Annotated in this window: 103 protein-coding genes, 2 tRNA genes and 1 pseudogene (2 of these 106 cut by a window edge); 56 read left to right on the top strand and 50 right to left on the bottom strand. The window is 64.5% G+C overall.

Translation table 11 applies throughout. The features are described 5' to 3' along the window. The 4 genes from ACWUI7_RS00820 to ACWUI7_RS00805 form a co-directional block, all read right to left on the bottom strand. Positions 1-170 carry the beginning of a phosphotransacetylase family protein gene (locus tag ACWUI7_RS00820; RefSeq protein WP_496640256.1) on the bottom strand. It extends 892 nt beyond the left edge of the window, so only the first 170 of its 1,062 coding nucleotides appear in the window; it begins with the start codon at positions 168-170; its stop codon lies off the left edge, out of view. Further along, complete coding sequence (locus ACWUI7_RS00815; RefSeq protein WP_496640255.1) at positions 167-2,281, bottom strand: acetate--CoA ligase family protein; 2,115 nt, start codon at positions 2,279-2,281, stop codon at positions 167-169. The genes ACWUI7_RS00820 and ACWUI7_RS00815 overlap by 4 nt, the downstream gene beginning before the upstream one ends. Before the next feature lie 116 nt (positions 2,282-2,397). Beyond that, positions 2,398-3,987, bottom strand: coding sequence for a PAS domain-containing protein (locus ACWUI7_RS00810; RefSeq protein ID WP_496640254.1), 1,590 nt, complete (start codon positions 3,985-3,987; stop codon positions 2,398-2,400). A gap of 127 nt (positions 3,988-4,114) precedes the next feature. After that, complete coding sequence (locus ACWUI7_RS00805; protein WP_496640253.1) at positions 4,115-4,495, bottom strand: helix-turn-helix domain-containing protein; 381 nt, start codon at positions 4,493-4,495, stop codon at positions 4,115-4,117. Between the two features lie 111 nt (positions 4,496-4,606). Between ACWUI7_RS00805 and ACWUI7_RS00800 the strand changes: the two genes are divergently transcribed. The 3 genes from ACWUI7_RS00800 to ACWUI7_RS00790 all read left to right on the top strand — a co-directional run bounded on the left by ACWUI7_RS00800 (position 4,607) and on the right by ACWUI7_RS00790 (position 6,028). Continuing rightward, the gene (locus ACWUI7_RS00800) at positions 4,607-5,263 is read left to right on the top strand and encodes a helix-turn-helix domain-containing protein (RefSeq protein ID WP_496640252.1); all 657 of its coding nucleotides are present in this window, start codon (positions 4,607-4,609) and stop codon (positions 5,261-5,263) included. Positions 5,264-5,327: 64 nt separating this feature from the next. Continuing rightward, the gene (locus ACWUI7_RS00795) at positions 5,328-5,486 is read left to right on the top strand and encodes a DUF7560 family zinc ribbon protein (RefSeq protein ID WP_496640251.1); all 159 of its coding nucleotides are present in this window, start codon (positions 5,328-5,330) and stop codon (positions 5,484-5,486) included. Positions 5,487-5,569: 83 nt separating this feature from the next. Beyond that, positions 5,570-6,028: a pyridoxamine 5'-phosphate oxidase family protein gene (locus ACWUI7_RS00790; RefSeq protein WP_496640250.1), complete on the top strand. Its 459-nt coding sequence runs from the start codon at positions 5,570-5,572 to the stop codon at positions 6,026-6,028. A gap of 9 nt (positions 6,029-6,037) precedes the next feature. Here the strand turns inward: ACWUI7_RS00790 and ACWUI7_RS00785 are convergent, their stop codons facing one another. From ACWUI7_RS00785 to ACWUI7_RS00775, 3 genes are all read right to left on the bottom strand, one after another. Then, the gene (locus tag ACWUI7_RS00785) at positions 6,038-6,196 is read right to left on the bottom strand and encodes a DUF7560 family zinc ribbon protein (protein WP_496640249.1); all 159 of its coding nucleotides are present in this window, start codon (positions 6,194-6,196) and stop codon (positions 6,038-6,040) included. 76 nt (positions 6,197-6,272) lie between these two features. Next, positions 6,273-7,028 carry an ABC transporter permease gene (locus ACWUI7_RS00780; protein WP_496640248.1) on the bottom strand — a complete coding sequence of 252 codons (756 nt, stop codon included), beginning with the start codon at positions 7,026-7,028 and terminating at the stop codon, positions 6,273-6,275. Beyond that, positions 7,025-8,218 carry an ABC transporter ATP-binding protein gene (locus ACWUI7_RS00775; RefSeq protein ID WP_496640246.1) on the bottom strand — a complete coding sequence of 398 codons (1,194 nt, stop codon included), beginning with the start codon at positions 8,216-8,218 and terminating at the stop codon, positions 7,025-7,027. Before ACWUI7_RS00775 ends, ACWUI7_RS00780 begins: the two co-directional genes overlap by 4 nt. 119 nt (positions 8,219-8,337) lie before the next feature. On the opposite strand from ACWUI7_RS00775, the gene folP reads away from it, so the two are divergent. The 3 genes from folP to ACWUI7_RS00760 all read left to right on the top strand — a co-directional run bounded on the left by folP (position 8,338) and on the right by ACWUI7_RS00760 (position 13,794). Further along, positions 8,338-11,007, top strand: a complete 2,670-nt coding sequence (gene folP, locus ACWUI7_RS00770; protein ID WP_496640245.1) for a dihydropteroate synthase — start codon at positions 8,338-8,340, stop codon at positions 11,005-11,007. A 51-nt stretch (positions 11,008-11,058) separates the two neighbouring features. Next, positions 11,059-12,618 carry a DHH family phosphoesterase gene (locus ACWUI7_RS00765; protein ID WP_496640243.1) on the top strand — a complete coding sequence of 520 codons (1,560 nt, stop codon included), beginning with the start codon at positions 11,059-11,061 and terminating at the stop codon, positions 12,616-12,618. Between the two features lie 105 nt (positions 12,619-12,723). Further along, the gene (locus tag ACWUI7_RS00760; RefSeq protein ID WP_496640242.1) at positions 12,724-13,794 is read left to right on the top strand and encodes an NAD(P)/FAD-dependent oxidoreductase; all 1,071 of its coding nucleotides are present in this window, start codon (positions 12,724-12,726) and stop codon (positions 13,792-13,794) included. A gap of 307 nt (positions 13,795-14,101) precedes the next feature. On the opposite strand, the gene ilvA is transcribed toward ACWUI7_RS00760, so the two are convergent. The 3 genes from ilvA to trxA form a co-directional block, all read right to left on the bottom strand. Continuing rightward, complete coding sequence (gene ilvA, locus ACWUI7_RS00755; RefSeq protein ID WP_496640241.1) at positions 14,102-15,313, bottom strand: threonine ammonia-lyase; 1,212 nt, start codon at positions 15,311-15,313, stop codon at positions 14,102-14,104. A gap of 675 nt (positions 15,314-15,988) precedes the next feature. Further along, positions 15,989-16,138 carry a 50S ribosomal protein L40e gene (locus ACWUI7_RS00750; protein ID WP_435161659.1) on the bottom strand — a complete coding sequence of 50 codons (150 nt, stop codon included), beginning with the start codon at positions 16,136-16,138 and terminating at the stop codon, positions 15,989-15,991. Positions 16,139-16,244: 106 nt separating this feature from the next. Then, the gene (gene trxA, locus ACWUI7_RS00745) at positions 16,245-16,568 is read right to left on the bottom strand and encodes a thioredoxin (RefSeq protein ID WP_496640579.1); all 324 of its coding nucleotides are present in this window, start codon (positions 16,566-16,568) and stop codon (positions 16,245-16,247) included. A gap of 122 nt (positions 16,569-16,690) precedes the next feature. Between trxA and ACWUI7_RS00740 the strand changes: the two genes are divergently transcribed. The 6 genes from ACWUI7_RS00740 to hisE all read left to right on the top strand — a co-directional run bounded on the left by ACWUI7_RS00740 (position 16,691) and on the right by hisE (position 19,943). Beyond that, on the top strand, positions 16,691-16,855 hold the full coding sequence (locus ACWUI7_RS00740; RefSeq protein ID WP_496640240.1) for a preprotein translocase subunit Sec61beta: 165 nt from the start codon (positions 16,691-16,693) through the stop codon (positions 16,853-16,855). Positions 16,856-16,947: 92 nt separating this feature from the next. Beyond that, positions 16,948-17,631 carry an SCO family protein gene (locus ACWUI7_RS00735; RefSeq protein WP_496640239.1) on the top strand — a complete coding sequence of 228 codons (684 nt, stop codon included), beginning with the start codon at positions 16,948-16,950 and terminating at the stop codon, positions 17,629-17,631. After that, positions 17,632-18,219 carry a TlpA family protein disulfide reductase gene (locus tag ACWUI7_RS00730; protein ID WP_496640238.1) on the top strand — a complete coding sequence of 196 codons (588 nt, stop codon included), beginning with the start codon at positions 17,632-17,634 and terminating at the stop codon, positions 18,217-18,219. A 19-nt stretch (positions 18,220-18,238) separates the two neighbouring features. Continuing rightward, positions 18,239-18,904 (top strand): cytochrome C biogenesis protein, encoded by a 666-nt coding sequence (locus ACWUI7_RS00725; protein WP_496640237.1) that lies wholly within the window; start codon positions 18,239-18,241, stop codon positions 18,902-18,904. 143 nt (positions 18,905-19,047) lie between these two features. After that, positions 19,048-19,641, top strand: a complete 594-nt coding sequence (gene pdxT / locus ACWUI7_RS00720; protein ID WP_496640236.1) for a pyridoxal 5'-phosphate synthase glutaminase subunit PdxT — start codon at positions 19,048-19,050, stop codon at positions 19,639-19,641. Beyond that, a complete protein-coding gene (gene hisE, locus ACWUI7_RS00715) occupies positions 19,638-19,943 on the top strand; it encodes a phosphoribosyl-ATP diphosphatase (protein WP_496640235.1) in 306 nt (101 codons plus the stop codon). The genes pdxT and hisE overlap by 4 nt, the downstream gene beginning before the upstream one ends. 4 nt (positions 19,944-19,947) lie before the next feature. Here the strand turns inward: hisE and ACWUI7_RS00710 are convergent, their stop codons facing one another. Then, positions 19,948-20,349 carry an SHOCT domain-containing protein gene (locus ACWUI7_RS00710; protein WP_496640234.1) on the bottom strand — a complete coding sequence of 134 codons (402 nt, stop codon included), beginning with the start codon at positions 20,347-20,349 and terminating at the stop codon, positions 19,948-19,950. A gap of 163 nt (positions 20,350-20,512) precedes the next feature. Between ACWUI7_RS00710 and ACWUI7_RS00705 the strand changes: the two genes are divergently transcribed. The 9 genes from ACWUI7_RS00705 to ACWUI7_RS00665 all read left to right on the top strand — a co-directional run bounded on the left by ACWUI7_RS00705 (position 20,513) and on the right by ACWUI7_RS00665 (position 36,126). Then, a complete protein-coding gene (locus ACWUI7_RS00705; protein ID WP_496640233.1) occupies positions 20,513-22,732 on the top strand; it encodes a hypothetical protein in 2,220 nt (739 codons plus the stop codon). 110 nt (positions 22,733-22,842) lie between these two features. Further along, positions 22,843-25,581: a leucine--tRNA ligase gene (leuS, locus tag ACWUI7_RS00700; RefSeq protein ID WP_496640232.1), complete on the top strand. Its 2,739-nt coding sequence runs from the start codon at positions 22,843-22,845 to the stop codon at positions 25,579-25,581. A gap of 43 nt (positions 25,582-25,624) precedes the next feature. Beyond that, complete coding sequence (kynU, locus tag ACWUI7_RS00695) at positions 25,625-27,034, top strand: kynureninase (protein ID WP_496640231.1); 1,410 nt, start codon at positions 25,625-25,627, stop codon at positions 27,032-27,034. 80 nt (positions 27,035-27,114) lie between these two features. Then, positions 27,115-30,027: a DEAD/DEAH box helicase gene (locus ACWUI7_RS00690; protein ID WP_496640230.1), complete on the top strand. Its 2,913-nt coding sequence runs from the start codon at positions 27,115-27,117 to the stop codon at positions 30,025-30,027. 240 nt (positions 30,028-30,267) lie between these two features. Further along, entirely contained in the window at positions 30,268-31,974 is a 1,707-nt protein-coding gene (locus tag ACWUI7_RS00685) for an ABC transporter substrate-binding protein (RefSeq protein ID WP_496640229.1), read from the top strand. 60 nt (positions 31,975-32,034) lie between these two features. After that, positions 32,035-33,018, top strand: a complete 984-nt coding sequence (locus ACWUI7_RS00680; RefSeq protein ID WP_496640228.1) for an ABC transporter permease — start codon at positions 32,035-32,037, stop codon at positions 33,016-33,018. A gap of 2 nt (positions 33,019-33,020) precedes the next feature. Further along, positions 33,021-34,001, top strand: a complete 981-nt coding sequence (locus ACWUI7_RS00675; protein WP_496640227.1) for an ABC transporter permease — start codon at positions 33,021-33,023, stop codon at positions 33,999-34,001. After that, the gene (locus ACWUI7_RS00670; RefSeq protein ID WP_496640226.1) at positions 33,998-35,038 is read left to right on the top strand and encodes an ABC transporter ATP-binding protein; all 1,041 of its coding nucleotides are present in this window, start codon (positions 33,998-34,000) and stop codon (positions 35,036-35,038) included. Before ACWUI7_RS00675 ends, ACWUI7_RS00670 begins: the two co-directional genes overlap by 4 nt. Then, a complete protein-coding gene (locus ACWUI7_RS00665) occupies positions 35,035-36,126 on the top strand; it encodes an ABC transporter ATP-binding protein (RefSeq protein ID WP_496640225.1) in 1,092 nt (363 codons plus the stop codon). Before ACWUI7_RS00670 ends, ACWUI7_RS00665 begins: the two co-directional genes overlap by 4 nt. Here ACWUI7_RS00665 and ACWUI7_RS00660 read toward each other — a convergent pair. From ACWUI7_RS00660 to ACWUI7_RS00635, 6 genes are all read right to left on the bottom strand, one after another. Further along, a complete protein-coding gene (locus ACWUI7_RS00660) occupies positions 36,123-37,592 on the bottom strand; it encodes a metallopeptidase TldD-related protein (RefSeq protein WP_496640224.1) in 1,470 nt (489 codons plus the stop codon). The genes ACWUI7_RS00665 and ACWUI7_RS00660 overlap by 4 nt on opposite strands. A 57-nt stretch (positions 37,593-37,649) precedes the next feature. Continuing rightward, on the bottom strand, positions 37,650-37,892 hold the full coding sequence (locus ACWUI7_RS00655) for a hypothetical protein (RefSeq protein WP_496640223.1): 243 nt from the start codon (positions 37,890-37,892) through the stop codon (positions 37,650-37,652). Positions 37,893-37,905: 13 nt separating this feature from the next. After that, positions 37,906-38,160 (bottom strand): glutathione S-transferase N-terminal domain-containing protein, encoded by a 255-nt coding sequence (locus tag ACWUI7_RS00650; protein WP_496640222.1) that lies wholly within the window; start codon positions 38,158-38,160, stop codon positions 37,906-37,908. Between the two features lie 91 nt (positions 38,161-38,251). Continuing rightward, a complete protein-coding gene (locus ACWUI7_RS00645; RefSeq protein ID WP_496640221.1) occupies positions 38,252-39,631 on the bottom strand; it encodes an NCS2 family permease in 1,380 nt (459 codons plus the stop codon). Between the two features lie 185 nt (positions 39,632-39,816). After that, the gene (locus ACWUI7_RS00640) at positions 39,817-40,530 is read right to left on the bottom strand and encodes a phosphoribosyltransferase family protein (RefSeq protein ID WP_496640220.1); all 714 of its coding nucleotides are present in this window, start codon (positions 40,528-40,530) and stop codon (positions 39,817-39,819) included. A 122-nt stretch (positions 40,531-40,652) separates the two neighbouring features. Next, the gene (locus ACWUI7_RS00635) at positions 40,653-41,126 is read right to left on the bottom strand and encodes a DUF7529 family protein (protein ID WP_496640218.1); all 474 of its coding nucleotides are present in this window, start codon (positions 41,124-41,126) and stop codon (positions 40,653-40,655) included. A 178-nt stretch (positions 41,127-41,304) separates the two neighbouring features. On the opposite strand from ACWUI7_RS00635, the gene ACWUI7_RS00630 reads away from it, so the two are divergent. From ACWUI7_RS00630 to ACWUI7_RS00610, 5 genes are read left to right on the top strand one after another with little or no spacing between them, the layout of a single operon-like run. After that, positions 41,305-42,921, top strand: coding sequence for an ABC transporter substrate-binding protein (locus tag ACWUI7_RS00630; RefSeq protein ID WP_496640217.1), 1,617 nt, complete (start codon positions 41,305-41,307; stop codon positions 42,919-42,921). A 21-nt stretch (positions 42,922-42,942) separates the two neighbouring features. Further along, positions 42,943-43,935 (top strand): ABC transporter permease, encoded by a 993-nt coding sequence (locus ACWUI7_RS00625; RefSeq protein WP_496640216.1) that lies wholly within the window; start codon positions 42,943-42,945, stop codon positions 43,933-43,935. 1 nt (position 43,936) lies between these two features. Continuing rightward, positions 43,937-44,956: an ABC transporter permease gene (locus ACWUI7_RS00620; RefSeq protein WP_496640215.1), complete on the top strand. Its 1,020-nt coding sequence runs from the start codon at positions 43,937-43,939 to the stop codon at positions 44,954-44,956. Beyond that, entirely contained in the window at positions 44,953-46,191 is a 1,239-nt protein-coding gene (locus ACWUI7_RS00615; RefSeq protein ID WP_496640214.1) for an ABC transporter ATP-binding protein, read from the top strand. The genes ACWUI7_RS00620 and ACWUI7_RS00615 overlap by 4 nt, the downstream gene beginning before the upstream one ends. Next, entirely contained in the window at positions 46,188-47,228 is a 1,041-nt protein-coding gene (locus ACWUI7_RS00610) for an ABC transporter ATP-binding protein (protein WP_496640213.1), read from the top strand. The genes ACWUI7_RS00615 and ACWUI7_RS00610 overlap by 4 nt, the downstream gene beginning before the upstream one ends. Positions 47,229-47,249: 21 nt before the next feature. On the opposite strand, the gene ACWUI7_RS00605 is transcribed toward ACWUI7_RS00610, so the two are convergent. From ACWUI7_RS00605 to cheB, 8 genes are all read right to left on the bottom strand, one after another. Continuing rightward, positions 47,250-48,092, bottom strand: coding sequence for a polyprenyl synthetase family protein (locus ACWUI7_RS00605; RefSeq protein WP_496640212.1), 843 nt, complete (start codon positions 48,090-48,092; stop codon positions 47,250-47,252). 69 nt (positions 48,093-48,161) lie between these two features. Beyond that, positions 48,162-48,830, bottom strand: a complete 669-nt coding sequence (gene npdG, locus ACWUI7_RS00600) for an NADPH-dependent F420 reductase (RefSeq protein ID WP_496640211.1) — start codon at positions 48,828-48,830, stop codon at positions 48,162-48,164. 84 nt (positions 48,831-48,914) lie between these two features. After that, positions 48,915-49,901 carry an ATP-dependent ribose-1-phosphate kinase gene (locus tag ACWUI7_RS00595; RefSeq protein WP_496640210.1) on the bottom strand — a complete coding sequence of 329 codons (987 nt, stop codon included), beginning with the start codon at positions 49,899-49,901 and terminating at the stop codon, positions 48,915-48,917. A gap of 333 nt (positions 49,902-50,234) precedes the next feature. Then, on the bottom strand, positions 50,235-51,107 hold the full coding sequence (locus ACWUI7_RS00590) for a CheF family chemotaxis protein (RefSeq protein WP_496640209.1): 873 nt from the start codon (positions 51,105-51,107) through the stop codon (positions 50,235-50,237). Continuing rightward, a complete protein-coding gene (locus tag ACWUI7_RS00585; protein WP_496640208.1) occupies positions 51,108-52,316 on the bottom strand; it encodes a HEAT repeat domain-containing protein in 1,209 nt (402 codons plus the stop codon). Then, positions 52,316-53,119 (bottom strand): CheR family methyltransferase, encoded by an 804-nt coding sequence (locus ACWUI7_RS00580; RefSeq protein ID WP_496640207.1) that lies wholly within the window; start codon positions 53,117-53,119, stop codon positions 52,316-52,318. Before ACWUI7_RS00580 ends, ACWUI7_RS00585 begins: the two co-directional genes overlap by 1 nt. Then, positions 53,116-55,224: an ATP-binding protein gene (locus tag ACWUI7_RS00575; protein WP_496640206.1), complete on the bottom strand. Its 2,109-nt coding sequence runs from the start codon at positions 55,222-55,224 to the stop codon at positions 53,116-53,118. The genes ACWUI7_RS00580 and ACWUI7_RS00575 overlap by 4 nt, the downstream gene beginning before the upstream one ends. Continuing rightward, positions 55,224-56,339, bottom strand: a complete 1,116-nt coding sequence (gene cheB, locus ACWUI7_RS00570; RefSeq protein ID WP_496640205.1) for a chemotaxis-specific protein-glutamate methyltransferase CheB — start codon at positions 56,337-56,339, stop codon at positions 55,224-55,226. Before cheB ends, ACWUI7_RS00575 begins: the two co-directional genes overlap by 1 nt. Before the next feature lie 102 nt (positions 56,340-56,441). Here cheB and ACWUI7_RS00565 point away from each other — a divergent pair, with 102 nt between their 5' ends. Together ACWUI7_RS00565 and ACWUI7_RS00560 are read left to right on the top strand one after the other, a co-directional pair. Next, positions 56,442-56,906 carry a chemotaxis protein CheW gene (locus ACWUI7_RS00565; protein WP_496640204.1) on the top strand — a complete coding sequence of 155 codons (465 nt, stop codon included), beginning with the start codon at positions 56,442-56,444 and terminating at the stop codon, positions 56,904-56,906. A 159-nt stretch (positions 56,907-57,065) separates the two neighbouring features. Next, positions 57,066-57,671: a DUF7504 family protein gene (locus ACWUI7_RS00560; protein ID WP_496640203.1), complete on the top strand. Its 606-nt coding sequence runs from the start codon at positions 57,066-57,068 to the stop codon at positions 57,669-57,671. A 20-nt stretch (positions 57,672-57,691) separates the two neighbouring features. Here the strand turns inward: ACWUI7_RS00560 and ACWUI7_RS00555 are convergent, their stop codons facing one another. Beyond that, positions 57,692-58,294 (bottom strand): hypothetical protein, encoded by a 603-nt coding sequence (locus ACWUI7_RS00555; RefSeq protein WP_496640202.1) that lies wholly within the window; start codon positions 58,292-58,294, stop codon positions 57,692-57,694. Positions 58,295-58,409: 115 nt separating this feature from the next. On the opposite strand from ACWUI7_RS00555, the gene glmM reads away from it, so the two are divergent. Then, positions 58,410-59,777 carry a phosphoglucosamine mutase gene (gene glmM, locus ACWUI7_RS00550; RefSeq protein WP_496640201.1) on the top strand — a complete coding sequence of 456 codons (1,368 nt, stop codon included), beginning with the start codon at positions 58,410-58,412 and terminating at the stop codon, positions 59,775-59,777. A gap of 34 nt (positions 59,778-59,811) precedes the next feature. Here glmM and ACWUI7_RS00545 read toward each other — a convergent pair whose 3' ends face one another. The 3 genes from ACWUI7_RS00545 to ACWUI7_RS00535 form a co-directional block, all read right to left on the bottom strand. Beyond that, positions 59,812-60,531, bottom strand: a complete 720-nt coding sequence (locus tag ACWUI7_RS00545) for an Sjogren's syndrome/scleroderma autoantigen 1 family protein (RefSeq protein WP_496640200.1) — start codon at positions 60,529-60,531, stop codon at positions 59,812-59,814. 55 nt (positions 60,532-60,586) lie between these two features. Next, positions 60,587-61,012, bottom strand: a complete 426-nt coding sequence (locus tag ACWUI7_RS00540) for an iron-sulfur cluster assembly scaffold protein (RefSeq protein ID WP_496640199.1) — start codon at positions 61,010-61,012, stop codon at positions 60,587-60,589. A 68-nt stretch (positions 61,013-61,080) separates the two neighbouring features. Continuing rightward, entirely contained in the window at positions 61,081-62,358 is a 1,278-nt protein-coding gene (locus ACWUI7_RS00535; protein WP_496640198.1) for an aminotransferase class V-fold PLP-dependent enzyme, read from the bottom strand. Between the two features lie 105 nt (positions 62,359-62,463). On the opposite strand from ACWUI7_RS00535, the gene hemC reads away from it, so the two are divergent. The 4 genes from hemC (at position 62,464) to ACWUI7_RS00515 (ending at position 66,037) form a co-directional block, all read left to right on the top strand. After that, on the top strand, positions 62,464-63,669 hold the full coding sequence (hemC, locus tag ACWUI7_RS00530; RefSeq protein ID WP_496640197.1) for a hydroxymethylbilane synthase: 1,206 nt from the start codon (positions 62,464-62,466) through the stop codon (positions 63,667-63,669). Next, positions 63,662-64,522 carry a uroporphyrinogen-III C-methyltransferase gene (gene cobA / locus ACWUI7_RS00525; protein WP_496640196.1) on the top strand — a complete coding sequence of 287 codons (861 nt, stop codon included), beginning with the start codon at positions 63,662-63,664 and terminating at the stop codon, positions 64,520-64,522. Before hemC ends, cobA begins: the two co-directional genes overlap by 8 nt. Beyond that, positions 64,519-65,256, top strand: a complete 738-nt coding sequence (locus ACWUI7_RS00520; RefSeq protein WP_496640195.1) for a uroporphyrinogen-III synthase — start codon at positions 64,519-64,521, stop codon at positions 65,254-65,256. Before cobA ends, ACWUI7_RS00520 begins: the two co-directional genes overlap by 4 nt. Before the next feature lie 115 nt (positions 65,257-65,371). Next, positions 65,372-66,037 carry a non-canonical purine NTP pyrophosphatase gene (locus ACWUI7_RS00515; RefSeq protein WP_496640578.1) on the top strand — a complete coding sequence of 222 codons (666 nt, stop codon included), beginning with the start codon at positions 65,372-65,374 and terminating at the stop codon, positions 66,035-66,037. Positions 66,038-66,080: 43 nt separating this feature from the next. Here the strand turns inward: ACWUI7_RS00515 and ACWUI7_RS00510 are convergent, their stop codons facing one another. Next, complete coding sequence (locus ACWUI7_RS00510; RefSeq protein ID WP_496640194.1) at positions 66,081-66,704, bottom strand: DUF7384 family protein; 624 nt, start codon at positions 66,702-66,704, stop codon at positions 66,081-66,083. 263 nt (positions 66,705-66,967) lie between these two features. Here ACWUI7_RS00510 and ACWUI7_RS00505 point away from each other — a divergent pair, with 263 nt between their 5' ends. After that, positions 66,968-67,387 (top strand): DUF7475 family protein, encoded by a 420-nt coding sequence (locus ACWUI7_RS00505; RefSeq protein WP_496640193.1) that lies wholly within the window; start codon positions 66,968-66,970, stop codon positions 67,385-67,387. 20 nt (positions 67,388-67,407) lie between these two features. Here ACWUI7_RS00505 and ACWUI7_RS00500 read toward each other — a convergent pair whose 3' ends face one another. Then, positions 67,408-68,157: a CDP-alcohol phosphatidyltransferase family protein gene (locus ACWUI7_RS00500; protein ID WP_496640192.1), complete on the bottom strand. Its 750-nt coding sequence runs from the start codon at positions 68,155-68,157 to the stop codon at positions 67,408-67,410. 106 nt (positions 68,158-68,263) lie between these two features. Between ACWUI7_RS00500 and ACWUI7_RS00495 the strand changes: the two genes are divergently transcribed. Further along, entirely contained in the window at positions 68,264-68,647 is a 384-nt protein-coding gene (locus ACWUI7_RS00495; RefSeq protein ID WP_496640191.1) for a 6-pyruvoyl trahydropterin synthase family protein, read from the top strand. Here the strand turns inward: ACWUI7_RS00495 and ACWUI7_RS00490 are convergent. The 5 genes and pseudogenes from ACWUI7_RS00490 to ACWUI7_RS00470 all read right to left on the bottom strand — a co-directional run. After that, positions 68,637-69,644: a zinc-dependent alcohol dehydrogenase gene (locus ACWUI7_RS00490; RefSeq protein ID WP_496640190.1), complete on the bottom strand. Its 1,008-nt coding sequence runs from the start codon at positions 69,642-69,644 to the stop codon at positions 68,637-68,639. The two genes, ACWUI7_RS00495 and ACWUI7_RS00490, sit on opposite strands and share 11 nt — an antisense overlap. Before the next feature lie 508 nt (positions 69,645-70,152). Next, a complete protein-coding gene (locus tag ACWUI7_RS00485; RefSeq protein WP_496640189.1) occupies positions 70,153-70,974 on the bottom strand; it encodes an ion transporter in 822 nt (273 codons plus the stop codon). Beyond that, positions 70,971-78,911 carry an Ig-like domain-containing protein gene (locus ACWUI7_RS00480; RefSeq protein WP_496640188.1) on the bottom strand — a complete coding sequence of 2,647 codons (7,941 nt, stop codon included), beginning with the start codon at positions 78,909-78,911 and terminating at the stop codon, positions 70,971-70,973. The genes ACWUI7_RS00485 and ACWUI7_RS00480 overlap by 4 nt, the downstream gene beginning before the upstream one ends. A 589-nt stretch (positions 78,912-79,500) precedes the next feature. Next, the gene (locus tag ACWUI7_RS00475; protein ID WP_496640187.1) at positions 79,501-81,693 is read right to left on the bottom strand and encodes a PAS domain-containing protein; all 2,193 of its coding nucleotides are present in this window, start codon (positions 81,691-81,693) and stop codon (positions 79,501-79,503) included. Between the two features lie 671 nt (positions 81,694-82,364). Then, a pseudogene (locus ACWUI7_RS00470) lies at positions 82,365-82,781 on the bottom strand (metal-dependent hydrolase); the annotation flags it as partial. Positions 82,782-83,401: 620 nt separating this feature from the next. Here ACWUI7_RS00470 and ACWUI7_RS00465 point away from each other — a divergent pair. Beyond that, on the top strand, positions 83,402-84,466 hold the full coding sequence (locus tag ACWUI7_RS00465; protein WP_496640185.1) for a 2-hydroxyacid dehydrogenase: 1,065 nt from the start codon (positions 83,402-83,404) through the stop codon (positions 84,464-84,466). Between the two features lie 149 nt (positions 84,467-84,615). Here ACWUI7_RS00465 and ACWUI7_RS00460 read toward each other — a convergent pair whose 3' ends face one another. Next, entirely contained in the window at positions 84,616-84,930 is a 315-nt protein-coding gene (locus ACWUI7_RS00460; protein ID WP_496640183.1) for a hypothetical protein, read from the bottom strand. Between the two features lie 184 nt (positions 84,931-85,114). Here ACWUI7_RS00460 and ACWUI7_RS00455 point away from each other — a divergent pair, with 184 nt between their 5' ends. From ACWUI7_RS00455 to ACWUI7_RS00445, 3 genes are all read left to right on the top strand, one after another. Beyond that, entirely contained in the window at positions 85,115-87,019 is a 1,905-nt protein-coding gene (locus tag ACWUI7_RS00455; protein WP_496640182.1) for an ABC transporter ATP-binding protein, read from the top strand. Between the two features lie 234 nt (positions 87,020-87,253). Continuing rightward, a complete protein-coding gene (locus ACWUI7_RS00450) occupies positions 87,254-87,613 on the top strand; it encodes a restriction endonuclease (protein WP_496640181.1) in 360 nt (119 codons plus the stop codon). Beyond that, positions 87,598-87,738: a hypothetical protein gene (locus tag ACWUI7_RS00445; RefSeq protein ID WP_496640179.1), complete on the top strand. Its 141-nt coding sequence runs from the start codon at positions 87,598-87,600 to the stop codon at positions 87,736-87,738. Before ACWUI7_RS00450 ends, ACWUI7_RS00445 begins: the two co-directional genes overlap by 16 nt. Here ACWUI7_RS00445 and ACWUI7_RS00440 read toward each other — a convergent pair. The 4 genes from ACWUI7_RS00440 to ACWUI7_RS00425 all read right to left on the bottom strand — a co-directional run bounded on the left by ACWUI7_RS00440 (position 87,715) and on the right by ACWUI7_RS00425 (position 92,485). Then, positions 87,715-89,415: an L-lactate permease gene (locus ACWUI7_RS00440; RefSeq protein WP_496640177.1), complete on the bottom strand. Its 1,701-nt coding sequence runs from the start codon at positions 89,413-89,415 to the stop codon at positions 87,715-87,717. The genes ACWUI7_RS00445 and ACWUI7_RS00440 overlap by 24 nt on opposite strands. A gap of 370 nt (positions 89,416-89,785) precedes the next feature. Beyond that, the gene (locus tag ACWUI7_RS00435; RefSeq protein WP_496640176.1) at positions 89,786-91,459 is read right to left on the bottom strand and encodes a bifunctional metallophosphatase/5'-nucleotidase; all 1,674 of its coding nucleotides are present in this window, start codon (positions 91,457-91,459) and stop codon (positions 89,786-89,788) included. 117 nt (positions 91,460-91,576) lie between these two features. Further along, positions 91,577-91,648, bottom strand: a tRNA-Thr gene (locus tag ACWUI7_RS00430). Positions 91,649-91,819: 171 nt separating this feature from the next. Next, on the bottom strand, positions 91,820-92,485 hold the full coding sequence (locus ACWUI7_RS00425) for a DUF7114 family protein (RefSeq protein WP_496640174.1): 666 nt from the start codon (positions 92,483-92,485) through the stop codon (positions 91,820-91,822). 346 nt (positions 92,486-92,831) lie between these two features. On the opposite strand from ACWUI7_RS00425, the gene ACWUI7_RS00420 reads away from it, so the two are divergent. Continuing rightward, a tRNA-Gly gene (locus ACWUI7_RS00420) sits at positions 92,832-92,902 on the top strand. Positions 92,903-93,545: 643 nt separating this feature from the next. Here ACWUI7_RS00420 and ACWUI7_RS00415 read toward each other — a convergent pair. Further along, positions 93,546-94,154 carry an undecaprenyl diphosphate synthase family protein gene (locus tag ACWUI7_RS00415; protein WP_496640172.1) on the bottom strand — a complete coding sequence of 203 codons (609 nt, stop codon included), beginning with the start codon at positions 94,152-94,154 and terminating at the stop codon, positions 93,546-93,548. Positions 94,155-94,265: 111 nt separating this feature from the next. Here ACWUI7_RS00415 and ACWUI7_RS00410 point away from each other — a divergent pair, with 111 nt between their 5' ends. The 7 genes from ACWUI7_RS00410 (at position 94,266) to ACWUI7_RS00380 (ending at position 99,794) form a co-directional block, all read left to right on the top strand. After that, positions 94,266-94,814, top strand: coding sequence for a DUF8056 family protein (locus ACWUI7_RS00410; protein WP_496640170.1), 549 nt, complete (start codon positions 94,266-94,268; stop codon positions 94,812-94,814). A 2-nt stretch (positions 94,815-94,816) separates the two neighbouring features. After that, on the top strand, positions 94,817-95,287 hold the full coding sequence (locus ACWUI7_RS00405) for a DUF5812 family protein (RefSeq protein WP_496640168.1): 471 nt from the start codon (positions 94,817-94,819) through the stop codon (positions 95,285-95,287). Between the two features lie 85 nt (positions 95,288-95,372). Further along, positions 95,373-96,254 carry a protein translocase subunit SecF gene (gene secF / locus ACWUI7_RS00400; protein ID WP_496640167.1) on the top strand — a complete coding sequence of 294 codons (882 nt, stop codon included), beginning with the start codon at positions 95,373-95,375 and terminating at the stop codon, positions 96,252-96,254. Continuing rightward, entirely contained in the window at positions 96,254-97,882 is a 1,629-nt protein-coding gene (locus ACWUI7_RS00395; RefSeq protein ID WP_496640166.1) for a preprotein translocase subunit SecD, read from the top strand. The genes secF and ACWUI7_RS00395 overlap by 1 nt, the downstream gene beginning before the upstream one ends. Before the next feature lie 47 nt (positions 97,883-97,929). Next, positions 97,930-98,442: a metallophosphoesterase gene (locus ACWUI7_RS00390; protein ID WP_496640165.1), complete on the top strand. Its 513-nt coding sequence runs from the start codon at positions 97,930-97,932 to the stop codon at positions 98,440-98,442. Positions 98,443-98,496: 54 nt separating this feature from the next. Beyond that, positions 98,497-98,625 carry a DUF7859 family protein gene (locus ACWUI7_RS00385; RefSeq protein WP_496640164.1) on the top strand — a complete coding sequence of 43 codons (129 nt, stop codon included), beginning with the start codon at positions 98,497-98,499 and terminating at the stop codon, positions 98,623-98,625. Positions 98,626-98,627: 2 nt separating this feature from the next. Beyond that, on the top strand, positions 98,628-99,794 hold the full coding sequence (locus ACWUI7_RS00380) for an inorganic phosphate transporter (protein WP_496640163.1): 1,167 nt from the start codon (positions 98,628-98,630) through the stop codon (positions 99,792-99,794). 31 nt (positions 99,795-99,825) lie between these two features. On the opposite strand, the gene ygfZ is transcribed toward ACWUI7_RS00380, so the two are convergent. From ygfZ to ACWUI7_RS00365, 3 genes are read right to left on the bottom strand one after another with little or no spacing between them, the layout of a single operon-like run. Further along, the gene (gene ygfZ / locus ACWUI7_RS00375) at positions 99,826-100,992 is read right to left on the bottom strand and encodes a CAF17-like 4Fe-4S cluster assembly/insertion protein YgfZ (RefSeq protein ID WP_496640162.1); all 1,167 of its coding nucleotides are present in this window, start codon (positions 100,990-100,992) and stop codon (positions 99,826-99,828) included. Between the two features lie 57 nt (positions 100,993-101,049). Then, positions 101,050-101,346, bottom strand: coding sequence for a DUF6432 family protein (locus tag ACWUI7_RS00370; RefSeq protein WP_496640161.1), 297 nt, complete (start codon positions 101,344-101,346; stop codon positions 101,050-101,052). A 44-nt stretch (positions 101,347-101,390) separates the two neighbouring features. Then, positions 101,391-101,912, bottom strand: a complete 522-nt coding sequence (locus ACWUI7_RS00365) for an archaemetzincin family Zn-dependent metalloprotease (RefSeq protein ID WP_496640160.1) — start codon at positions 101,910-101,912, stop codon at positions 101,391-101,393. A gap of 39 nt (positions 101,913-101,951) precedes the next feature. On the opposite strand from ACWUI7_RS00365, the gene ACWUI7_RS00360 reads away from it, so the two are divergent. From ACWUI7_RS00360 to ACWUI7_RS00340, 5 genes are all read left to right on the top strand, one after another. Beyond that, complete coding sequence (locus ACWUI7_RS00360; RefSeq protein WP_496640159.1) at positions 101,952-102,458, top strand: UPF0146 family protein; 507 nt, start codon at positions 101,952-101,954, stop codon at positions 102,456-102,458. A 66-nt stretch (positions 102,459-102,524) separates the two neighbouring features. Further along, positions 102,525-103,388, top strand: a complete 864-nt coding sequence (locus ACWUI7_RS00355) for a TIGR01548 family HAD-type hydrolase (protein ID WP_496640158.1) — start codon at positions 102,525-102,527, stop codon at positions 103,386-103,388. A 62-nt stretch (positions 103,389-103,450) separates the two neighbouring features. Further along, complete coding sequence (pheA, locus tag ACWUI7_RS00350; RefSeq protein ID WP_496640156.1) at positions 103,451-104,257, top strand: prephenate dehydratase; 807 nt, start codon at positions 103,451-103,453, stop codon at positions 104,255-104,257. 75 nt (positions 104,258-104,332) lie between these two features. Continuing rightward, on the top strand, positions 104,333-104,533 hold the full coding sequence (locus ACWUI7_RS00345) for a hypothetical protein (RefSeq protein WP_496640154.1): 201 nt from the start codon (positions 104,333-104,335) through the stop codon (positions 104,531-104,533). Positions 104,534-104,543: 10 nt separating this feature from the next. Then, positions 104,544-104,723, top strand: a complete 180-nt coding sequence (locus ACWUI7_RS00340; protein ID WP_496640153.1) for a hypothetical protein — start codon at positions 104,544-104,546, stop codon at positions 104,721-104,723. Between the two features lie 58 nt (positions 104,724-104,781). Here ACWUI7_RS00340 and cysS read toward each other — a convergent pair whose 3' ends face one another. Then, complete coding sequence (gene cysS, locus ACWUI7_RS00335; protein WP_496640152.1) at positions 104,782-106,281, bottom strand: cysteine--tRNA ligase; 1,500 nt, start codon at positions 106,279-106,281, stop codon at positions 104,782-104,784. 81 nt (positions 106,282-106,362) lie between these two features. After that, positions 106,363-106,698: a hypothetical protein gene (locus ACWUI7_RS00330; protein ID WP_496640151.1), complete on the bottom strand. Its 336-nt coding sequence runs from the start codon at positions 106,696-106,698 to the stop codon at positions 106,363-106,365. Between the two features lie 202 nt (positions 106,699-106,900). On the opposite strand from ACWUI7_RS00330, the gene ACWUI7_RS00325 reads away from it, so the two are divergent. Further along, positions 106,901-108,523: a BCCT family transporter gene (locus ACWUI7_RS00325; protein ID WP_496640150.1), complete on the top strand. Its 1,623-nt coding sequence runs from the start codon at positions 106,901-106,903 to the stop codon at positions 108,521-108,523. Positions 108,524-108,536: 13 nt separating this feature from the next. Here ACWUI7_RS00325 and ACWUI7_RS00320 read toward each other — a convergent pair whose 3' ends face one another. Beyond that, a complete protein-coding gene (locus ACWUI7_RS00320) occupies positions 108,537-109,061 on the bottom strand; it encodes a DUF7523 family protein (protein ID WP_496640149.1) in 525 nt (174 codons plus the stop codon). A gap of 123 nt (positions 109,062-109,184) precedes the next feature. Between ACWUI7_RS00320 and ACWUI7_RS00315 the strand changes: the two genes are divergently transcribed. From ACWUI7_RS00315 to ACWUI7_RS00305, 3 genes are all read left to right on the top strand, one after another. Beyond that, a complete protein-coding gene (locus tag ACWUI7_RS00315; RefSeq protein ID WP_496640148.1) occupies positions 109,185-110,054 on the top strand; it encodes a CbiX/SirB N-terminal domain-containing protein in 870 nt (289 codons plus the stop codon). A gap of 3 nt (positions 110,055-110,057) precedes the next feature. After that, positions 110,058-111,236, top strand: coding sequence for a DR2241 family protein (locus ACWUI7_RS00310; RefSeq protein WP_496640146.1), 1,179 nt, complete (start codon positions 110,058-110,060; stop codon positions 111,234-111,236). Positions 111,237-111,315: 79 nt separating this feature from the next. Next, positions 111,316-113,910 carry a DNA topoisomerase I gene (locus ACWUI7_RS00305; RefSeq protein WP_496640145.1) on the top strand — a complete coding sequence of 865 codons (2,595 nt, stop codon included), beginning with the start codon at positions 111,316-111,318 and terminating at the stop codon, positions 113,908-113,910. Between the two features lie 2 nt (positions 113,911-113,912). On the opposite strand, the gene ACWUI7_RS00300 is transcribed toward ACWUI7_RS00305, so the two are convergent. Both ACWUI7_RS00300 and ACWUI7_RS00295 read right to left on the bottom strand, forming a co-directional pair. Then, entirely contained in the window at positions 113,913-114,281 is a 369-nt protein-coding gene (locus tag ACWUI7_RS00300) for a DUF192 domain-containing protein (protein WP_496640144.1), read from the bottom strand. After that, a protein-coding gene (locus tag ACWUI7_RS00295; RefSeq protein WP_496640143.1) for a succinylglutamate desuccinylase/aspartoacylase family protein crosses the window boundary here: on the bottom strand, positions 114,278-114,809 show its end. It continues 539 nt past the right edge of the window; only the last 532 of its 1,071 coding nucleotides appear in the window; the start codon falls outside the window, past its right edge; it ends in the stop codon at positions 114,278-114,280. Before ACWUI7_RS00295 ends, ACWUI7_RS00300 begins: the two co-directional genes overlap by 4 nt.

Raw genomic sequence — 114,809 nt, 5'->3', positions numbered from 1 at the left:
TCCTGGTCGAGTGTCTTGCCGACGTTCGACTGGAGCCTAGTGCCCTTCGGCTTCATATAGCCGACGTCCTGGTCGCGGGCAGCGGCGAGTCGTGCGAGCGCCAGGGTGATCGCGGTCTTTCCAACGCCTTCTCCAGTCGCGGTGACGAGTGTCGTGGTGGTGTCAGTCATGAGTCGAGTGTCTCCGGGTCGACGGTGAGTCGGACGTCGACGGCGGCGGCGTTCGCCTCGCCGTCGGTATCGGGCAGTGCAACGAGCGGGTTGATGTCGAGTTCGACGATCGCGGGGAAGTCCGTGACGAGCTGTGAGAGCCGACCGATCGTGTCGACGACGGCGTCGACGTCGACCGGGTCGCGGCCGCGAGCACCGCGCAATAGCGGCGCAGACTGAATCTCGCGGGTCATCTCACGAGCCTCCGGCTCGGAGACGGGCGCGACGCGGAACGTCGTGTCCTCCATCACCTCCACGAAGATCCCGCCAAGCCCGAACATCAGCAGCGGGCCGAACTGTGGGTCGCGGTTCATGCCGACGATGGTCTCGACACCGGCGTCGAGGTCGACCATCTCCTGTACCTGGACACCGAGGATCGTCGCATCGGGTTGATAGTTGCGCGCCCGGGTTATCAGGTCTTCGTAGGTGTCGGCGACGTCTTCGGCCGCCACTCCGACGGCGACGCCACCGATGTCGGACTTGTGGAGGATGTCGGGGGAGACGATCTTCATCACGACGTCGCCGTCGATATCGGTGGCCACCGCAGCTGCACGGCTCGGGGAGTCGACGATCTCGCCGGCAGGGGTCGCAATGCCGTACGCGTCGAGGAGTTCCATCGCTTCGACACCGAGTCGGTTGTCGTCGCGGTCGCGGACGGTCTCAAGAATCTCGCGTGCGCGATCGCGATCGACATCGAACGACATCGGGTCGGCGTACACACGCTGGCTGATATCGCGGTACTCCGCAAGCGTTGCGAGGCTGTCGATCCCACGGGCGGGGTCGAAATAACAGGGAATACCCGCCTCCTGGAGCTTCCGGGTCGGTTCCCGGGTGCGATCACCACCCATCAGGCAGGCAGCCACGGGGGCGTCCGTCGTCTCGACGGTCTCGCGGACTGCATCTCCGAGAGCGTCGAAGTCGATCGTAGCCGTCGGCGCTGCCAAGACGAGTGCGGCCCCGACGTGTTCGTCGGCGAGGGCGATCTCGAGCGCCTCGCGGAACCGGTCTACGTCGGCGTCGCCGATAACGTCGACCGGGTTGTGGATGTTCGCCTCTACCGGCATCGACTCGCGAAGTGCGTCCGTCGTCTCGGGAGCGAACGACGCCAAGTCGAGGCCGGCGTCGCCGACCGCGTCGGTCGCCATAACGCCGGGTCCGCCGGCATTGGTGACGATGGCGACGCTGTCAGTATCCGGAAGTGGCTGGCTGCCAAGAATGCCGGCGGCATCGAAGAGGTCGTCGACCGACTCAGCGCGGATGACACCGGCTTGGTCGAGGCCGGCCTCGTACGCTTTCTCGGAGCCTGCAAGCGTGCCGGTGTGTGAGGAGGCGGCCTGTGCGCCGGCACTCGTGCGACCGGATTTGACGGCCACAATCGGGGTGTCTCGCGCCGTCTCACGGGCAGTCTCGATGAACTCGCGTCCGTCGGAGATCCCCTCGAGGTAGCCGATTATCACGTCGGTCTCCGGATCGTCGCCCCAGTGGTCGACAAAGTCGGTCTCGTCTAACACCGCCTTGTTGCCCAGCGAGACGACGTCTTTGAACCCGACGCCGTTGTCGTTCGCCCAGTCGAGGACGGCCGTAACGAACGCGCCCGACTGGCTCATGAACGAGAGGCCACCGGGGAGCGCGTTCTCCGGGCCGAAGGTGGCGTTCATGCCCGAGGGAGTCGACATGATGCCGAGGCTGTTTGGACCAACGATTTTGAGGTCGTACTCCTCGGCGAGGTCGGCGAGTCGCTGTTCACGCGCTGCGCCGTCCTCGCCGGTCTCGCCGAAGCCAGCGGTGATCACGACGACGTTTTGCGTCCCCGCCTCGCCACACGCCTCGATGGCGTCTAACACAATGGACGGCGGCACGACGACGACGGCGACGTCCGCGTCCGCGTCGTCGACGGAAGCCACACAGGGAGTGTCGAGCACCTCGTCGTAGTTCGGGTTGACGGGGACCGTCTCGCCGTCGAAGTCTGCGAGCAGATTCGACGTGACGGCCCGACCGACCGCACCCTCGCGGGCCGTCGCGCCGACGACCGCGACCCGATCCGGGTCGAACAGTTCGGTGAGCGTACCCATCGATTTGAGATACAGGGAGGATCGGTTTAACAACCGTGGAACACGGCGCGCCGGATAGATCGATCGTGAACATCTGGGGCATCGTGGTAGTGAATACACACGTTTTATACTGATATTTACTCGGTCGCCGTCCCCGCGTCATCGGTGGATTCGGATCCGCCGTCGGTTGCTGCCCCGCCGTCGGTCGCTCCCCCGCCGTCGTCAAGCGACTCGACCGGGTCGTTTGTCGCGGGAGACTCGCGGGTTGCGGGAACCGAGATCGTCACCACGTTTCCCGCCTCGTGGGTGTCGAACGAGAGCCGACCACCAGAGCGGTCCGCGATCCAGTAGACGAGCCAGAGACCCATCCCGGCCGTATGGCGGAGGTGGTCGACCTCCCATCGGTCCGCGATCACGTGCCGCTCCGTCGGGGGTACCGGCGGACAGTTGTCGGCGACGGCGACCGTCAGCGTCGTCTCCGTGACGGTCACGTCGACGTGGACGTTCGGCTGGCCGTCAGCGTGTTGCACCGCATTCTCGACGAGTTCGGCGATCGCGTCTTCAAGTTCGGGAAGCGCGAGCGCGGTCGCTCCAGGCGGACAGGCGCTGGATATCTCACCCGTCGGGTCGAGTGCGCGCGCCGCGTCGACCGCGCGTCGTACCGCCGGCTCAACGGCAACCGGCCGCGGCGCGCGCTCGCGACACAGTAGGTCGATCACGTCTCGCTGCTTCTCGGCGGTCGTGAGCAGCCCCGTCGCCGCGCGACGGATGGTCTCGACGTCGGTGTGAACCGACGACGCGTCGGCTGTACGTGTCGACGACGCCCGGTCGGCGATACGCGAGGCCGTCCCTAAGACGACGTTCATCTCGTTGCGGATGCTGTGTCGGAGAAGGTGATCCATCACCGCAAGCTGTCGGTTGCGTCGATACTCGTCGGTGACGTCTCGGAGAACGCCGGCGATAGCGACCACTTGGCCGTGTTCAACCACCGGTTCGGCGGGGACACGAAGCCACCGGACCTCGTCGTCGGGGCGCTCGATTCGGTAGTCCACCTGGGTGGACTCACCTCCTGAGAGTCGGCTCATCGCTCGGTCGATCTGTGGGCGATCGTCGGCGTGCACGAGCTCCAAGAGTCGCCGCGGTCGGCGGCGGATCGCCGCGGGATCGAGTCCAAGCATCGATTCGACGGGGCCGTCGACGTACTGGAGTCGCGACCAGTCGGGCGCCGCAATCCACGAGACGTCCGCCGAGCAGTCGGCAAGCGTCTCGAGCGGGTGCGTCGACGCTACTGACTCTGCGGGTCGCACCCGGGCGAGGACACCGTCGACCGGCTCGCCAGCGGTAGGGTACAGTTCGCCGCGGAGTCGCCGCCACTCGCCGGCGGCGGTCTGGTGTCGGTACTCGACGGCGACGCCACCGGTGACGCCGGTCGATGTGTACCCGTCTTTGTCGTTGTCGGTCTCCACGGCAGGGTCGACCACGTCGTCGACGGTTCGATTGGCACCGTCTACCGTCTCGAGAAGTTCGGTCACGAGCGCGCGAAGCGACGGCTCGTCGTCGGGATGCACCCAACGGAGCGCGTCGGCACCGACGAGCGCCCCCGCGTCAAAGCCGATCAAGTCGGCTGTCGTCTCGTTGAGGTACCGGTATCGCAGTTGGGCGTCGACTACGGCGACGCCATCCCGTGTGAGATCGCAGAACGCGCGAGTACCGGACGAGATGGGCATACCGCGACGATCGACGAGCGGGGGAGTTAACGCTACGCCCCCGAGAATCACGTGTGAGAATCAAAGCGTGTGGACGGCCGATAGCTGCGGGGCGGCGACGACCGGCGACCGACCTGAGGCGGCGTGGTCAGTCCGCGGAGACGCCGACGGCGTCGAAGCTTGACGAGGCAGCCTCGTCGGTCTCGACCGCGAGAGAGACGCCGGCGTCAGAGAGCGAAACAGTGGCCTCTGAGACCCCACGGGAGTACTCGGCCGCGTGGTCGCCGTCGGGATCGAACCGGACCCCTTCGGTGAGAAGCGGGGTCGCGTTCAACTGCTCAACCTTGCGGTAGGCCGTCGAGAGCGCGAGGTCACAGGCGTCCGCGATCTCGCTCGTGGTCATCGGGTCGTCGACCGCCGCGAGGATGGCCCGACAGTCGGGATCAGAGAGCGCGTCGAACGCAGTTTCGAGTGCCTCGTCTGCTTCGGTCATCGTCGACGGTCTCTCGGGGCGGGGTGAACGCTTCATACACGAAGTGTGGTGGTCCGTCCCCCCGAGTGTGGTCCCTCCATATGCGGGGTATTTTATACCTCTCGCAGGGGCGTCAGCGTTTTGCCCCGGCGGAGACAGAGTCGATCGATGGGAGCCGGCATCAGAGCGGAGGTGTCGCTGCCCGCGTCGTCTCCGTCGCCGTTCGACGGGGTACTCGACGGATCGACGCCCGTCTACAGCGTGCAACGAACGCGCCGATCGGTCGAGCCAGAAGGCGATGGGGGGGGCAAAGAGACGGTCGTGATCGAGTTCACCGCGTCCACAGACCTCCGCTTGCCGGAGCATGTCGAGACAGTGTTCGACTACGGTGAGAAGGCGGCGTACCGGTTCGAGGCACCGTGCATCTCCGACTCGCCGTTCGCAACGCTCGACCGACACGGCGTCCCGACGGCGGACGCCACCGTCCGTGATGGGCGGCTACTCGTGACGTTTCACGCTGCGGACCTGCCAACGCTTCGTCGCGTGCTCGGTGAGCTCCAAGAGTCGTGTGCCGACATGCAAGTCGTCCGGCTGCTCCAGTCGTCGTCGACACCCGAGGAGAGCGACCTCGTTACCGTCGACCGCAGCGAGCTGACTGAACGGCAACGTGAGGTGCTCGCGACGGCCTACGAGGCCGGCTACTTCGACCACCCGAAGGGCGCGAATGCAAGCGAGGTCGCCGCTACCCTCGACATCGACCGCTCGACGTTCACCGAACACGTCGCCGCCGCCCAGCGGAAACTGTTCGCGGCAATGCTCGGATGAACCGGATTCCGTACCGGTGAGAACTCGGACCGCGTTTGATGGGGGTATACGGGACGTATTGTGTATGACCCGACCGACGCACACGTTCGTCTGCTCCGAGTGTCGTCGCTCGTTCGAGGTCGACGACGGCATGCGCGAGGCGCTGCTTACCTCCGGCTGTGCGCTCTGTGGAGCGCCGGTCGTCGCAACCGATCTCAGTGCCGGCTCGACGGCAGCCGAGTGAGCGAAACGCGGCCCGGTTCCCGGTAGCGGACGTACCGGTGGTGTCTCGTGTGGTTTATGCTCTCGGGTGTCGACGTGTCGGTTATGACGACGAAGCGCGAGGCGGAGATGCCGGCTGCTGCGGTCGATGGGTTTCTCGGCCGCCACGAGACCGGCGTCCTCGCCCTCGCCGACGCGTCGGTCCCGTACGCGATCCCGATATCGTACGGCTACCACAAGGCCGACCGCGAGGTGTACCTCCGATTGGTGTCGACCGTCGACAGCGAAAAGCGCGCGTTCCTCGGTACCGACCCCGCCGCGCGACTCGTTGTATCCGAAGAAGACGATGAGTCCTACGCCAGTGTCGTCGCGACCGGAACGCTCGAACAGGTCGACCCGGCCTCACTCTCTCCGGAGGACATCGTCCAATACGGTGAGACCCGCCGACCACTGTTTGAGATCTGGGCCGACGACGTTCCCGACCTCGACATCGATCTCTACCGGCTTGATCCCGACCAGCTTAGCGGCCGAACGGTCGTCCTCGAAACCGACACAGAATTTTGACCGCTGGGACTACTGCTCGAGTAGCCCGCCGGAACACTCCGAGAAGTCGTCAGGAGAGACAGCCGTCGTACACACCGGACAGCCGACCGCTAGCATCGTCTCACGCATCTCGGCGTTCACCGCTATTGTCTGTCCACAGCCGGGACAAGAAAACGTGTGGGTGGTCACGGTACAGCCTCGTTATACGATGGACGCGCCCCGTGCTATAAATCCCCGCGATCGGTGCGACTGACTCGCCGGCAACTCACTCCCCTCGCGGGATCGCGGCCGCACCTGCTGTGAGAAACACAACGGCGAGCGCGACGAGCAGGAGCAGCTCGCCCGCCCACCCGCCCGACCCGGACGTGATAGCCCGGGTGCCGCGTGCGAAGTAGGTCAGCGGTGAGGCAGCCACCGCCGGGCGGAACCACGCCGGCAGCAGCGTCGGCGGAACGAACGTCTCAGATAAAAAGAGCAGCGGCAGCGCGACCGTGTTGCTGGCGGCAATGACACCGTCCTGTGAGTCGGCGACGGCACCGAGGATCGCGCCGACACCACAAAAGAGCGCGACGGCGACGGCAACGAAGACTGGTAGGGCGGCGAGTGCCGGCGTGAGAGCGAGCGTTGCGTCGGTCACAGCGAGCACCAGTCCGAGAATCAAGAGGCTCGCCGCGCCGATAATCGCGACGTTGACCGCGGCGTGTGCGAGCAGCCACTCAACACGCGAGAGGGGCGTGGTCGATAGCTTCTCGAAGCGACCGCCGTCGCGGTGGCGAGCGATCTCGGAGCCGACCCGCGAGAGCGGTGTGAACAACACGACCACCGCGAGGTAACCAGGGATGTAATAGCCTGCCGGCTCAGCAAAGAGGCCGCCACCGGTCGGCTGTGTCCGGACGAGTGCGCCGAAGATGACCACGAGTATCACCGGGAAGAAAAATGTGAAAAACACCGCAGTACGCCGGCGGAGGAACGACCGACTGGCGGCACGCGCCTCCGTCGCGATGCGAGCGGCACGACTCATCGCGCCCCTCCGTCGCCGCGGGAGCCGCTGTGTGGTCGTACCCCGTCATCAGTGCGTGACCCACTATCGGTGTGCGACCCACCGTTACTGGATGTCCCGCCGTCGGCGCGCCGCTCCGCATCGGTGAGGTCGGTCACTGATCGTGGCGAGTAGGTCTCGCCGGTAAGCCGGAGGTAGACGTCCTCGAGTGACGGCTCGGCCCACGTCAGTGAGTCGAATCCGACTCCGACGGTAGCGAGCGCGTCGACAACGGATCCAATCTCGACTGGGTCGATCCCAAGGATGCGTAGACCGTCGGTCGTCGACTCGACGGCTGCCCCGTCGACCGCGTCGGCGACCGCAGCCGATATGCCGTCATCAACGGCTGGAGGATCGCCGTCGGTAGGAGCGTCGTTTGTCGTCACCGAGTCGTCGTCCGTGGTGCACTCACTGGGCCGCACGGCGGTCGGGTCACGCAGCGCGATTTCGAGTCGGGGCCGACCGGCATGTTCGGCGATCAGCTCCGCCGGCGGACCGACAGCGACGACGTCGCCGTCGCGTAACAACATGACGCGGTCAGCAAGTCGTTCGACCTCATCCATCGCGTGGCTGGTGAGGAAAACCGTGGTTCCGTCGGCCGCGAGTCGCGCGATCAGCTGGTGGAGTGCACGGCGGCCGGCGGGGTCTATTCCAGTCGTCGGCTCGTCTAAAAAGAGCAGGTCTGGATCGTTGACCACGGCGGTGGCGACGCACGTTCGGCGCTGTTGCCCGCCCGAGAGCGTCTCGTACCAGGCGTCTGCATCGGCCGACATGCCGACATCAGCAAGTACTGACTCGGTGTCGCGGGCGTCGTCGTAGAGCCCACCGTAGTAGTCGACGAGCTCTCGAGCCGTGAGCCGTGCCGGCGGGTCAAACGACTGCGGAAGTAGCCCGACGCGTCCCGCATCAACAGTTGTCGGCGGGACACCGAAGACGCGAACCGTTCCCTCGACGTCCGTGGTTCCGGTGAGCGCCCGGACTAGTGTCGTCTTACCGGCACCGTTCGGGCCAATGAGCCCGAACACCTCACCGGGCTCGACCGCAAGATCGACACCCGCGAGCGCGTCGACGGCACCGTACGACTTCCGAACGCGCTCGCCGACGACTATCGGCTCGGCGGCTGTGTCCGACTCGGTCGACGCGGCCGCCGCGTCGGCCACCCCCAGGTTCATACGAGGGCTCGTCTCTCGGCGCGCCTAAGGGTTGCTCTTCGGCGGTGTTCGGCGCCGGTCGCGGCGGCCGCGCCGGCCGGTCCGGTATCCATAAACGACGCGACGCCGACCGAACGAGTATGCACTACCACGAGGCGGCGAACTTCTTGTTCGACCTCCGTCGCTTCTCGGTCAAGCCGGGTACCGAGCGGGTCGAGACGCTGCTCGACCGACTCGACGGCCTGGACGCGGCGGTGCCGTGCGTACAGGTCACGGGGTCGAACGGCAAGGGGAGCACGGCCCGGATGACGGAGTCAGTACTTCGGGAGGCCGGCTACTCCGTGGGGCTGTACACCTCGCCGCATCTGTCGTCGCTCACCGAGCGGGTCCGGGTCGACGGCCGGCCAATGACCGAGTCGGCGGTCACCGCGTTCGTCGAGCGGGTCTCACGATGGCTAATCGAGCAGGCTGCCGAGGGCGAGCCGCTCACGTTCTTTGAGGTCGTGACGGCGATGGCACTCCACGAGTTCGCGCGTCGTGACGTCGATGTCGCCGTCCTTGAGGTGGGACTCGGCGGGGAGTACGACGCGACGAGCGCGGTGGACCCCGTTGCGACCGCCGTGACCAACGTCTCACTCGAACACACAGCGGTCCTCGGCGACTCGGTAGCCGAAATCGCACGGACGAAGGCGCGTATCGCGGCGCCCGACGCACCGATGGTGACCGCTTGCACGGGCGAGGCGTTAGCAGTGGTCCGTGAGGTCGCCGCTGCGGCCGGCGCTCCGGTGACGACCGTGGCCGGTCCCGGTCGTGACCAAGACAGTGGCGGCAACCACAACGGCGACAGCGACGGCGACAGCGACGAGGAGGGCCCAGCCATCGTCGCACACTACGAGGGTCGGGTGAGTCGCACAGACTCCCAGGTTCGGTTCGACGGAACGTCACCGGGGACGTATCGGATTCCGCTCGTGGGCGAGCACCAGGCCACGAACGCGGCTATCGCGGCCGCGCTAGCCGACCAAACGGGTCGGGTACTCGAAGATGACAGCAGCGATGACGAGACGGAAGTCGTTGAGCAGTCGCTCACAGCGGGGTTGGCGCGGGCGACGTGGCCAGGGCGCTTCGAGCCTGTTCGGACCGCCCCGCTCACGATCCTCGACGGCGCACACAATCCGGCGGCCTGTGCGACGCTGTCAGCGACACTCGCGGAGTACGACTACGACGAGCTCCACCTCGTCTACGCTGCGATGCACGACAAGGACCACGTCGAGACGGCCGCGGCCTTACCGCAGGCGGCATCGGCGATCACGTGTCGGCCAGCACTCGACCGCGCCGAGGACCCGGCCGTGTTGGCCGCCGCACTTCGCGACGCCGGACTCGAGAGCGTCTCGATCGGCGATGACGTCACCGACGCCCTCGCGACGGCGACCGACCGCGCGGACACGGACGACTGCGTGCTGGTCGTCGGCTCACTGTTCGCGGTCGCGGAAGCGCGGGCCGCGGTGACGCGGACGGTGACGCCACGGTCCGTCGACGGCCCGGCGGCGGCGAGACGGGCCCTCGAACGGGGCGGGGTGCCGCCGGCGGGCGTCGACCGGGCCACGGAAGGCGTCGATCATCAGGTGTGTACACTGCGGCTTCGCGGGGACCGCGCCGACCGTGTTGCGGCGACGTTTCGGACGGTTGGCGGTGAGGCGGCCGTCGGTGGACTCGGTGCCGATCCAGACGGGAGCGGCGTCGACGGGGGCGGGGGCGGTGATGGCGAGCAATCGCCAGTTACCCTGGGTGGGTCCGTCGCGACGTTTCGTGTGCTGTGTGACCGACTCGAGGCCGCTGGCGGTGGACTCGCCGGGGTCGCCAGCGACCTCCGGTCGGGCCTCGGCCTCGACGCTCGGGAGGTCACGGGCGATCTCGACTCGATCGATCCGACCGGCTCGGCCGACCCGATCGATCCGACCGACGTGGCCAGCTCGACCGTCGAGTACCCGTGGAGCCACGGGACCGCGATCATGGGCGTGCTCAACGTGACGCCCGACTCGTTCCACGACGGCGGCCGCCACGAGGAGCTCGCGGACGCGGTCGCCGGCGCGAAGGCGATGGTCGAGGCCGGCGTCGACGTGATCGACGTTGGCGGCGAGTCGACGCGGCCGGGAGCTGACCCCGTGCCCGCGGCCGAAGAGATCGACCGTGTAGTGCCGGTTATCGAGGCAGTAAGTGGGATCGACGCGGTCTCAGATGGGGCTGTCCTCGTCTCCGTGGACACCCGAAAGGCGGCCGTCGCAGAGGCCGCGCTCGCCGCCGGTGCGGACATCATCAACGATGTGACCGGACTCGAGGACCCGCAGATGCGCGAGGTCGTCGCCGAAGCAGGGTGTCCCGTGGTGGTAATGCACAGCATCGACGCGCCCGTCGACCCGACGAACGACCCAGAGTACGGCGACGTGGTCGACGACGTGATCGCCGACCTCCGCGAACGACTCCTTCTCGCGGAGGTGGCTGGAATCGACCGAGAGCGGGTGATCCTCGACCCCGGGATCGGTTTCGGGAAGTCGGCCGCCGAGAGCTTCGAACTGCTCGGGCGCACCGGCGAATTCCGGGCGCTCGGGTGCCCGATACTGGTCGGCCATTCACACAAGTCGTTCTTCGACGCGGTCGGCTGTGCCCCGGACGAGCGCGAACACGCGACCGTCGCTGCGACTGCCCTCGCCGCCGAGCGTGGCGCGGACCTCGTTCGGGTGCACGACGTCGCCGAGAACCGTGCGGCCGTGGACGTGGCCCGGGCGGTGAGCGATCCGGACGCATCCGAGTGACCCGCCTGCGGACGGCAGCGTTTTGCGTCGGGGTCACATCAACGCAAGTGTATGGTCCGGCGTCTGCTGCTCGGCTGTAGCGCGGCGGGAAGCACACTCGTCGACCACCACGTTTCGGAGAAGGACACTGCCGTGGTGACCGACGACGAGGAGTGGGTCTCGACGCTGCGGGAGCAGTCCGTTGCGGTCGTCGAAGCCGACCCTACCGACCCGTCGGCGTACCCCGACGAGGCCGCGATAGTGGTCGTCGCGGGCGACGACGCGGCCCGAAACGTCGCGGCCGCGACCGCAGCCCGTGAGCAGTACCCGGACGCGCTCGTCGTCGCACATGTTGGTGATGAGGCGACAGCCGAGCAGATCGACGCGCTCCAGTCGGTCGCGGACCGGGTCGTTGACCCGACCGAAGCGCTCGTGGACCGGGTGTGTGATGCACTCGGTCTCGACGGCTGTGCAGATGAGGGAGTCGAATCGGCCGAGGCGGTCGCGTCGGTCGAGGGAGTCGAATCGGCCGAAGGGGTCGTGTTGGACCAGGAAAGCGTCAAGTCCGGTATCGGCGACACCGGCGAGCGACCGTCCCGACTGGTCCACACCCTCCATGGGCTGTCGGGCGACCTCCTCGTCGTCACACACGACAACCCCGATCCGGACGCCATCGCGAGCGCACTCGGACTGGCACGCGTTGCCGAGGCGGTCGGCGTCGACGCGGACGTTTGTTACGGCGGCGACATTTCACATCAGGAGAACCGTGCACTGGTGAATCTCCTCGACCTCTCGTTACGGACCGTCGGCGGAATCGACCTCGAAGATTACGGCGGGATCGCCCTCGTCGACCACTCACGTCCGGGGATCAACGATTCGCTTCCGGAGGAGACGCCGGTCGATGTGGTGATCGACCACCACCCACCGCGTGGGCCGGTCGACGGGACCTTCGTCGACGTTCGACCCGACGCTGGGTCGGCGAGCACATTGATAGAGGAGTACCTCTCCCGGCTTGGGGTCGAGCCAGACCGGGCGCTCGCCACTGCGCTCCTCTATGGCATCCGAGTCGACACGCGAGATTTCACCCGCGAGGTGTCGGGCCGCGATTTCGAGGCCGCCGCGTCACTGACGCCGCACGTCGACGAGTCTACACTGGAGCGCGTTGAGAGCCCGAGTGTGAGCCCAGAGACGCTTCGGGTGTTCGCGGCCGCGATCGACCAGCGGGACGTCCGTAGCTCGACGCTCGCGACCTGCGTCGGAGAGATACACGACCGAGATGCGCTCTCGCAGGCGGCCGATCGGCTGCTCGACCTCGAGGGGATCGACGTGACGTTCGTCTACGGCTACACGGACGGTGTGGTCCACGGGTCCGCGCGAGCGCGCGGGACCGATGTCGACGTCGGCGAACTCCTTCGGGATGCGCTCGGCCAGGTTGGTTCGGCGGGCGGACACGCCGACATGGCCGGGATGCAGGTGCCACTCGGGATTCTCGCGGCAGTGCCGGACGAGACCGAACTCGCCGCGGTCGTCGAAGAGTTCGTCGGTGAGCGGTTCTTCGAGACCCTCGGCGACCTCCAGCCGGGTGCCACGGGTACAATGCCTGAGGCGCGTGAATCGTCGGCTTTGGAGTGACCGACTGGCCCGACATGGGCAACCGAGCGGCTCGACGTGACCGGCTAGCTCCAGTGGCCATCCGACGGCGCAACCTACATATCCCGCCGCGCCGAACAGTATAGTATGAGAGATGAAATACTCGAGCATCGGCGGCTACTAATCGCCGGTAGTGGGATCGCCGCGCTCAGTGCGGCGATTTACGCCGCGCGGTCGAACAACGAGCCGCTCCTGATCGAAGGCGATGAGCCCGGCGGCCAGCTCACGCTGACGACCGACGTCGAGAACTACCCAGGATTCGCCGAGGGGATCTCCGGTCCGGAACTCATCTCTGAGATGCGGTCACAAGCGGAGAAGTTCGGCGCGGAGCTGCAAAGCGGGATTGTTGAGGACGTCGAAAGGGCTCCCGAGGGCCACTTCCGGGTCGCGCTCACGAACGGTGACACATACACTGCAGATGCCGTGATCGCGGCCTCCGGGGCATCCGCGCGGACGCTCGGGGTCCCGGGCGAAGCGGAGCTCATGGGCTACGGGCTGTCGACGTGTGCGACGTGTGACGGGGCATTCTTCCGCGGCGAGGATATGCTCGTCGTCGGCGGGGGCGACGCCGCAATGGAGGAGGCGACGTTCCTCACCAAGTTCGCGGACACGGTGTACGTCGCACATCGCCGCGAGGAGTTCCGCGCCGAGGACGTCTGGATAGAGCGTGTACGGGACAAAGCCGAGGCGGGCGAGATCGAGCTCCTCACCAACACCGAGTTGACCGCGATTCACGGCTCGGTCGAGGACGGTATCGATCACGTGACACTTGTCGAGCATCCTGACGGACACCCGACGGAGAAGCTCGAGGACCCCGCGACCGCAGCGTCGGTCGACGAGTACGACTTCGACGTGGGGGCGGTGTTCTACGCGATCGGACACACGCCGAACACGGCGTACTTGGAAGGAACGGGCGTCGAACTCGACGATGCCGGCTACCTCCTGACGCAGGACGGTCGCGGTGGGAACCAGACCGCGACGGCCGTGGAGGGGCTCTTCGGCGCCGGCGACGTCGTCGACCACCACTACCAGCAGGCGGCGACTGCCGGCGGCATGGGCGTCAAAGCCGCACTCGACGCCGACGAGTACCTCAGCGGACTAGCGCAGGCCGGTGAGCTCTCCGAGGCCGACGTTGACGCCGCGGCCGCGGACGACTGAGCGAGTCTCCTCGGTGAGAGCGCACACGGTCGGTTGGCCCCATCGAGAACGACACCAACCCCGCGGTGGCGCGCGCCTCGTGAGCGCGCCAGAGGCGGGCTCGCGAGCGCGTGCGAGGGATGAGCGAGTCGCCGTAGGCGACGAGTGAATCGGTTGGGGAGGGTGTGGTTAAAACGTGTGTCCGGCTGTCACGCGGTCGTATTGGTCGAACGCTGACAACATCGTATACGGATAGAATCGGTTGGGGAGGGTGTAGCCTACGTGGTGCCCGGGTGTCGCGCGGTCGTATTCACTGCCCGCACGCACCTCACGACAACACGTCAACCTCGTAGCCGTCGGCCTCGAGGTCGGCGACGATACTCGCAGCGTGATCGGCGTCGTTTGTCTCGAGCTCGAGTTCGAGCTCGGCGGCGTTGACCGCGACGTCTCGTGACGTCCGGTCGTGGTGGACCGCGTAGACGTTAGCACCGGCGCGCGCGACGATCCCGGCAACGCGTTCGAGCTCGCCCGGGCGATCTTTCAGCCCAACAGTGATCTTGCGGTAGCGCCCGAGCTGGACGAGTCCCCGGCGCACGATCGTCGCGAGCCGGTTCAGATCGACGTTGCCACCGCACAGCGCCGCAACGATCGTCTCGTCGGTATCGTAGCTGAACGCCTCCGAGAGCGTGGCGGCGAGTGCGACTGCACCCGCCCCTTCGACGAGCGTCTTCGCGCGTTCTAACAGCAGGGTGACCGCGAGCGCGATCTCGCGGTCGTCGACCGTGACGACCTCGTCCACGTACTCGCGCATGACCGCAAGCGGACGCTCGCCGACCGATCGGGTCGCGATGCCGTCGGCGATCGTGTCGACACGGTCGAGTTCGACCCGCTCGTCGGTGGCGAGCGATGCTGCGGCCGAGGCGGCCCCCTCAGCCTGGACGCCGATGACCCGCGCGTCCGGGAGCTGTGATTTGATCGCGATGGCGACACCTGCGATCAAGCCGCCGCCGCCGATCGGCACGACGACGGTGTCGAGTTCGGGGCAATCGTCGACGATCTCGAGGCCGAGGGTTCCCTGGCCGGCCATCACCGCCGGGTCGTCGAACGCGTGGACGTACGTCAGCCCCGCCTCTCGTTCGAGCTCGTGTGCGACCGCCTGCGCCTCGTCGTAGTCGACACCCTCGAGTCGGACGGTCGCACCGTACCCGCGGGTGGCTTTCACCTTCGAGACGGGCGCGAACTTCGGCATGACGACCGTGGCATCGACCCCAGCGCGCTCGGCTGCGAGCGCGACACCCTGCGCGTGGTTTCCGGCGCTCGCGGTGACGACGCCCGCCTCGCGGGCCGGTGCGGAGAGTGTCCCGATCCGGTTTGTCGCCCCGCGAATCTTGAACGACCCCGTCCGCTGGAACGTCTCGAGTTTGAGGTGGACGTCGGCGCCGGTCATCTCGGAGAACGTTCGTGAGTGCTCCAACGGCGTGTGCCGGGCGACGTCGTCAACCCGGTTGCGCGCCGCCTGGATGGCAGAGAGCGAGAGCATAGCCGTCACGTCGGCGCGCGGCCGGCTAATCGATTCCGGTCGCTGTCGCTCGGTGGTGTAGAAGGGGGGAATGAGAGGGCACGCGTGTGTCCTGCACATAGAGAATACGATGCCAGATATAAAAACCCGGGCCAGGCGGAGTGAAAGTGAAACCGATAGACTCCGGCGAGGTACATCGTGCGTCAGCTTCTCGTCGGACACGGACAAATTGTGAGGGGCTTGCGGCGCACACGCGGCTGTAGGATGATGATTCGACTCCCGAAAATGGTCTTCGACTATCCATTCTAGACCAATTCCATACGAGAACAAGACTGTGAGGAACGTGGCGAACACGACTCCGTGACACCCGGGCACGATTTTCAGCCACAGCCTCCCCGGCCGATTCCATACGTGTGCGAGAGAGTCTGTACGACCAACACAACCGCATGACACTCGGGCACGACTTTCAGCCACAGCCTCCCCAGCCGATTCGCGAGTCGCCGGTGGCGACTCGCTCATCCCTCGCACGCGCTCGCAAGTCCGCCTCCGGCGTCCCGCGAGGCGCGCGCCACCGCAGGGGCTCAGTGGTTCAAGTGCTCAACTGCGCACGAGGGTGCGGCTACGGTGACGGGAGACAGACGGTCGTGAGATGGACCAGTAGCTCTGTCGGCGTGAGATCGAGAGTCGTGAGCCGGTTCAGGCTGCGCGGCGTTCTTTCGCCTTCGGGCGAAGGTTCGTGTACCCACACTTGCGGCAGCGCTCCGCGTCGGGAGCGTTGCGGGCGTTACAGCGCATGCAGATCTGTCGGTCGAGGGTGCGGCGTTCCGCGGCGTCGAAACTGGCCATACTACCACAGAGCGGGCGGGAACTGTAAAAGGTTGCGAGACGCTGCGGGGGCGGTATGAGAGACGGAGCCACGCCGGAGCCGATGCGCGAGCGGGCGCGTCCCCGGTTAGGCGGCCTCGTCGATCGCAGCCGTGATGTCTTCTTTCTGTGTGACGCCGACGAAGCGGTCGACGACGCCGTCGTCATTCTCGACGACGAGCGTCGGCAGCGACCGAACCTGGTACTGGTTCGCGACGTCCTGTTCTTGATCCACGTCGACCTTCTGTAGCTCGAAGGCGTCGCCGAGCTCCGCTTCGACCTCCTCTAAGATCGGATCCTGCGTCTTACACGGGCCACACCAGTCGGCGTAGAAGTCCAGCACTCGAACGGTCATGGTTCGACGCGATGTAACGCGGGCTCGCCGATAAGGGTTTTCACCCGGGCAGTGCAGGCTCAAGCGCGACTCGACATCAGCAGGAACACGACCCAGCGATACACGAGATCAGACCGACCACAGATGAGACGCCGGCCGAAGGCGAAACGCTTACGCCGCATGCGCGTACATCAGTCAGTATGAGCAGCGGTAGCAACTCCGGCGGGCTAATGTCCAGTGCAGGGCTCGTTCGGTACTTCGAGTCGGAGGGGCGGAACGCGATCGCGATCAACCCGAAAACCGTCCTCGCGTTCTGTATCCTCTTCGGCGTCTTCGTGCAGATCCTCTCGCTGACGATATCATAACCCCGTCGGTGAGAACAGCCACCGGTAGAGGGGTAACCGCTTACTGCGGATCGACGAAACCGACTTAGTCACGAGCGACCGTAGATCAGCGCATGAATCGTCGTCACTATTTGCGCTCGCTCGCCGTCCCCGCGGTCGCCGGGAGCGCAGGATGTCTCGGGGGGCTCGGGATCGGCGGCGCACCGAGGACCGTCCTTGGCCCACCGGAGCTCGATCTGAGCGAGGCATCACACCCAAGCTACGGCGACGACCTCCCAGCGGTCACGCTTCCCGACCCGATAACCGGTGAAACCGTCTCAACGGGGGCGCTGGAAGGCGAGCGGACAACACTGGTGACGTTTTTTTACACGAACTGTCCTGATGGCGTCTGTCCCGCGCTTATTCTCCGTCTGCGGCGGGTACAGGCAGTCGCCACAGAGGAGAGATACGCCGACCAAGCCGCGTTCCTCCCGATCACGTTCGACCCCGAGCGCGACACCGAGCCGGTGCTCCGCGAGTACGCGGCCCAGCAGGGGGTCAACCTCGACGCCGGTAACTGGCATTTCCTGCGGCCGGGGACGTACGAGCGCGGGAAACAGCTTATCGAATCGGAGTTCGGGCTGGCGATCCAGAAGGCGGAGGCACCCGACTACAGTAGCCTCAAGTACCAGTTCCCCCACTACGGGCTGATCCTCCTCGTGAACGATCAAGGGATAGTCGAGCGCGCGTACCCGAACGGCCCGCAGGTGTCGATAGAGCGCGTGGTCGACGACTTCGACCGGGTGGTGACCGCCTGAATGGACCGGCGACACCTCCTCGCCGGAATCGCGAGCGTCGGGACGCTCGGCGTCGCCGGCGCGGTCGCGTCCGGCGGGCTCCCGGCACCGATCGGCGGATCGTCGACGACGACCGACCCCGGTCAGTCGCCGTCGACCGACTCCGGTGAACGGTCGGGAGCGGTCGAGCCGGTGACGCTCGATACGATACCGGCCCGGGGCAGCCGAGACGGAACCGTGACGATTCCGGCGGCGGGCCGCCCGACGTTCATCGACTTCTTCGGGACGTGGTGTCCGCCCTGTATCGAGCAGATGCCGGCCCTCGGCGAGGCGAACGAGCGCGTGGGCAATCAAGTAACGTTCGTCTCGGTGACGACAGAGGCGGTGGGTCGGTCGGTGACAGAGGCCGAGGTGGCTGATTGGTGGCGCGAACACGAGGGAGCGTGGCTCGTGGCCGCCGACCCGACGGTCGCGCTGTTCAGCCGGCTCGGCGCGGGCAGCTTCCCGACTGCGGTCGTCCTCGACGCATCCGGTCGTGTCCAATGGTCGGAGGCTGGCGTTCACAGCGCCGAGACACTCGTCGAGCAGATTGAGGCTGTCCTCCCGTGATCACAGGGCGCTCCCACCGATGACTGGACCCGCCATTGCGACCGACCTGTCGTTCGCGGTCGCCGCGGGCGTCGCCACGTTCTTTTCGCCGTGTGCATACCCGCTGTTGCCGGGGTACGTCGGCTTCTACGTGAACCAGACGGACGCGACGGAGGCGTCGATCGCGGGTGCCGGTGCCCGCGGCGTCGCCGCTGCTGTCGGCGTGCTGGCGACGTTCGGCGTGCTCGCAGGGGCGACCGTTCGAGTGGGTAACGCGACGCTCGCAAACGTCACGGTGTTCGAGGTGCTCGTCGGTGGGCTCCTCGTCGTGGGGGGCGTCTTGGTCGCTGCCGGCCGAACCCCATCGGTCTCAGTGCCGCTACCGAGGCGGCGGGCGAGCGTGCTCGGGTTCGGCCTCTTCGGAGCAGGGTACGCGCTGGCCGGTGCCGGCTGTGTCGCGCCGGTCTTTCTCGCGGTGATCGCCCGCTCGATTGCGTTACCGACCCAGACGGCCGCGCTCGTGGTACTCACCTACGCCGGGGTCGTCGCGGCGCTGATGGCGGCGACGACGGTCGCGACAGGAGTCGGACTCGTGAGCAACGCGGGTCGGCTCACGGCGTATTCAGGCGGCTTAAAGCGGCTCGCCGGCGTGGTGATGGCCGTCGCTGGAGTTGGACAGCTCTACCTCGCGCTCGTCGTCTACTGAGGGCGACGCCGCCACCGTCGCGTCGATAGCGTTCCGGGGTCTGCGGTCACCCCCAAGTGTGTGACCGTCAGTCACTCGATCACCGCCGACCCGAATAGACCCGCGAGCGCGCCCTTTTTGCCCGTCCCGCGCGCACGGCAGATATGCACGCTGGTGTCATCGCCGTTCAGGGCGACGTGGCCGAACACGCTGAGGCGGTCCGTCGCGCCGCGGCCGCACACGGCACGGACGCGACGGTCGTCGAGATCCGTGAGGCGGGGATCGTTCCCGACTGTGACGTGCTGCTCATGCCGGGCGGCGAGTCGACGACGATCTCACGACTGCTTCACCGCGAGGGTATCGCCGCAGAGATACGCGAGCACGTCGCCGCCGGAAAGCCGGTGCTCGCGACATGTGCCGGACTCATCGTCTGCTCTCGCGACGCGAAAGACGACCGGGTCGACGCGCTCGGGCTCGTCGACGTCTCCGTCGACCGCAACGCATTCGGCAGACAAAAAGACTCCTTCGAAGCCGAGATCGCCGTCGACGAACTCGCGAGCCCCTTCCACGCCGTCTTCATTCGGGCGCCGCTCATCGACGACGTCGGTGAGGACGTCGAGGTGCTCGCGACGGTCGAGGAGCGACCGGTTGCGGTGCGAGACGGCCCGGTAGTGGCCACCTCGTTCCACCCCGAGCTTACCGCCGACCCCCGGATTCACGACCTGGCGTTTTTCCCGGCGGAGGAGGTGCAAGCGTGAGCGACGAGACAGCACACAACGCGGCCGTGCTCGACGAGTTGTTCGCCACGATCGAGGCGCGAAAGCGGGAGCTCCCGGACGATTCGTACACCGCCTCGCTATTCACCCACGAAAAGGGGGAAAACGCCGTCTTAGAGAAGGTCGGCGAGGAGGCGACGGAGACGATCCTCGCGGCGAAAGACGACGACCGCGACGGACTCACCGCCGAGAGCGCCGACCTCGTCTATCACCTACTGGTGGTGCTCTCGATGAAGGATCTCGACGTAGACGACCTCAGAGACGAGCTCCGCGACCGATTCTGATCGGCTACCGCTCTCGTTCGAGCTCGCGGTCGATCTCGTCGATCGACTCGGTCTCCAGCTCGCGGGCAAGTCGTCGCTCGAACTCTTCTTCATCGATCTGCCCCTCGACGTACTGTCGTCGCAGCCGGTCTTGGGGGCTCTCTGTGACATCACTGGACGACGTCGACGAAGACCACGAGTCGCCGATCGAGTCCGTGTTCACAGACGAGTCATCGCTGCTGAAGAGCCAGGATCCCGCCCGGTACGCGACGTAGGCGACCCCGACAAGGAACGCGAGAGTGACGATTCCGGAGACGATCGCCCACGCGAGACTCAAGATTGCCGAGACGACCGAGACAAACACGCTGACCCCGATCAAGATCGCGAGCGCAATGGCGCCATAGGTGAGGACCGTCTTGCCGTCCATACCCAAAGTCGGGTGGCCGGCCGCAAATACCTTCTTCTGGGAGCATTCGCTCGTCGGTCCGTCAGAAGAGTTATTCACCGCTAGGTTTGTGAATAAACGAAATGCACCCCGGGCCGCGGTCTTCGACAGACGATCCGCTCACGGACGACCCGGAGGTGCACCGGTGACCGATCGCAGCGACACTGGAGCCGCCTTCGCCGCCGGCGTCGACCGTCGGACCGTCCTCGGCGCGCTCGCCGGAGCAGGCAGCGCCGCGATCGCGGGCTGTTCCGGATCGGAGCCGGACGACGCCGCGACCACCGGAATGGAGGCGGAGACGCTCGAGGAGCTCGCGGCTCGGTTCGCGCCAACGCTGTACTTCGACTCCGCAGAGCCGTGGTTCCCGACCGACCCTCGCCCGTATACGGTCGAAGAGGACAGCGAGACGGTCGTCGACGGGTTTCGATCGTTTGACCGCTACCACGAGCGGTACGACGAGACGGGGGAGCCGCCGGACCCGACTGTCTTCTACAACGGAGTCCGGTACGAGGACTCCCCGCTCGCAGTCGTCCAATTCTGGATGTACTCTGCGTTCGACCAGTTCACGGCCAACTTCCACTGGCACGACTGGGAGGTGCTCCACGTCTTCGTCGACCTCGACACGGGCGACCCGCAGCTGTACGTCGCCAGCTCGCACTCCCGAAGCGTGCCGAACAACGAGTTCCTCGACCCAGAGCCTGACGCTATCCCGCGGATTCTCACCGAGCTCGGCTCACACTCCAGCACCCTCTCGATCAACGAGAATCCGGATGGCTTCCAGCGGGTCGACGAGGAGGGGTTGCTCGCGGACATCACGAACACGACGATTGACACGGTCGAGGACCTCCTCGGGATCCCTATCGCGTACGGGCTCCCGCGCGACGAGGGAATTCGGCTCCCGTTCGTCGTGCCCGAGTACGATGGCGAGCCAATCTACGAGCACCCCGACCTCCCGTCGGTCACCGTCGAGTCGCTGATCGACGACACCCTCTCGATCCGGTCGCTCGACGCGCTGCGCTCGCCACCGACTGACCTCCCGCCCCGGGAGACGGGGATCGCCTTCCGGCACGCCGACCGCGAGGACACGACCGCGGACGAGGTCGCCGAGGAAGTCGTCGGATACGACCTCGTCGAGACGGCCGAACTGGAGGGTATATCGGCGTTTACCGGGCCGCAGCTGGGCTTCGAGTTCGCGGTCCCGGAGGTCGCCGAGGACGCCCTCGCCGGCCACATCACGACCACCGGTGTCCCATGGGAACAGCCGCGGTACGAGAACCCAGCGTTCGACGTAACCGCTGGGAACCACCGTGCGGAACTCGCCGGTCGGTACGACGCGATCGCCGACGCCGAATCGCTTGACGACGGGGCGGCCGAGTATCTCGACGCCGTCGTCGCGCGCGTCACCCGGGCGACCGAGACCGACGAGGCCCCCGATGGGGAGGGACTGACGACGACCGGGGCGGTCACCGAGTCGTTCGTGCTGATCGAAAGCGACCCCGAGGCGGTCCCGACGTTTGCCGGCGGGGTCGCGGTCGCGAACGAGGTCCCGGAGGGTGACCACCGCCTGACAGTAAACGGCGCCGGGCAGACCCCGCACAGTGAGACGCTGACCGTCTCGACCGACGAAGCGGTGACGACGGCAGGCGTTGACGGCGAGATACCACTCGTCGCCAGGGAGAACGCGCGGAAGGTGGAGATCGACGACGCAGACAGCGATGTCGACCTCGTCCGCACGGCGATCGAGGACGACTTCGCCGGTCGGATCTACGACTCCGCTGTCGACGGGACCGATGAGGTGTACGTACACGCCGGCGGCGCGCACACGACCGAGGTCCGCGACGCCGAAGACGAGATCGGGGCGTACCGAGTCAACCCTGACCCGCCGAGGAGAGACGACGGCGATGATGAGGACGACGGCGATGGCTGGGACCCGATCCGGATCGACCGCCCCGAGACCGGCGCAGCCCCGCTCGCCGGCTACGTCGCCGACGTGACCGAGGAGACGCGCGCCGCGGTCGCGGCCGCGGTGGCGGAGGGCGACGACGATGACAACGGCGTGAGCGACGACACGGATGGTAGAAGCGGCGGCGGAGGCGGCGGTCAGTCAAACGCGGTGAACGGGCTCGAACGCGCCCTCGCCGCCGCAGTCGAAGCCGCGAGACGGGCCGAGGAGCGCGCCCGCGAGGGCGACAGCGAGGGGACCGACCGCCAGCTCGAAACCGTCGGCGACCGGATCGCACAGATCGAAGAGCGGCTGGCGGCGGCCCGCGACGGGCTCCCTCCCGGCCTCGCGAACGCGACCAGGAAGCGAGCCGAGCAGGCGACCCGGCGGGTCGAGCAGGCGCAAAACGCCGGGAAGCTATAGGCGGAGTTCACTTCTCGCCGGCTCCACCGCCGCTCACGAGCTCGTGCGCCACGGCACACCACTGGATGGAAAGCTATACGACGCCGACCCGACCACGAGTATATAAGCAGATGTCTCAGGAGGCTTACGACCACACCGCAGTCGAGCGCCGGTGGCAGGAGGCGTGGGACGACGCCGACGTGTACCGAACGCCGGACGACGTCGAGGACCCAACGTACGTCCTCGGGATGTACCCGTACCCGTCCGGGAAGCTCCACATGGGGCACGTCCGCAATTATACGATCACCGATGCGTACGCGCGATACCGCCGAATGTGCGGCGACGACGTGCTCCACCCGATGGGATGGGACGCCTTCGGGCTGCCCGCCGAGAACGCGGCCAAAGAGCGCGATACGAACCCACGAGAGTGGACGGTAGACTGCATCGACACCATGCGCGAGCAGATGCGGTCGATGGGCTTCGGCTACGACTGGGAGCGGGAGATAGCCACTTGTACGCCAGAGTACTATCGCTGGAATCAGTGGCTTTTCGGCCAATTTCACGAGGCGGGGCTCGTCGACCGGCGCGAGGCCGAGGTGAACTGGTGTCCCTCCTGTGAAACGGTGCTTGCGGACGAGCAGGTTGAAGGCGACGACGAACTGTGTTGGCGGTGTGAAACGCCGGTCGAAGCCCGCGAACTCGACCAGTGGTTCCTCGAGATCACCGCGTACGCCGACGAACTGTTGACCGCTATCGACGACCTCGACGGGTGGCCTGCCTCGGTTCGACAGATGCAGCGGAACTGGATCGGCCGCCAGCACGGGACTACACTGGAGTTCGAGGTGGCGGGACACGGTCCCGTCGAGGCGTTCACCACCCGGGTCGACACGATCTACGGCGCGACCTGTTTCGCGCTCGCACCCGACCACCCGATCAGCGAAGCGCTGGCCGCCGAAGACGACGCAGTCCGTCGATTTATCGAGGTGGAGGCCGATCCGGAGGGCGACGAGCCGAACGGCGTTGAGACCGGACTCACCGCGACGAATCCCGCTACGGGTGCAGAGATCCCCGTCTTCGTCGCCGACTTCGTCCTCTCGGACGTGGGGACGGGTGCGCTGATGGCTGTCCCCGCTCACGACGACCGCGACCACGCGTTCGCGACGAAGATGGGCGTCGACATCGAGCCCGTGATCGCGCCTGAGCCCGACGACTGGGACGGGTCGACCGCCGGATCCGAAGGCGATACGCTTCCGGAGGCTCCGGACGTGAGCGAGACGGCGTTCACGGACGACGGCGTCGTGATCGACTCCGCCGCGTACAGCGGTCTCGACAGTGAGACCGCACGTGAGCGGCTGACTGCGGACCTCGAGAGCGCAGAAGCGAGCACCCAGTACCAGCTGCGCGACTGGGGCATCTCCCGCCAGCGATACTGGGGGACCCCGATCCCGGTCGTTCACTGTGACGACTGCGGGCCGGTGCTCGTGCCTGACGACGAGCTCCCCGTCGAGCTGCCGGCGTTTGTCAACACGACCGGAAACCCGCTCGACGCGGCCGACGAGTGGAAACAAACGACGTGTCCGTCCTGTGGCGAGCCGGCCACCCGCGAGACGGACACGATGGACACGTTCGTCGACTCCTCGTGGTACTTCCTGCGATACGTCTCACCCGGGCTCGAGGACGCCCCCTTCGACCTCGAGCGCGCGAACGACTGGATGCCGGTCGACCAGTACGTCGGCGGGATCGAACACGCGGTGATGCACCTGTTGTACTCGCGGTTTTTCACCAAGGTGTTGGCCGACGAGGAAGGGCTCAACCACCGCGAGCCGTTCACGAACCTGCTCGCACAGGGGATGGTTCAGCTCGACGGCGAGAAGATGTCGAAATCGAAGGGCAACGTCGTCTCACCCCAGCGGATCGTCGAGGAGTACGGGGCGGACACGGCACGACTGTTCATGATGCAGGCGGCTCAGCCCGAACGCAACTTCGACTGGTCCGAAGAGGGGGTGCGGTCGACCCACCGATTCCTCACACGCTTGCGCGACGCTGTCGAGCGGTACGCAGCGGCGAAGCGGGGCGGCAAGGGGGGCGGCACCCCGGCTGACGACCACGACCCGGCCGACAACCGCGATCCGACCGACGACCACGACCCGGCCGACGAGTACGTCGCCACCGAGATCGACGCTGCCGTCGCCATCGCAGGCGCGGAGTACGACGACCTGACGTTCAACATCGCTCTCCGAGAGGCACAAGATCTTGTCGGGACGCTCCGCGGGTACCGCGAGTACACCGACCCGCACCCGGCGGTGTACGAGCGCGGCCTCGACGCCGCAGTTCGGCTGCTCGCGCCGGTCGCCCCGCACCTCGCCGAGGAGCTGTGGGAGCGGCTCGGTCGCGACGGCTTCGTCGTCGACGCCGACTGGCCGACTGCATCCGTCGATCGCGAGACCGTCGACCGTCGCCGTCGGTTGGTCGAAAACACTCGTGAGGACGTCCGCGACATCGTCGACGTCGCCGGTATCGACGACCCGGAACAAATCGACGTCGTCGTCGCACCGGACTGGAAGTACGACGCCCTCAAGCTCGCGATCGAGAGTAACGCCGACAACCTGATCGGCGAGCTGATGGGGGAGGCACATATCCGCGAGCAGGGCGACGCGGCCGCCGCCTACGGAAAGGACCTCCAGGCGAACCGCGAGGCGCTCCAGTACACGCTCACCGGCGACGAGGAGTACGCCGCGCTACAATCGGCAGGGTGGCTGATAGAACGCGAGTTCGACGCCGCGGTCGTCGTCGCGCGGGCCGACGACGCGGCAGACGACGTCGCGCGGAAGGCGGAGCCGGGACGTCCCGCGATCGATATCACGGAGTAGCGACCCCCGGAAGAATTTACTCATTGCCCTCGTCGGCTGTGATATGAACGACCGAGAATGTGGAGGGGACGAAGACGATCTGTACGCGACCGCGACGACGGCAATGGCGCGCGGCGGGTTCACCGAGGATCCGGTCCGGGTGGCCGCCCGGTTAGACGCGGCCGACCCACTTGCCGAGCTGGCCGATCGATTCGTCGTTCCCGACGACCGGCTCTACATGGACGGCAACTCGCTCGGGCCCGCGAGCGACGCCGCGCTGGCGAGTCTCGAGCGTGTGGTCGACGAGTGGCGCGACCTGCTCATTGGTGGGTGGACCGACGCCGACCCGCCGTGGTTCGACGTCGGCGAACGACTCGGCACGGCGCTCGCACCGCTGGTCGGCGCCCGCCCCGAGGAGGTGGTGGTCGGCAACTCGATCACGGTGAACATCCACACCCTTGTTGGGACGTTCCTCGACGCACTGCTGGCCGGGGACGGACCGAGCCGGGCCGGTCACCCCGCGGCCGACGGGACGTGGGACACAGCCGTCGACCCGGCCGTGGTGGTCAACGAACTCGACTTCCCCTCGGACCACTACGCGATCCGCGCCCAGCTCCACCAGCGTGGGATCGACCCCGAAGCGAAGCTTCGTGTCGTCGAGAGCCGAGACGGACGAACGATCGACCCGCGAGACGTCGAGGCGACGCTTGAAGCACACGACGACGTCGGGATTGTGTTCATGCCGACGGCGCTGTATCGGTCGGGGCAGTTGCTCGACGTCGACCAAATCGCGACTGCGGCACACGCTGCCGGCGCGTACGCGGGCTTCGACGCCGCCCACTCGGTCGGGGCAGTACCGCACGCCTTCGACGACGCCGGCGTTGACTTCGCGATGTGGTGTACGTACAAGTACCTCAACGCGGGGCCCGGCGCCGTCGGCGCGCTGTTCGTCGCCGAGCGGCACCACGGACGCACGCCCGCGCTCGCTGGGTGGTGGGGCCACGAGAAGACGACGCAGTTCGAGATGAACGCGCAGTTCACGCCCGCCGAGACCGCCGGGGCGTGGCAGATCGGCACCCCGCCGCTGCTCGCGGCCGCCCCGCTCGAGGGCGCCGTCGAGATCCTGCGAGAGGCGGGCATCGACCGGCTCCGTACGAAGTCGCTCGCACTCACCGACTTCCTTATGGCGCTGGTCGACGACCGACTCCCTGCGGTTTCGATCGGAACGCCGCGCGACCACGACGCCCGCGGGGGCCACGTCGCGTTGGAGCATCCAGACGCGAGGCGGCTGAGCGAGGCGCTGACCGACCGCGGCGTCGTCGTCGACTTCCGACCACCGAACGTGGTGCGGGTGTGTCCGGCCGCGCCGTACACCGGCTTCGCGGACGTTCTTGAGGTGGTGGACCGCATCGAGGTGATACTCGAGACGGGTGCCCACGAGGCGTACACGGTGAGCGAAGGTGGCGTGACGTAAACGAGACGTGAGCACGGGCGACGCGAGGTGTGTGCAGGCCGGGCGATGGGCTTAATCCGCGGAGCGCCCAACCATTGACGATGGCTGAACCGGCAGGGATGGGCGCGTTCACCCACCTCGGGTCCGACGTTCGAGCCGCGCTCTCCGATCGGGGGTTTACCACCCCGACGGAGCCACAACGTAAGGCGATCCCCCCGCTCGCGGCCGGCAAAAACGTCCTCGTGTTGGCGCCGACTGGAACCGGAAAGACCGAGACAGCGATGCTTCCCGTGTTGGATGCGATCCACGAGGCACGAGACGTGCCCGGCGACGAGCCCCGCGAGGGGATATCGGCGCTGTACATTACTCCGCTGCGGGCGCTCAACCGGGACATGATGGACCGGCTCGAGTGGTGGGGCGACCGGCTCGACGTCGAGGTCGCGGTGCGTCACGGCGACACCTCACAGTACGAACGGTCGACGCAGGCAGACGACCCCCCGGACGTGCTCATCACGACACCAGAGAGCCTCCAGGCGATCCTGACCGGATCGAAGATGCGGGTCGCACTCGAAGCCGTCACCCACGTCGTGATCGACGAGGTACACGAGTTGGCCTCGGCCAAACGCGGCGCACAGCTCACCGTCGGGCTCGAGCGCCTCCGGCGGGTCGCCGGTCCGTTCCAGCGGATTGGACTCAGTGCGACGGTGGGCTCACCCGACGCAGTCGGTCGGTTCCTCGTCGGGTGTGGTCAGCGCGATCCGGACCGACCCGGCGACCGCGCGTTCGAGACGGTCGAAGTTGCTGCCGGCAGTCGGACCGACGTGCGAGTCTGTGACCCGCCGATAACCGACCGGGACTCCGCGCTCGCCGGGGAGCTCGCGATAGACGAGACCACTGCGAGCCACGTTCGGACGATACGTGAGACGGTCCGCGAGCACGCCTCCACACTCGTCTTCGTCAACACACGACAGACCGCAGAGGCGCTCGGCTCGCGGTTCAAGACGCTCGAAGAGCGCGACCGGGCGGCCGGCGAGGACCCACCGACGATCGAGATCCACCACGGGTCGCTCTCGAAGAACGTTCGGGTCGACGTCGAAGACCGGTTCAAATCCGGCGCAATAGACGGGCTCGTCTGTACGTCCTCGATGGAACTCGGTATCGACGTGGGCCGTGTCGACCACGTGGTCCAGTACGGGAGCCCCCGCGAGGTCGCCCGGCTGCTCCAGCGCGTCGGGCGGGCGGGACACCGTCGCGACCGGGTCTCACGCGGGACGGTCGTCGCGCAGGGCGGTGATGACACGCTTGAAGCGATGGCGATAAGCCGGCGGGCCGAGGTGGGCCTCGTTGAGCCGGCGTCGATCCACCACGGCAGCCTCGACACGGTGGCCAATCAGGTCGTCGGCGTCGTCATGGACGAAGGCGACGTCCACGCCCGAACGGTCTACGAGACGATCACGAACGCGTACCCGTTTGCCGACCTCACCGAGGCGACGTTTCAAGAGGTCGTCCGCGAGCTCTCGGGAAACCGGTTGCTGTGGCTCGACGAGGAGTCAGACACCCTCTCAACGTCCGGCGGAACCTGGCAGTACTTTTATTCGAACCTCTCGATGATCCCCGACGAGTCGACCTACGAAGTGTACGACCTGTCGTCGCGTCGCGGCATCGGCACGCTTGACGAACGGTTCGTCGTCAACTTTGCCGGACCGGGCGAGACGTTCATTCAGCGCGGCGAAATGTGGCGGATCACAGAAATCGACGAGGAGGAAGAACGGGTCGAGGTGACGCCGATTGACGACCCGACCGGCGAGGTGCCGTCATGGATCGGTCAGGAGATCCCGGTTCCCGAGCCGGTCGCGGCGGAGGTCGGGCAGGTCCGTCGCGAGGTCGCCAGCGCGCTCGCGGCCGGGTCGACACCAGAAGCAGTCGCGAGCGACCTCACCGAGCGCTATCCGGTCGACGAGCGAACCGTCGTCGCGGCGATCGAATCGATCGTTGACCACGTCGAGGCGGGACACCCGGTCCCGACCGACGAGCAGGTCGTGATCGAAGCGAGCGCACGCACCGTCGCGGTCAACGCCACGGTCGGCCACGCGGTCAACGAAACGCTCGCACGGCTCCTCGCCGCGCTCGTCGGCCAGCGAACCGGCTCGTCGGTGGGCATGGATGTCGGCCCGTACCGGATCGAGTTCGAAGTGCCGGGCGGCGTCGGGCCGAGCACGTTCCGGGAGGTACTTGAGACGACGGACCCGGACGGGCTCACCGCCTATCTCGAGATAGCCCTCGGTAACGCCGACGCCCTCAAATTCACCCTCGCGCAGGTCGCCGCGAAGTTCGGCGCGGTCAAACGGTACCGCGAGGGTCGTGGACGCTTCGGCGGCGATCGGCTGCTCGCCGCCTTAGAGGGCACGCCCGTCTACGAGGAGGCGCTTCGGGAGGTGTTTCACGCCGACCTCGCCGTCGAGGAGACGGCAGATCTGCTCGCGGCGATCCAAGGCGGCAACCATGGTCTCGCGACCGCCCGTGAGCGGACCCCGATCGGTACCGCTGGCCGGTCAGCCGGGACAGAGTTTCTCGTGCCCGAAAACGCCGATGCAGACGTTATCGAGACGGTTCGCGAGCGCATTCAAAATGACCGGGTGATCCTGTGTTGTTGTCACTGTCACGAGTGGGATCGAACGACGAAGGTGCGACGTGTCCGCGAGCAGCCCGAGTGTCCCGCGTGCGGATCGACGCGGATCGCCGCGTTGAATCCGTGGGACGACGAGACCGTCACAGCGATCCGTGCCGAACGAAAAGACGACGAACAAGAGCGGCGCACGAAGCGCGCACACCGCGCCGCCAGCTTGGTGCAGACGCACGGGAAACAGGCGGTGATCGCGATGGCCGCCCGCGGCGTCGGCCCACATAACGCCGCTCGGATCATCAATCGGCTGCGCGAAGACGAGACCGAGTTCTATCGCGACGTGTTGCGCCAGGAGCGGGAGTACGCCCGAACCAAGTCGTTTTGGGACTGATCGAGCGATCGCACGCCATTTCGCTCGGGTCGCCGGTGGACAAACGTCCATCGATCGGGCGGTATCTGGAAATGTACATCAGTAACAATTGTTATAGAAAGTAGATCGTCGGGTATAGACACAACCCTTCGACACTCTTGGACGGCACGTGCAGAATGTGCCACATTCCGGTAGCGGCTGACATATTAGCTGACTGATCCACATGTTTATGTACCTGCTGACGAAACCCAGCTTTGTTCCATGGCTAGCTCAGACTCAGAGATGGACCGGCGAGCGTTTTTGAAGGCGACCACGGCCGGCAGCGCGGTCGGTATGACCGCACTGGCGGGCTGTACCGGTGGTGATGGTGGTGGTGAGGGCGGCGAGAATGGCGACGGTGGCAGTGGCGGCGAAAGCGAAGGTGATGGCGAGAGCGTCGAAAGCAATCTACCGACGTACACCTACACGAACAACGCACAGAGCTACAACCCGCCGCGACACGACGCGATCAACCTGATCGCGAGCCAGTTCGACGAGGAGCTCGGCTTAGACATCGAAGTCGACGTGTTGGAGTGGGGGACGCTGTACAGCCGCGTAACCGAGGAGTACGACTACAGCTTCTCGACGTGGCACACGTTCTTCGTCTCTGAGCCAGTGACGGAGCTGAACAACCTGCTCAACTCGGGGAACACCGACCCCGGACAGGGCAACTACTCGGGCTATGAGAACGCAGAGCTCGACGATCTCATCAGCAGCTATCTCGGAGAGCCCGATGCCGACACTCGCGTCGACCAGGCACACCAGATCCAGCAGATGGTGATGGACGACGTGCCGATGATGCCCATCACGCAGATGCCGATGGCAGCGATCTTCAACAACAACCAGGTGAGCAACTGGCAGGCGGACCTCGCGAACGGGTTCAACTCCTACTGGACGATGATAAACCTGGAGATGGAAGGCGACGAGACCGTCCTGAAAGGGTACTGGCCCGAGACGATCTCGACGATGAACGTGCTCGGTCACAACGACGAGAACAAGCACGTCTACCAGTTCAACATGATGTACGACTACCTGGTCCAGCTCAACAACAACGCCGAGCCTGACCCGGAGGTCAGTCTCGCGACGGACTGGACCCGTGTCGACGAGACCACGATGGAGTATACCATCCGGACGGACCACTCGTGGCACGACGGCGAAGACCTCACTGCCGAGGACGTCGCGTTCTCGTACAACTACATCAACGAGAACGAGGTGCCGCTGTACTCCACGCAGTCACAGTACCTCGAGAGCGCCGAGGTCGTCGACGAGGAGACGGTCCGAGTCAACATGGCCGAGCCGCTGGGGCCGTTCAACCTCGCGGTCGCCAACCTGCTACCTATCATCCCCGAGCACAAGTGGGCCGACCGCGAGAACCCCAGCCAACAGAACATCGAAGAGCCGGTCGGCAGCGGCCCGATGATGTTCGACTACTGGGAGCAGGGCAGCGAGTTCGGGATGGTCCGGTTCGACGACCACTTCGCGCCCGTCGACTTCGAGCGTCGGTTCTGGCGGGTCATCCCCGAGGCGTCGACCGTGTGGGAGAATCTCATCAGCGGCGACCTCAACTACGAGCCGTTCGGCCGCATCGACCGACAGCTCGACGAGAACCAAGACAACGAAAACATCGGGACGCAGTTCGAGGTCGCGGCGACGTTCTGGCACTTCACGCCGAACGAGCGCCAGACGGGACTGGACGACGCCGAGATGCGGAAGGCGCTCGTCGAGACCATCCCGCGAACGGCCATCGTCGACCAGATCCTCTTCGGCTTCCCGGATCCCGGATTCAACGTCGTCTCGCCTGCGTTCGGGCCGCTCCACACCGAAGAGGTCACCGAGTACGAAGAGAGCGTCGAGGCCGCCCGCACCCGCCTCCAAGAGGCCGGCTACAGCTACGCCGACGACGGCACGCTCATCGCCCCGAGCGAGTAACCACCCACACAACCGCTTCGCAACACCCGACACCCACACCACCAGCCGTGATCAACCACCATGGGAAAAGCTAGTTTCGTCCTCAGACGTACGCTCCAGCTCGTCGTGACGCTGTGGGCGGTCGGAACAGTCCTCTTCGGGCTGTTCCGGCTCATGCCCGGCGACCCGACCTCGTACGTCGTCTCCTCACAGATGACCCAGGAGGCCCGCCAGCGGCTCATTGAGAGCTACGGCCTCAACGACCCGCTCCACGTGCAGTACATCCGGTTCCTCGAGAATCTCCTCGCGTTGAACTTCGGGCAGTCGTTCCACTCGAACCAGCCGGTCACCGACGTGATCGCAACGTACCTCCCGAACACCCTGGTGTTGATGCTGACCGCGTTCGTGATCGCGTACGTGCTCGGGATCACCCTCGGCGTGCTGTCGGGGTGGTACCGTGGCTCGCGATTCGAACGAACGACGGTCGTCACCGCACTGACCGCCCGGAGTGTGCCCACCTTCTACGTTGGGCTGATCGTGTTGTGGATCTTCGGGGCGACGTTTAACGTGATCCCGATGAGCGGGATGACGAGTCTCGGCACAGGCGGGCAGAACACCGGCTTTTTCGACATGGTGTTCACCCTCGACTTCCTCAAACACCTCGCCGCTCCCGCGTCGGTGTTGGCGTTCTACTACATGGGCTACCCGTTGTTGATCATGCGGTCGAGCATGCTCGAGGTGCTCTCAGAGGACTTCATCGACGTCTGCCGGGCCAAAGGCCTCACCGAGCGGACGATCATGTTCAAACACGCAGCACGCAACGCACTCCTCCCTATCGTCACGGCGGCGGCGATCGCGTTGGGCTACGCCGTCGGCGGGAGCGTTCTCATCGAGACTGTGTTCGCGTGGCCGGGTATCGGCCGTGAGATGGTCAGAGCGGTGCTCAGACGCGACTTCCCCGTCGCACAGGGAACGTTTATCGTGCTCGCGTCGACGATCATCTTCCTCAACTTCGCCGCGGACCTGGCGTACGGCTACCTCGATCCGCGCGTGACGTACGACTAACAATGGCACAAGAAGAACAATCGGGCCGGTCGATATACACCGACCTCGACGAGACGACGGGCGGCGAAGAGATCGACAAGTGGCAGCGGACGCTCCGCCTCTGGCGGGAGACGCTGAAAGAACACTGGGGGTTGTTGACCGACGAGCTGTCGGTCAGGCTCTCGATGCTCACCGTCACCGGGTTCGTGCTCATCGCGATATTCGCCCCGTTCATCGCAACCCATCAGCCGCTCCAACGGCAGTATCAGGGCGAGGCGGGCATCATCATCGACAAGTGGGCCGAGCCGTCGATTCTCGGTGCCGACAGCGGCTACCTGCTCGGGACGACCGCCGAGGGGTTCGACATATTCAGCCAACTCGTCTACGGGACACGCGCGGCGCTCTTGGTCGGGCTCATCGCGGCGGTGTTCACCGCCGGCATCGGCACGCTCGTCGGGCTCGTCGCCGGCTACTACGGCGGGCGGGTCGACGACGCGCTGATGCGGATCGTCGACTTCCTGTACGGAATGCCGCTGTTGCCGACGGTCATCGTGCTCGTCGCCGTGTTGGGGCCGAACCTCTGGAACATCATCCTCGCGCTCATCGTCCTGCAGTGGCGTTCTACGGCGCGGGTCATCCGGTCACAGTCGCTCTCGCTTCGCGAGCGGCCGTTCGTAAAGGCCGCAGAGGTTGCTGGTGCGGGCGACTGGCACATCATCAGTCGCCATCTCGCGCCCAACGTGCTTCCGATGACGTTCCTCTACGGCTCGTTCGGAATCGCGTGGGCAATCCTCGCCGAGGCGGGCGTCTCGTTCATCGGGCTCGGCGACCCGAACACGGTCTCGTGGGGAACGATGCTGCAGGCCTCGCGGGCGTACTCGGCGCTCTCGTTCGGCGCCTGGTGGTGGTTCGTTCCGCCGGGTATCTGTATCGGCCTGCTCGTCATCAGCGGCTTCCTCATCGGCCGTGGCTACGAATCGATCACCAACCCTAAACTACAATGAGTCAACTCGAAGTCGAAGACCTCGAAGTCTACTACGAGACCGAAGACGGACCGGCCCAAGCGGTCGACGGCGTCTCGTTCACGCTCGAAGAGGGCGAGAACCTCGGCATCGTCGGCGAGTCGGGCTGTGGGAAGACCACGCTCGCGAAGTCGATCATCGGTATCCTTCCCGACGCCGGCTACGTCAACAATGGGAGTATCCGGTTCAAAGGAGAAGACCTGACGACGCTTTCTGAACCGGAGCGACGCCGCCTCAAGTGGGAGGAGATCTCCATGATCGCTCAGTCGGCGATGAACTCACTCGACCCGGTGTACACGATCCGCGAGCAGATAGTCGAGGCAATAGAGACGCATCGTCCCGGAACCGGTCGAGTGGAGTCGACCGAGATCGTCACCGAGATGTTCGAGCTCGTCGGATTAGACCCCGAGCGCGCAGACGACTACCCCCACCAGTTCTCCGGCGGGATGCGCCAGCGGGCGATGATCGCGATGGCACTGGCGCTCGAGCCCTCGCTGATCTTGGCCGACGAGCCCACCACCGCACTCGACGTGATCATGCAAGATCAGATCCTGAAACGGATCAGCACGATCCAAGACGAGGTCAACTCCTCAATGCTCGTGATCACCCACGACGTGAGTGTCGTCGCCGAGACGTGCGACCGCGTCATCGTGATGTACGCGGGCAAGATCGCCGAAGAGGGACCCGTCGAGGAGATATTTGGCCAGCCGTACCACCCGTACACGATCGGCTTGAAGCGGGCGTTTCCAAACATCCGCGAGTCGAGCCAGGATCTGCTCTCTATCGCCGGCTACCCGCCGGAGCTCGTCGACCCACCTGCGGGGTGTCGGTTTGCCGAGCGGTGTCCGATGGCGACCGAGAAGTGTCGCACAGAGGAGCCGGACGCACAGTACCACGAGGGGCTACGCTCGTACTGCCACTACGCCGACCAGATAGACACGGAGCTGCGCCCGTACGCTGACGACCCCACAACGTGGAAACAAACGGCCGCGGCGACGGACGGCGGGGTGGAGAAATGAGCGGCCGTGACGTCTTACTCGAGGTCGAGAACCTCGAGAAACACTTCAAAGTCAACCAGGGGTGGATCGCGAGCATCCTCGAATCGATCGGCGGGGGCGAACCGGAGTACGTCCACGCAGTCGACGGCGTGAGCTTCGAGCTTCGCGAGGGTGAGACGCTCGGTCTGGCCGGCGAGTCAGGGTGTGGAAAGACCACGACGGGAATGTCGCTAGTGAAACTCCACGAACCGACCGGCGGGGACATCGTCTACGACGACACGCGGCTGTCAGAGGCGACGGAGGCGGAGGTCACTCGGTTCAGACAGAACGCGCAGATGATATTCCAGGACCCCTTCGAGAGTCTGAACCCGCGGATGACGGTGTATGACACCGTCGCCGAGCCGTTGCGGATCCACGACGTCCGCAACGAGACAGCTCGGGTTGAGCGTGCGCTCGAGTTCGCCGAGTTACAGCCCGCAGAGCACTACTTCGATCAGTATCCCCACGAGCTCTCCGGCGGCCAGCGACAGCGGGTCGCCATCGCCCGGGCGCTTGTGTTGGACCCCGACTTCATCGTCGCCGACGAGCCCGTCTCGATGCTCGACGTCAGTCTGCGTGCTGGCGTGCTGTCACTTCTCGACCGGATGACCGACGAGTTCGGCCTCTCTGTCGTGTACATCAGTCACGACCTCTCGCTTCTCAGACACATGTGTGACCGGCTGGCGATCATGTACATGGGAAAGATTGTCGAGAAGGGGCCGACCGATCAGGTGATCGAGGACCCACAGCACCCGTACACGCGGGCGCTCATCGACGCGGTTCCCGTCCCAGACCCGGACGTGGGTCGCGAGCGAGTCGAGTTACAAGGAGAGGTCGGCGACGTCATCGACGTACCAAGCGGCTGTCGGTTCAAAAACCGCTGTCCGTCGTACATCGGCGACGTCTGTGACCAAGTGGTGCCGCCGCTCGAAGAAAAACGCGAGTTCGACCAGGCGGTCGCCTGTCACCTCTACGAGAGCGCCGAAGGGTACGACCCGTACGCCGAGATGGATGGCCCGCGCGCGTCGGGAACAGCGGACAGCACCGAGTCGACACCAGCAGACGACTAACGCGACACCGAAAGCGGCGCGGAGAGCCGTACGCCGGGGGCCGTCACCGCGAACGGCAGCCGAGATTTGTGTTTCTCACAGACGCCCGTGACCGTCTCGCGAGCGGCGCCGATGTGCGAGAGACTCGCGAGGACGCTCGGGTCGTACTCGAAGGTGCGGTCCTCGATGCGGCCGGCCGGTTCCCCGTCGACGAGCCGATATCCCTCAGCGACCGGGAACGACGCGGTACCGCGGTCGGGGCGGTCGGTGGTCATCTCGTCGATGTCTTTCGCGTAGAGGACGCTCGCCGGGAAGACGCCGGCGCGCTGTATCCGCTCGAACTCGTCACGGAGCCACGGGCTGGCGAACCGTTCCACGTAGACGTCGGCACCGTCACGGAGGGCCGCCGCGTCCGCGTCACCAGGGGCCACCTCAAGGTGACGGGCGTGGATGCGCGGAGGCTCGGTGAAGCCGAGGCTGGGGACGCTGTGTCCCGCTGGCTCCGTCTCGTGGTCCGCCGCAGAGGTCGTGTTGTGAAGCAGCCGACGGACCGTGCCGTCTGCGACGAGCGTCACCGGGGCCGTCGGTCGCACCTCGGCGTCGTACGCACGCGCGGCCCACGACCCGGCGCGGACGGTGTCGTCGATATGGAGGCCGGCCGGGCCAATCTCGTCACCGACGGCGTACGGACTCAGTCCCATGTACCCGGCATCCGCCTCGAGCGTGTGTGCGACGAGGTGAAAGAGCTGCCCGGCGGCATGCGGGCTCAACGCGACAACTGTCTCGCCGGAGTCAACTGACGCAGGGTCGGCGTCAACGAGCCGTTCGAGGTCGTCGGCCGCCGTTGTGATCCGATCGGGGATCGTCTCAAGAAACGCTGCTCCCGTCGTCGATCCGGCGTGTCGGCGGACTTTCGGACCGTCGACGGGAGTGAGGCTGAACGCCAGTTGCGCACGGTCGAGCGTGGTCTGCACGACACTTCCGGTGGTAGTTCCCATCGCCTCTTCGATGTGGGCGTCGGTATAGTTGACCCAGCATCGCTCGAGTGCGAGGTCGTCGGTGTGAGCGAGCCCCGTGTCGATCGCGTCGACGACCTCGTCGATGTCGACCGTGTCGAGACCGGTCTCGGCCCAGCCGCCGTGGGTCGCGCGGTGTCTGGTGTACGCGTCGAACCGCCCAGGCTCGGACTGCGCGAGTACCTCGCCGCTACGGATCGCCCGGTCGGCCACGTCTCGAAGGCTCTCGTCGTCGAGCGAGGTTGTGTAGCGGTAGTCAGCAGCACCGTTCGCGAAGACCCGCAGCCACACTCCCGTCTCGGTGAATGCGGTGCGGTTGCGGGGACCGTCATCGGTGACGACAAGATCGGTCTTCTCCTGGTAGACGCCGCCGACCTCGGCGTATGACACTGCCTCGTCGTCCTCGAACTCATCGAGTAGCCGGTCCATCGCGTCCAGCGCGGCCTCGCGGTCGTCGCGGTCGTCACTCATCTCGAGACGCTACGCCGGTCCCGTACATGAAGCCGGTGGACACCGGCTGCCCCCCAATCAGCGATCGGTGCCGTCGGACTGCGCCTCCGCTTCGGCCTCGTACCGCTCAGCGAGGCGCTTTTCACGGCGCTTTTTCCGGTACTCCCAGTAGCCGGCGCCGAGGACGAGGACGGCGAGTGCCCCGCCGCGAAGCGGGGCACCCGCAAGCGCAAAATAACCGAACGCGGCGACGGCGAACGCGAGCGAGAGTCCGAGCGTTGCTCTCGCCCACCGCTGTCTGGGAATACGGAGGCGGCGCACGGTCAGGAGAGCGTTAGCTTGCGTCGCCGTACGTCTCTTCGAGGTACGCGACGATGTCCGTGCTCTCTGCCATCCCCTCGACGCCGTGCGCCTCGTCGACGAGGACGGGAACACCGGTTTGGCCACTCACCGCCTCGACTTCGGTTCGTTCGCCGTGTGCCCGCGGAACGGTCACCGACTCGTACTCGAGATCGAGTTCGGCGAGCGTCTCTCGTACCGTCGCACAGTACGGGCAGCCGGACAGCTCGTACAGCGTTAGGTCCGTCATCAGCTCGTAATAGGTCCCGCGAGAATAAAGAAGTCCGTGATCGGTGCGTGGAGCGCACACGACCGCTTCGAGCGCGCCTGCGGGAGGCCGACTAGAGGATGAGCCCGCGGGTCTGGAGCACGTAGTAGCCGGCCAGCAGGACCGCGATAACGTACTGGCCAAGGCGGACCTCATCGTACTCGCCGACGGCAACCTTGATCAGCGGGTACGAGATGATCCCGGCGGCGAGACCGTCAGCGATAGAGTAGGCAAACGGCATGACCGTAACGGTGAGTCCCGCAGAGACCGTCCAAGCGGGGTCCGACCAGTCGACTTCAGTGACGCCTCGAAGCATCATTACGCCGACGACGATGACGGCGATGAACGAGGCGTACGCGGGGATCGCAGCGACGACCGGGATGGCGATGAGCGAGACGAGGAAACCGATGGCGACGACGAGTGCGGTGAGACCGGTTCGACCGCCCTCTTCGACGCCCGCCGACGACTCGATGTACGTAGTCACCGTCGAGGTACCGACCATCGCGCCGACAGTCGTCCCCACTGCGTCAGCCATCAGCGGCCGGTCCATCTCTGGGAGATCGCCGTCGTCATCGAGGAAATCACCGAACTGTGAGACACCGATGAGCGTCCCGGCGGTGTCAAAAAAGTCAACAAAAAAGAATGTAAAGACGACGAGGGTAAACGTGAGCGGCTCGATGTTGGCGAACCCGTCGACGAACGCGCCCGCGAGGGGTGTGATGTCGTACTGGGCGGCCGGCAGCGACTCGGGCGTGACGACGCCACGTTCGAAGACACCGCCGAGCGTGAGCGCCCAGCCGGCGAGCGCGGTGGTCAAGATGCCGATGATGACAGCACCAGTCACGCCGCGAGCCCAGAGGCCGAACGTCAGCGCCAAGCCGAGGATGCCGAGGATCGACCACGGGCTCCCGAATATCCCGCCGAGCGTGACGAGTGTCGCCTCGTCGGGCACCACGAGCTGGAGCTCTTGGAGGCCGATGAACAACAAGAAGAGCCCGATTCCCGCCCCGACAGCGCGTTTGACCGGTTCAGGAAAAAGCCGGATGACGTACTTACGGGCGCCGACGATGGTCAGCAAAATAAACAGGATCCCCTCGACGAAAACCGCTGCAAGCGCCGTCTGCCACGGGACGCCGAGTCCGAGCACGACGCTGAACGCGAAGAAGGCGTTGAGCCCCATCCCGGGTGCGAGCCCGAAGGGGCGGTTGGCGTACAGCGCCATCACAAGCGTCGCGGCCGCCGAGGCGAGGATCGTCGCGATGGCGATCATCTGGACAACCTCGATGAACTCGTATCCCGGTATCTGGATCGCCTCCGCGAGAATGAACGGATTCACCACGATGATGTAGGACATCGCGAGGAACGTCGTGATCCCGGCAACGACCTCGGTCCGGAGGTCGGAGCCATGCTGTTCTACGTCGAACCGCGCTGTCACAGAATCTGCGAGCCCCATTGGGTAATCGTGTATACTCAGCCGTCTAAATATAATACTTTCTACCTCAAATAGTCAGTCATACGCAGGTGTGAGTATTCATACAGATAATACAGCTTGGCTAGGTGATAAACTGGCCAAACGTGCACACACAGACGGGTGTCACGGTCGGGCACACGCCAGTCTGACGAGTACCCGCCGGCCGGTCACTCGAACGTCGTGAGCGCACCGACCGGCGCATCGGTGATTTCACGGGCACGCGACAGTCCCTCGTCGCCGACCGCGATCAGGGTGAACACACCGGCGACATCGGCGTCGGCCTGCAGCGCGATATCCAACAGGAGTTCTTGTGTCTCACCAGAGCGGATCAGGTCGTCGACGACGAGGACGACGTCTCCCGGATCGATGGCGCGTGCAGGGAGATAGTAGGTGAGTTCGATGCCGGAAGCGAGCCGCTGTCGCGACTCGATGAACTCCTCGACGGCGGTTTCTTTCGACTTCTTCGCGTACGCGAGGCGGGCATCGAAGAACGATGCCATGGCTGCGCCGAGTGAGATCCCGTCGGTGGCGGCGGTCAACACGACGTCCGGCGTGGTGAACGCGAACGACTCGGCCGCAACCGGAGCAACGAGGTCGAGAAACGACTGATCGAAGACGACACCCGAGTTGTCGACGTAGCCCTCGTCGTCGACGGCGACACGTGCGACGAGTTCGTCGGCGAGGGCCTCGCGGCCAACGTCCGCGACGATCGTTCGAGCGCGTCCCGCACCCGGAAGCACGTGGCCGTTCACGTAGCGGTTGAGGTCACCCGGCGGCAACCCAGTGAGCGATGAGAGCTCCTCGTAGGTCCGCGTCTCCTTTAGCGTCCGCAACACGGCGACCGCCCGCAGTTGGAGGGCCGCCTTCTCTGCACGGTTCATATCGGTGATCGTGATCACACAAGCATGAATACAGCGATGTGTCCTGGCAGGTCAGTCACCCACGGGTGTGGGTTCTGCGCTCACTATTTCGCCTGTAGCCACACCGAACCGCATCCGGCAACTCACTCGCGAGACGACGACGCCGACCCCGGAGGATCGACAAAGCGCTGGACTCCGTCGATCACGATCTCGGCGTGGTCACGGTCGTCGAGCGGACGGAGTCGTACCGTGAACGAGCCGACCGCGTCGGCCGACGCACCGAGGGCGCGTAGCGCTGTCGTCGACAGGTACGTTGGAACGGAGACCGCCACGGCCGCCGATTCGTCGGTCGCGACGACGACCCGGTAGGAAACGCCGTCTTCGGCGGCAGCGTATACTTCGACGGCATCAAGATTGGCGGTGGCGACCGCCTCGTGTGCCGTCTCGAACTCTGGATCCGGGAGGAGGACGTCGATTCGGGCGGCGTCGGTGACCGGGTTCACGTGGCCGGGGTGTGTGGTCGTCACCGTCCATCCCTGGTCGCGGTAGGCCGTTGCTACCGCGTCTGCGTCGGCGACGACCGCCTCCCACGCATCTCCTGGGTCGACACGGACCATGCGTAGTGGATGCGGCTCGGACCGTACATACGCGTCGATCCGACTATCGACCCGACTGACAGTGACAGCGGAGACGGACCCGCGACGCCATCACCCCGACCCCGTCGTGTCATTCGATCGGCTGAAAGTGAGGGGGCGGGTCGATACGTTGATAATGATCAGTCGTCTGGTTTTGCTTGTGCCTACTGATATCCGCAAAGATATCGACCGTCGGACAGTGCTTACCTACGTTGGGACGGCTGGCGCCGTCGGTCTCGCTGGCTGTGCTGGAGACGGCGGGTCCGATGGCGGCGACGACGCGTCAGATGACGGGTCCACGGAGACCAATGACGCTGCCGACGCCGACGCGGGCGACGAGTTCGCAATCGACGTCACAATGGGACAGATGGACTCTGGGCTCGACCCACAAGACCACGCGGAGACGAACACCGAGATAATCGTCGGCCAGGCGTACGAGGGACTCCTCGATCGAGACAAAACAGGCGGAATCATCGCCGGCCTCGCAGACGAGTGGGAACGAACCGAAAACGGGTCGGTGCGGTTCTCCTTGCGCGACGGGGTTACGTTCCACAACGGCGACGCGGTCACCCCAGAGGACGTCGCGTTCAGCATCCGGCGGATTGTCTTCGACGACGTCGGCATCGTCAGCCCGCAGTCGAATGACTTGGGCTCGGTGACCGAGGTGACGCCCGGCGACGGCGCAGTGACCGTCTCGTTCGAGGGATACAATCCGATCGCGTTCCAGCTGTTCGCGACGAACGGAGAGATCGTCCAGCAGTCGTGGATCGAGTCGAACGACGGCGACTACATCAACCGCAACACCAACGGAACCGGACCGTTCCGGGTCACCGAGTACGACTCCGGCAACGAGGTCGTCTACGAGGCGTTCGAAGACTACTGGGGCGGTGCGCCGGCGGCCGACACACTCACTATGGGCGCCTCAAGTGAGTCGAGCACGCGCGTCAACCGGCTGCTCGCCGAGGAGACCGATATTGTCACCAACGTGCCGCCAAATGAAGTCTCCCGTGTGGAGAGCTCAGAGGTTGCATCTATCGCTTCGGTCGCAAGTGTACGCACCATCTTTTTGCAGATGCGATACGACGTGGAGCCGTTTTCCAGCCGGCAATTCCGCCAAGCGATGAACTATGCGGTCGACGTCGGGAGCATCGTCGAAAACGTGCTCAACGGCTTCGGTGCGATTACCTCTCAGCCGACACTGGAGGGTCACATCGGCCACAATCCCGACGTAGAGCCATACCCATACGACCCCGACGAGGCCGAACGTCTCGTCGAAGCGTCAGGCCACGCAGGCGTCGAGATTACACTCCAGACACCGATTGGCCGGTACCTCAGAGACGTCGAGGTCGCGCAGGCGGCCGCAGACCAGATCGACTCACTCTCGAACGTCTCCTGTTCGCTCGAACAACGGGAGTTCTCCTCGCTCGTCCAAGACATTACGGCACCGAACATCGAAGACAGACCCGTCTTCAACCTCCTCGGCTGGGGGAACGGAGAGTTCGACGGAAGTCAGACGCTCACCCCGCTGTTGTCCTCTGATGGGGCGCTCACCGTCCTGAAAAACGAAGACCTAGACGCGCTGCTCGTCGAGGCCGAACAGACATCGAACCCGGACGAGCGTGTCGAGACGCTCCAGGCCGCGAACGAACTCGCACACGACATCGCGCCATGGGTGTTCTTACACCAACAGTTCAGCGTCTACGGGGTCTCTTCGGAGATCGAGTGGGAGCCGCGAGCCGACGAGTTCATCGACCCCGACACGGCAACCCAGCGGTAACGCCGGTATCGAGCACTTCGAATGTCAGTTGGAAGATTCGTACTCAAACGCAGCCTCCAAGGCATCGGCGTCGTCTGGGGTGTCGTGACCGTCGTGTTCGCGCTCCGATTCATCACCCCCGGAAGTCCGATAAACGCGGTCGCACCGCTAGACGCCAGCCAAGAGACGCGACAGGCGATCGCCGCAGAGCTCGGGCTCGATCAGCCACTGTACGTGCAATACGCACAGTACATCCTCGACCTACTTGCCGGTGACATGGGCCGGTCCTACATCCGAGGCCAAGAGGTGGTCTCGCTCGTGTTCAGTCGACTTCCCGCGACTATCGAGCTCGCCGTCGCCGCGAGCGTGGTCGCCATCGTCCTCGCGATCCCACTCGGCGTGGCGAGTGCGACCCACCGCAACGAGCCCGTCGACTACGGCGCGACGCTCGTGTCTCTCGGCGGTATCAGCACGCCGAACTTCTGGCTTGGGATCATGTTGATCCTGGTCTTTGCAGTGGAGTTCGACGTGTTCAACACCAGTGGTCGCGGTACCGATATCGGCGACGTCGTCCTCGCAATAGGCGGGAGCGAGCCGTTCGTCGGCGCACTGCTCTCGTGGCTCGCGTACATCACGCTCCCCGCGATCGCGTTGGGCACCTACTTCATGGCGCTCATCACGCGGCTCACCAGGTCGGGGATGCTCGACGAACTCGGCAAGGGCTACGTGCAAGCTGCTCGGGCGAAGGGGCTGCCGCGGACGCTCGTCCGGTACAAGCACGCGCTCCGCAACACCCTCATCCCGATTATCACCGTACTCGGATTACAGCTCGGGACGCTGATCGGCGGCGCCGTGATCACCGAAGCGGTGTTCTCGTGGCCCGGGCTCGGCACGCTCGTCATCGAGAGCATCAACCAGCGCGACTGGCCGGCGCTCCAGGGAAGCCTCATCGTCATTGGGACCGGGTTCGTCGTCGTCAATGTCCTCGTCGACACGGTGTACGCGTCGCTCGACCCAGAGGTGGTGAACGAGTAAGATGGTTTCAGCACGTGTTATTCAGAATCTCAAAACGGAGTTCAACAGAAGCTGGCTCGCGAAGCTCGGATTGACGCTGGTGGTCCTCGTCGTGTTGACCGCCGTGTTTGCGCCGTTCATCGCGACCCACGACCCAACCGCACAGAACCTCGAACAAAGCGAGCTACCACCCATCGGATTCTCAGAGACCGAAGAACGCACGACGTCCGAGATGGTCAACGGCGAGATTCGGACGGTGACAGAGACGGTCGCCGTTACCGCAGACCCGGCTCACGTGTTCGGAACCGACGGCCTCGGTCGAGACATGTTCTCACGGGTCGTGTACGGCGCACGCACCTCGCTCGTCGTCGGCGTGTTGGGGACCCTGCTTGCGGCGTCGATCGGCGTTCCGATCGGTCTACTCGCCGGCTTCCACCGCGGTCGCGTTGACGACGCCCTCATGAGGATCGCCGACGTGAGCCTCGCGTTCCCCTCGCTCGTCCTCGCGGTCGCGCTGATCGGACTGTGGGGGAGAGCCGCCGTCGCCGTTCCAGACCCGTTCGTCGCTGTCGGGCTCGCGCCCACCATGCCGGACAGCTTCGTGCTTCCGATAACGGTGGTGATCGTCGTCGGACTCGTCAACTGGGTGTGGTTCGCCCGCGTCGCACGCGGAGAGGCGCTCTCGTTGCGGGGCCAAGAGTACGTCAAAGCATCGCGGGCGCTCGGAGCGGACACCAATACGATCATCGCGCGGCACGTCTTTCCGAACGCGATTACGCCGATAATCGTGCTTGGAACGGTGCAGGTGGCCGCGATAATCCTCTTAGAGAGTTCGCTGTCGTTTCTCGGGTTCTCCGGGACAACACTCTCGTGGGGGTTCGACATCGCGCAGGGCCGTGACTACGTGTCTTCGGGACAGTGGTGGATCGCCTCCATCCCTGGACTCGCGATCATGGTGTCTGTGATCGGGATCAACCTGTTGGGCGACTGGCTGCGTGATGCACTCGACCCCAGCATAGAGGGCGAGGGAGGGGCGGCATGAGCAATGCCGCCTCCCCATGTGGCGCGCCGTCGTCGACCGACGTGCTCGCGGTGCGTGACCTCTCGACCCGCTTTTTCACCGAGTCGGGGCAGGTCAATGCGGTCGAGTCGGTGTCGTTCGACCTCCGCGAAGACGAGATCCTGGGAGTCGTCGGTGAGTCCGGGTCGGGTAAGTCGGTGACCGCGCTGTCGATCGTCGACCTCGTCGAGCGTCCGGGCCGGGTCACCGCCGGACAGGTGTGGTACCGCGACTCGGTGCTCGCCGACTCGGTCGATGACGACGTCGCCGTGGCGGGCGACCACGTCGACCTCCGGACGGTGCCAGCTCACGTGCGACGATCGCTGCGCGGCCCGTCGTTCAGCGTGGTCTTTCAGGACCCGATGAGCAGTTTTAACCCCTCGATCACGGTCGGCGAGCAGATCGCCGAGGCAGTCGAGGTGCAGCGGCGCGCCTGCGCAAATCCGCGCTCGACGCGGGCACGAAGCCAAGGGTACGGCCTTGGGCAGTACCTCCTCGACGGGATCGTCCCTGGTCGTGGGTACACGAGCGACGCGAGTATGCAGCGGGCCATCGAACTCCTCGATCAAGTCGGTATCCCCGACCCAGAAGAGCGGGTCGAGGAGTATCCAGGCCAGTTCTCCGGTGGAATGCTCCAGCGCGCGATGATCGCACAGGCACTGGCCGGCGAGCCGGACGTACTGATAGCCGACGAGCCGACGACCGCGCTCGACGTCACGATCCAGGCACAGATCCTGAACCTCCTCAAGGAGATTCAAGCCGACCGAGGGATGAGTATCGTGTTGATCACCCACGATCTCGGTGTCATAGCCGAGATGTGTGACCGGGTGTGTGTGATGTACGCCGGAGAGATCGTGGAGCGGGGAACGCTTTCGACCGTGTTCGAAGAGACAGTCCATCCGTACACGCAAGGACTCCTCGGGTCGATGCCAGAGGTCGACGAACCGCGCTCGCACCTCGAGCCAATCGCGGGTAACGTCCCAAGCCTGCTCGACGCCGAGATGGGCCCTGGGTGTTACTTCGCCGATCGGTGCCCGAAGGCGATGGAGTCGTGTGTGGAGCCGATCGGAGAGACGACGGTCGACGCGGACGCGGACCACGCCGCGCGGTGTGTCCTCGCCGACGGTGAGTACGACCCAGCACACGCGCTCACCGACGAGCACACCGGCCACGGCGCGCCGGGCGACGACCCGACACCGGGAGGTGAGGGCTCGTGAGCGATCCGCTCGTGTCCGTCGCGGGGCTGAAAAAGTACTACGGTACCGACACATCGATGATCGACCGGCTGCTCGGTCGCGAGTCGGCGAGCGTGAAAGCCGTCGACGGCGTCTCCTTCGAGGTGCACGAAGGCGAGACGCTGGGGCTCGTCGGCGAGTCGGGCTGTGGGAAGTCGACGACCGGCGAGACCGTGTTGCGACTCCGTGACCCGACGGCCGGAACTGTGCGGTTCGGCGGCGCCGACGTCGGCGCGATGACGTCCGAGGAGCTGACGGCGTTCAGACAGCGGGCACAGATCGTCTTCCAAGACCCCTTCTCGAGTCTCGACCCACGGATGACGACCGGGGCTATCGTCACCGAAGGGTTGCGGATCCACGACGTTGGCGACCGAGAGACGCGGCGGGAGACGGCTCGCGACCTGCTCGAGCGCGTCGGGCTCTCCGCGGATCAACTCGACCGGTATCCCCACGAGTTCTCGGGCGGGCAGCGGCAGCGGATCGGCATCGCCCGGGCGCTCGCGCTCGACCCGGAGTTCGTCGTCTTAGACGAGCCGGTGTCGGCGCTCGACGTCTCGGTGCAGGCACAGATTCTGAACCTCCTCCGCGACCTCCAGTCGGATCTCGGGCTGACGTTCCTGTTTATTGCACACAATCTCGGGGTGGTCAGACATGTCTGTGACCGCGTCGCGGTGATGTACCTCGGCGAGATAGTCGAAATCGGACCGGTCGACGCAGTCTTCGAGGACCCCGCACACCCGTACACACGGGCGTTGCTCTCGAGTGTGCCACGGACGAAGACAGCCCGTCGTGAGGAACCGCTCGCCACGCTCACCGGCGACGTGCCGTCGCCGCGCGACCCGCCACAGGGGTGCCGCTTCCACACGCGGTGTCCCGAGGCGCGTGCGGCGTGTCGCACCGAGACGCCGCAGGCGTACGACGTGGGCACCGACCAACGAGCCCGGTGTCTGCGAGCGGACTCGACTCACCCGTACTGGGAAAGCGAGCCGATTGCCGAGAACGAAGCTAAAGACGACTAACCGGGACGCATCTCCCGAGGACTACCGCTCGCGGACGACGACGAACTCAGCGAGGTCGCGTAGATACGCGAGTGCCTCCGTCTCCGGCGGGTCGGCCTGCTCGAGTGCGGCCAGTGCGAGCTTGGACTGTTCGCGCGCTCGCTCGTCTACCTCTGTAGGCGTAAGCGAGGTGACCTGTACGACGCTCGGCCGGTCCATCTCAGCATCCTGACCGGTGGGCTTGCCGAGGTCTGCGGCGTCCGCGGTCGCGTCCAACACGTCATCACGCATCTGGAAGGCGACGCCAACCCGTTCTGCGTACTCGCCGAAGGAGTCGATAGCTGCTGGGTCGGCGCCGCCGGCGAGGGCACCGAGTTCAGCCGCCGCGCGAAACAGCGCGCCAGTCTTTCGGCGGGCCAGTCGCATGTACTCCGCCTCGGTGGAGGGGCGGGCGGCCAACTCGGTCGCCTCACCCTCGCCGAGTTCAACCATCGCTTCGGCGACGGTGCGCATCGCGCGGTCGTGACTCGAAAAGAGCGCAAACGCCTCACCGAGCAATCCGTCGCTCGTGAGTATCGCCGGACCGTACCCGAACTCGGCCCACGCTGACGGGGTGCCGCGCCGGACATCAGAGCGGTCGATGATGTCGTCTATCACGAGCGAGGCGTTGTGAACGAACTCGATCCCAGCAGCAAAGTCGACAGCGTCGTTGGGATCGCCGTTGAACGCCTCACAGGCGAGGATCGTCACTGCGGGTCGGACGCGCTTGCCGCCGGCAAGGACGACGTGTGCGAGCTCGTCCGACAGCTCGTCGGGCTCGACGTCTTCGATCACCGACTCAAGCTCGTCTTCGACCAGCGCAACCCGGCGCTCCAGGTACTCCATCTACCGTTCTGAAGAGCCGACCGCGCAAAGGCCTGACGGAACGTGACCGCTCGCGAGGGACACGACGACCTACCGGAACCGGACACCGAGGTCGCCGACACCCTCGGTGTTGCTCGCGATATTGATCATAAGTGGCGTGAGTCCCTCGATCTCGGCCGCGTTCGCGAGCCCACCGGCGTCGAGGGCGCGAAGCCCCTCGATCTCCTCAGCAAGCTCGGCTACGGTGCGCTTTGCCGACTCGTCGTCGCCGACCACGAGCGTGTCGATCCCTAATTCGGCGTCGAGGTCCGCGAGTCGGCCGGCCGCGAGGCTGTGGAAGGCGCCGACGACCGGAACGTCGTCCGGTGTCGCGCCGGCAGCGATCTGTGTGACTGAGCCTGCACTCGGCTGGTGGTAGTGAAAGCCGTCTTCGTCGCGCTTCATCCCGGTAGCCGGCGAGATCACGATATTACCCGGGTCTAAGGCGTCGGCGACGGACTCAACGGTGTCACCGACGTGGTACGGTGGGACGGCGAGCACGGCGATATCGGCGCGTGACGCCGCCGCCGTGTTCTCCATCCCGACGACCGATCGGTCGACACCGATCGACGCAAGCGTCTCCGAGTACTCCGTCGCACTCGCCGCCGCCTTCGACGCGTCTCGTGACCCCACGACCACGTCGTGGGTGGTGTCGGCGGCGAGTCGGAGTGCGAGTCCCTCACCGATGTCGCCCGTACCGCCAAGGAGTGCGATGTCCATGCCGGTCGTCGACGTGGAACGGCCTTATCGGTTCCGCGACCGGAGAACCTCGCCGCTCGCACTCCACCGGCCGAAGCGGCCGCCTCACTCGGTGTGAACCGTCGGAGAGGCGTCTTCGATCACCGCTTGGAGTCGGTCCCACGAGAGCGCGGCCCTAGCGGTCACCGTCTCCGCGGCAATCGCTCCACACGCATTGGCGACGACGAGTGGCTTCCGATAGGCGTCTGGGGCGGCCGGAAACGGCTCGTCGGCGATTGCCGGGTCGCCAAACGACGCGGCGAGAAAGCCGGCCGCAAACGCGTCACCCGCTCCAGCCGTATCGACCGCCTCGACGGAAACCCCCGGGTGATGGACGGCACCCTCGGGGGTGTAGACCGTCGCCCCGCCGCCACCGTGAGTGATCACGACCACGTGGTCTGCCGGCTCACGTGGGTCGACGTCGGTCGCGGCCGCTACCGCGTCCGCCTCGCGGTCGTTGACGAAGAGGAGGTCGACGGCAGCGATCGCGTCGTCGTACGCCCGGTCGCCCACGCGCCGACCAGGGTCGAAGCTCCGAGGAGTACCGTGGTCACCCGCCGCCGTCGCCAGCGACGCCGCGGTCTCCGGTCGTTGACCGGTCAGGTGGAGGTGGTCGGCGTCCGCGAGCACCGCGTCGTCAAGGCCGGCCGCAGCGAACGACTCGTTCGCCCCCTCGTTGGCGAGCAGCGACACCGCACCGGCGGCGTCGACGATGACGTACGTGACGGAGGTCTGTGCGTCGGGGTCGACGAGGACGTGGCCGGGGTTCACACCCGCGCCTGCGAGCTCACGGAGCGCGACCGCGCCAGACTCGTCGCCGCCGACGCTGCCGAAGACGACCGCATCTCCGCCGAGGCCGACGAGCCCCACGGCGACGTTCGCCGCGCTCCCACCGCCGGACTGCTCGAGCCGTTCAATCTGCGTCTCGCCGTCGCCCGTCGGCAGCTCGTCGACGTGGATCGTCACGTCCCAGTTCAGGTGACCGGCGGCGACGACAGTCGGTGGGTCGGTGGACAGCGCGCGCTCCAACCGATCGACCGCGTGCTCACGCATCGTACCGACCGAAGCGTGGCGTCCGCGGTGAGCGCCCGGGGGCCGGAACCACGCCGGGAGTCGACAAGCAGTCGACGAGAGACGATATCATAACGACGGGTCGACCCGACGACACTTAAACGTGGGTCGACAACACCGGGCGTGTCCCGACCCGGCCGACCCGCCAGCGGCCGCGACGGCACCACACGGCCCTCCGGACCCGACAGCATATATACGACGACGGGTCCAGTCGGTCCGTGCGCTGACAATCGACCCGGTCCGGGCGAGGCGGGTGTCCGGCGACCCGGCCGGGAGCACCGCGACGTCGCCGGCTGTTCGCCACCGCCACTCGGCTCACTGCTCGTTCATCGCCTCGCTGGCGATGTTGCGACCGCGTGCGTTGAGTGACACCTCCTGACGGGTGCGAACGAGTTCGACGATCTCGAGGTCGACGAGCCGGGTGAACGTCTCTTCGACGTCGTCGACCTCGGTCCCGAGGAACGCGGGGATCTCGAACGGCGAGACGCCAGAGTACAGCGCCATCAACACCTCCCGGTCGCGACTCGAGAGCTCGACGTTCGCCTCGCTTCTGGCGGTCCCCTTGCGGAGCCACGCCTCGACGAACCGCATCTGTCGTGCGTCTCCGCCGAGATGCGTCTCGACGCTAGTGCCGTCGTCGTCGGTGTGTGCCACCTCGAGCACCGGCCGTTTGCGGTCGGCGACCGTCCGCTCCGTCGCTTCGAGCCCGCTGACGTCGTCGAGGTCGAACCGGACGAAGGCACCGCTCTCGAGCGCAGCGCTCAACCCGTCCTCACCGATGCCGAGCCGTGCCCGCTCCCAGTCTGCGTCGCTCACTACCCCACCGACGACCGCGGGATGACGGACGAGCGGCGTCGAACCGTCGAGCAGCGCGCGGTAGACGTCGCGCTCGAACGACTCGTGGTCGGCCGCAGCGACCAACAACACCCGCTCGTCGAGTTCGAAGCTCACGTAGTTCGAGACGCGGGCGATCGTCTGGTTGGCGTCGTGGCGGCCGCCGAGCCCGTCGACCCGCGAGAGCGGCACCGTCTGTCGTCCGTCGTTGCCGGCGAGCACGAGTCGCCGGTTGGACAACAACACGCGTCCAGGGGTCCACGCGACGTCGGTCACCGCCCGACCCTCGCGGACGGCGACGGCGAACCGCGCGCGGGTGTCTGCGAGCTTGTACTCGCGGTCCATGTCCGACATCTACACGCCCCCCGATCGGAGCGCCGTCACCGCCGAGAACGCTCGTTTGCGGACCGCCGAGCTCTCGTCGTCGGTCAGCGCCTCGATCCGTTCGAGCGTCTCACGGCCACCGATCCGCCCGAGAACGAACACCGCGTTCGCCCGCACCGACGCCGGGTACTCGGGATCGAGTCGGTCGAGTAACCGGTCTTCGACGACCGGGCCGCCGAGCGCGGCGAGACTCGTCGTCGCGAACCGAGCCGTCTGTGCGTCGTCGTCGCCGAGCGCCGCAACCAGCGCTTCGACGGCTGCACTCGCGTGTGGATCGGCGACTCGGCCGAGGATCCACGCTGCATTTCGGCGCTGACGTGTCTCCTGGCCCGCAGAGAGAATCTCGACGAGCGGGTCGACGACGCCATCATCGTCCACGTCACGGAGCGTCTCGACGACCTGGTCTCTGATCGCGTGGCTCCGTTCTGTCGGCGCGTTCGAGAGCAGACCGAGCAGCGAGTACACTGCGGCCTCACGGACGACTGGACTCGGGTCGCCAAGTGCCTCTGCGAGCGGTTCGACCGGACGCGCGGTGCTCGCACCGCCGAGGGCGCCGGCCGCCGTCCGACGGATCGACTCGTCGGTGTCGCCGAGAAGTTCGATGAGCGGGTCGAGTGCTGGGTTCGTTCCGATGCTACCGAGCGCGTTGGCAGCTGCGCGTCGGACCTGGGAGACGTCCGTGAGCCGGTCGACCAGCGCGGGCACAGCACGGGGGTCAGCGATGGTCCCACACGCTCTGCAGGCGCGCCGTCGCACCCGGGGATCCGGATCGGAGAGTGCGTCGACGACGACAGGTACGGTACTCGGGTCGTCGAGCCCGGCAAGCGCGTGTACCGCCGCGATCCGGAGCTCCGGTCTGTCGGCGTCGAGCGCCGCGGCGAGCCGGCGGGCGGTGACCCACTCGGCACCAGCCGCTTTGTGTCCGGTAAACGCAGCGAGAAGTTGTTCGACCGCCGCCTCACCGAGCGCCGCGAGCGCGTCGACGGCGGCCGCACGGGCCCGGTCGTCGGCGTCGTCGCTCGCCACCCGGAGCAGCGCGTCGATGGATGCCTGATCGTCCGGGGCAGCGAGCTCTCCGAGGAGTTCGACCGCACGGCGTCGGACGACCGCACGCTCACTCGAGAGCGCGTCCCTGATCCCCTCTACGTCGCCCTCGCGGGCGTACTGATACAGTGACATCAGCGTCTCCGGAACACTCGTCGGCGTTTGTCGATCGGATCGTACTCGTCGGCCAGCTGTGGCGGCACACTCTCTGTCATCCCGATGGCGAGCACCCCGTCGGGGGCGATCGATGCGCCGAGCGTGTCGAAGAGCGCCGGCTTGTGTTCGGTCGCGATGTAGATGAGCAGGTTCCGACACAACACGATGTCAAAGGGCCCGCGCGACCCCTCGCGGATTAGATCGTGCGTATCGAACTCAACGAGTCGGCGCGGGGCACGTCGCACCCGAAAGGCGTCGCCGTCCTGCTCGACGAGTCGGGACGGGTCTGAGAGTGGGGCGAGCTCGGCGGCGACGTCGGTCGTGCGCGTCGTGTAGTAGACGCCTTCTCGCGCGGCTGCAAGCGCGTCCTCACTGATGTCAGAGCCGAGAACGGTCACAGCCTGTTCGTCGATCTGGCGGTCGTCACACGCCAACATGGCGAGTGAGTACGCTTCTCGGCCGTCAGCACACGGTGCAGACCAGACGCGAACCCGACGCTGGCTGTCGGTGAGCTCGCGGAGGACTCCGCGTAGTGCAGTCCAGAGCTCGGGGTCGCGAAAGAACGCCGTGACGTTGATCGTGAGCGCGTCCAGCAGCGCCTCTCGTTCGGTGGCTTCCTCGCGGAGCAGTCGCTCGTACTCGCGGTGTGAATCGGTCCCGCGTCGCCGCATTCGAGCGGTGATCCGGCGGTCGAGGTACGACTCGTTGTAGTACCCCGGCTCGAACGGCACCGAGTCGTCGATCTCTCGTAAAACACCCTCGAAGGCAGAACGAGCCGTCATAGACTCACCACATCGAGAATGCCGACGACGTTTCCGTCCCCAAGCACGGCGGTTCCACCGAGTCCTGCGGTCCCCGAGAGCGGACCGTCAAGCGGCTTCACGACCACTTCCTCTTTATCTAAGACGGCGTCACAGTGAAGCGCGACCCGGCGCGTGCCCGCGCGGATTCGAACTAGCATACCGTCGGCGTGTGTGGTGTCGGAGTCACCTGATAAGTCACGGCCGTATTCGGTGTCGACACCGCCGTCGGGTGCGGCTGTAGACGTGGGTGCGCGTAGTGGCTGGCTCGAGTCGCCGGTTCGATCGCCGGCCGTCTCGAGTCGCTCGGCGAGGCGGACGACCGGATAGAGGTCGTCGTCGTGTCTGACTACCTCATCGCCATGGACGGTTTCGACGCCGTCGGCGGACGATACCTCCGCGATCGACTTGATCGGGATGCCGTACTCGGTGCCAGCGACGTCGACGAACATCACGGTCACGATGGCGACGGTCACCGGGAGCCGGAACCGAATCGTAGTGCCGACACCGGGCTGGCTCTCGATCGAGACGGAGCCGTCGAGATCGCGGACGGTGGTGCGGACGACGTCCATACCGACGCCCCGCCCAGAGACGTCCGTGACGGCGTCGGCCGTCGAAAGTCCTGGGTGGAACACGAGGTCGTACGCCTCTTCCTCGGGCATCGACGCAGCCGCCTCTGCTGAGACGATCCCCTCGTCGACGGCGGTCGCTCGGAGGGGGTCAGCGTCGAGTCCGCCGCCGTCGTCTGCGACCTCGATGACGACGTGGTCGCGCTCGCGATCGGCGGTGAGCCAGACCGACCCGGATCGATCCTTCCCGGCCGCTGCCCGCACGTCTGGCGGTTCGATGCCGTGGTCGACAGCGTTCCGGAGCACGTGGACGAGCGGATCGCGCATCTCGGTGAGGATCGTCCGGTCGAGTTCGACATCGGCCCCCTGAAGCTCGAACGAGACGCGCTTGTCGAGGTCACGAGCGATGTCACGGACGAGCCGTGGGAACGCGTCCGCGACCTGCGAGAAGGGAATGAGCCGCATGTTCATCGCGGTATCTTGGAGGCTTGCGGCGAGCTTGTCGAGCTCCGCGAGCGCCTCCGCGTCGACGTCGACCGCCTCGAGCTCGCGATGGAGCTTGATCCGGCTCGTCACGAGCTGTTCGACCAGTCCGTATAACTCGTCGACCTGATCGACCCCAACTCGGATGGACGTGATCTCGTCGGCAGTGTCTGTAGCTGCCGAGGTGTCGATGGTCGTGTCATCCTCGTCGTCAGTGCCTTCGGTGCCGTCCACTGTAGAGCCGCCGTCAAGCGTAGTCGGCTTGTTGGAGACACCGGCCTCGGCGACCGCCGCGACCTGCGGAAGCGCTTCGAGTTCGTCGGCAATCTGGCTCGCGTTGGCATCGGCGACGAAGACCTCAAATTGGCCATCGTACGCACCGTCTTCGAGAACCGAGGGTGCTGGGTCGGTGGCATAGGCGTCGGCAGACTCGGCGAGCGCGCGAAGGACGAGCGCCGCGTCGACGCCTGGCATCGAGGTCTCCGCGGTCGTCACGGTGAGACGAGCCGGCTCGTCGACGCCGGTCGGAGCGAGGTGATCCGCGTCGGCGTCGACGGGACCGGTGGATGCGAGCGTATCGACGGGAACGTCTGTGGTCGCCTCATCGCCGGGAGCGTCCACGGTCGCCTCATCGCCGGGAGCGTCCACGGTCGCCTCGTCGTCGATCGACCGTGCGTGTCGCAGTCGCGCGGCGATCGGCGTCGGATCGGTCGTCACTGCGCCGTCGTCACGGATCTCTCCGAGCAACGCCTCAACCGCGTCGACACCCTCGAACAGCAGGTCCATGAGCTCGGGCGTCACGTCGCGCTCGCCGGCACGCACGGTATCGAGGAGATCTTCGAGCGCGTGTCCGAGCGACGAGACGTCGTCGTAGCCCATGGCGGCGGCGTTTCCTTTGAGCGTGTGTGCGACGCGGAAGACGTCGCCCATCGCGGCCTCGTCCGTCGGGTCTGCCTCGAGTGCTAAGAGCGCATTGTTGAGCGCCGTGATGCCGTCGTCGGCCTCGGCGAGGAAGGCGTCGCGGTGGGGGTCCATTAGGCGACACCTCCGAGGATAGCGTCAGCGACGTCATCGAGGTCGTGGACGTCGTCGATGGCACCGGTTTCGACCGCGCGCTTTGGCATCCCGTACACGACACAGCTGTCCCGACTCTGGACGATCGTGTGGGCTCCAGCGGCCGCCATCGCTTGGATGCCGGCAGCGCCGTCATCACCCATGCCGGTGAGGATGACCCCGACGAGCGGATCGTCGACCGCGGCGGCGGCCGTCCGCATCGTAACGTCGACCGCCGGTGTGACTCCCGTGTCGGCTGGCTCGCGAAGTCGTACGCGGAGGCGTCCGGCCCGGTAGCTGGCGACGACGAGGTGTGCACTACCCGGCGCGACGAGGATCTCTCCGGCCCCGATGCGGTCACCATCGCCGGCCTCACGCACCTCGTAAGCGCAGGCGTCGTCGAGGCGCGCTGCGAACCGACCGGTGAACCCAGCCGGCATGTGCTGGACGACGAGCACCCGGCAGTCGGCCGCAGGCAGCCCGGCGAGCACCCGCTCTACGGCCTTCGGGCCGCCGGTCGAGGCCCCGACGACGGCAGTCAATGGCGTCTCGAGATTCTCGACCGGTGGTCGAGACGCGCCGGACGGAGTCGGAGCCGACCTGCGAGCGGAGTCGGCGGTGGCGTCTGCAGCCGGCGGCCGGGACGCCGTCGACATCGCGTCGAGGTCGGCCGTCGCGACCGACCGAACTGCAGCGGCTAGCCGGTCGGCGTCTCGTGAGACACTCGCAGAGACCTCGCCGCCGGGTTTGGTGAAGACATCGACGGCGCCGCGTTCGAGCGCCTCGAACGTCGCGTCCGTCCCGTCCGCGGTGTGTGCAGACAACATCAGGATCGGCGTCGGAACCGTCGCCATCACCCGCTCGACCGCCTCGATGCCACCCACCCCGGGCATCTCGACGTCCATGGTGACCACGTCGGGCCGGGTCGTTTCGATAACCGAGAGCGCCGCGTCCCCGTCGCCAGCCTCACCGACAACGTCCACACCGGCATCGGTGAGGATGTCGCCGATCAGCTGGCGCATGAACGGTGAGTCGTCGACGACGACGACGCGCGGTGCGTCGGTGGACGTGGAGCGTCGGTCCGTCGATCTGCTCATAAACGGTGTCGTGCTGGGACCGGGTATAAACCCACGCCCACAAGAATCACCTCTGATAATTCGAGAGGTACGGTTATGTGTCGGGTCGACGCGAGCGAGGATATGGAGCCGACAGAGTATGTCGATGGCGATCCGACGAAGGTGCTTGAGTTCGCACTCGGGGAGGAGACGTACTGTTTAGACATTGGGGTCATCGACGAGATCGTCGACGCTGGTGACCTGACTCGCATCCCGAACGCGCCGCCACATGTGGAGGGCGTGATGGACCTTCGAGGCCGAACGACGACCATCGTCGACCCGAAGACGTTGTTTTCGATCGGTGCGACAGGGTCACGAGAGCGAATCGTCGTCTTCGACGACGAACACGTACAGGCGAGTGGTACCGTGGGCTGGATCGTCGATGAGGTGTTCCAAGTCAGAGACGTTGAATCGGCGGACGTCGACGGGGGGACTGCGGCTGACGACCCCGGTGTCCACGGGATCGTCACCGCCGACGACCGGTTCGTCGTCTGGGTCACCCCGAGTGTCACCGCCGAGGCGACGGGAGGCGCAGCGACGCCGACGTGAGCGGTGTCGTCTCCGCCAGGGCGAACTCACGAAGTGAACTGTCACGAGTCGTGTCGTCGGCCCGACGGGCGCACGCTCGAGACGGTGTGTGCCGGCTCCCGCACGCCAGAGACAGACGGTCTCGGAACGGTTTTATCTGGGACGCCTGAAGTGTAAACCATGGATACGGTTCCCGACGCTGTCGCCGCGGCCGACAGCGTGCTCGTCAGCGGGCCACCGATGAGCGGGAAGTACAACCTGTGTATCCGACTGCTGGCCCGGTGGGCCGACGCGCCGATTCTCGTCTCGACCGGACGCACCGCGGAGACGGTCCGAAGCGACTACGAGCGGTTGATCGGGCACTCGGCAGCCGACTTCGTCGTCATCGACTGTCAGAGCAGTCAGCAGGGCACTGGCGGCAACGACACCGAGCGGACGAAGTACGTCAAAAACCCAGGAGATCTCACCGCTATCGGCGTCAAATTCACCGACGTCGTCGAGTCATCGAAGGGCGTCGACCGCGCGGTTGGGGTCTACTCGCTCTCAGAGCTTCTCCAGTATTGGGACCCAGACCGGATCTACCAGTTTACCCGCGTGTTGGCATCACAGGCCTCGGGGCAGGGGTGGCCGTTCGTCGGCGTGGTCGGCTCGACCGCTCACGACGAGCAGGTCGTGCACACGCTGTACGAGCCGTTCGAGACCGTCGTCGAGACGCGCGTCGACGACGAACGAGAGTTTCGCATCCGCGACCGACTCGGGGAGCCCTCACCGTGGATGCCGATTTGAGCCGAGCCGACGCGGGCCGCTCACCCGATGAGATCGAATTCGACGGCGACTGACGCCGACCCATTTATTCCCCAGTAGACGAAGCGGTGTGATCCGGGCCCTAGCGGTGGACAGACGCTGAGTTCGTCTCCTGGGCCAGCAGCCGCGATGCCCGCCTCGGTGAGCTCGAACGACCAACTGTAGGTGTCGCCCGCCGTGAGTGTCTGCGTGTCACCGCCGAGATCGGGAGCCGTCTCGGCCGTCGTTCCGCGAACCTCACGCCACCCGGCCTCGGTCTCGCGCTGTATCGCGTACGCGTGTTCGCCGCGGGTGGTCGCCGGCTGGTCGCCGGTATTTCTGAGCACGAGCCGGAGTGACTGCCCGTACGTCTCTGCGGTCCCTTCTGTGGAGAGTTCGAGGCTCGTTGCCGACGTCTCGACCGTGCGCATCGTAACCGGCTCGCTGACCGGCGGCGAGAGGCGAACGAAGTCATCGTCGGCACACGATAGCGTCGCTGGCGTCCCCGTTGGCCCTTGGGGACCGTCTCCGGCGGCGGTGTCGAGACAGCCCGCGGTTCCGCCGATGGCAACCGCCGAGAGGCTCGCGCCGACGACGGACAAGAGGTCACGTCGGTGTCGAGTCACACGGTAGATACGGCGTGGACCGGCTTGAACCCGACGAGTGTGGGGCGGTCGGTTGATGGCGGGTGACGGCGAGCCGTTCGGAACCGATTTCCCGTCCGGCGGCACATGCCCGCGTATGGAGCTGTTCGGATCCAGCGGCATTCGCGGGGTCGCGCTCCGGTACCTCACCCCAGAGCTCGTCCTCGACATCGCGAAGGCGGCCGGGTCGGTGTGGGGAGCCGACCGCGTGGCCGTCGCTCGCGACACCCGCACCACGGGGGAGCTGTTCGCGAACGCGGCCGCAAGCGGCCTCGCGGCCGTCGGCTGTGATATCGACCGGCTCGGCGTGGTCCCGACCCCTGCTGTCGGGCAGTACTGTGAGGCAACGGCGCGCCCCTGTGTTCTCGTGACGGCCTCGCACAACCCACCGCAGTTCAACGGCGTGAAACTCGTGGGTGCCGACGGCGTCGAGCTCTCCGTCGACGTCTTAGAGCGTGTCGAGCGACGAGTGCTCGACGACGACTACGCCACGGCGGACTGGGAGACCGCCGGCAGCGGGCGGCGCGTCGACGGCGTGGCAGACGACTACGTCGATCAGCTTGTCGACGCGGTCGACCGCGAGGCGATCGCCGACGCGGACCTCTCCGTCGTCGTGGACCCCGGCCACGGCGCGGCCTCGACGACCTCACCGCGAGTCTACCGGGAGCTCGGGTGTGCAGTACGAACGGTGAACGCGACCCCGGATGGGCACTTTCCGGGACGGGAGTCAGAGCCAGTTCCAGCCAATCTCACCGCGCTCTCGCGGCTGGTAGCGACCACCGACGCCGACGTCGGGATCGCTCACGATGGGGACGCCGACCGGGCGGTCTTCGTCGACGAGACCGGCGCGGTCGTCGACGGGGACACCTCGTTCGCGGCGCTTGCCGACGACACACTCACGCCCGATGACGCCGTCGTCAGCGCGGTCAACGTCTCACAGCGGGTAGTCGACGTCTGTACGGCCAACGACGCCGACCTCGAGTTGACACCCATCGGTGCGACGAACATCATCACACGCACCCGCGAACTCGACGACGAGGACGTCCACGTCCCCATCGCGGGAGAAGGGAACGGCGGCGTGTTCTTTCCCCCGTACCGGCTCTCGCGGGACGGCGCCTACATCGGGGCGCGCTTCCTTGAGCTGCTCGCCGGGTCTGGTGGGGTCCGCGTCAGCGACGTACTCGCCCCGTACACCGACTACCACTTCGTCCGGATCAACGTGTCGTATGACGACGCCGACGAGCGCGACGAGATGCTCGCGGCCGCACGGGCATTCGTCGAGGCCGCTGACGCGACGCCGAACACCACGGACGGGTACCGACTCGACTACGGCGACGCCTGGGTGCTCGTACGACCCTCCGGAACCGAGCCGAAGATCCGGATCTACGCAGAGTCGAGCGACGTCGACCGCGCCGAGACGCTCGCCGCGGAGATGGAACAGGCGGTCGAGAGTGGTCGAGCGTGATCGTCGGAGCCTAGCCGCGCCTGCGCGAACTCGTTCAGTGATCGAGCGCCGCGAGCGTCTCTGCTGCTTCCTTCGCCGCGGCGAGGCGCTCGCGTGCCCGTCGAGGGTCGTCGGTTTCGGCCGCGGCCTGGGCGAACCGTGTCAGCGTCTCGATCACGGCGTCGCGGGCGGCCGTCACATCACCTACGTCCACGCTCGCCTGTCGAGTCCCGGCGCCGGTGGGCCCGGTAGCAGGTGGTGTGACGTCTGCGTCGGATTTGGGTGTCGTTGATTCCGCGTCCGCGACGTGTGACAGATGAGCCGCCCGCTCACCGGCAGCAGGCCCGTCTCCTGGGGCCTCGGAGGCGGCGTCGGGTTCCGGAGACTCTACGTCGGCTGTGACGCCGGCGCCAGCGTCTGCCGTCGTCGACGCGCTCTCGGCAGCAGCGGCGCTCTCGGCGGCGTGGCTCTCGGTAGCGGCGGCGCTCTCGGTGGTGTCGTTCTCGGCGGTGTCGCTCCCGTTGGCGTCTGCAGCCGCTGGCGTCTCAACGGGGACCTCGTAGCCGTCCTCGGTCGCGTGACACGTCGGGCAGAACTCGCGGCCCTCGTGGCGAAAGATCGGGTCACCGCACGTCTCACAGTGGCGATTAGTCATCGTGGCGCCCTGCAAGAGCAGTTCAGAGAGCCGCTGTGTGTGTTCGCGCTTTTGTTCGTCCTCGGCAAACTTCTTTCGAAGCTTTTCGCGTTCAGCCTCCTTATCGAACTCGTCGCTCATGGGCAACCAAACGGGGCTCACGAGCAAAAGCTCGGCGGGGTCAACCGACGGACGCTCACTCCTCGGTGATCGTTCGTTCGGCGTTGGGGTCGAGCTCGCCGGCGTGAATCTTCGCGCCGTCTTGGGCCACCTGTCGGCCGAGCACGGCACACTTGATCCGCATCGGAGAGACGTCGACCCCGAGCAGATCAGTGACGTCGTCGGTTTCGAGCGCGTCCAGCTCGTCGGTCGTCATTCCGTGCAGTTCCTCAGAGAGCATGCTTGCGGCCGCCATCGAGATCGCACAGCCGTCGCCGGTAAACCGGACCGCTGCTATCGTCTCGCCGTCGTCTGCGAGGTCGACCTCCATCTGGATCGTATCGCCACAGGAGGGATTCTCGCCGACGTGGGTAAAGTCCGGATCCTCGAGTTCCCCGTAGTTTCGGGGGTTCTTGTAGTGGTCGAGGATCTGCTGTCGGTACATGTCCGAGCCAAGTCCCATTGCTGCCCGAGCTAGGCCTGTCGCCGTCAAAAGCGTTCCGTCGGGCCGGAGTCGACCGCGTCAGCGACTCACGCGAAGAGGTCGCGTGCCGCGGTGACCGCCTCGACGAGCGCGTCGACCTCTTCGACGGTATTGTAGACGTAAAATGAGGCGCGAACGGAGGCGGCTACGCCGAGTTTGTCGTGTAGCGGCTGGGTACAGTGATCGCCTGCGCGGACAGCGACGCCGTAATCGTTGAGGATACTCGAGAGGTCGTGTGCGTGGACCCCGTCGACGTTGAACGCGACGAGCCCGCCGCGCTCGTCGCCGCCGGGACCGTAGATCTCGACGCCGTCGAGGTCGCTCAGTTGTTCGTGTGCGTACTCGGCGAGCAGCTCCTCGTGCGCTTCGATTCGCTCGAGACCGATCGACTCGAGGTAGTCGATCGCAGCTGCGAGGCCGATCCCTTGGGCGATCGAGGGCGTCCCAGCCTCGAACTTCCACGGCAGGTCCTCCCACGTCGACTCTTCGAAGGTCACCTTTCGAATCATCTCGCCGCCGTAGAGGTACGGCTGCATCGACTCGAGCAGTGCCTGTCGACCGTAGAGTACGCCGATACCGGTGGGGCCACACATCTTGTGACCCGAGAACGCGAAGAAGTCGACGTCAAGGTCGACGACGTCGACTGGGCGATTCGGCACCGACTGGGCACCGTCCGCGAAGATGAGTCCGTCGTGCGCGTGCGTCATCGACGCGAGCTCGCGGATCGGGTTCACCGTCCCGAGCGTGTTCGAGATGTGGACGACAGACACCATGGCAGTGTCGTCGTCGATCTTCGCCGCCGCGTCGTCCATGTCGAGGGTACCGTCGGCTTCGACCTCGATGTAGCGGACGTCCGCGCCGGTGCGCGCGCCTATCTGCTGCCAGGTGACGAGCGAGGCGTGGTGTTCCATCTCGGTGAGCACCACGTTGTCCTCGGGTCCGAGCGTCTCGAGACCCCACGCGTACGCGACGAGGTTCATCGCCTCGGTCGTGTTCTTCGTGAAGATCACCTCTTCGCGGCCCACGGCGCCGATGAAGTCGGCGACGGTGTCGTGGGCCTCCTCGTAGGCCACGGATGCCTCCTGGCTCAGCTGGTGGATGCCGCGGTGAACGTTGCTGTTGTACGTGCGGTAGTAGTCCGCGATCGTCTCGACGACTGGATCGGGCGTGTGTGAGGTCGCCGCGTTGTCGAGGTAGACGAGCCCGACGTCGTCGTCGGGCCCCTCGCCGGGTGTCGTCGGGTCACCCCCGACCGATCGCTCGAGGATTGGGAAATCCGCGCGGAGGGCTGCCACGTCGAACGGATACTGTTCGGGTGCTTCCATTGTCGATGTAAGGGCCTCTACCACTAACACACCTTCGGTCCGATGGATGCACGCGACCACGCGGGAACTGGTGCCCTTTTGAACGCCGAGCGTCTTTATGAAGGTATGACCGAAACGCTCACGCTCGCGACCCGGGGCTCTGCGCTCGCGCTCCGACAGGCCGCGACCGTCCGCGACGCGCTCTCGACCCGCCGTCGCGACGTCGAGATTCGCCGGGTCGAGACCCGCGGCGACCAGATCCCGGACGAGCTGATCCACCAGCTCGGGCGGATCGGGGCGTTCGTCCACGCCCTCGACGAGGAGGTGCGCGCCGGCGACGCCGACCTCGCCGTCCACTCGATGAAAGACGTACCGACGGAAGGACTCGACAATCTCGTCGTCGCCGGCGTCCCCGAACGAGCGGCTTCTGGCGACGTCCTCGTCCACCCGGAGGGCGCGGCACTCGCCGACCTCCCGGCGGGCGCCGTGGTCGGGACGGGATCGCTCAGGCGCACCGCACAACTCGGAGCCACTCGGCCGGATCTCGCGGTCGAGCCGATCCGCGGAAACGTCGATACCCGCCTGGAAAAGCTGCTCGCGCCTAGACTCCAAGCGGAACACGAGCGACGACTGATCGCTGCCGGGGAACTCGAGGAAGTCCCCGAAAACGACGCGGACGACACCGGCGACGGAGCAGACAACACCCAAGACGACGAGGCGTCGTTCGAGCGGAGCGTCGACGAGTGGTTCGACTCACGCTCCGATCTCGAACGGGCGGCGATGGAGCGGCGCGTCGAGACCGAGTACGACGCGCTCGTGCTGGCAGAGGCCGGACTCCGCCGAGCCGACCTCTACGACGCGGAACGAACGACCCGACTCCCGCGAAACAAGTTCGTTCCGGCGGCCGGGCAGGGAACGATCGCGGTGACCGCGACGGACCCAGCGGTGATCGAGGCAGTTCGGTCGGCGGTCGACCATCCGCGGACGCGCGTCGCGACGACGGTCGAGCGAACGATTCTCGCCGAGCTCAACGGCGGGTGTATCGCGCCGATCGGCGTCTCGGCCCGGGTACAAGGCGAGCACGTCCACACCCGCGTGCGGGTGCTCTCGACCGACGGCACCGAGGAAGTAGCGGGAACGCGGGATCTGCCGATCCAGTCGCACGCGAGCGCAGCCGAGGCCTTCGCGGCCGACCTCGCCGACCGCGGCGCGAGCGACCTGATCGCGGCTGCACGCGCTGCAGTCGAAGCGGAGCCCGCGAAGGGGGGGACAGCAGATGGCGAACAGAACGGGGACAATGGGAGTCGACCCGAGGAGAGTGCCGATGTCTGAGCCGGAGTCACACCCCGACCGGAGCGAGGAGGGGATGGTGTACCTCGTCGGGTCGGGGCCGGGTGACCCCGACCTACTCACCGTGAAGGCGGCGCGGCTGATCGAAACGGCCGACGTCGTCCTCCACGACAAGCTTCCGGGGCCGGAGATCCTCGGGCGAATACCCGAAGCGAAACGCGAGGACGTCGGCAAGCGCGCCGGCGGTGAGTGGACGCCACAAGAGTACACGAACCGGCGGCTCGCCGAGTTGGCACACGACGGGAAGACCGTCGTACGGCTGAAAGGCGGTGATCCGTTCGTCTTCGGCCGCGGCGGCGAGGAGGCCGAGCACCTCGCCAACGCCGGGATCCCGTTCGAGATCGTTCCGGGGGTCACCTCTGCGATCGCCGGACCCGCGGTCGCCGGCATCCCTGTCACCCACCGTGAGTACACCTCGTCGGTCTCGTTCGTCACCGGCCACGAGGACCCGACGAAAGACGAGTCGGCTGTCGACTGGGAGGCGCTCGCGGCCACCGGCGGGACGATTGTCGTGTTGATGGGCGTCGGCAAGCTCCCGGCGTACGTGGCCGAACTACGGAACGCCGGGCTCGCCGCCGACACCCCGGTCGCCCTCGTCGAGCGTGCGACCTGGCCCGGCATGGCCGTCGCGACGGGGACACTCGAGACGATCGTCGACGTGCGCGATACGGCCGGGATCGAGCCGCCAGCGATCACCGTTATCGGCGCGGTCGCCGCGACCCGTGACCGCATTGTCGACTTCATACAGAACCGATACGACGCGGATTCGACGGGAGACGACGCAGGGACATCGAGTGGCGAATCGACCGGCGGCGGTGGTGGTGAGCCGTCGTGAGCGACGACGCGTCCCCGGTGGTCGCCGTGTTTCGACCCGCAGACGAACGCATCGATCGAGCCGTCGAGTTCCTCGAGTCGCTCGGAGCGACGCCCGTTTCGGACCCGATGCTCGCTGTCGACCCGACGGGCGCGACACCCGCGGACGCCCCTGTCGTCGTCTTCACAAGCAAGACGGGCGTCGAGCTCGCCGCGGGAGCCGGATGGAACCCGGGCGGGCGAACCCTCGTCGTTATCGGCCCAGCGACCGCCGCGGCGGCGCGTGACGCCGGGTGGTCGGTCGACGTCGTTCCAGAGGAGTACACCTCTGCGGGTCTCGTGTCGGCACTTCGGGGACGGGTCGACGGCGAGCACGTGAGCGTGGCTCGCTCGGATCACGGCAGCGAGGTCCTCCTCGAAGGGCTCGACGACGCGGGCGCACAGGTGACCGAAACGGTTCTGTACCGGCTCCAGCGCCCGACAGCCGCCGGCAAGTCTGCCGAGTTGGCTGCCGCCGGCGACCTCGACGGACTGGCGTTTACCTCCTCGCTCACCGTCGAGCACTTCCTCGCGGCCGCCACGGACCGGGGTGTGCGCGATGAGGCAGTGGCAGGTGCAAACGACGCAGTCGTCGGCGCGATTGGTCCGCCAACAGCCGAGACGGCCGCCGACTGTGGCCTCACGGTCGACGTCGTTCCCGAGGCCGCCGACTTCGAGGCGCTCGCAACGCGGGTCGTCGAGGCTGTGACCGAGTAGACGGCCGGACCAGACCGCGACTGATTGGGTGATCGAGGCCCTCACAACCTCACAGAGATCCGGCGTCATCGACGGCGACCGACGCCTATTCGTCGACGGCGACCGCAGCGACGACATGCTCAGGTACGTGACGACGAACGCCGGGAAGGTCCGCGAGGCGGAGACATACCTGGCGGACGGGACGGTGCGCCAGCTCGATTTCGACTACACGGAGATACAGGCCGACTCGCTCGCGCCGATCGCAGCACGCGGGGCCCGAGAGGCGTACCGCGAGGCGGGCGGTCCCGTCCTTGTCGACGACGCGGGACTGTTCATCGAGGCGCTCGACGGCTTCCCCGGCCCGTACTCGTCGTACGTCGAGACCACGCTCGGGATCGACCAAGTGTGGGAGATCGCCCGCACCCTCGAGAACCGACGCGCCGCGTTTCGGTGTACGCTCGCGTACTGTGACGGGAACGACTTCGCCGCCACGCCGGACCCGATAGACCGCGGCGACCGGAGTGCGGCTGCGGCCGCCGGGCCGGCGCGGGATTCGGACGAGGCGTCAGCCGAGGGGCCGACCGAGCCCACGACATCGACAGACGTCCTGCCAGTCAAACTGTTTCAGGGTGCCGTTCCGGGCCGGATGGTCGCCCCGCGCGGCGACGGGGGGTTCGGCTACGACCCGATCTTCGAACACGACGGCGAAACGCTCGCAGAGATGTCGACGGCGGCGAAGAATGCCGTCTCACACCGCGGTCGGGCGCTCGAGAAGTTCGCCGAGTGGTTCGCGGATCGGTGATACGAGGCTGATAGGTCGGTCCCTGCGGTCCGGGTCGCAATGCTCACCACGAACGAGCGTCCCGGTCCGGCCCCGGGTACGGGTCGTCTGCGACTTCGGGATAGAGCCGCGCAGGCGAGAACACTGCCTCGAACGCGCGTGGCTCACGGGCACTCACCGGTAGGCGGTCGCGGAGGCCAGCGGCTGCACGCGGTCCGGTGAGGGTTGGGTCAAGCGAGATCACCTGCATCGCGCCGCCACGGTACGCCGACGACAGCGCAGGATGGTCCCCGGCGGGGTGTGAGACGGGTGTCCGCCAGTGTGCGATCTGCGTCCGCCAGTCACGCGCGAGCTCCGGGTCGGCAAGGGCAGAAACAACCGCCTCAAGGTCGTCTAACAGGACGTCACTGGCGACGAGCGTCGTCCACGAGTGGGTCCGGAGCAGGTCGAGTGCGGATCGCGCATGGTTGATGCCGAGGAGGTCCGCCGCCAACACGTCGGCGTCGGCGACAACCCGCGCGGGGCTGGGGTCACCGTCGAACCGGTCGTACTGCGTGGCGTCCAGCGCGTCGGGCTCGTCCGAGCGGGGCTGGACGGTCCGTTCCTCGGCGAGGGCTCGACGGATCGCCTCGGCGTCGACGGCGGAGTCGGTTGCTGCCGCCCGCACGAACAGGTCCGCGAAACTCACGTGCAGTAGTTCGTGGCCACACGTATCGGCTTTCCGGCACACGAACGAGTAGTCGACGGCGTCGAGACGAGGCCGGTCGCGCGTGGCGCGCGCACGTCTGACGCGAGTATAAGTCGGTGCAGGCGGTCGGTCAGTGTAGGCGCATCGCTCCAGCGGTTACCGGAGCGGCGTGCCGATTCCCCCGGTATTTCTGCGGGCGTCCGGCTCACACCCTGTGGAGTCGCCGGCCAAAGGTCGATGTGTGTCGAGCGTCTACACAACACATGGCAGGGTCACAGCAGGCGCCTACGACGGCAGGTCGAGCCGGAGCGCTCGGTCGAACACACTGGATCGGTATCGTCGCGGCCCTCGTGAGCGCGCTCGTCCACCTGGTGTTGGGTGGGCGGTTTCTCCTCTCTGGACTCGATACCGGTGTGACAGTATCGCTGGCGATGGGTGTGTCGTTTCTCGTCGCGGCTGCTGGGTTCGTCGGCGGCGTGTGGCTCGTCGTGGTCGACCGGTTCCGACCGACGGTGTACCTCCTCGGACTCCCGTTCACCGCCGGCCAGATAGTGCTGTGGTACGCACTCAACAGCCCCGGACTCCCCGCCCCGCCAGCAGTGACACCGATCTCGGGAGTCGACAAACTCGCACAGGTCGTGTTGATCGGTGCACTCGTCGTGTTGTATCGGCGCGAGTCGTGACGGCAGACCTCGTGGCTGGGTCACAGCCGGCCACTAACGACCAGCCAGTCGCGGGCGAACGACGCGGCGACCGGAATCGCGAGTGCAGCCGTGAGGAGACGACTCGTGTCGGTGCCGATCACTGGTGACACCGCGAGCCACGTCACGACCATCGTCACGGCCCCGATCGGCCGGCGAAGTCGGCTCGGCCGGAGGTCGTGGGTGGGAAGTCCACGTCGCCGGCGGCGGCGACGCGCCAACGAGAAGAGTGGCCGAGCGAGACCGACGGCGAGGAACGCCGACACGGCGGTACCGGCGGCGACCGCGACGGTTGCGCCGACGAGGACGGTCGCCCCATCGACTTCGGCGTCGAGTGAGCCACCGAGCATCGTGACCGCATCACGAGCCCGAGCGACCGCGCCGTCAACCGCGTCGCCACCGGCGGCGACCGCGAACATCGCTCCAGCGAACCACGGGTGGAGACCAGCGGACAGACCGGCACCGAGTGACGCTCCAAGCAGCGCGAGGGCCGAGGCGCGAGCGACCGTCAGTGCCGTCGCAGCCGTTAGTGGCTCCAGTCCAGCGCGAGCCTCCGCATCGACGACGGCGGCGCGGATGGCCGCCAGGGCGACGATACCACCGGCGATGACGCCGACGAGCGCGCCGCGGGAACCACTGCGCGCGGTGACTGTTGTGGCGCCGACGACCGTCGGAATCGCCCAGAGTACGGTGAGGTGCCGCCAGCCCGCATCGAGTCGTATGGCGGTGTCGGCGTTCTCGGTCGAGGCCATCGATCAGTGTGCGCACTGGGCGTGAAAACCCCTTTCGACGGAGCCGCGTTCGCACCGACTCGTCGACGAGGGACACGCTTTTGATCGCGCGGACTAAGCCGGAGCCGTGTACACGGTTCGCGTCTCGCGTCGGTTCGTCGCACAGCACTACCTGACCGTCCCCGACTGCGGGCCGGAAAACGAGCTCCACTCACACCGGTTCGAGGTGTCAGTCGAACTCGCCGGCTCGACGCTGTCAGCCCACGACTACCTGATCGACATCGACGAACTCACCGCCCAGGTCGACGACCTCGTCGAGGCGTACACCGACGTCACGCTCAACGACCAGCCGAGGTTCACGGGGCACAATCCAAGCGTCGAGCGATTCGCACGGGTGTTCTGTGACCGGTTGCTCGAGGGCATCGAGACGGCACGGATCGAGCAGGCGACCGTCTGCATGCACGAAGACGAGACCGCGCGCGTCTGCTACGAGACGGACCTCAGTACGTAAAGAGGACGCCGACGGCCTCGTTTGGCGACGACTCAAGCAGCTCGTACGCCTCGTCAGCCGCCGAGAGTTCGACCCGGTGGGTGAGAAGCGGCTCGAGGTCGAGTCGCTCGAGCCACTCCCAAGCGACGTCGAGTCTGCGGCTCGGCGACCAGCGCCCGCGAAGCGCGGGGTCGATCGTCGACACCTGACTGCTCGAGACGTCGATCCGGTCGCGGTGGAACGCCCCACCGAGGTCGAGTTCGACCGGCTTCGTTCCATACCACGACCCGACGACGACCCGGCCGTCGTAGCCGGTCGCAGCGATGGCGTCGTCGAGCGCAGCCGGGGCCCCGCTCAGCTCGTAGGTGAGGTCACGACCCGCCGGCTCACCAGTCCGGAGCCGATCAACGGCTGTCTCGCCCGGTTCGAGCGACGTGTCGGCTCCGAGTTGTTCGGAGAGCGTCCTGCGGGCGGCACAGGCGTCGACCGTGACGAGTTCGCTGAGCGGCGAGGCGGCGAGCAGGGCAGTCGTGACAAGTCCGACCATCCCCTGGCCGAAGACCCCGACCCGCTCGCCGACGCGTGGGTGGCCGTCGAGTAGGAACGTGACCGCGGTCTCGACGGTCGGGAGGAGTGTCGCCTGGGCGTCTGAGACGCCGGGCGGAATTGGTTCGAGCGACGACGGCTCAGCCGTGAACGCGCTCGCGTGGGGCTCGAAGGCGAACACCCGCCGGCCGAGCCACTCCGGGTCGACGTCCTCGCCGACCGCATCGACTTCGCCGACTGCGGCGTAGCCGTACGCGAGCGGAAACGAGAGGTCACCGTCCATCGACTCGAGGGCTGGGTCCGCCGGCAGGTCGTCCGGGGCCTCCCCGCGGTACACTAACCGCTCGGTGCCGGAACTGATCGCGGAGAGGGTCGTCTCGACGCGGACCTCGTCGGGTCCCGGCGTCGGATTGGGAACCCGTTCGACGTCGACCGTCCGCGGGGCGGTAAACCGGAGCCGACGCGCTGTCATCGCGACGTGGCTCGTAGGCGGCCAGCGCCGAGCGAGCAGGTCGGCTTGGCCGGTCGGTCGAGAAACGTTCGTGGCGGTCGCATACCGGTATCGGGGGCGTTTCGAGTATAAACGTTGGGCGTCGAGACGATCCACGCACGGTAGCGGCCACGCATCCGGGCTCACAGCGCCCTGATATCCTCTCGGCTATGAAGGCAGGGTTGTAGCTTTGGAACGTTCACAATCGGCAGAAGCAAAAAGTTATCATTATTATTTGATATGTAAATTCATGACACGGAGGTACACAACGAGGCGGGGAGTGCTGGCGATGACTGGAACCGCAGCTGGTATCGCTGTTACCGGTTGTCTTGGGGGGTCGAGTGGAGGGTCACACAGCGAATCAGGTGTCGTAACAGGCCACGTGTGTGTCGGCTGTGCTAGTGGGTTGACACCATCTCTGAAAAGCCGTCTTGGGGCGGTACGGTGTCAATCAAGAGCCACTAGTCGTGGGAGACGCGGACGGTGTTCTTCAGTGGCCATCGGGTGATTTCCCGCAGTGTGGGCAGGAATCTTCGGTATCCGACTGGGAATCTTCGGCATCCGACTGGGAATCTTCGATGAATCCCGCAGCCAGTATCGATGCCGGAAGCGCGAACAGTCCGATACCAAATACGGCGATGAATGATCCAGCAATCTGTCCCCACCTCGTCACCGGATACATATCGCCATATCCGACTGTTGTGAGGGTCATCGCACCCCACCACAGCGTTGCCGGAATCGAGCTGAAGAGCTCCGGTTGTGCTTCGTGTTCGAGCTGATACATCACAGACGAAGACAACACGAGCAAGATGAGATTCATCGCTGCGGCAACAACGAGTTTTTCTTTTTGTGATCGGATCACCGACGAAAACGACCGCATCGTTTCTGAGTATCGGGCAATTTTCAGCAGTCGCACCACTCGAAACAGCCGCATAGCCCTGAGAAAACGCGTATCTACGGCCAACACACCAGATAGGTAAAACGGCAGAATGGCGAGAAGGTCGATGATCATGAGTGGACTGACGATGAATCGAATTCGCCCCCGGACTGGGTTTTCGTACGTTCGTGCCTCGGTGATCGACCACACGTGTGCGAGGTACTCGATCGTAAAGACGGTCACAGAGATGAGTTCGATGAGGTAGAGCTCACGACCGTACGCAGCTGAAACCGGTTCGACCGTCTCAAGCAGCACAGCGACGATGTTCACCACGATCAGGGTCATGATTCCCCAGTCGAACACTGTCCCGAGACGGCCGCCGAGTCGGGGGGCAAAGAGTTCGTAGGTGAACGCTCGCACGTGTCGATACCTCATCGGCTGAACCTCTCTGGTGGTGCGTGGATAACGTACTCTTGGTATCGCTGTGCGGTCTCAACCCAGGTGGTTGCACGGTCAACGTCACAGCCGACCGCTCCCGCGATCCGACCGGGGTCTGCAGCTGCTAACTGCTGTACGGACTCAATGCCGACCGCAGACAGGCGTGCCACGGCAACGGCTTCTCCGGTGTCCAAGACCGCCCACGCACGCGTGTCGCCGACTGCAGCTAGTGACACCGGGTTCGCCGTTCGGACGCCGGTGGCCGTCGCTTCCGTTCGCACAACCTCCACGAGGATGCGTCGTCGGAGATGGGAGACGACCGACTGCTCTTGGTCGGCCTGTATGACCCACTCGCGTACACGCGTCGGTGATACGTCGATTGCCGCGCCTAATCGCTCCGGATCAGACGCTGCCAACTGCTTGACAGTCGTGATTCTCATTTCGGCGAGTCGCTCGCAGTACGCCGGGCCGATCCCGTCTATCGACTGTAGCTCACTGCCAGTCGTGTCCAGCTGCTTCGCCGTTTGAACGGTGAGGCGACAGACGAACGACTGCGCCTGTGTTGCTCGCCGGGAGGCTCGCTGCTGTCCCGTCATCCGTGCGCGCTTGCATCTCTCGACCGTCTCCATCACGTATGCACCCACGACGGTACTCACTGCGGCGATTCGTGCCGTGAGCCAACCGAGTCGCTGGCGAACCCGCTTGCCGTTCTGTGTTTCCGCGATCGGTGGCCGATCCGCTTTCGCACCCCGCTGTTGTGCTTGCTCGATCCACGCGTCAACGACGTCAGGCGCAGTCTCAAGCGTGTTCACGAGGTGATCGAGATCCGCCGCTGCGAGCTGGTCGACCGACTCGATGCCGACCTCGCGTAATGCCGCAGCGTGCTCGCCTGCGATCGACGACACCGACGGATTACTTGCTGGAGGGTTCTCGCCGCTCAGTGCGTACCACAATCGATCGGTCGTGTCCGTGAGCAGTGCACTCGACCGGAGCATGAGCGTCGAGTAGCGCTTGCCGAGGGCGTCGAATTTGCCCATCACGATGTCTTCGATCCACCGCTGTATCTCGGCGACCACGACGCTCAGTGCGGTTCCAACAGGCCCGGAGACAGGGGCGAGCCAGCCGGGGATGAGCGTGGTAACGAGCCCGCCAGAGACGGTATCGACACCGCCACGCAGCCGGCTCCGCAGCCAGCCGCGCCACTGGCGCTTCCGGTACGACCGGTACGTCTCGACGAGGAACGTCTGGAGTCCCTCGCGAGTCGCTAGTTCCCGGTGGCTTTCGAACCACTCACGCCAGTACGACCGCGTGAAGTACTTGCGAAGCGCCGCCAGCCGTGCGCGAATGTTCGACCACGCCAGCCGTTTTCGCAAGCTGGTGACGAACCGTGTGAGCTGCTGGCGCGTCGAACCGCGCAGCCGCCGTCGCAGCCACGATTGGAGGCGGCGGCGAGCCATGTTTGTCGGCGTCTGGATCCGGTCGCCACCGAAGCTGTAGGCGGCTCCAGCCGCACCAGCACCACCGGTGACGGTAACCGCGGCCTTACCGGCGGTAGACAGCGAGCCGAACCACCGCACCGGAGCGGTTATCGAAGCGAGCAAAACGCCGACGGCTCCACCTGCGCCGCCACCGCCGCCACTGTCACCGCTGCCTCCAGCGCCACTACCGCTTCCAGCAGCGCCACCACTTCCACCACCGCCACCACCACTACTACCGCTGCTTCCGCCAGCACCACCGCTTCCGCCAGCACCACCACTTCCGCCAGCACCGCCACTAGCGCCTCCAGCGCCGCTGCTGCCCCCGCCTCCGGCGCTCACTCTACCGACGCCAACAGCACCACTACTGCCGCCACCGCCTCCAGCAGTGCCACTCTCTCCGCCATCGTCAGTGCCACTCTCTCCGTCATCATCAGTACCGCTGTCACCGCCATCATCAGTACCGCTGTCACCGCCATCATCAGTACCGCTGCTGCCGCCTCCAGTAGTGCCGCTGCTGCCGCCTCCAGTAGTGCCGCTGCTGCCGCCTCCAGTAGTGCCGCTGCTGCCGCCTCCAGTGGTGTCGCTGTCACCGCCATCATCAGTGCCGCTGCTGCCCCCTCCAGCACCGCTTTCATCGTCCCCTCCAGCACCGCTTTCATCGTCCCCTCCAGCACCGCTTTCATCGTCCCCTCCAGCACCGCTTTCATCGTCCCCTCCAGCACCGCTTTCATCGTCCCCTCCAGCACCGCCGACACTATCTTGATTGCCTGATTCGGTGTCGCCGGGAATCGGTGCGTCAGCGTCGGCTCTGATGTCAACGTACGATGCCGAGTACGAGATATTCGAAACGTCGACGCTTATCCCGTCGCCCGTGGATTCGACCGTCAGTTCCCGGTCAGTAGACTTGTACTCAGCAAACAGTTGGTGCTCGGCGGAGTCGACCCCCCACTCATCTAACTGCCCCTCCGGGATTGTTGCCTGATAGAACCCGTCATATTTGACCCCGGGTTGTTCAAACCGTGGTGCAGCTATCCACGTTCGCAAGCGGTTGTCTCGCACCTCAGGAAGTGAGATCTGTTGTGCGTTCGTCGTGAGAATCATCCCAGTGAGTCGGTTCTGTACCGCTTCTGGCTCAGTCGAAAGGTCGTAGATCGAGAATATCACGGTCTGATTATACGTTGCATCAGCAGTGTCCTCCTCACTGCTTGGCCAGAGGACTTCCGCGGGGTCCTCATCGACCATCGGACCAACGCGTTTTTTGTTGGCTGATGTGGTCGCGAGCCCCACTGGACTTCCGCGGATCGTGATATCAGTAGCCGCGGGGTTGCTCGGATTCGGTGTGGCGGTGAACTCGGCGTTGCGCAGTGCCCAGAACAACGTGTGGGGCGTGTAATTTTCTACCGTCACCGTGATTTCGAACACAGTGTTTTCCGTCACACCAAATCCTTCCAGCTCCGACGGTGTGTCCACGACCGACGTATTACGGCCCGGATCACTCTTGTTCGCGATCTGAACCTGTAAGAGACCATCTTTGATTTCAGGGATAACGACCATCTCGTGTCCGCCGACGCTCAGATTGCCCGGACCATCGACGATGCGTAGCTCCGGATCGTCATTGATGGTCTGTGGCTGCAGGTCCATTGAAATGTCCGTACGATTATCCGCTGTAACGGTTACCTCCCGAGAGCCCAACCCGGCGCCGGTCCCGAGTGGTGCTACGACGTAGGTCCCTGGCGGAACATCGAGTTCGAAGGTTCCATTGTTGTTGGTTTTGCTGTAGTACGTTCTCCCCTCGCCCCCGATCTGAACGGGCAGGTTGGCTGCCGATTTTTGCTGATCGGTAACACTTCCGACAATCGTCCCAGGATTATTGAGCGTCAGATGTGCAGGGTCTGGGTTCGCTTGTTCTGCATTCACTTCTCCAATTGCCCTGGGTGAGCCGGGTCTATCAACGATAACGCGGTAGTTTCCAGCCGGGACAGCAACCTCGTAGTTCCCGTCCGCATCGATCAAGACGTTTTGACGGTGGCTGCCGTCTGCTTTTACTACAGTCACGCGGCCCCCATCCGCACGATCGCCGTTCGAGTGAGTGACTGTTCCGTGAATCAGGGTGTCCGTTTCGAGGCCTCGATCAACATCGAGATTCTCGAACACTGTAACGACAACGCTGGACTTGGCAGAATTCTTAGCCCCCGCAAATTCCACCTCAACAGGGTATTTTCCTGGCTCCGTCCCAGTGTATTTAATAACTGCCACGCCGGAGGAATCAGTCGTCCCGGTTTTGCCGTTGAACTCTTTACGGGGAGACGTAATCGTGACGTTCGTATTTGGAACGGGGTTCCCATACTGATCGGTGACAAGCAGTTCGAGTGGTGCGTTTTTATCTTCGATTCCTACCTGCGTTCGTGCACTTGTGACCGCTCCGCGTTCTACAGCGCCCTCGCTGTCGGCAGTAACCGACACGGTAGTCGTACTACTGATTTCACCGCTTTCATCGGTGAACTCGACGGTGTAATTGCCTGCGCGGGTCTCGTTGAATTGGAAGCTGGCCACACCATCCGCGCTCGTCTCCACAGTCGTTCCACTGGGCAGGCCACCGAGTCCGTCAGTAGACCGGATTCGGATCGTCTCCTTGGGAACAAAAACGCCGCTTTCGTCGGTTGCTGTTATATTGACCGTGCTCGTCTGACCGGCACGAGTTGCCGGCGGCGCTGGCGCCGATACCGCTCCTCCCTGTCCGCCGCTCACACCGCCACTGTTCGCAGTGACTGATATCGGGACAGTTCGGCTAATACCGCCCGCTTCCACGGTCACATTGTACTCACCTTCCTGTACTCCACTGAAGTTGAATGTCGCCTCTCCGTCACTGTTCGCGTCGACGCTGGCACCCTCTAAGTCGGAAATTCCATCCGCGTCAGTGATGGTGATCACTTCCCCACCCACAGGGTTCCCGAACGTGTCTGTCGGATTTACCGTGATTCCGGTCCCACCTGGTGTACGCGTCTGCGTCCCGGTAATGTCTCCACCGCTACTCACGCCCTTACTGTGTGCGCTGACTGTTGCAGTTGTCGTCGTCGTGAAGGCCCCACTTTGGTCGGCAAGGGTGATATCGTAGTCACCGGTGACGTTCTGAGAGAACGTAAACGTCGCAACACCCGACTCGTTCGTGACGGCAGTGACGCCTTCCAAGTCGGCGATACCAGCGGCGTCCATGACGGTGATATTCTCGTTCGGAACCCTGACGCCGTTCTCGTCAGTGACGTCAACCGTGATCGTTATTTCTTGCTCAGCAGTTGCTGTCTGCGAGGCCGGCGCTGTGAGCTGCCCGCCGTCGCCACCGGTTACACCCTCGCTGTTCGCAGCCACCGTCACCGAAGCGGTGTCATCAATCGTGCCGCTGTCGTCGGAGACGGTGAGGGTGTAGTCTCCAGGGACTGTGCCGCTGATACGCATCGTAGCCACGCCAGTGTCGTTCGTCGCCGCGGTTACTCCGTCGAGTCCGCCGACCCCGCCGTCATCCGAAATCCGGATCGTCTCACCGACCACTCGATTCCCAGACGCATCCTCAGCGGTGATTTCGACGGTCGACGTCGAGTCGCCGTCGACGGTCGTCTCCGCAGTAATCGTCCCACCAGTACCACCGCTCACGCCCTTGCTATGTGGAGCGATTTCCACGGTGGCAGTATCGGTGATCTCGCCGCTATCATCAGCGACCGTGAGCGAATAATCGCCGGCAGTCGTCTCTGTAAATGTGATTGCTGCGACGCCATTGGCGTTCGTTTCTGCCGGCAGGGCAGGATCTCCGATCTCACTGTTGTTTCCGACGGAGAGCGTCTCACCGACGACGGGGTTTCCGTACTGATCCGTCGCGGTGACAGCGATACGTCCTCGGTCGTAACTCACCTGTGTTGTGGTGATTGTGATTTCTCCGCCGGTGCCCCCGCTCACTCCCGCGGGATCGTTAGAGACAGTGACAGTCACCGTCCCTCTGATGGATTCACCTTTGAGGTTTGTGGCGTCGCCGAAGGTATCGTCCGCGAACGCGACCTCGTAGTCGCCGGCGCTCGTCTCACTGAATTCGAACTTCGCGACACCAGAGCTATTGGACGTTGTGGCCGTGGAGGTCGCAAGTCCACCGAGGCCGTCGGTTGTGGCGACGATAACCGTTTCATTCGGGAGCAGGTTCCCGAACTGATCCGTCACGTTCAGTTCGATAACACCAGTTTGCCCAGCAGCCGCTTCGGGCGGAGTAACCGCTGAAACGGTACCACCATTACCACCTGACAACCCCTCGCGGTCCGGGTCAACCGTCAGGTTCGCAGTGTCAGTGAACGTACCGCTTTCGTCACTGAATTCGATCTCGTAGTCACCGACGGTCTTGCCGGTTACGGTGAACGTTGCCACCCCCGACCCGGCTGTCGTCACCGTCGTATTCGACAGCGAGATGCCATCGCGTACGGTGGCGCTGATATTTTCACCTGCGACCAGGTTCCCGTACACATCCGTCGCATTCACAGCGAAGACCTGTTGTTGCCCTGCGCTGGTGGTCGAGGGGCCTTCAACGGTAATGTTACCGCCCTCACCGCCACTCACGCCATCGGGATGGTTCGTAACTGTAACCGTGACCGTCTGGGTCACAGTCCCGCTCTCGTCGACGAGTTCGACGTCGTAGTCGCCCGCCCGCGTTTCAGTGAATTCGAGCGCTGCCACACCCGAATCGTTCGTAGTCACACTCGTCCCGTTCGCGAGGCCACCGAGGCTGGCATTCGATGCGACACTGAGGTTTGTGCCCGCAACCGGGTTTCCGAAGCGGTCTGTGGCACTCACGTTGATAGTGCCAGTCACCCCGGCACCGGACGACGGTTGGGCCACTTCAGAAATCGACCCGGCAGCTGTTCCATCCGCGCTGGTCGCCCCGACGCTGTCGGCCACGACCGTCACAGACGCGGTATTGGAGATATCGGGTTTATCGGCATTCGCGAACGTGATCGTGTACGTGCCCGCGGTCGTCTCGGTGAACGAGACCGTCGCGACGCCGGCGTCGTTCGTCGTCGCATCGGCGGTCAGTCCAGAGACTCCGTCGGCATCGACGACTTCGATCGGCACGTTCGTGTCCAGCTCACCGGCGAAATCGAACGCCGTAATCTCGATCGTATTGGTGGTCCCAGCGACGACCTCGTTGACGTCTATATTGGTGATTTCCAATCGTTCGGCACTGTCGAACTGCGCGTTCTCGTCGACTCCTCGGAGAATGATCTTGTCGAAATCGGTGCGGGGGTCATCGGCGGTGACGATCTTCCAGGTGTTCTCAAAGTCAAATCCGGTCTTAGCGGCATTGTCACCCGTAACTTGGTCTGCTGATGCGTAATTGTTTGATCCTCGGTAGATAGGCAAGCCCTCAACAATGTTCACTTTCGGGCAAGGGGCGTCTGTCCCAGCTATTCGAGAAGTACCTGCAGATGCCCCCGAAAATCTTGATGTAGTTTCTCCGGATGCGAACGAATCTGATATTGCCGCCTCGCCTGCCTTACCTACGAACCCACCGCTACTCCCACTGACGTTTCCGGAGGCATATGAATTTGAAATAGACACCTGGCCGCCGATCAGGTGAGAGATAACGTACTTTATATTTCGGTTCTCGCCGGTATCAAAATCGCCAGGACAGCCCCTTTGTCTGGCTTCTTTCTTCCTCGAACCTCCCCCACCAAAAGCATACTGCGCATAGGTCGCGTAGTCGCCAGCTTGCCCAACAAACCCTCCAACAGTATCACTTCCGCTCACGTCACCGCGGGCAAAGGATCCCAAGATCTGACCTCCTCCAGTAGTCATCTCCCCAACGAATCCACCAACGTATGAGCCGCCCTCAACTGTTACATCAGCGTACGAGTTGCTGACGGTCGTCGATCCCAGCTCACCAATAAGCCCACCGACTCGGGTGCTGCCGGTGACGTTCCCGGTGGCGCTCGAACCATCAATCTGACCGTCGGTGTGTCCGACGAGCGCACCGATGTCGTTCCGTCCCTCGACACTGACGTTATCTAGATGGACGTTCGAGATACGTCCACCCGAGCCAGTAGAGCCGAACAAGCCGACGTTGTTCGTGCCAGGGCGGTGAATATACAGGTCTGAAATTTCGTTTCCATCACCGTCGAACGTCCCGCTGAACGAGCCAATCGGATCGAAGCCCTTCCCGTCGTTCCACTGTGCGGTCGCACTCGCGTCGATGTCGTTCCCGAGCCGATAATGCGCAGCGGTATCATTCTCGATCGCCTGCAGTTCCGACGTGGTCGTGACGATGTACGGGTCACCATCGGTCCCCGAGCCGTCTAATTCGTTGAGGGTCACATCGGCCGGACCAGTTGTTTGTGCCAGCGCCGGGGGTGTGAAGGCGACAGCCCCTGTGAGGACGATCACCGTAGCGACCAGCGCGACGAGTGCAGTGAACGCTCGGTTCATTCTGCCCTGTCGGTCCGCGCTCTCGAACGCGCCGTCTCTGCCATCGCAACGCTCGCCGGTGGACCCCCAGTCGCCTGTTTGCCTGGGGCGTCTCGGTGGGTGACGCCGAGGTCTACGCTATTGGCTCCTGCAGCACAGATACAGAGAGGGTTACAAATCCCATACGTTGAATCCCAACCCGTCACCGCTTGCGACCGGCTCTCTCCACAACTCAAACCCATATAGCTCGTAGAACCATGGAGAGCCCGTGAGAGGACTGTCGGCCCCACACCGGGGAGGGCAGCCGACTGCAGACGGCGTACTAAGTTGAGATGTCGTAGAGTCCTGAGTCTCATGGTTGTGTGCACGAGAGAACCTCTTGTACCCCGTTAGGTCTTTGTTGAACATATGGCCAGTGTGGCAGTGGTTTTACAGTATGTGTTTTGTTAGGTGATTAGTATAGTATTTTTACTGAGCATATGTGTGTTTTAGTTTAGCCGTATGGCTCACTACAGATGCGTTAACGAGAGTTCGTGGTCCTCACCGACAGATAGTCCGGTAGGGTGTCTCGGAGCTTGATCTCGAGGGCGAATGCCCTAAGAGTAGTCCGTCATTGCGTTTCACTATCAGAGACTTCTACACCGTCTGGGTCCCCACCAACCTCGGTATGTGATTCAGTGAACAGGCTCGAAAACACCGCTTTTTCGCCGGCTCGGATACGACGAGTAACCGTCGACCTGCTGGTATCGAGCGCCTCTGCCACATCTGCTGCGGTGGCTCCTTGTGGGCGAGCAAAAAAGCCCATCCTGACCGCGACCTCCAGTGCTTTCCGTTGATACGCATCTAGCTCGCTTACTGCGTGTGGTGTGACCGGCTCGGGTTCGACGACCTCCCGAGACCGCAAGCGCGCTTCGGGCCACTCCACTCGAAAGATGTCGACAACCGTGGCGACGTCGACTGCTGGTGGGACGTGTACACATACCTCTGTCGTCCACGTGTCTGCAGAGAGCTCGATCACATCCACTCCCTCGAGTTCGAGCCGGTGATGGATGTCTGCTGTCTCAACAGCGACCTCACATCGGCACTGATCGTCGTCAACCGCTGTCGGCGACACAGCATCACTCGAGTCACGAGCGATCGCTGCACTGGTGAGTGCCTCACACACAGGGTAATCTGCTTGCGTGAGCATCCACGTCGTGTCCTCATCAACCCGAGTCGGAGTAAACGAGAGCGACCTTGTGTCGACGTCAGCCTGCTTGAGGATCTGAGTGAGTGGGTGACGTCCGTTCGGGACGGTGATCTGAAGCTCGACAAAGCAATCGTCACGAGAGATACGCTCTCGATGCGTAATCGTTCGCTTGTACGCCAGCGCCGTGGCGACGTCATCAGCGAGTGTCTTCAGACTCTTCTGCACCGGAGATTCGCTCACGATGATCAGTACCGAATCGACTACGTTCTCAGCGATGATTGGCGTGGCGATGATCTCGTACGACGTGCGTTCGTGCTCACACGTCGTGTCGTACGACGTTTCGCTGGCATATGCCCTATTTGTTGCCTCTAATAGGTGTTGTTGCGGGAACTGTGTGTCGCCTGCGGCCGCAACGGATTCGATTTGAGGACCGGACGCCGGTCCCTGTCGAGTGACACAGGCGGCGTGGATCGCCTCCGTCGCCGTCACAACCGAAAGCGCCGCGTCAGCGAAGTCATCGAAGCCCGTGAAGCTTACCGACAGCTCCCAGAGCTGCGCTATCAGATCGAGATCCCGTGTCGTCTCCGAGAGCGCCTCTGCGAGGAGCGCTTCCGCCTGCTTTTCAGCGGTGATGTCCATGACGACGCCTTCAAGCATGTCTGTTTCGTCCTCGCGTGACGGATACACCGAGACGAGTCCCCAGAAGGGCTCGTGATGAGGCGGTGCAAACTCGTGCTCAACCGGACGTGGGTCTGCCGCGGTCGACCGAATAGACGCATCATCGATTAGCTGGTGAGACCCAAACACGCGAGCGACAGGCCGGCCGCATATCGCGTCGGTGTCGTCGAGGCCGAATAACTCAGCAAGCGCCTCGTTTGCATACACGACACGGGGAGATGCGCCCAGCTCGATCCGAAACACACCCACTGGAATGGACCTAATGAGAAGATCACGTGATTCGAGTTCACGCATTCGACGAAGCTGCTCGGTCATGTCGCGAATGAGAAATACCGCACACTGTCTCCCAGCACTGCCAATCGTGTTCCGCTGAACGTTCACGTGTCGGCCGGTTGGCGTAGACACACTCGTTTCAGTAGTGTCGTCGTAAAACGGCTTGCATAGCCACGACGGAACCGGCTCACCGACAGTCGTGGTTGTCAGGTGTGCCGCTGCATCGTTCAAGTCTACGACGACTCCGCGGTCGTCTGCCAGTAGATACCCTTCCACGGCGTTTTCGATGGCAGCGTGTCGGGAGTCCGGGACGATAGTTTGGATCCCATCTTGGTGTACGAGAAGCGCAAACACCACGACTGCAAGACTGTTGGCCACCGGAGCGAGGTTGAATCCCTCACCACCAGCGGGGTATACGGCGAACAGCTTCAACAACGCAATACTCCCCGGGAACAATGGGATCGCAACAGCTGCAATAATGATTGGTGACACTGGCCGTCCGCGGGCGAGCCGGTAGACAACCATGCAGATACTGAAGAGGAGGATCGCCCACGCAAGACCGGTGACGATTCCCAGTGCAACGCCAAAGTCGTGCTCAAGCGTAACCGACTCTCCGACCCAAACAGATCGTGGTGTCCCAATCAAAACGGACTGTGGAAGCACGACACTGATTGCGAGGAGTGCAGAAAAAACGTGAGAAGTCCACGCACTGGGCGCGTGTCAGCGTTCTCACCGAGATAGAACCCGACGAGTGCAAACAAAGCCGTCGAAACGGGAAGCCCGATCCACGCGACCATCTCAAGCCGATACAGCAGAATTTTTGAAGAAAGTGCTGTCGTCGCGAATTTCATCGTTGCCACCGTTGACCACCAGAGTGATATCCCCACGATCACCCAAGCGAGTTTATTGAGCTCACGGGCGCTCGACCAGCGATACTTCCTACCGAGCGCGACGCTAACAAGCAGCACGCAACCGGTCAGACCCGCGCTGAGATAGGCTATGATGGGAGTAGACGGGGTCATCACTAGTCACCCCGAAAGGATACCAAGAGAAGCGCATGTACGTTTCACGTATGATTTACTACTTGCATATATATTCAAGTTAATGGGAAAATAAAACGGTTAGTACCCCAAATAGCAGGGTGAATACTGAGCTGGGCGAATTCAGCGATTTTGTAAGGTGGTCGTTTCACCGATCAAAAGATAGTTCAGCAACAAGTGTGTGTGAATCGACTTGGGGTCAAGCCCCGGGGGCATTTTCCTTGGATTCTGTAATAATCTTCTTACAAGAGCTTGACACATACACCGATATTCTCGTTGCTCTCAGGGTCTTATTCAAAAATACGGAGTCAAGAGCGCATTGAGTCCTGCACCGATGGCGAGTGCGCTTGATGTCGAGAGTGTCCATAGTGCTAGCAGTCCGTAGTTCCCGATCACGCTGTCGGCGTTCCAGAGGTCGTATGAGTAGTGCTGATCGTCGCCAAACGGGGTGACTCCCATCGGTGTGAGTGCGTCCGCAGCGATATGTGAGCTGATAGTGAGTCCACCGACGAGAGCGAGATAGCAGGCCGGCCCAATAGTCAAGAGCCACTGGGAGGTGGCAGCGTGGCCGAGCAAGCCTCCAAGAACACCAGTTACGGCAGCGACGACAAACGCGAACTGGACTGTATGTGTTGGGCCGCGATGAGAGACAGGTGGAAGGTCCATGTCGATGTCTGGGAACATTGCCAACCCGATGGCAAGGAGACCACCCCTGACAGCGGCAACGTCAGACCCCCAGCAAGCGCTCCCATTCCAACTGGGGCATACGCTGTCAGCGCAGCCCCGTAGTGACCCTTCTTATGCATTCCGTACGCAATTGTTGAAGAGCCACTACTGTATAATCGATTGGTGCCGTTCGCCTCTGGTCTCTGTCGCCGGTGAGAGTAACCAATATTGTATATACCTGTATAGCTGACCGCTACTCGGTCAGGTGTCGTACAATCTCTAGACAGACACTGTTGTGTAAACTAGAGTAGCGTTTGCACGTAATTGTTCACGTACTTTGTTGCCATACTGTTTTACCGACTCTGCAGCCTACATACCGGATCAATTCGTGAACCCAGTTGCAAACACTACTATAGTCAGGCTCAGCAGCTATTCGTTTAGCTTCGACGTCCTACGTGGAGTACTCAAGCAGTGATGGCGTAGTCTCGACGGGACCCCCGTCGTAATCGTCTCACTGTGACACTCAATCTGGAGCTGTCGTCGCCGCCAATCAGCAGCTGATTTGCCATTCCAGATAGGATATATCATGGCCTTTGGCAGCGGGATAAACCACACTTAATTGTCTGGGGTGTTATCTCATAATGTTGTCAATAGACACCAATACAATGTCTGTGCTCATAACCTCGAACTTTTCAGAAGATGGGATCGAGAAGTTAGGCGAACTCGGGTTCGAGGTGGAGTTTGATCCGATCGAAACCCGTGATGGACGGATGCCTGTTGAGAAACTCAAAGAGCGACTCGCAGGTGTCGAAATATTCATCTCTGGCTTCGAAGGTGTACCAGCCGAAGTTATCGATGCCGCCGGAGACTTGAAATTGATCGCGTGTCCTCGTGGCGGGCCGGAAGCCAGTGTCGACATCACTGCAGCGACAGAGCGTGGTATCCCCGTACTGTATACCCCAGGCCGTAACGCCGAGACAGTTGCTGATCACACGATGGGGCTACTGCTTGCGGCGACACGGAACATCGCCCGTGCCCACCACCGCCTTCGGATGGGCAAAGATACCGGGGACCCTAAAGCAGACGCGGCTGCGGGCGGCGAGCGCGAGGACGTGACATGGGGAATCGGCTCGGAGTCACCGTACACCATGCTTCGTGGGCCAGAACTCAGTGGTCGAACGCTTGGACTCGTCGGCTTCAGTCGCATCGGTCGACGCGTAGCTAGGCGCGCGCGTGACGGGTTCGGTATGGACGTCATCGCTTACGACCCATTTGTCGACCACGTCGAGATGGAGCCGTTCGGCGTTGAGAAGACGACCGATCTTCAAGACCTTTGTTCACGGAGCGACGTAGTCAGTCTCCATGCCGCGGTAGCACCGGGATCACGTGGGATGATTGGTCCTGAAGAGTTCGCTGCCATGCCCGATGACGCCTACTTCGTCAACACGGCCCGAGCCGCGCTGCTTGAAGATGGTGCGCTGCTTTCAGCGCTTAGAAACGACGAAATTAGTGGTGCGGCCCTGGATGTATATCCCGAAGAGCCAATTGCTGAGAACGATCCGTTACTTCAGATGGACAATGTCGTCACGACGCCACACATCGCTTCAGCGTCACAGGATGTCATTGACCGTCACAGCAAACTCACAGTTGACGATATCGAGGCACTGAGCAAGGGCGAGCAGCCGATGCACGTGGTAAACCCCGAGACGCTCGACGGTCTTAGTCTATGATAACGCTCCCAGGTAAAATTTTTAACTATTCGGTATGAAATAATACCACTTTCCACGTTCCATACGGACAGCAGACTCGATCTGCAGACACACTAACGGCTCCCCGCTAAGAAGATATGGCGTCTTATTGACCATCTTCCCCGAGCGTATCACGCCATCGCAGCGAGTTTTGATTTAGTTCTTCTACAGCCGGTCTCCCCCCGTTCGAGCATCCTGTCAGCAATCTCGATGGCCTGTTGTAATTCACCCTGAGACAGATGCGTGTACGCAGGGCGACCGTCAACATGGCTGTACCATTCGCTTTCGAACAGGTTGTCAAGTACGACACGATCAAAACAGTGGTCAAGATGAATCGGCCAGTCGTCGCTACGCTGTGCTTTTTCTGGCAGTTTTTCGTTCATCTTCCGACCGTACTCAGCACGCAATTGAGAGAGATCGTCACCGCTGAGTGTTTCCTGTCCCATATCAGATAGTAGTTGGGCTGAACAAATTTGAGCCGTTTGCTTTTGTTCAGTCTGATTTGACAGGCGCGTTTGTCTGATCGATGCAGGTGGTATCCTCACCACGATGAAAAACCATCTTACCGCTTACGTATATTAACAAGATCATGTCATCGGATACTTGTACGCGAGAGCGCTATCGAGCACCGTGACAGACGACCACGGCGGGTTTGAGCACGTTCGGGAGAACGTTGACGGACACCCGATGGTGAGTTTGCTCGGCTACGCCAAACGCTACTGGCCAACCCTCACGCTCGGCGTGCTTGCGGCGTTCCTCACCCGGTTCGCCCGACTGGTCCCCCCGATTGTCGTCGCGGCTGCCATTGATCGAGCGATCCGTGGGTCGGCCGACGCGGGACTGCTGACCGACGTGGGCTTGCTGCCGCAAGGTGAGATCACCGGCGAAGCGGCTCGCCTCGCGTTACTTGAACAGCTTGTGCTCATCGCGGTTCTCGCGTACCTGGTCCGATCGGTCACTCGTTTTATTTCTCGCTATTTACTTCAAGCGACTGCACAGAAGGTCCAGCGTGATCTGCGAAACGACACGTACGGCCATCTTCAGCGGCTCTCTATGGACTTTTTCGCGGATCACCAGACTGGCGGAATGATGTCGATCCTCAACAGCGATATCAATCGGCTTGAGCAGTTCCTCAACACAGAGTTCCGACAGCTCATCCGTGTGGTCGCAACGGTCGGTGGGATTGCGATCATCCTTTGGACGTACTCGCCGAAGCTCGCACTCATTGCGCTAGCACCGGTCCCGATCATCGGACTGGCGAGCGGCCAGTTTCTCACCTGGATCGAGCCTCGATATAAGTCGATTCGCGAGACCGTTGCTCGATTGAACACGCGGCTTGAGAACAACCTCGGTGGCGCTGCGGTGATTAAGGCGTTTGACCGGTATAGCTTTGAGCAGCGTCGGGTCGCTGAGCAGAGCGAGGCATACCACGATGAGAAGATTGGGGCGCTGCGAATCCGACGTGGATTCTTTGCTACCCTGCGGCTACTAACCGGCATCGTGTTCGTCCTCGTTCTCTACATCGGTGGGAGTGATATCATCACCGGCGTGCCTGGTGAGGCGGGGGCGCTAACCCTCGGCGGGTTCGCACTCTTTTTCCTCCTGTTGCGGCGGCTGTACTCGCCGATGCGGCGGGTCGGTAAGTCAGCGAACAAGTATCAGCTTGCAAAGTCCAGCTCCGAGCGCGTGTTTGGGTTGCTCGGCCGTGAGCCTACAATTACCAGCCCCGAATCGGCGCATGTCCCCGAGTCAACCGACGGGGGAGTCACCTTTGAAGACGTTACATTCGCCTACGGGGACCGCGAGCCTGTCCTTCATGATGTCTCGCTTGATGTTCCGTCGGGGACGACTATCGGGCTTGCCGGGGCGACCGGGGCCGGTAAGTCAACCCTCCTGAAACTCATTCCCCGGTTCCACGATGTCAATGAAGGCGGAGTCCAGGTTGACGGGATTGACGTTCGAGAGTACGATCTACAGTCGTTACGGGACGCCATCGCCATTGTCGAGCAGAATCCGTACCTGTTCTCGGGGACCGTCGCGGAGAATATCGCGTACGGCGACCGCGAGACACTTGAAGCTGAGTGGCTGGAAGGATCCAATGAGAGCGCACGCGCCCGGGTTGAGCAGGCGGCCTCAGCCGCCGCAGCGGATGAGTTCATCACAGACCTCCCCAATGGATACGACACGCAAGTTGGTGAGCGAGGCATCAAACTCTCGGGTGGCCAGCGGCAGCGCCTCGCCATCGCCCGGGCACTGCTCAATGACCCCGAGATCATCGTCTTTGATGAGGCCACATCGGACGTTGACACGGAAACTGAGGAACTGATTCAAGAGAGCCTTGAGCGGCTAGTCGAGGAGCGGACCGCGTTCATCATTGCCCACCGGCTTTCAACAATTCAGAACGCTGATCAGATTGTGGTGATGGATCAGGGCCAGATCGTTGAGCAGGGGGTTCACGAGGAACTGATTGCAGGTGGAGATACATATGCGAACCTCTGGCAAGGACAGTCAGAAGCGTCTCCTGCCGACGACTAGCTCTCAGTTGCGGTTCCGTTAGCACGCGGGATTGGCTCCCCGCTGGTCGGTGAGTTGAATGGCTAGCCCCGTCCACTAACGTGGGTGTGAAGGCCGAATCCGGCGAGAAGCCGACCCCACCGGTGGCAGTCGTGGCCTGAACCCGGACTCGTGACCGCACCACTGATACTGGCCAGACTGATGGGTGGTAGTTGAGGCACAAGGGGTACGTCGGCGCACTACCACCTGCACTGGATGCATCCTGCTTTGAGGTATGCGCTGGTTCGTGAGGACACAGCAGACAACCTTTCAGCGGTAGAGCCCTTCGCTCAACATACACTAATGCCACCCGATACTCCGGAGTCATCGGTTACATATCATTCACCGACTCACGAATACTTGCGCCAGCGACTCCAGCAGATGGATCCCGAGGCGTTCGAGTGTTTTGTAAGCGATGTGTGGGAGTATCTCGGCTGGCAGACACGCGTCGTCGGGAAGCCAGGGGATCGCGGTATCGACGTTGTCGCCGTGGACGGAGAAGAAAAAAGCGTATCCAGGCGAAGCGGTACGGTCCATCGACCACGGTTGGAAGTCCTGAAGTGCAACAGTACGTGAGTCTCCGAATCCAAGAGGACAACGTGAACCAGGTGATGATCGTCACGACAGGTGAGTTCTCCCAGCAGCCGCGTGATCTTGCTCCGGGGCTTGATGTGATATTAGACAAAGAGACTCGCAAGTGACAGTAGCGCAAAGATAATGAACGTATACGCGGCAACAGGAATGATATTCATCCTGATCACGGTTCCCTCCTTGCCGATGAGGCCAACCGTAGCCAATGCAGCGATCACATTGTGAATCGAGATTGCATTCCCGATCCCGCCTGCCGCGGCTTGGGCGGCGACGACATGCGCCTGATTATACCCCAACTTGCCAGCCAGTTCATACTGCATGGGGCTGAACGTGACATTTGAGACCATCACGGAACCGGTTACGAACGTCCCAACGACACCGATGGGGGCAACGACAGCGGTATACACCCCGCCAAATGTCCCGCCGACCCCATCAGCGATGGCAAGCATCATGCTCTGCGATCCGGGAGCACCTCCATACTGCCCAGAATGAAGAAGGATCCCAACCGTCCCAATAATGAACGTGAGTGCAACAGCAGGGGCGATCGCTGTCTCTCCTGCTTCTTGCCACGCCTGTTTGATCTCAGTTCCTGAAAGCCCGTACAGCGGAATCGCTATGAGTGCAGTTGCGACGAGCCACGTGCCTGGCGCGTATGCCCATGCGATACTGTTTGTGATAGTCGTGTCAAAGATTCCTGTCCAAGACAGCGTGAACATATCAAGCTGTGTGAGCGCACTTCCAACCGGTGTGAAATCTCGGGTGCTAATGAGGAGTACGACGAGCAGGATATACGGCGTCCAGGCTCGCCCAAGTGACAATGGCTGTCCACCATCTGTCACGGTGTTTTGTTGATCCGCAGGCCGATCAGAGTGCTTTCCAGGGGTTGATCCAGTCCAGGCCTCTGGCCAGGTATGGTTATCTGGGAGGTGCCACTGGCTGTCGGGGAGCAGCCACCCTCGATTGAGTACCCAAACGGTGAGTCCCCCACCAACGATTGGGGCGATGATCGAGGGTAGTTCCGGACCCAGAAACACGGCTGTAAGGGTGAATGGGATTATAAATGCTACTCCAGCGAACAACGCAAGCGGGACGACAGGGCGTACTGCCGCAAGTGACCGCTGCGGTACGTCGCCAAAGAAGTAAACGAGCATTGACACCGTAACAAGCGGCATAGCCAAGCCGGGGAGAACGTGGTAGGTGGCTGTAAGTCCACTAACATCACCAGCAAATACCGCGGCTTCAGCAGCAGAGACTGTCTCGAGTGAACCGACTGCATCCGCGATACCTGGATTGATTGGGACACCGACTGCGCCGTACGTGGTTGCAATTGCATGGCCCACAAGAGCCACGATAACCGCAGCAAGTGCTGGGAACCCGAGACTAACCAGTAGTGGGGCAACGATTGCGGCCGGGGTCCCAAAGCCCGCGACCCCGGTGAGAAAGGCCGTCAAAAAGAATCCAATGAGGATTGTCTGAACACGGTGATCGCTACTAATTGACGCAAATCCTGATGCAATCCGTTCGATCGCGCCTGCTTGCTGGAGTGTATACAGTAACACGAGCGCACCGAAGACGATCCAGAGTATTTCGATAGCGAGCATCACGCCCCAGGTGGTCGCCGCTGCGATCCAGCGAACCGGGAGCTGCCAGACAGTTGCAGCCACGAGTACGGCAGTGGCCCATGCAACGGGCATGGCCTTTGTTGCGGGCCAGAGAGCACCGACAAGCAACACTGCAGCAGTCACGAGCGGAAGTGCTGCGGCGGCAGCGAGGAATATATCGCTCATGGCTGTACACCTACTCGCGTCGGCTGGCTGGATGGTCGGTGAGTTATCGATCGATCGATTCGGTAAGTGAAAGTAAAAACAATTACTATAACTGTTTTTATGGTTACTGTAGAACTACTCATAGTTACATAACGGCCGTAGCACACAAGTATATTTCTGTAATATTTTATCGTAATTTAAACAACGATCGGGATATATCCTGTTTATTGATTGAGCAATCAAGCAACTAAACGACGGGACGTTCTCCGTGGAGAAACACAATAGGCAGCGATGATACCGAGGCTGACCCAACTATTGATATCCTCCCCGCGCTGAAGCGCGAGACGTTCTCCTCAGTTCTCCGTAACCAATGGGGCTGGATTACTACTAGCTAGAGTTTGACCGCGTGTCCTAAGCGCTCGGTGATCTGTGTCTCCCACGTTGCATTTTGCACCGAAATGCGCCCGGTAACCGTTGGATCGATTGGTGAGTTGGCTTCTATCTGCCGTGTAATGAGGCTGGATAAGACTGGACCGTTTCCAGGGGTCAATACTCGTGGCGCGTTGGTGAGCATCTCATATTCGTCTCCTCCGTCTGCAATGAAGTTGTTTGTAGCCATGGTGTAGGTCCCCTCCGAGTCAATTGGCTCTTCGTTGAGACTGGCTTCAACAACTCGACTCTCAACTTCATTTGATGCGTCGTACGTGTATTGAAGCCCTGCAACTTGTGGGAATCGACCAGAGAGACGTTCTATTTCACTCACTCCATTTTCGAGGACTGCTCGTACCGTCTCACCAGAAACCTCAAGAACTGTCACCTCGTTTCCAAACGGCAGGATATTTATCACGTCTCGTTGGGTGAGCGTACCTGGTTCGTACTGCGTATCCGTACGGATACTTCCTCCATTTTGGACAGCAACGTCGGCACCAGTGTAGGAACGCATTGTTTCAGCAATGAAATTGCCCATGTTCGACTCTTCCCGGCGGACCACTGTTTCGCGACAATCAAGCGTCGTGTCCGTTTCACCAACCTTCTGACCGACCTCATCATCGAGACGACTCTGATACTCTTCGACGAGCTGGACGACCTGATTGTTGGGTTCAAGTCCTCGTCCGACCGCTTCGGCTGTCGCATGACGCGTGAATTCGTGGCCTACTACTTCACCGGCTTCAACCTGCAGGTGGAGTTCAGCAAGGTGTTCGAATTCATCTCCAACAACGGAGACGAGACTCCCGTTAACCATTTTGGGCGTCTCGTACGTGCGGGCGGCGTGGTCTCCTACGTACGCGTCCACACCGTCGACGTTTGGTGCAACCTCAGACTCAACGACTGGACTCGCGACGTGAGAGAGGACAACGACGACATCTGCCCCTTCGTCTCGCATCTGTGGGACAACATCTTGTAGGGCTGTAGCGGGCTCTTGCACCTTGGCGTTCTCACCGAGCGACGCGACGTTTGGTGCTTCTTCGGTGAGGATTCCGGTGAGCCCGACCGTGACGCCATTCACCTCGGGAAGTGCGTATCGCATGGCTCCTTGTTCGCTCGCGAACACCTCGTCGGTGCGACGATCAATACAGTTCGCACTCAGCCAGGGAAACTCACTGTTAGCAACTTGCTCTCGGAAGACCTCAGGACCCATATCAAAGTCGTGGTTGCCGAAGCCGTCATAATCAAGCTTCCCAGCATTCAGTGCATCGACGATATGTGCACCGTCAAATACCGAGGATAGAACTGAAGACGCGAGGTCATCGCCGACGCCCACACGCAGGGCAGTAGGATATTCGGCAGCCAGCTGGTCGATCAATCCAATGTAATTAGCAATGTTCGCTGATTCCTCAAGATCACCGTATCGCCCCTGCAGATGCGTATCGTGGATAATCGTTACTGTACGACTGTCAGGTACCGTTTCTGGCTCACTCTCACCGGTTGTATTCGTTTGGCTTGATGTTGAGCCAGTCGTGGCTTCACTTTCTGTATTACAGCCAGCTAATCCGACAGTGAGACCACTTACCCCAACTCCCCGTAGTAAGCGACGACGTGATAATTCAGATTTTTCGTCTCGCATAATTCAATGTGTGGCTAATGGCTCATATGTATTCGGCTTTGAGGGCTTTGTTGAAATCCTCAGAGAGTTACGTGTTTATCGTATAAAATGTGCGTATGAATGGTGTACGGCAGGAAGAGCCTAGGCCGGGATTTGAACCCGGGCTCTCGTCCTTACCAAGGACGCGCTTTACCGCTAAGCTACCCAGGCGCGTGCGGTCAGTGTCCGTCGATCGGAGTGCTGCACCCGATGCTACTGGGCAGCCGTATATGAATGTGATGAAAGCCACCGGCCGTGCTGCAGTGTCGCAATCGTCGTTCACTTGACCGCATTACTGGCCAACCACAATCACCACCAGCAATACTCACCGGTCGACAACACTCATCGATCGGTCGCACTCACTGCTCGCTCGGAGATCGCCGCAATCTGGTCAGCAGTCGTCTCAGGGAGTGCACGCCCGGGCGGGGGAAATTCCCCATCGTAATCTGCAGCGAGCTCTCTGGCGTACGCGAGCAGTTCTGCTGGCGGATCGCCACCGACCGCGGTCGTCCCGGCGACAACCGCGAGCTCCAGTGCGTCAACCTCAAGATTCCGGTCGAGTGACGTCGCCTCCGGCGGCTCGACGGCCGGATTCGCTCGGCGCGTCTGGTCGCGACCGAACGCACGCACGACCTCGACAGCAGCCGATGAGGCGTCGGTGTGTGCGAGAAGCGAGAAGCCGCGAGAGACGAGTACGTCGGCCGCAAGCACGTCGAGGTCGGCGTCTATCTCCGCTTCTGGCGTCGAGACGGCCGTCCACGGCTCCTCGTGTGCGAGTCGGCGGGTGAGCCTGAGTCCCTCGTAGATGAGTTGGACACCCGCAGCTTGGTCGACGACGGCTTCCGGGTCGACGTCGGGGTCGAGCGCACGGGCAGTAATGATCGAAAGAACACCGGGCGTGACGGCCGCCGTAGCGAGTCTCCCGTCGAGCGTCTGGCGGAGCCGGTCGGGCTCGACGTTCGCGAGCGCCTCGCGTGCGGCACCACGCGCTCGCGCGACATCGTCCATTACGATGCCGTTCGACAGGCAAGGGCAAAGACCTTTGGAAACGACACCCGGCGGCCGGACGAGGCCGACACACGCCTACCGGATCGACCGTGGTATATCCTCCTCGTGGTAAACGGAGAGGAACTCCGCTCCCTCAGGCAGTCGGGTTACGCCCGACGACGGCGAGGCTTCCCGTACCGCAGGTGCGATATTTGCTGGGTTGCGGAAGTGCGAGGAGAAAGCCCCGCCGTACACGGCGGGATTCTCTCCCCGTAGAGAGATGGTGTAGGGCAAACCTCGGATCGCACCACCATTCCGAGGTGACAGAGTTAAGTATCCCACCAGCGCACTATGACATGCGAAGCTCGCACCGGTAGTGTAGTGGTATCACGCAACCTTGCCATGGTTGCAACCCGCGTTCAAATCGCGGCCGGTGCACTTCTGACTGACTTCGTCGGTCAACGTTCGCCTCGCAATGCTCGGCAAACTCCCTGCGGTCGTCCACCGGCTCGTCTCCCGCTTCTCGCAGGAGGCCCAGCCGAGACAGTTCGTGAACGACGTGAGCGACAGCACTGTCGATCGGGAGCGGGAACCCGGTACTCGTCGCGGTGGCGCGCGCCTCGTGGACCGCCTGTGGCGTGTCCACGAGCGCGTGCGAGGGATGAGCGAGTCGCCACAGGCGACTCGCGAATCGGCTGGGGAGGGTGTGACTAATTGGTGTCCGGATGTCGCGCGGTCGTGTTGTTCACGTTGGTACTGTCACAGTCGTATAGAATCGGTTGGGGAGGGTGTGGCCAACTGGTGGCCGTGTGTCGTGGAGTCGTGTCCGTCACAGAGCCATTACAACGATCGTATAAAATCGGCTGGGGGGGATAGCTGAAATCTGTGTCCGTGTGTCACGGAGTCCTGTCGCTCACAAAGCCACCTGCGTATCGGCTCAGTTGGGGTGTGAGTGTAAGTGGTGGCTGGAGCTCACGGGTCGTCTCGGTCATACAGTCACCACCGCCACACCCATATTGAGGAGTGGTGACGGAGACGAGTACCCACGTATCACGGCGTCGTCTCATCCACAACACACCGCCTATCGACCGAATCGTCGCTGCCGGTCCTGAAAGTCGAGGACGGCCCGAAGATAGTCGCGTCGCCTGAAGTCACGCCAGTTGACGTCGGTAAAGTACAGCTCCGCGTACGCCGACTGCCAGATGGCGAAGTCCGAGAGGCGCTCTTCACCGGTTTTTATCACGAGGTCAGGCTCGGTCGGAAAGACGAGCCGGTCGGTGACGGCCGCCTCATCGATAGCCTCGGGCGTCAACTCGCCGGCAGCGACGTCGGCAGCGAGGTCACGGACCGCGGCCGCAAACTCGGCTTTCCCACCCAAGCCGACGTTCACGTGAATCGGCGCGTCTGCAGATTCGGTGTCATCTGGCCCCCGAATTGATATCGGCGCTGGCGTCTGGAGCGCCGAAAACGAACGCGTGAGCGCGGGAACAACCGCGGCGTCAAGGACTGAGACCGAGACTGTCACCCGGTCGGCGCCGTAGTCGAACACCCACCTGAGCGCCGAAGCGAGCGTCTCGAATGCACCGTCAACGAGCAGGTCGCGCTCGGTCATCACGATCGCGACGTGGTCCGGCGGCGCTCCGTCGTGGAGGCGGTGGCGAACACCGAGGTACACGTCGTACAAACCCACGGATGGTAGTCATCGTCGAACGGCTAAAACCTCGCGGACGACGAACGCCCAGCGGACGACGAACAGATCGCGGACGAGAGGTTTAATCGATTGACGGCCGTATTGGGTCCAATGACAGACAGCTACCGGGGCGTCCTCGGGGCAATCCCGTACGCGATCCGCCACACCGACTCCTGGGTGATGCGGGCCTACGGGGTGATCGGCGGACTCGCCGCCGCTGCGATTGCAGCCGTCGTGACGCTCGCGCTCGTCGTCTGGATGGGCGAGACCGTCGGCGTGCCAAGCGGGACGTACCTGTTCACGCGCACACTGTACGTGATACTTGGTTTCGCTGCGGTCGCACCGCTTTTGGCCCCGCTGCTCTTCGTCGCGCGCCGCCACCGCCGGAGCGACCCCGTCGCAGTCGGGTACGACCGTGCGCTCGCCGCTACCGGCTTCGCCTTCCTCGCCTCGCTGTACCTCGGGCTCATCATCACCGTCCCCGAGTCGCTCCAGAGCACCGATTCCGTGCTGCTCGATGTGTTGTATGCGCTCCCGCGGCCGCTCGGTGCCGTGCCGCCAGTAGCAACCGCAGCAGGGATCTTCTGGACACATTATCGACTCCGCCGCCCCAGCGCGGACACGTCGACGCACGCCGCCGAGCCGCAAACGGAGGGCTAGCAATGGGCGATCAGAAGACGAGCACGTTTCTCGTCACGCACGTCAAGTCCGGATCAGCGATCCTCAAAGACGTCCACGACGGGCAGGTTCACACACTGGATGCGACCGACGAGTTCGCCGTCGACGACGCCGTCAAGTCGACGATCGCACCAGAACCACCATTAGAGCTCACGTACCGCGTGGTCGAGCTCGAAGAACGGTGGCCGCTCTCGATCGAGCACAGCGAGGAGCCGCCGACTGCACACGAACGGGCGATTGCCGCCGACCAGTCGACCGGTGAGTTGACACAAGAGCCACGGGCCGGCATCGGCGAGATTCACGTCCTGTCGCCGCCCGAAGACGCCACTGACGCCGCCGCAGACGACGTGCTGAAAGACCGGGAGTCGACGCTCTCGCGGGCCGCCAGACTCGGAGTAAATCGGGTCGAGATCCGCACCGATCCGGGCGTGCTCAGCGTTCGGTATCTGCCGTGAGTTACACAGCGGCGACGAGCGGTCGCGCCTATGCATCGCCGCGGATATAAGAAGGCTTATTCGGCATCACGGACGAACCGGTCTCATGACAGGGATCGAGGTACCGGACGTCGATTACACCGCATACTCGAACCGGCAGCTCGTGCTCGTGCCGCTCGCCGTGCTCGCGCTCGCGATCGTCGTGATCGGCGGGTGGTACGTCGTCACTGGCGCACCGGCAACGCCCGGACTCGAGTTCACCGGAGGCGTCGAACTCCGAGTCGTCGACGACGGCGAAGACGTTCGCGGACAGATCGAGACAGCGTTCGACAGACAGCCAGACGCGATCCAGTCGATCCCCGCCGACAACGTCTACGTAGTGACGTTCCGTGCTACTGAAGGCGACCCCGAAGACCTCGCCGGGCGCCTCGATGACCAAGCGGCAGCGGCAAACCTCGAGGCGACCGGTATCGACCAAGTGTCGCCGAACTTCGCCGCCGATACCGTCCGCACCGCGATCTTTGGATTGGTGCTCGCCTTTTTGGGGATGAGCGTACTCGTGTTCGCACTGTTCCGCACGGTGGTTCCGTCCGTGGCCGTCGTCGCCTCGGCGTTCTCCGATCTCGTGATTCCGGTCGCCGCGATGAACCTCCTCGGGATCGAGATGACGCTCGGTATCGTGGCCGCGCTGCTCATGATCATCGGGTACAGCGTCGACTCCGACATCCTGTTGAACAACTCGGTGTTACGCCGGACCGGCGGGTTCTACGAGTCGGTGAGCCGGGCGATGCGGACCGGGGTGACGATGACGATTACCTCAATGGCGGCGATGATCGTCATGGCAATCGTCGCTACGCTGTTCGGCATCGACTTGCTCCGTGACATCGGCATCATTCTCGCGATCGGGCTCTGTGCGGACCTGATGAACACGTACCTGTTGAACGTAGCGCTGCTTCGCTGGTACAAATTCGAGGGGGTGAGTCGCTGATGCTTGAGCCGATCAAGAAGAACTGGCGCGTGCTCCTGCTCGTCGCCGTCGTGCTCGGCTCGTCAGTCGCGTTGTTCGCCCCGCAGTTCGCACCCGAGACCGCGGCCGGCACCACGGGCGACGCAACGCAAGGGGCGACCAACCTCCAGTACGGCCTCGACCTCGCCGGCGGGACGCGGGTTCGTGCCCCATTACTCGGGTACACCGCGACCGACGTCACCTTCGACGGCGCCCAACCCACCCAGGTGGCGAGTGACGTCGCCGCCGAGCTCCCGAACGTCTCCACGCGCGACGTGAATGCCGTGGTGGCAGACAGCACCACGAGCGCCACCGGGAGTCCAACCGGCGCGGTCGACGTCACCGATCCGACGGTCGACGAGGCGCAGTTCCGAGCGGCAATGGACGCCTCCGGCTACGCGTACGAGTCGATTCGGTCCGGCGTGACAGACGAGACGCGGGGCGTCGCCGAGGAGATCATCCGCGGGAAGATCAACGAGGCGGGGCTCTCCGGCGGCAGCGTCCAGCAGGTGCAGTCGATAACCGGCGAGTACTTCCTGCTCGTCGAGGTGCCTGGTGAGGGCCGTGAGGACGTGATCGAGCTGCTCGAAGAGCGCGGGACCGTCCAGATAGCTATCGCGTACCCAGATCCCGACGCGCCGGACGGCACGGCGGTCGAAGAGAACGTCCTCATTCAAGACGACTTCGAGAACATCGGGACGGCGAGCCAACGCGAGCGGGGGACCGGCGCGTACGTCCCGGTGTCGGTTGTAAACGAGGCCCCAGCAGGCGAGCAGTCTCCCGCAGAACGGTTCCAGTCCGCAGCGGTCGACCGTGGCGTTGCGGGCACTGCCGGCGGCGCGACGTGCAATTACGACATGTCGGCGGACGCGCTCGCCGAGAACAGCGATCCGTGTCTACTGCTCATAGTCAACGGCGAGGTCGTCAACGCCTTCGGGATGGTCGACGACCTGGCGGCGAGCATGGCGCGTGGCAGTTGGGCCGAGAGCGGCAACTTCCGGCTGACGACGACGAACTTCAGCGACGCCCAGACGATCTCGATCAACCTTCGAGCCGGTGCGCTCCCGGCCGAACTCGATATCGGTGGCCAGGGAACCTCCTCAACCATCTCGGCGAGCCAGGGGGAGAACTTCCGGTTCTACTCGGCTATTACCGGAATCCTCGCGGTCTTCGCGGTGGCGGGAATGGTGTTCGTCCGCTATCGCGAGCCGCGCGTCGCACTGCCGATGATCCTCACCGCGCTCGCGGAGGTGTACGCGCTCCTTGGGTTTGCCGCGCTCGTGGGGTACCCGCTTGAGTTGGCAGTCATCGCCGGGTTCATCGCCGTGGTCGGTACCGGCGTCGACGACCTCGTGATCATCGCCGATGAGGTGATGAGCGAAGGTGATGTGAACTCCCGGACGGTATTCGACTCGCGGTTCCGCCGGGCGTTCTGGGTCATCGGGGCTGCCGCGGCCACAACGATCGTGGCGATGTCACCCCTCATGGTGTTGAGTCTCGGCGACTTATCCGGGTTTGCCATCTTTACGATCCTCGGCGTACTCGTCGGTGTGTTAATCACCCGGCCCGCCTACGGCGACATTCTTCGCCGGCTGTTGACAGTCCGGTGAGACGCCCCGGCCGCCGCGTTTAACCACTGGCCCGCGCAACTGCGCTTATGCTTACCGTACTCTCAGACACGCACAGCGTGGACGACACCCGGCTGCAGGGCCGAACGCGGACGGCCGTCGACGAGGCCGACCTCGTCGTTCACGCAGGCGACTTCTATCGGCCATCGGTGCTCGACGGATTCGAGCGGGCCGCGGGGTCACTGCGGGCGGTGTACGGAAACAACGATGGGCCGGCAATTCGCGACCGACTCCCCGCAGTATGTACCATCGAGTACGGTGGTGTGCGCTTTGCGGTGACACACCGACACCGGAGCGGCGACACCGGGCTCGTCATGCTCGGCCGCGAGCGCGACGCCGACGCCGTGATCTGTGGCCACAGCCACCGTCCACGGTTCGACGACGAGCCCGATCTGCCGATCGTGAACCCGGGGAGTCACGCACAGCCCCGCGGGAATCGACCGGCCCACGCGGAGCTCGAGCCGGACGGTAACGGGTGTCTCGACGGTCGGCTCGTCACGCCCGACGGCGAGGTGTTCGAGCGATTTCGGATCGAGTCGTGAGTGTGTACACAGCCGGGTCGAAACGACTAACACCGTTCCGACAGATGCGTGGGTATGTTCTCGGTCGAACCGTTGTTCGTGCTGGTTCTCGTCGGCCTGCTCGGGCTGTTCTTTTTCGGCTTCCTCCTCGTCCGGCGGACGTTACTCGGACTGCGTGAGGGCTACGACGACGGGCGGCGGTGACGATGGCGGTCGCCACAGTTGCCACTCTCGTCGTCGCCGGCGTCGCCAGCCTGTTCATGGCGTGGTCGATCGGTGCTGGCTCCTCGGGGTCGACCCCGTTCGCTCCTGCGGTCGGTGCCAACGCCATTTCCGTGATGCGCGCGGGACTCGTCGTCGGCGTACTCGGCTTCCTCGGAGCGGTACTACAAGGAGCGAACGTCACGGAGGCGGTTGGGACCGAGCTGATTGGCGGCGTCACGCTCACCGCGACCGCGGCCATCGTCGCGCTGGTCGTCGCTGCGGTGCTCGTCGCCGCCGGTGTCTTCGCGGGCTACCCGATCGCGACCGCGTTCACCGTGACCGGGGCCGTCGTCGGCGTTGGACTGGCGATGGGTGGAGACCCGGCCTGGCCGAAGTACGCCGAGATACTCACGCTTTGGGTGAGCACTCCGTTCGTTGGCGGGGGTGCTGCCTACCTCGTCGCGCGAGCGCTCACTGGTACCCGGCTGCCGGAGCGGGCGCTCACCGCCGTGCTCGCCGGTGTCGTCGGCGCGATACTCGCAAACGTTGGGTTCGCGCTGTTGGGACCGGCCGGCGAGCAGGCGTCGGTAGCCGTCGTGCTCGCCGAGCGTGGAGGGCTGACACCGGGCATCGTGACGGTTGCTATCGCTGCGGTGGTCGCCGGAGCGGAGTACGTTGACGTCACACGGGATCGGACCGGTGCACAGCGTCGCTTCCTGCTCTCGATGGGCGGGCTGGTGGCGTTTTCGGCCGGTGGGTCACAGGTCGGGCTCGCGATCGGCCCGCTGGTCCCGATATTCAGTACTGTCGGCGTTTCACTCGTCGCGCTGCTCGTAGGCGGTGGTATCGGTCTCCTCGCCGGGTCGTGGACGGGCGCGCCGCGGATGATCAAAGCGCTGGCACAGGACTACGCCTCGATGGGGCCGCGGCGGTCGATCGCAGCGCTCATCCCGTCGTTCGCGATCGCACAGACCGCCGTCGCGTTCGGGATCCCGGTGTCGTTCAACGAGATCATCGTCTCGGCGATTGTGGGCGCGGGATACGCCGTCGGCAACGCGGGCGTGAGCCGGAGAAAGATGGGGTTCACCGTCCTCGCGTGGATCGGATCGCTCGTCGGCGCGTTCGTACTCGGATTCGGCGTGTTCAGTGCGGTCACGTGGATAGTTTGAGCATCACCGGTGAACCATTGCTGCTGAATCCCTACGAATCGACTGCATCCGGATACTGCGGCAGACGCGCGGACTGGGCACTCCCCTCAATGAACGGGAGTGATTCGAGCGTCGCCTCCCTCTCGTCGCCGTCGACGCGAACAGTGACAGAGCTGGCCGTCGGGTCGGCAGTCGCATCGACGAGGGCGAGTGCGAGTGGTACTTCGGTCGCAGGGCCGACCCCAGCGCGGGTCACCGCTCCGATCGCCTCGTCGCCGTCGAACACCGCAGCCCCGGCGGCCGGTAGTACCTCGTCGATCGCGTCTGGATTCACATCACCGTCAATCTCGGCGACAGCGTCCGCGAGCCCGGCGAGCGAGAGCCCGGCAAGCCGTCGGCTGGGCCGTCCCTGGTTCTCGACGCGTGAGACGACCTCTTGGCCGACGTAACACCCCTTCTCGAAGTCAAGCGCGTTACGGATCCCGAGGACGTTTGGGATCTTTCCGGAGAGTTCGTACTCGAACTGTGGCGTTCCCGCCTCGATCGTCAACGCGTCCCACGTGCGGTAGCCGAATGGGGCGGCGTTAAGTCCCCGATTGACGAGCGTGTCGAAGACGTCGGACGCGTCATCGGCCGCACAGACGACCTCGTATCCCTCCTCGCCGAGCGGCGCGTCCGTCGCGAGCACGGTGACACCGGCGTCGACCATCGTGCCACGGACGAACGTGAGCGGCGGTTCAGGCGCACCGGGACCGGCGAGCACCGAGGCGATCTTCTCCGTGGATTTGGGTCCGTGAACGCCGAACACGCCGAGTTCGTCGGAGATATCCGCGATCGCGACGTCTTGGATGAATACCTTACTCGCCCAGTCTTCGCAGACCGGATCGGTGCGCTCAGGCGGGAGGAAGACGAGCAGGCGCTCGTCGGCGTTGTACACGTACATATCGGTCTCGATCCCGCCTTGGGGGTCACACAACAGCGCGTAGACGCCGTGACCGTCGGCCGTCGGCACGCGGTTGCTGATAGCGTTGTCGACGAACGCAACGCGGTCGCTGCCAGTCACCGCGAGCACGCCGTATCCCATCTCGATCGTCCCGACGACGTTTCTGACAGCCTTCCCGACGCGGGCAGGCTTGCCGTAGTGGTCGACGACCTCGCTGCCGCCGCGGTCGCGGGTGATCGCCCCGTGGTCGGCGTGGGCCGAAGCGACGAGCGTCATACGTACGTACAGTCGTGGTGGAAACAAAAGCTCGCGGGTCAGCGTCGCTGTCTCGGCTTACAGCCCGAGCCGACGGCGAATGGCGTCGACGACGCCGCGATCCTCGTCCGTGGTGGCATCCGGGTCGGGAACGACGCGGTCGTGCGGGTAGACGCGAACGCGATCGTCGGTTTCGACGGTGATGAGTGAGTCGGCTTTCAACGAGGCAAGGGCGTCTTCGATCGCGTCGATATCGGCGTCGACGGCCGCTCGAAGCTCGAGCACGGTCATTCCCTCGTCACCGCGGTCGACGAGGGCATCAAGCAGCGCGACCTCAACGTCGGGGCGATCGCGGTACTCCGGCTTTGCGGCCATGGATGGATACTGGGTTCGGACGGGGTTTAGTGTACCGGCGTCGCTCACCGCACGAGCCGCGAGCAGGTGCCACAGAGGTGTTCTTCTTTCACGTCAACTTCGCGGACGGTCGGGGAAAACGACATCACACACTTGCTGTTATCACAGTGTTCGAGCCCGAGCGTGTGGCCGACCTCGTGAACAACCTCCTTGCGGACCCGGTCGGCAAAGACGTCGACAGCGGGTTTCATCGATACGCCGCCGTCAGAAGACGTTCGGAGCCGGTGTGTCGAGATGACCGAGCCGCTCCCGTTGAGATACGCGAGTCCGAAGACGTAGTTTCGGCGGCGGTAGTACAGATCCTGTGGGGTGATACCGATGTTCTTCTCGCCGCTGCCGACGCGGCTCACGACCTCGATGAGGTCTTCGGCGCGATGCTGGTCTCGGGTGTCGTCGTACGCGTTTGCGGGGACCGGCTGGTCGTCGTGGACCGTCACGTCACACTCGTATACCGACCGGAGCACGGTGGAGGCTTCCCGTTTCACGCGCGGGGTGACCTCCCCGACGGGCACGATGTCCACGAGCATGAAAGCGGTTTTGACCGCCCCGGTCATAAACCCCCCGCCGTGGGATCTCCCCGACACGACGACCTCGTCGACGCGCTCGAGCGATACGACCGGCTGCTCGAGGTCGGCGTCGGCAACCGGCCCGGCTTGGCGCGCGAGCTCGCTGCACGTGGGTGTGCCGTGCTCGCGATCGACATTGAGCCGCCCGCGTGGGACGATGAGTGGCTCGTCGATGAGGCCACCAACCAAGTCGACGGCGACGGTGCCGGTGACGGGACCGTCACGAGCAACGGGAGCCTCACTATCCGTCACGGAGACGTCGTCGAGCTCGCGGCCGACAACTCGGCCACGCAACCCGACCCGGCCATCAGTCAGGCCACGGTCGACGCTGTCTACGCCAGACGGCTGCCGGCAGAGCTCCAGCGGCCGACCGCCGAACTCGCTCGGCGGCTCGACGCGGCGTGTGTGTTCACTACGCTCGGCTTCGAGGAGCCGGTCGTGCCCGTCGAGCGACGCGCGCTAGCACGGAAAACGATGTACGTCGTCGACAACGGCGCAAGGCGGTGATCGACGCGCTAGACGAGGCACGTACCAGATCCGAACGTTCAAATCTTCGCCGGCCAGCCTATCGGTATGCAGGTTGACGCCCTCGTGTTGGACATTGATGGCGTGGTCGTCGACGTCGCCGACTCCTACCGCAAAGCGATTCGTGAGTCGATCGATCGCGTGTACGGCGAGACGATCGACCGCGACGCGATACAGGCGTTCAAAGACGCCGGCGGGTTCAACAACGACTGGGCGCTCACGGACGCGGCCGCGCTGTTCGTGCTCGCCCGGCGGGCTGGCCTCCGCCTCGACGTCGAGGCGTTCACGGATCGAATCGCTGCCGGTGGTGGCGGGGTTGAGGCGGCAAAACGCGTCGTCGAGACGGCAGACGGCGTGGCGACCGCACGCGTCTTCGAGGCGTGGGACCCGGCGCGACTCCGTGCCGTCTTCCAGGCGCTGTACCTCGGCGAGGCGCTGTATCGGGAGCTCGAAGGCGGCGACCCACCGGTAACGACAGCCGGGTACATCCACGATGAGCCCACGCTCATCGAGCCGGCGACGATCGAGACGCTGACCGAGCGGTTCGACGTCGGCGTGTTGACCGGGCGGCCGGCCGCGGAGGCGGCGATCGCGCTCGAACGCGTTGGACTCGACGTCCCCGAGGCCCACCGGTTCACGATGGACGACTGGGAGGAGGGAAAGCCACACCCACAGGCGCTCATCACACTCGCAGAGCGGTTCGACGCCGACCGGGTGGCGTTCGCGGGCGACACGCTCGACGACGTCCGCACCGCTCGCAACGCCGACGAGGCGGATCCGGACCGGACGTACGACGCTATCGGCGTGTTGACCGGCGGGCTGACGGGCGAGGCGGGGCGCCGGGCGTTCCTCGAGGCGGGAGCGGACGCGGTGGTCGCGGACGTGAACGCGCTCACCGACTACCGCTCCTAGCGGGTCGGCCGGCCCTCACGATCCCAGCACCCTTTTCGCCCGCCGCCGAATATAACGTTATCATGAACGCAGTCACGCTCGGTCCGGCCGGCACGTACTCACACCGTGCGGCGCGGGCCGTCGCCACCGAGGTGTCGTTCCGCGAGTCGGTCACCGCCATCGTCGATGCGGTCGCGGCCGGCGCGTTCGAGCGCGGGGTCGTCCCCATCGAGAACAGCATCGAAGGGTCGGTCTCAGAGAGCCTCGACGCGCTGGCCGACCACGACGTCGCCGTCACCCGCGAGGTCGTCACCCCGATCCGCCACGCACTACTCGCACAGTCGCCGAGCTTCGAACTTGTCGCCAGTCACTCTCAGGCGCTCGCACAGTGTCGCAACTGGTTAGAGACGACACACCCGGAAGCAGGCCTTGAGGCGGTTGCCTCCACCGCACGCGGGGTTGAACGTGCCCGCGAGGACGCCCGGATCGCCGGCATCGGCCACCCGGACAACGCAGGTGACGACCTCGAGATCCTCGCCGAGAACATCCAGGACCGAACCTCGAATGCGACACGATTCCTCGTCGTCGCCCCCGAGACGGAGCGCTCGGAGGCTGGCGGGAAGACCACCCTTGTCGTCTACCCGAACGCGAACTACCCCGGGCTACTGCTCGAGCTTCTTGAGGCGTTCGCCGACCGGAACCTCAACCTCTCGCGGATCGAATCGCGCCCGAGCGGCGAACGACTCGGCGACTACCTCTTCCACTTCGACGTCGACGCCGGCCTCTACGAGGACCACATGGGCGCGGCGGTCGAAGCGGTCGAATCGATCGCCGAGAACGGCTGGGTCCGGGTGCTCGGGTCGTACGACACAGAACACGTGCTCCAGTGAGCGAGCCCAGTCGTCACGAGGCGACCCCCTGAGATCGCATGATTTTATATACAGGTTCTCATATTCGAGATCCGTATGGAGTCCAGCGCGCTCGAGACGATGGCGGCGCTGATAGAGCGCGCCATCGACGAGACCGACGACCCCAAGCTGCACTACACGCTCCGCACGGCGCGACAGCTCGTCGAACACCAACACGCCGACCTCGCCGCGTCACTGGAGCAGGCGACGCTCGACGCGGAGACGCGCGAACGACTCGAAGCGCTCGGCTACCGCTGAGTGCGGCGGGATGTCCGTCTTCACGCGGCTGCTCGTCGCCTACGGGGTGTTGCTCGCCGTCGGCGTGGCGATCTACCGCGAGATCGACGCGCTCGACGTCGACGAGCCGACGGAGCTTCGACTCGTCGTCGCGGCCGCTCTCGGCGGGGTCGTCGTCTCACTGTACGTCGGCAGTCAGCTGCTTGACTGAGTCGATCGCGATGCAACCGGTCGACTCTCGCGTGAACCGCGCGGCGAGCGTCCACGGCTTACTCGAACCGGTACTCGACGCCGTCTGGACCGTCCTCGACGATGACCCCGACCGCATCAAGGGCGTCGCGGAGTTCGTCGGCGCGGTCGTAGTTCCCGGTCTCCCGTTCGGCCTCGCGAACGTCGAGTATCAGCTCGACTAACTCGCCGGCTAGGTCGACGTCGCCGTCGGTGGGCGACTCGAACTGAAGGCCGAGCACGTCGCCGCCGAGTTCATCGAAGGCGGTCACGGCCGCGTGGAGCCCGCGGTAGTCGTAGCCGTCGTCACCGCGAGCGGTCCCCGCCGACCGCGCGTCGAGGTGCCGATTCACTGCGTCGGTGAGCGAGAGCAGCGCTGCGGTCGCCTCCCGGAGGTTGAGGTCGTCATCCATCGCTGTCTCAAACGCGTCACGGGTGGCTTCGACCGTCTCACGCAGCGACTCGTCGGTCGCCTTCACGCTGGCGTTTACGGAATCGAGCGCCGCAACGGCGCGGTCATACGTTCGCGAGAGGCGCTCCCAGCGCTCTTCGGCCTCCGCTATCGTCTCCTCGGTGAGCGCCTGCTCGGAGCGGTAGGCGGCGCCGGCGTAGAACGTCCGGATCACGTTGACACCGAGCTCCTCAAGCGCGTCGGGCACCGTCCAGAAGTTGCCGATAGACGAGGACATCTTCTCGCCGTCCATCTCTAAGAGCCCGACGTGGAGCCAGTGACGGGCGAACTGTTCGCCGGTCGCCGCCTCCGACTGTGCGATCTCGTTTTCGTGATGTGGGAAGACGAGGTCGCGGCCGCCCATGTGGATATCGAGGGTGTCACCGAGGTGCGTCGTCGACATCGCCGAGCACTCGACATGCCACCCCGGACGCCCCTCACCCCACGGCGACGCCCACGTCTCACCCTCGGGGACGATGTCGTCGTGATCGTGTTTTGCGTGATCGCGGACAGCTGCCTCGCTCACGCCGTCGGCTTTCCACAGCGCGAAGTCGGCGGGGTTGCTCTTTTCAGAGCGCTCATTGGGCTCGCCCTGTGCTTCCAGTTCGTCGACATCCTGGTTCGAGAGCGCCCCGTACGCCTCGAAGGTCGTGACGTCGAAGTAGACGGAGCCGTTCGACTCGTAGGCGTACCCTCGGTCGACGAGCGTCTCGATGAGCGCGCGGATCTCCGGAACGTGTTCGGTGACGCGGGGGTACACCTCCGCGCGCAACAAGTTCAGCCCGCGCATCGCCGCGAACGTTGATTCGGTGAACGTCGTCGCCACGTCGCGTTCGGTGGCCCACTCGTCACGCTCACCGACCCGCGCGGTGATCTTCTCGTTGACGTCGGTGACGTTCTCGACGTGACGAACCGTGTAGCCGTGGTATGACAGCCACCGGTGGAGCACGTCCGCGTGGAACCAGAGCCTGGCGTGTCCAAGGTGGGGATCGTCAGACACCGTGAGCCCACAGACGTACAGGGTGACGTCGTTGTCCGCGGTGAACTCGACGCGCTCGCCTGCAAGGGTATCGGTGACGACGAGACTCATTACCGGGGCGTACCGACGCGGCGGATTTGAAATCGTCGGATCGGCGCGGCCAGGGGCAGCGTCGCGACCACGACACGGCGCCTACGGCAGTCGAAGCGTCCCCGCGTAGTGGTGGGTGCCGTCAGTCGTCTCGACGTACTCGTACAGCGGCGGGGGCTCGATCCCCCACGCCCGAAGCCGGTCGTCGACGCCGTCGACGTACGTCGCGAGAAAGGAGCCACGCTCGCGGAGTGAGGGTGGTGTGCGGGTGTGTTCGGTCTCGAACCGACAGCGGGCGTGCCGGCCATCTCCGTCCGGGACGATCCGGAGGCGGAGATCGGAGCGGAGGCGTTCGCGAACCGGCGGCGGGTCGCCGTAGAGGTGACCCTCGCCGAACGCGTCGATCGCGGCGAGCGCCTCGTCCGGAACGTGGTTCACGTGTGACGATTCGACTCCAGCTACCTCATTCATTCGGCGGCTCCGACGACGACTCAGGGGACGGTGAGTGAGGAATCGGGGGTCGACAGCCCGGATGACGGAGTCAGCTCACTGACACCGGTCGACCGGCTCTGTGCCGCCCTTGAGGCCTGAAAGCAGGGTTTAACCGGGCGGAGCCCGTGGGATTGTATACGAATTCTTTATGAGTGAGAACCCGATTGTTGAGTCGATACGCTCGTTTCGTGCGGAAGTCGATCCGGTGCCGTTCGCCGCCGGGGCGCTCGTCACGTTCGCCTTCCTCGGGTACACCGTCGTCGACACCGAGGGCGCGGCCGCCGCGATCGACGCTGCTTTCGTTCGGCTCGGTCGCGGACTCGCGTGGCTGTACTTGGGCACCGTGCTCGCGTTGGTCGGACTCGCCGCGTATCTCCTCGTCAGCCGGTACGGCCGGGTCCGGCTCGGCGAGGGCGACCCGGAGTACGGGACAGCCTCGTACGTGGCGATGTTCTTCTCGGCCGGACTCTCGGCTGGGATCGTGTTCTTCGGGCCCGTCGAGGCATTGTTACACTACCAGACCGTTCCACCCCTCTTCGCCGGGCAGGTGGCCGCAGCCTCGAGCGCGGCTGCAGTGCCGGCGGTCGCGTACACCGTGTTCCACTACGGTATCAGCGCCTGGGGCGGGTACTTGGCGATCGGGCTCCCTGTCGCGTACTTCGCGTACCGACACGACGCCCCGTTCCGCGTCTCGACCGCGCTCTACCCGGTGCTTGGTCCTGACGGGCTCGACGGCATCGTTGCACGGACGGTCGACACGCTCGCCGTCGTCGCCACTATTGGCGGGATCGCGACCGGGCTCGGCTTCATCGCCACACAGCTGCTCACCGGGGTGACGTACCGCACCGGAATCAGCTTCGGTGACGCCGAGACCGTCGCGGTGATCGTCGGGATAACGGCACTTTTCACGCTGTCGCTCGTCGCTGGTGTCGGCCGAGGGATCAGACGGCTCTCGGTGTTCAACGTCGGACTCATGACACTGCTGCTCGGCGTGGCGCTCCTCGCCGGGCCGACGACCGCGGTGTTGAACGTCGGCGTCGCCGCACTCGGCACGTACGCGGCGAACTTCTTCGAGATGAGCCTGTTCACCGGGAGTGGCGTCGAAGGCGGCCCGGGATGGACCGCCGCCTGGACCGTCTTCTACTGGTCGTGGTGGATCGCCTGGGCGCCATTCGTCGGGCTCTTTCTCGCGCGAATCTCCCGCGGCCGGACGATTCGGTCGGTCGTCGGCACCGCCTTCGGGACGATGACAGCCGTCTCGGCGCTGTGGTTTACGATCGTCGGTGGCACTTCGATTCGGCTGCAGGACGCGGGGGTCGTCGACATCCTCGGGGCGGTCGGCGAGTTCGGTGACGGCGTCTCAGGATACGTGTTGTTCGGCGCCTTCCCGGGTGGCGAGCTCTGGCAGCCCCTGTTTCTCGTGTTGGTGACGACGTTCTTCGTCACCTCGGCCGACTCCTCGACACTCGCGGTCGGGATGCTCACAGCGAAGGGAACACGCGAGCCGTCCGGCGCCAACCGTGTGTTCTGGGGCGTGTTACAGGGTGCTATCGCCTCCGTCCTCGTCGTCGTCGGTGGGGCGACAGCACTCCGGTCGTCCGTCATCGTCACCGGGGCGCCGTTCGCCGTCGTCTGTCTCGTCGCCATGGGTGGGTTCGTGCGGTGGCTCTCACAGGCGGACGCGCCCGCGCCAACGCGTGACTCCGTCGTGACCGGTGACGCGGGCGGTGCCGAGACCCGACGAGCCGCACCGCCGGCCGAAGACGACTGACGGGAGACGCGCGCTACGCCATTGTGTCCGTCGGGACTCGCTTTAGTGCCGCCTCGACGGTTCGCAGTGCGGTCGCGCCGTCTCGCCGGGACACCACGACAAGGAGCGTGTCTCCGGCGACGCCCGCAGCCGCGACGGAGACGTCGACAGCGACGAGCGCGTCGAGTACCGCCGCGAGCGTTCGGGCACCCACGTCGCCGGTGACGAGGAGTGCGGTGTCGTCACCCTCATTTATGACCGCGACGGTTCCGACTCGGAGCAGTACGTCGGCGTCCTCAAGGAGAGCTGAGGGCCCGTCGACGACGCCGACACCGCTCCGCATCGAGATGCTCGCGGAGTGATCAGCGGTCGCGTACGCGGGAAGATCGTCTCGGAATCGGCGAAGTGCGGCCGCGATCGCCTCCTCATCGCCGTTGAGTCCGGCCGTCGAGGTGAGCCACGCTGCTGCGGCAGCGTAGTTCACCACGCCTGCACGAAGCGCATCAAGGAGAAACGGCCGAGCACGAACCGCCTCGCGGGTGTCCGCTGCAAGCGACATGCCCGCCGGTGTGATTGGGACGCTAATGATCGTTTCGTTCCGCGCGTCGCGGTGGGAGACGAAGCGTTCGCAGGGCGTGACTCCTGTCGAAGTGGATAAAAGCGCCGCCGCCCGATCGTAGATATGCAGTCGCTCGTCATTGTCGCACACGGCTCACACCTGAACCCCGACTCGAGTGCACCGACGTACGCACACGCCGACACGATCCGCGCGGCCGGCGCGTTCGACGAGGTGCGCACCGGTTTCTGGAAAGAAGAACCACACTTCCGCGAGGTGCTCCGCACCGTCGAAGGCGACGACGTGTACGTCGTCCCGTTGTTTGTCTCGGAGGGATACTTCACCGAGCAGGTGATCCCCCGCGAGCTGCGGCTTGACGACTGGGACGTCGCCGAGTGGGACTCCGACGGCCTCTCGGCGGACCAAGCCACGCTCGTCGCCGAAGACATCGAGCGGGAGGTCCACTACTGCGGACCAGTGGGAACCCACGAGGCGATGACCGACGTGATCGTCCGCCGGGCCGAGTCGGTCACCAGCGATCCCGACGTCGGCGACGGAGTCGGCCTCGCGGTAGTCGGGCACGGCACCGAACGCAACGAGAACTCCGCGAAGGCGGTCGAGTACCACGCCGACCGGATCCGCGACCGCGACCGGTTCGACGAGGTCCGCGCGCTGTACATGGACGAGGACCCCGAGGTCGACGACCTCCCCGACTTCTTCGAGAGCGAGGACGTCGTGCTCGTGCCGCTTTTCATCGCCGACGGGTACCACACCCAAGAAGACATTCCTGAGGACGTTGGGCTCTGTGACGACTACACCGAGGGATACGACGTGCCGACGGTCGTCGATGACACCCGCGTCTGGTACGCGGGCGCAGTCGGGACTGAGCCGCTTATGGCCGACGTGGTGCTCGAACGCGCCGCCGACGCGGGCGCTGACCTTGGGGGTGCTCTTGAGGACGTGCGCCAGACCACCCGCGTTGCCACGGGGGACTGAGTCGTGGGCGACACCACCGCACCGTCGTCGACGTCAGTCCCGGCGGTCGAACTCCCAAGCGAGGCGTTCGACGCGGTGCTGGATGAACTCGCGAAACGCGACCCAGACGAGTCGCTCCGGTTCGAGGGGTTCACCGTCGAGGCCGAGGCGAGCGACGACGACGTGGCCACAACGTACCGCCTCGAGCCGGCGAGCAAGGAACCACAAACCGGCCTGTCGGAGGCCGCACTCCACGAGGCGCTCGACGCCCGCGCGTCGGCGGTCACGGACTGGTACGCCTTCGAGCACGTCGTCGGCGAGTTCGGCCCAAGACGGGCGTTCCTCCGCTGGATCGAAGACGCTGACGGCGAGACGGTCGCGAGCCGGTACGCCGCACTCGCCGAGGGGATCACTCGTGCGTGGGGCGAGCTACGGATCACGGCAACAGTCACCGACCGAGGCGCGCGGCGATACGACGTGCGCCACGTCGACGACGCCGGAACACCGGTCGAAGACCTCGATCGGTACGACGACCCCCTCGACGCCCGCGGGCTGGTGACGGCCGACGCGGCGGGGCGGTACCGCCCGCTCAAGACTGCACCGACGCTCAGAGATGGGTGGGCCTTCACCGACCTCGGGCCAAAAGCGGTCTACGAGACAGTGGAGACGATCTACCCCGCGACCGTACCCAACTGGCACCGCGAGCGCGAGGGCGACCTCGACGTGAGCCACTGGCGTGAGACAATGGCGCGGCAGTCGGGCATCTACGGCGTGGTGAAAACGTGGGACCGCGGTGAGGGATACGAGCACGTCAACTGGGTCGCCGAGGCGTGTTGTGCCGACTCACAGTGTCTCAAGCGGCGCGAGTGGGAGTACGACGAAGAGACCGACCTCGACGTCGACGGCGGCGACGGCGTCTTCCCGTGTCGAGAACCCTGCTCACTTGTCGTCTCGGCGGCGCGCAAGTGGACTCGTCTCGAGAGCGAACAGCCGCGCTCGTACACCTTCGATCTCACGCCGAGTGAAAAAGAACAACTCGAGGCGATCGTCGACGCGGTTGCAGACGGCCGGGCAGCTGAGATCCGTGAGGCCGACATGAAAGACGGGGCAAACCGGCTCCGGGCGCGGTTCTTGCGGGCGAAGCGGTTCGACGACGACGGGAGCCTCTGTGGGGTGGCGACCGACCCGGACGACGCCGAGTGAATCGCCGCCGACACCCGTGTCTGCTGTCGGTTAGTGCGTCGCGAAAGCTTTAGACCCAAGAGCGGCGTATTCTGCTGTGATGAGTCGCGGTCCCGAGGTCATCGTCACAGAGAAGGACAACGCCGCCCGGCGGATCGCCGAGATCCTGAGCGACGACAGCGCATCCACTGAGCAGGTCGTCGGCGTCACCGTCTACCGCTGGGGCGGGAACCGGTGTATCGGGCTCTCGGGACACGTCGTCGGTGTCGACTTCCCGTCGGAGTACAGCGACTGGCGCGACGTCGAGCCGGTCGAGCTGATCGACGCACCGGTCCAGAAGACGCCAACACAGGAAGGGATCGTCGCCGCACTTCGGAAGCTCGCGCGAAACGCCTCCCGGGTCACAATCGCCACCGACTACGACCGCGAGGGCGAGCTTATCGGCAAGGAAGCGTACGAGCTCGTCCGCGAGGTCAACGAGAACGCGCCGATCGACCGCGTTCGGTTCTCGTCGATCACCGAGCGGGAGGTAACGGACGCGTTCGACGACCCAGACGACCTCGACTTCGATCTCGCCGCCGCCGGCGAGGCCAGACAGGTGATCGACCTGACGTGGGGAGCCGCACTCACGCGGTTCCTCTCGCTTTCGGCCCGCCAGCTCGGGACCGACTTTATTTCTGTGGGGCGGGTCCAGGGACCGACCCTCAAGCTGATCGTCGACCGCGAGCGCGAAATCCGCGCGTTCGACCCCGAGTCGTACTGGGAGCTGTCTGGAGCCCTCTCGAAGACCGACGGAGACCCGTTTGACGCGCAGTACTTCTTGAAAACCGACAGGGGGACAGAGGCGACCCGAGTCTGGGACGAGTCCGTCGCGGACACACTCACCGAGGCGTTCGCCGCCACGGACGAGGCTGTCGTCGATGACGTCAGCCGACGAACACAGACAGACGAGCCGCCGACACCATTTAACACGACCGCATACATCCGTGCGGCCGGTTCTCTCGGCTACGGTGCCCAGCGCGCGATGTCGATAGCCGAGGACCTGTACACCGCTGGCTACGTCACCTACCCGCGAACGGACAACACAGTGTACCCGGACGACCTCGACCCCCGCGAGCTGCTCAAGTCGCTCGCTGCGTCCTCGCGGTTCGGTGACGACGCCACGTCGCTGCTCGACGCCGAGACGATCGAGCCGACCGCGGGCGACAAGGAAACGACGGACCACCCGCCGATTCACCCGACTGGAGACCTCCCAGCCGCGAGCGCCCTCTCTGAGGACGAGTGGGCGGTGTATGAACTGATCGTCAGGCGCTTTTTTGCGACGTGTGCGCCGGCGGCCGAATGGGAGCGGCTGCGCGTCGTCGCGCTCGCAGACGGCGATGCGACGGCAATCGCCGAGACGGCCGACCCGGTCGCCGCACTGCGAGCACCCGAGGAGGCCGACGGGACCCCGTCGCTCGCCGCCGACGGCGGACTTCGGCTGAAGGCGAACGGCAAGCGGCTGCTCGCGCCGGGCTACCACGCGGTGTACCCGTACCGCTCCAGCGACGAGCGGATCGTCCCGGACGTGACGGAAGGCGAGACGCTAGCGGTAGAAGACCAACACACGGCCGCCAAAGAGACCCAGCCCCCACGCCGGTACGGCCAGTCGCGACTGATAGAAGAGATGGAGGCCCGCGGTGTGGGGACGAAAGCAACACGTCATCGAACCCTCGAGAAGCTGTATGACCGCGGCTACGTCGAGGGCGACCCGCCGCGACCGACCCGGCTGGCAGAGGCCGTCGTCGAGGCCGCAGAGGGGTTCGCCGCGCATGTCGTCTCCGAGGAGATGACCGCGCAGCTCGAACGAGACATGCAGGCGATAGCCGCCGGCGAGAAAGGGTACGACGAGGTGACTGCTGCTTCACGGGAGCTACTCGAGACCGTCTTCGACGACCTCACCGATTCCCGCGAGGCGATCGGTGATCAGCTCCGGCGCTCGCTCAAAGCCGACAAGACGCTCGGGCCGTGTTCCGAGTGCGGCGCCGACCTGCTCGTTCGTCAGTCGCGTGGCGGCTCGTACTTCATCGGCTGTGACGGCTACCCGGCGTGTGAGTACACCTTACCGCTGCCCTCGACGGGGAAGCCGCTGATCCTCGAGGAGACGTGTTCGACACACGACCTCCACCACGTGAAGATGCTCGCCGGCCGGAAGACGTTCGTTCACGGCTGTCCGGGATGTAAAGCCGACGAGGCCGACGAGACCGAGGACCGGGTGATAGGCGCGTGTCCCGAGTGTGGCGAAGACGCCGGTGGGGAGCTCGCGATCAAGCGGCTCCGATCAGGCTCACGACTCGTCGGGTGCACCCGCTACCCGGAGTGTGAGTACTCGTTGCCGTTACCGCGTCGCGGCGAGGTCAAGGTGACAGACGAGCGCTGCGATGAACACGACCTCCCGCACCTACGGATTCACAGTGGCGACGAGCCCTGGGAGCTCGGATGTCCAATCTGCAACTACCGCGAGTTTCAGGCCCGTGAGGCAGGCTCAACGCTCCAAACTATCGACGGCATCGGCGAGAAGACCGCCGAGAAGCTTGCGGCGGCCGGTATCGACGGCGTCGAGGAGCTGAAGTCGGCGGACCCAGACGAGCTCGCCGGCGACGTCGACGGAGTGGGCGCCGACACCGTCCGCAACTGGCAGGCGAACGCGGACTGAGCTCATCGTACGAGCCGAACTTCGTCGCTGACGGCGACATCGGCGGCCCCGCCAGCCGGAAGCTCGACTACCGTGTCTGCCTCTCCGCGACCGATACCGACGAACGGCGCGAGCCGCTGTACTGCCGTTACCCGGTCGTCGACGAGCCACAAGGCGTCGATGGCGAACGGGACGAAAAGCATGTGGAGCGTCTGGGCCCCGACGTCCTCGAACGGGAACACGAGCGCGTAGCCGTCCGGAACCGAGCGCCGAAACATCAGCCCGCGGGCCTGCGCGAGTCGCGACCGCGCGATAGCGACCTCGGTAGCGAGCGTGCACGACGTGGCCGCGCCGGACGGTCGATGACGGAGCTGCACGGCCCGAGCGTTCACGTCGACTCGACGAGAAGCGGGTCGTCGTCGGGGACCGCGAGGTCGAACAGCGGGTCATTTGCGTACACCGCCGCCCGCTCGCGGCGGCTGAGGACGACCCCATCGTGTGGTGCGGTCACCGTCGTCTGGACCGTGCCATGGGCGTCGACGATGTCGGCGACGGGGTCACCGGCGGTAAGGCTGGCCCCCTCGGTGACGCGATAGCGCACGATTCCCGCGACGGGCGTGTGCGGGCCGACGAATCGCTTGTGGTCGGTCTCGAGCTCGAGGTCGAACCGCGCGGCGGGCGTCACCGGCTCGGTGACCATCTCGAGGGCGGCAAGCACGTTCCACAGCCCGTCGACGGCCGCCGCGGCAACGTCGCGCTCAACGACGCGCCGCCCGCCAAGCTCGGGCGTGAACGCCGGGATGCCGTCTGCGACCGCCGCACCGGTCAGTGCGTACTCGAGCTCGCGCGCGTCGGTCGTCGCGGCGTCGAACTGGGTGATAACGGGCAGCCCGAACGCGTCTGTCAGCGCCGCGATGTCG

It is taken from the genome of Halorubrum orientale (assembly GCF_059623105.1).
Note: the sequence above shows the minus strand (reverse complement) of the source record. Positions and strands in the feature narration are given on the sequence as shown.

What these genes read in the sequence shown, in the direction of transcription:
- ACWUI7_RS00815 (WP_496640255.1), bottom strand. Translation starts at nt 2,281, where the DNA reads ATGGGTACGCTCACCGAACTGTTCGACCCGGATCGGGTCGCGGTCGTC.
- ACWUI7_RS00810 (WP_496640254.1), bottom strand. Translation starts at nt 3,987, where the DNA reads ATGCCCATCTCGTCCGGTACTCGCGCGTTCTGCGATCTCACACGGGAT.
- ACWUI7_RS00805 (WP_496640253.1), bottom strand. Translation starts at nt 4,495, where the DNA reads ATGAAGCGTTCACCCCGCCCCGAGAGACCGTCGACGATGACCGAAGCA.
- ACWUI7_RS00800 (WP_496640252.1), top strand. Translation starts at nt 4,607, where the DNA reads ATGGGAGCCGGCATCAGAGCGGAGGTGTCGCTGCCCGCGTCGTCTCCG.
- ACWUI7_RS00795 (WP_496640251.1), top strand. Translation starts at nt 5,328, where the DNA reads ATGACCCGACCGACGCACACGTTCGTCTGCTCCGAGTGTCGTCGCTCG.
- ACWUI7_RS00790 (WP_496640250.1), top strand. Translation starts at nt 5,570, where the DNA reads ATGACGACGAAGCGCGAGGCGGAGATGCCGGCTGCTGCGGTCGATGGG.
- ACWUI7_RS00780 (WP_496640248.1), bottom strand. Translation starts at nt 7,028, where the DNA reads ATGAGTCGTGCCGCTCGCATCGCGACGGAGGCGCGTGCCGCCAGTCGG.
- ACWUI7_RS00775 (WP_496640246.1), bottom strand. Translation starts at nt 8,218, where the DNA reads ATGAACCTGGGGGTGGCCGACGCGGCGGCCGCGTCGACCGAGTCGGAC.
- folP (WP_496640245.1), top strand. Translation starts at nt 8,338, where the DNA reads ATGCACTACCACGAGGCGGCGAACTTCTTGTTCGACCTCCGTCGCTTC.
- ACWUI7_RS00765 (WP_496640243.1), top strand. Translation starts at nt 11,059, where the DNA reads ATGGTCCGGCGTCTGCTGCTCGGCTGTAGCGCGGCGGGAAGCACACTC.
- ACWUI7_RS00760 (WP_496640242.1), top strand. Translation starts at nt 12,724, where the DNA reads ATGAGAGATGAAATACTCGAGCATCGGCGGCTACTAATCGCCGGTAGT.
- ilvA (WP_496640241.1), bottom strand. Translation starts at nt 15,313, where the DNA reads ATGCTCTCGCTCTCTGCCATCCAGGCGGCGCGCAACCGGGTTGACGAC.
- ACWUI7_RS00750 (WP_435161659.1), bottom strand. Translation starts at nt 16,138, where the DNA reads ATGGCCAGTTTCGACGCCGCGGAACGCCGCACCCTCGACCGACAGATC.
- ACWUI7_RS00740 (WP_496640240.1), top strand. Translation starts at nt 16,691, where the DNA reads ATGAGCAGCGGTAGCAACTCCGGCGGGCTAATGTCCAGTGCAGGGCTC.
- ACWUI7_RS00735 (WP_496640239.1), top strand. Translation starts at nt 16,948, where the DNA reads ATGAATCGTCGTCACTATTTGCGCTCGCTCGCCGTCCCCGCGGTCGCC.
- ACWUI7_RS00730 (WP_496640238.1), top strand. Translation starts at nt 17,632, where the DNA reads ATGGACCGGCGACACCTCCTCGCCGGAATCGCGAGCGTCGGGACGCTC.
- ACWUI7_RS00725 (WP_496640237.1), top strand. Translation starts at nt 18,239, where the DNA reads ATGACTGGACCCGCCATTGCGACCGACCTGTCGTTCGCGGTCGCCGCG.
- pdxT (WP_496640236.1), top strand. Translation starts at nt 19,048, where the DNA reads ATGCACGCTGGTGTCATCGCCGTTCAGGGCGACGTGGCCGAACACGCT.
- ACWUI7_RS00710 (WP_496640234.1), bottom strand. Translation starts at nt 20,349, where the DNA reads ATGGACGGCAAGACGGTCCTCACCTATGGCGCCATTGCGCTCGCGATC.
- leuS (WP_496640232.1), top strand. Translation starts at nt 22,843, where the DNA reads ATGTCTCAGGAGGCTTACGACCACACCGCAGTCGAGCGCCGGTGGCAG.
- kynU (WP_496640231.1), top strand. Translation starts at nt 25,625, where the DNA reads ATGAACGACCGAGAATGTGGAGGGGACGAAGACGATCTGTACGCGACC.
- ACWUI7_RS00690 (WP_496640230.1), top strand. Translation starts at nt 27,115, where the DNA reads ATGGCTGAACCGGCAGGGATGGGCGCGTTCACCCACCTCGGGTCCGAC.
- ACWUI7_RS00685 (WP_496640229.1), top strand. Translation starts at nt 30,268, where the DNA reads ATGGCTAGCTCAGACTCAGAGATGGACCGGCGAGCGTTTTTGAAGGCG.
- ACWUI7_RS00680 (WP_496640228.1), top strand. Translation starts at nt 32,035, where the DNA reads ATGGGAAAAGCTAGTTTCGTCCTCAGACGTACGCTCCAGCTCGTCGTG.
- ACWUI7_RS00675 (WP_496640227.1), top strand. Translation starts at nt 33,021, where the DNA reads ATGGCACAAGAAGAACAATCGGGCCGGTCGATATACACCGACCTCGAC.
- ACWUI7_RS00670 (WP_496640226.1), top strand. Translation starts at nt 33,998, where the DNA reads ATGAGTCAACTCGAAGTCGAAGACCTCGAAGTCTACTACGAGACCGAA.
- ACWUI7_RS00665 (WP_496640225.1), top strand. Translation starts at nt 35,035, where the DNA reads ATGAGCGGCCGTGACGTCTTACTCGAGGTCGAGAACCTCGAGAAACAC.
- ACWUI7_RS00660 (WP_496640224.1), bottom strand. Translation starts at nt 37,592, where the DNA reads ATGAGTGACGACCGCGACGACCGCGAGGCCGCGCTGGACGCGATGGAC.
- ACWUI7_RS00650 (WP_496640222.1), bottom strand. Translation starts at nt 38,160, where the DNA reads ATGACGGACCTAACGCTGTACGAGCTGTCCGGCTGCCCGTACTGTGCG.
- ACWUI7_RS00645 (WP_496640221.1), bottom strand. Translation starts at nt 39,631, where the DNA reads ATGGGGCTCGCAGATTCTGTGACAGCGCGGTTCGACGTAGAACAGCAT.
- ACWUI7_RS00640 (WP_496640220.1), bottom strand. Translation starts at nt 40,530, where the DNA reads ATGAACCGTGCAGAGAAGGCGGCCCTCCAACTGCGGGCGGTCGCCGTG.
- ACWUI7_RS00635 (WP_496640218.1), bottom strand. Translation starts at nt 41,126, where the DNA reads ATGGTCCGTGTCGACCCAGGAGATGCGTGGGAGGCGGTCGTCGCCGAC.
- ACWUI7_RS00625 (WP_496640216.1), top strand. Translation starts at nt 42,943, where the DNA reads ATGTCAGTTGGAAGATTCGTACTCAAACGCAGCCTCCAAGGCATCGGC.
- ACWUI7_RS00620 (WP_496640215.1), top strand. Translation starts at nt 43,937, where the DNA reads ATGGTTTCAGCACGTGTTATTCAGAATCTCAAAACGGAGTTCAACAGA.
- ACWUI7_RS00615 (WP_496640214.1), top strand. Translation starts at nt 44,953, where the DNA reads ATGAGCAATGCCGCCTCCCCATGTGGCGCGCCGTCGTCGACCGACGTG.
- ACWUI7_RS00605 (WP_496640212.1), bottom strand. Translation starts at nt 48,092, where the DNA reads ATGGAGTACCTGGAGCGCCGGGTTGCGCTGGTCGAAGACGAGCTTGAG.
- npdG (WP_496640211.1), bottom strand. Translation starts at nt 48,830, where the DNA reads ATGGACATCGCACTCCTTGGCGGTACGGGCGACATCGGTGAGGGACTC.
- ACWUI7_RS00595 (WP_496640210.1), bottom strand. Translation starts at nt 49,901, where the DNA reads ATGCGTGAGCACGCGGTCGATCGGTTGGAGCGCGCGCTGTCCACCGAC.
- ACWUI7_RS00590 (WP_496640209.1), bottom strand. Translation starts at nt 51,107, where the DNA reads ATGTCGGACATGGACCGCGAGTACAAGCTCGCAGACACCCGCGCGCGG.
- ACWUI7_RS00585 (WP_496640208.1), bottom strand. Translation starts at nt 52,316, where the DNA reads ATGTCACTGTATCAGTACGCCCGCGAGGGCGACGTAGAGGGGATCAGG.
- ACWUI7_RS00580 (WP_496640207.1), bottom strand. Translation starts at nt 53,119, where the DNA reads ATGACGGCTCGTTCTGCCTTCGAGGGTGTTTTACGAGAGATCGACGAC.
- ACWUI7_RS00575 (WP_496640206.1), bottom strand. Translation starts at nt 55,224, where the DNA reads ATGGACCCCCACCGCGACGCCTTCCTCGCCGAGGCCGACGACGGCATC.
- cheB (WP_496640205.1), bottom strand. Translation starts at nt 56,339, where the DNA reads ATGAGCAGATCGACGGACCGACGCTCCACGTCCACCGACGCACCGCGC.
- ACWUI7_RS00565 (WP_496640204.1), top strand. Translation starts at nt 56,442, where the DNA reads ATGGAGCCGACAGAGTATGTCGATGGCGATCCGACGAAGGTGCTTGAG.
- ACWUI7_RS00560 (WP_496640203.1), top strand. Translation starts at nt 57,066, where the DNA reads ATGGATACGGTTCCCGACGCTGTCGCCGCGGCCGACAGCGTGCTCGTC.
- glmM (WP_496640201.1), top strand. Translation starts at nt 58,410, where the DNA reads ATGGAGCTGTTCGGATCCAGCGGCATTCGCGGGGTCGCGCTCCGGTAC.
- ACWUI7_RS00545 (WP_496640200.1), bottom strand. Translation starts at nt 60,531, where the DNA reads ATGAGCGACGAGTTCGATAAGGAGGCTGAACGCGAAAAGCTTCGAAAG.
- ACWUI7_RS00540 (WP_496640199.1), bottom strand. Translation starts at nt 61,012, where the DNA reads ATGGGACTTGGCTCGGACATGTACCGACAGCAGATCCTCGACCACTAC.
- ACWUI7_RS00535 (WP_496640198.1), bottom strand. Translation starts at nt 62,358, where the DNA reads ATGGAAGCACCCGAACAGTATCCGTTCGACGTGGCAGCCCTCCGCGCG.
- hemC (WP_496640197.1), top strand. Translation starts at nt 62,464, where the DNA reads ATGACCGAAACGCTCACGCTCGCGACCCGGGGCTCTGCGCTCGCGCTC.
- cobA (WP_496640196.1), top strand. Translation starts at nt 63,662, where the DNA reads ATGTCTGAGCCGGAGTCACACCCCGACCGGAGCGAGGAGGGGATGGTG.
- ACWUI7_RS00515 (WP_496640578.1), top strand. Translation starts at nt 65,372, where the DNA reads ATGCTCAGGTACGTGACGACGAACGCCGGGAAGGTCCGCGAGGCGGAG.
- ACWUI7_RS00505 (WP_496640193.1), top strand. Translation starts at nt 66,968, where the DNA reads ATGGCAGGGTCACAGCAGGCGCCTACGACGGCAGGTCGAGCCGGAGCG.
- ACWUI7_RS00500 (WP_496640192.1), bottom strand. Translation starts at nt 68,157, where the DNA reads ATGGCCTCGACCGAGAACGCCGACACCGCCATACGACTCGATGCGGGC.
- ACWUI7_RS00490 (WP_496640190.1), bottom strand. Translation starts at nt 69,644, where the DNA reads ATGACAGCGCGTCGGCTCCGGTTTACCGCCCCGCGGACGGTCGACGTC.
- ACWUI7_RS00485 (WP_496640189.1), bottom strand. Translation starts at nt 70,974, where the DNA reads ATGAGGTATCGACACGTGCGAGCGTTCACCTACGAACTCTTTGCCCCC.
- ACWUI7_RS00480 (WP_496640188.1), bottom strand. Translation starts at nt 78,911, where the DNA reads ATGAACCGAGCGTTCACTGCACTCGTCGCGCTGGTCGCTACGGTGATC.
- ACWUI7_RS00465 (WP_496640185.1), top strand. Translation starts at nt 83,402, where the DNA reads ATGTCTGTGCTCATAACCTCGAACTTTTCAGAAGATGGGATCGAGAAG.
- ACWUI7_RS00460 (WP_496640183.1), bottom strand. Translation starts at nt 84,930, where the DNA reads ATGGGACAGGAAACACTCAGCGGTGACGATCTCTCTCAATTGCGTGCT.
- ACWUI7_RS00450 (WP_496640181.1), top strand. Translation starts at nt 87,254, where the DNA reads ATGCATCCTGCTTTGAGGTATGCGCTGGTTCGTGAGGACACAGCAGAC.
- ACWUI7_RS00440 (WP_496640177.1), bottom strand. Translation starts at nt 89,415, where the DNA reads ATGAGCGATATATTCCTCGCTGCCGCCGCAGCACTTCCGCTCGTGACT.
- ACWUI7_RS00435 (WP_496640176.1), bottom strand. Translation starts at nt 91,459, where the DNA reads ATGCGAGACGAAAAATCTGAATTATCACGTCGTCGCTTACTACGGGGA.
- ACWUI7_RS00425 (WP_496640174.1), bottom strand. Translation starts at nt 92,485, where the DNA reads ATGGACGATGTCGCGCGAGCGCGTGGTGCCGCACGCGAGGCGCTCGCG.
- ACWUI7_RS00410 (WP_496640170.1), top strand. Translation starts at nt 94,266, where the DNA reads ATGACAGACAGCTACCGGGGCGTCCTCGGGGCAATCCCGTACGCGATC.
- ACWUI7_RS00405 (WP_496640168.1), top strand. Translation starts at nt 94,817, where the DNA reads ATGGGCGATCAGAAGACGAGCACGTTTCTCGTCACGCACGTCAAGTCC.
- secF (WP_496640167.1), top strand. Translation starts at nt 95,373, where the DNA reads ATGACAGGGATCGAGGTACCGGACGTCGATTACACCGCATACTCGAAC.
- ACWUI7_RS00395 (WP_496640166.1), top strand. Translation starts at nt 96,254, where the DNA reads ATGCTTGAGCCGATCAAGAAGAACTGGCGCGTGCTCCTGCTCGTCGCC.
- ACWUI7_RS00390 (WP_496640165.1), top strand. Translation starts at nt 97,930, where the DNA reads ATGCTTACCGTACTCTCAGACACGCACAGCGTGGACGACACCCGGCTG.
- ACWUI7_RS00385 (WP_496640164.1), top strand. Translation starts at nt 98,497, where the DNA reads ATGTTCTCGGTCGAACCGTTGTTCGTGCTGGTTCTCGTCGGCCTGCTC.
- ACWUI7_RS00380 (WP_496640163.1), top strand. Translation starts at nt 98,628, where the DNA reads ATGGCGGTCGCCACAGTTGCCACTCTCGTCGTCGCCGGCGTCGCCAGC.
- ygfZ (WP_496640162.1), bottom strand. Translation starts at nt 100,992, where the DNA reads ATGACGCTCGTCGCTTCGGCCCACGCCGACCACGGGGCGATCACCCGC.
- ACWUI7_RS00370 (WP_496640161.1), bottom strand. Translation starts at nt 101,346, where the DNA reads ATGGCCGCAAAGCCGGAGTACCGCGATCGCCCCGACGTTGAGGTCGCG.
- ACWUI7_RS00365 (WP_496640160.1), bottom strand. Translation starts at nt 101,912, where the DNA reads ATGCTCGTGGACATCGTGCCCGTCGGGGAGGTCACCCCGCGCGTGAAA.
- ACWUI7_RS00355 (WP_496640158.1), top strand. Translation starts at nt 102,525, where the DNA reads ATGCAGGTTGACGCCCTCGTGTTGGACATTGATGGCGTGGTCGTCGAC.
- pheA (WP_496640156.1), top strand. Translation starts at nt 103,451, where the DNA reads ATGAACGCAGTCACGCTCGGTCCGGCCGGCACGTACTCACACCGTGCG.
- ACWUI7_RS00345 (WP_496640154.1), top strand. Translation starts at nt 104,333, where the DNA reads ATGGAGTCCAGCGCGCTCGAGACGATGGCGGCGCTGATAGAGCGCGCC.
- ACWUI7_RS00340 (WP_496640153.1), top strand. Translation starts at nt 104,544, where the DNA reads ATGTCCGTCTTCACGCGGCTGCTCGTCGCCTACGGGGTGTTGCTCGCC.
- cysS (WP_496640152.1), bottom strand. Translation starts at nt 106,281, where the DNA reads ATGAGTCTCGTCGTCACCGATACCCTTGCAGGCGAGCGCGTCGAGTTC.
- ACWUI7_RS00325 (WP_496640150.1), top strand. Translation starts at nt 106,901, where the DNA reads ATGAGTGAGAACCCGATTGTTGAGTCGATACGCTCGTTTCGTGCGGAA.
- ACWUI7_RS00320 (WP_496640149.1), bottom strand. Translation starts at nt 109,061, where the DNA reads ATGTCGCTTGCAGCGGACACCCGCGAGGCGGTTCGTGCTCGGCCGTTT.
- ACWUI7_RS00315 (WP_496640148.1), top strand. Translation starts at nt 109,185, where the DNA reads ATGCAGTCGCTCGTCATTGTCGCACACGGCTCACACCTGAACCCCGAC.
- ACWUI7_RS00305 (WP_496640145.1), top strand. Translation starts at nt 111,316, where the DNA reads ATGAGTCGCGGTCCCGAGGTCATCGTCACAGAGAAGGACAACGCCGCC.